Consider the following 111,831-nt stretch of genomic DNA (forward strand, 5'->3'; position numbering starts at 1 on the left):
CTCCAAGGCCACCCGGGGCAACATCGACGTCGAGCTGGTCATCGAGTAGCCGACCGCGCGGACGCCCTGACCGGGAGGCGGCAGACCGGGCCACGGCTCCGGGGGAGAGCCGCGGCCCGGTCTCTCACCCCTTCAAGCGGGCCAGCACCGCACCCACCGCGCGGTGCACGGCCTCGCGCGCCCCGTCGGCCGGCTCGAGCGTCTCGAAGCCGTGCCGCCCCTCCGGTACGTCGATGATCTCCAGGTTCGCCCCGCAGCGGTCGGCCTCGGCCACGAACTCCTCGACGGTCGCAGCGATCTCGGCGCTCTCCCGGCCCGCCCGGACCAGGACGACGGGAAGACCACCGGCACGGGAGAGCGCCCGGACGGGGTGGAAGCGGGAACCGGTCATCCCCCAGCTCGGCAGCGGCGCGAGGATCGGGTAGTTCGCGGCCACGCAGCGCAGCCACACCGGCGGGTCCGTCAGCCACTCCGCCGTGATCGGCCCCCCGCCCGAGAAGAACCACAGGGCGACCCGGTCGGCGTCCACCCGCGGATCGGCGCGCACCCGCTCCACCGCGTCGGCCACATCCGCGGCGGCCTGTCCGTAGTCGGTCACGGCGTGCAGACGGTGGTCGAGGGTCACGCCCGCGACTCCCTGTCCGGCGACATGGCGTGCGTATCCCGTCAGGGTCGGCCAGTCCCGGGGCGTGGGCCTCGCCTCCGCGGGCACCGGGCCGCCGTGCACGAACACCACGGCCGGGTGCGGCCCCGGACCGTCCGGCAGATACAGGTCGGTGTTCCCGGTCCGCTCGCGGAGGCGTTCGGGTACGTCGAGGAGGAACGGCCGCAGATGGGCGGGCGTACGGCCGGAGCCGGCCGGGGTCAGCACATGGCCTCCGCCGGACGCGGCCTCGATCAGGGTCTCGGCCAGCGCCTCGGGGCAGGAGAGCATCGGCCAGTGTCCCGTGGGCAGTTCGAAGAAGGCCACCCGGGCATCGGCGAGCGCCCGGAGGGCGGGGGTGCCGACATCCACCATCATCTGGAGCATCTCGACGCCCGGCCCGTTGGCGGTGCACAGCACCCCCGTCGCGGGCACCGCGGCCACGGCGCCGGTCAGCCGCAGCGGTTGGAGCAGGGTGCCCAGCGGCTGCGGCGCCGCGAGGGCGGTGAGCCCGTCGAGCGCCGCCTCGGAGAGGCCCGCGGTGCTTCCCCACCGGGACCACGCCTCCCTGGCCGGTGGCGGCAGTTCGCCTCCCGCCACCCCGTCCCCGCTACCTGCGGCGCGCTCCGCCACCTCCTCGCGCAGGAGCTGGTCCGGCACGGCGGCCAGGGCGGGGACGCCGTCCTGCGGCATCCCGGTGTCCAGGTGGACGATCCGGGCGATCGACCGGGCGCGGCGGTCGGCCGCGCCGAGCACCGGGTGGATGCCGTAGTCGTGGCCTACGAGCACGATCTCCCCACCGGGCTCCGCAGCCGCATCGATCGCCGCGAGCACGTCCGCGATGTGGGTCTCCAGGTCGACGGCCCCGACCCCGTCGGCGGGGGGCCTGCCGAGTCCGGTGAGCGCCACGGTGTGGACCTCGGCGCCTTCCGCCGTCAGCCGGGCGGCAGTGTCCCGCCACACGTGCGGTCCGGTGAACGCCCCGGCCACCAGGATGAATACGGTCATGGTCCCTCCTCGTCACGCTGATTCCCGCGCACCGGCCCGAAGCTCCCGGCAGCGCTCGCCGGTACCGTAGGAACTCCCCCTGGTGGAGGTTCAAGTGTTCTCGTCGTACGACGGTCTGTGCACCATCGGTGAACTGGCCGAGCACCTGGGCGTCAGCGTCAAGACCGTCCGCTTCTACTCGGACCGCGGGCTGCTGCCGGAGACGTCCCGCAGCGCCGGCGGACACCGCAGGTACGGTCCGGACGCCGTGGAGCGGCTGGGCATGATCCGCTCCCTGCGCGGCCTGGATCTGCCGGTTCCCGAAGTGCGCCGCATCCTCGACGAGCAGGACGCGCACGACGGACGGGAGGAGGCCGGGGCGGGCGGCGCACTGGAGGACGCCGTGGCCCGCCGGCTGAGGGTCCTGGGGTCCGAGCTCGCCGCGCTGCGCTGGCGGGAGGCCGCACTGAGGCTCGTACAGGAGTGCCCGCGGGCCGAACGGCCCGACCGGCTACGGCTGGTCGGTGCGGTCGCCGCCCCGCCGAGCACCGCCTCACTGGCCCGGTTCTGGCGCTCGTGGCTGCCGCCCCGGATGCCCGCCCGGTCCGTCACCGCGTTCCTGGAGGCCGCGGTTCCGCCCCCGCCCGACGCCCCCCGGCCGGCCCAGGTCCTCGCCTTCGCCCGGCTCCACGCCTTGGTGACCCAGCCGTGCGGCGGCGGGGCCGGGGCCGGCTCCTGCCAGCCCCGGGCGCACGGCGTCACGGGGGCCCGTGCGTCGGCCGTGCTGTACGCGGGCCTGGCGGAGGCGTACGACCTGGCGGGCGCGGAACTGCGCCGTGGCGCGGAGCCCTCCCGCGGTGAGGCGCTGGACGGATTCGTGGACGCGTACGCGAGCACGTACGGCGCCCAGGACACGCCCGCCTTCCGCCGCGTACTGGCAGGACGGCTCGCGGACGATCCGCGCATCGACCGGTACTGGGAGCTGACGGCCGAGGTGATCAGCGCTCCCGGGGGTCCTCCCGAGCCGACCCCGGGGTCCGCGCACGACTGGCTCCTCGCGGCCCTGGAGGCGCAGGTGGAGGTGGCGGCCGGCCACGGCGGCGCGCTGCGCGGGCCCGTCGGCGAGGCGCCGGTTTCCGTCGCGCCCGCGTAACGGCCCGCCCTGCCGTCAGCCTGCCGTGCGCGGGCCGAATCGTTCGGGCGCGAGGGTCGCCAGCAGCGAGGTGACCACGAGATCGGTCGAGGCGGCCATGTCCACGGATTCCGGGGCCAGAAGCCACTGGACCTGCAGTCCGTCCATGACCGCGATGATGGCGTTGGCCGCGTTGTCGGCCGGCCCCGTGCGGTCGGCGGGCAGTTCGCAGGCCTCGCGCAGGGCATCGGCGACGAAGGAGCGCAGCCCGTCGTAGCGGTCGCGGAAGTAGTCCTGGGCGGGGTGGTCGTCGGTGACCGACTCCGCCGAGAGCACCGCGTACAGCCGGACGATGCCCTCGCGCTCCGCGTTGCGCAGTGCGGTGTTCACCAGGTGGCGCAGGAAGTCCAGCCCCTGGGGGCGGTCGGGGCCGAGCTGCTCGATGTCACGCTGGTCGCGCAGTTCGAGCACGCTGGTGAGGAGAAGGGCCTTGGAGCGGAAGTAGTGCAGCACCCCGGCCTGGGTGAGGCCCACCCGGTCCGCGATCTCGGCGAGCGAGGCGTTGTTGTAGCCACGGGCGGCGAAGGTGTCCATGGCGATGGCCAGGATGTCCTGCTGCCGCTGCCTGGCCTCCGGGCTGCGCGGCGTGCGGGGCCCCGCCGGGCCACGTGCCGGTCTGCTCACTGACTGGTTGCTCACCGGATCAGCTTAAGCCTGTTGGAGCCCCGGTGAAGATCTTCAGGACAGCGCGCGAGAACACCGGAGCCGACTACTTACTAACCACTTAGTGGGTGTGCTTTCATGCCGTTGTCCCGCCCTCTTGTGACCGGCACGCCCGGAGCGAGGCGTCCTCCGCCGCGCCCTCCGTCCGCCGGGGTGCCGCCTGCCAGCAGGTACGAACCCAAGGAGAGCCGCAACCATGCCAAGCCCCACTCCCCCGCGTTTGAGAGCGCGCGCGGCCGGTGCCGCGCTCGTCGTGACCGTCGCCGCGCTCGGCGTCAACGGCGCCGTCACCACTGCCCGGGCGGCCGACCCGGTCGCGCAGGTGTGGGTCACCACACCCGACGGGGCCAAGAAGCTCACCCCGGAAGGGAACGTCCCCTTCACCGGATCGCCGCAGGCGGTCGACATCCGGATCGACGCCGCCGACAAGGGGCAGAAATTCACGGGCGCGGGGGCCTCCGTGACGGGCGCCTCCGCCCATCTCCTCCAGGGGCTCCCCCAGGCGCAGCGCACGACGGTGCTGAAGTCGCTCTTCTCCACGGAGGGCGACGGCATCGGGCTCACCTACCTGCGCCAGCCGCTCGGCAGCACCGACTTCGACGCGAACACCAACCCGTACACCTACGAGGACACCCGGGGCGCCTTCTCCATCGACCGGGACCGGAGCCAGATCATCCCCGTCCTGAAGCAGGCCACCGCCATCAACCCGGCCATCCGCTTCATGGGCTCGCCCTGGTCGCCCCCGGCCTGGATGAAGACCAACAACTCGCTCAACGGCGGGAGTCTGCGCACCGAGCACTACCAGACCTACGCCGACTACTTGGTCAAGGCGATCAGGGCGTACGGGCAGGAGGGCATCACGCTCACCGATCTCACGGCGCAGAACGAACCGGAGTTCGCGACCAGTTACCCGTCGATGAGCATGACCTCGGCCCAGCAGGCGGACTTCCTGCGGGTCCTGGACCGGACGCTCACCGCCGCGAACCTGCCGACCAACATCCTGGCCTACGACCACAACTGGGACCACCCGAACTATCCGCTCGACGTCTTCGCCCGGACGGGCGGTATCCAGCGGATCATCGGCGCCGCGTTCCACTGCTACGGCGGGGCGCCCGCCGCGCAGAAGCAGATCGCCGACGCCGGGAAGCGGGTCTTCTTCACTGAGTGCTCCGGCACCGACAGCGCGAACCCGGCGACGACGTTCGGCGACACGCTCAAGTGGCACACCGAGAACCTCGTCGTGCAGAACATGCGCAACGGCGGCGAGACGGTCATCAACTGGAACCTCGCCCTCGACCGGAACGGCGGTCCTCACCAGGGGCACTGCACCAACCGCTGCAACGGCATCGTCGAGATCGACGGCGGACAGGTCACCCGCAACGCCGAGTTCTACGTCCTGGGCCACGTCTCGAAGTTCATCGAGGCGGGGGCGGTGCGGATCGGTTCCACCAGCCAGGGCGCCGGTGGGGTGCAGAACGTCGCCTTCCAGAACAGCGACGGCAGCCGGGCGGCCGTGGTCGTCAACACCGCGTCCGGAGCCCAGCGGTTCTCCCTGACGGACAGCGGCAGGTCGCTCGCCTACACCCTGCCCGCGGGGGCCGTCGCGACCTTCGCCTGGGACGGGAGCGGCGGAACGACCGAGCCGCCCGTGGGATCCATCGACCCCGCCGCCTGGTACCAGGTGCGCAACGCCAACAGCGGTGCCTGCCTGGACGCGGCCGACTGGGGTACGGCCGACGGAACCGCGCTGCAGCAGTGGGCCTGCGGGAACGGGGCCAACCAGGGCTGGCAGTTCCGGCCGACCGCCTCGGGCCACTACCAGGTGGTGAACCGGCACAACGCCAAGGCCTGGGACGTCGACGGCGGTCCGGGTGCGACCGCCGACGGCACCAGGGTGCATCTGTGGTCGTACGAGGGTGGTGTCAACCAGCAGTGGCGCCCGGAGGCCCTGACCGGCACCGGGCGGTACCGCTTCGTCGCCCGCCACAGCGGCAAGTGCCTCACCGTCGACAACTCCTCGACCGCCAACGGGGCCGGGTTCTCGCAGCACCCCTGCTCCGGCTCCTCGGCCCAGGCGTTCTCCCTGACCCGCTGAGGCGGGCGACCCGGAATCGCGGCGGTTCTCCGGACAGGGGGAGCCGCCGCGGCGCGCGCCTGCCGGCGCGGAGCATGGTGACCGCGCCGGCAGGCCGGTCGTGCGCCGACACCGACGCGGGTTCGGGCGCGCCGTACCCTGTCCCTGCCCGGCACGCCCTCATATGCTTCGCCTTCTGCCTGTTCGCCCGCTTCAGGAGGCCCCCGTGCCGGCCCGCGCCATGTACTGCTACACGTGTGATTCCGATGAACAGCACCGCTCCCTCACCGCCACCGAGAAGACCTGGCTCCGCCGCCGGACGGGTCGCCGGAGCGTCGATGAGTTCTTCATGTGCGAGGCGCCCGAATGCCGCAACGTGCGCAGCGGCTTCAACAAGCACCCGTTCGACCCGGTGATCCGCATCCCCCTGCCGGACTGACGCCGGATCAGGCCCCTTCGACCGCCTCCTTGATGCGCTGCCCGAACGCCGGTGCGTTCTTGCGGGCCGCGCTTCCCGCGAAACCGACCAGCAGCTTGCCGACTCCGTGGCCCTCCAGGACGTTGAAAAGCCTCACATGCGTGCCGCCGGCCGGCGTGCGTTCGAGGCCGTAGCCGCCCTCGGCCGCCGTGATGAGGTTCTTGGACTGCTCCTGCCAGCGGATACGGGTCGGAGCGACCAGTTCGCTGATCTCAAAATCACGCCGGGTGGTCATGCCCGCGTCTTTGACGGTGCTGCGGAAAACGGTGCCTACATGGGTCGGGCCGCTCGGGGTTTTCTCGGATCGCTAGGACCCGCGGGCTGAACTCGGGGTCGTGCCGGCCGTCCGCGAGATGGGCGAAGACTTCCTCGATGGGGCGGTCGATGTCAACCGTCGCTTCGAAGTGTGTGCTCATGGCTCTCTCCGGTCGGGGGAGGACGCGGCGCCGAATCACTTGTCCGCCATCAGTGTCGGACGGGCCTGGCGGGAGCGCACGCCGAGGAGCCCCGAGCGGCAGCCGCCCTCATCCGCACGCACCACGGGGCGGACCTTCCCGGATCCCCGGGCCGTCATTGCGGTCCGGGGTTTATCGCGCGTATATTGGATTCTTCTGCGCACACGCAGAAAGGCCCCACGCGGAGGCCTTATGGATACGAATATATCTGGCGGGGAGCCGTTTTGTCAAACCGGGAAAGCGACGAATTGCGGGAAGAGCAGGAATTCATCGATCGGCTCCATACCCGGGTCGACGCACTGCGCGGGGTGGCGGCCGAGGGTGTCGAGCACGCGCTGACTCCGGTCGGCACGGGCCAGCAGGCGCGGCTGGAGCGGGACATCCTCGTCGCGGAGCGCTCGGGACTGCTCGCGGCGCTCGACGCGGTGGACGGCTCTCTGTGTTTCGGCCGCATCGACCGCTCCGACGGGTTCGCGCACCATATCGGCCGGATCGGGATCCGTGAGGACGACGCCGACCGCACGCCTGTGCTGATCGACTGGCGTGCGCCGGTGGCGCGTCCCTTCTATCTCGCCACGGGGCACACGCCGATGGGTCTGCGCCGACGTCGCCACATCACCACCGAGGGCCGCACGGTCACCGAGCTCCATGACGAGATCCTCGATCTCGGGGACGACGACCGCACCGGTTTCGAGGACCCGAACGGCGACGCCGTGCTGCTCGCCGCGCTCAATTCCGCGCGCACCGGACGCATGGGCGACATCGTGCGGACCATCCAGGCCGAGCAGGACGGCATCATCCGGGCCCCGCACCGCGGTGTTCTCGTCGTCGAGGGCGGCCCCGGCACCGGAAAGACGGCCGTCGCGCTGCACCGGGCCGCTTTCCTGCTGTACGAGCACCGCGAGCTGCTGGCCAAGCGCGCCGTGCTCATCGTGGGCCCCAACCCGGCGTTCCTGCGCTACATCGCGGAGGTGCTGCCGTCGCTCGGCGAGACCGGGGTGCTGCTCGCCACGCAGGCCGAGCTGTTCCCCGGGGTGCACGCCACCGGTACGGACACTCCGCGCGCAGCCGCCGTCAAGGGCGGCGAGTCGATGGCCGCGGCCCTCGCCCTGGCCGTACGCGACCGGCAGCGGCTGCCGGAGCCCGGGGCGGCGATGGTGATCCCGCACGAGGACGGCGGGGATCTGGTCCTGGACTGGGAAATCGCCTACGAGGCCCGCCAGGCGGCCCGCGACACCCGGCTGCCGCACAATCTCGCCCGTCCGCACTTCGTCTTCCGGGTCATCGACGCACTCACAGCGCAACTCGTCGAACGCATCGGTGCGGACCCGTACGGGGGGCCCAACTTCCTCGGCCCCGACGACGTGGCCCAGCTCGGCCGGGACGTGGCGCTGAGCAAGGAGGTGCACGCGGCCGTGGACGAGCTGTGGCCGCCGCTCACCCCCGAGGGCTTCCTCGCCGACTATCTGGCCGACCCGGTGTACGTACCGGACGAGGACGCGGAAGCGATCCGGCGCGGGCCCTCCGCCGGGGCGTGGACCCCCGCCGACGTGCCGCTGCTCGACGAGGCCGCCGAGCTGCTCGGCGTCGACGACAGCGCGGAGCGGGCGGCCGCGGAGGCCGCCCGGCAGGAGCGGGTCGGCTACGCGCAGGGCGTGCTGGAGCTGTCGCGCGGTTCGGAGAGTTACGAGTTCGAGGACGAGGAGTCCGAGGTGCTCGCCGCGCACGACATCATCGACGCCGAGCGGATGGCGGAGCGGCACGAGGAGGCCGACCACCGCACGGCCGCCGAGCGGGCCGCCGCCGACCGTACGTGGGCGTTCGGGCACATCATCGTCGACGAGGCGCAGGAGCTGTCGCCGATGGCGTGGCGGCTGCTGATGCGGCGGTCGCCGACCCGCTCGATGACCCTGGTCGGCGACCCGGCCCAGACCTCCGAGGAGGCGGGCGTCGGGTCCTGGGAGCGGATCCTCGCCCCGTACGTGGGCGACCGCTTCGAACACGTCACGCTGGAGGTCAACTACCGTACGCCCGCCGAGATCATGGAGCTGGCCGCCGGGGTCCTCAGGGAGAAGGACCCTTCGTTCACCGCGCCCGTGTCGGTGCGGTCGACCGGTGAAAAGCCGTGGACGCGGGACGCCGGGGAGGATCTGGCGGGCGCGGTGGCCGAGGCCGTCGCGGAGCTGACGCCCCGGGAGGGCCGCCTCGCGGTGATCGCGCCGCGGGCGGTGCACGAGGAGATCGCCGCCCCGCTGGAGGGGGTGACGGCGGGTGAGGCCCCGGACCTGACGCGGACGGTCGTACTGCTGGATCCGCGCCAGGCCAAGGGGCTCGAGTTCGACCATGTGCTGGTCGTGGAGCCCGGCCTGTTCGGCACGAGCGATCTGTACGTGGCGCTCACCCGTGCCACCCAGCGCCTCGGCATCGTGCACCTGGAGGGGCTGCCGTCGGCGCTGCGCTGACCGGCCGGGCGGCCCGCCTGCCCGGCGCCGGGGTGTCGGCGGGCCGCGGGAGTGGCCGGAGCACGGTTGCCGAACCCATAGGGTGACGCCATGTCTTCGCCATTGAGTTCGACGAAAACCGCGGCCGCTCTCCGCACGTCGGCACGGGTCTCCGCAGAGCTGTTGCTGGTCCTCGTGGCGGCGGCGGTCGCGTTGTGGGTGCTGGGCCGGATGTGGTCGGTCGTATGGCCGCTGATAGTCGGTCTGTTCCTCACCACGCTGACCTGGCCGCTCGCCCGCTTCCTGCGCCGGCACGGCTGGTGGCCGGCGCTGGCCGCGTCGGTGGTGACGGTGTTCGCCCTGCTCGTGGGGGCGGGCATCGTGGCCTTGATCGCGGTGCCGGTCGCGGACCAGTCCGGGGAGCTGGCCGACCGGGTGGTCGCGGGCATCGACAAACTCCGCGAGTGGGCGGCCGGTCCGCCGCTGAACATCGGCGACGACCAGATCACCGGCGCCCTCGACAGCGCGACCGACCGGCTCCAGGACAGCGTCGGCAGTGTCGTCACCACGGCCGTCACCGGGGTGAGCACCGTGGTCAACGGGGTGGTCACAGCGGTTCTGGCGCTCTTCCTGATGTTCTTCTTCCTCAAGGACGGCCCGCGCTTCCTGCCGTGGCTCACCCGTCAGCTTCCCGGCAGGCTCGCCACCGACCTCCCCGAGGTGGCCTCCCGCAGTTGGGACACCCTGGGCGCGTTCGTCCGGTCCCAGGCGTTCGTCGGTCTGCTGGACGCGGTCTTCATCGGACTCGGCCTGTGGATCCTCGGGGTGCCGTTGGTGCTGCCGCTGGCGGTCCTGACGTTCGTCTGCGCGTTCGTGCCGATCGTGGGGGCGCTGTTCGCCGGGTTCGTGGCGGTGGTCATCGCCCTGGTGTCGAACGGGCCGATGGACGCGCTGATCGTGCTGGGGATCATCGTCGTGGTGCAGCAGCTGGAGGGCAATGTCTTCCAGCCCATGATCCAGAGCCGGGGTCTCGGCCTGCACGCGGCGGTCGTGCTGCTCGCGGTGACGCTGGGCGGCAGCCTGGCCGGTGTGGTGGGGAGCCTGCTCGCCGTGCCGGTGACGGCGGTGCTCGCCGTGATCTGGAACTACCTCCGCGAGCAGCTCGTGGAGGAGCCGCGGGAGCCCGAGCCCGCGGATCTGCCCGAGGGTTCGCCCGCTCCGTCCTAGGACGGGGCCGGGGCCGTCCCCGCCCGTCATCCCGGGCGGGCGTTCGGCGCTCCCTGCCCGGTGTCGGCGTCGCCGTGACCCAGGACTCGATACGGGCGAGCTGGTGGGCGAGGCTCGTCATCCACACCTCCGGGTCCACGGACAGGGGCGAGGGCGGATCGCGGTCCGGGGCGCTCTTTGGTGTCGGCGCGGGCCCCGCACGCTCGGCGGTGAGCAGCCGGGCGATCCGGTCGGTCTGCGCCACCAGGCCGGACGCGGTCGCCCGGGCCCAGGCCGCGGACGCCTCCGTGGCGCCGGAGGCAGGGCGGAGGCCGAAGCGCGGCAGCCACTGCGCGCCGACGAGCATGTGGTTGGCCGCGATGAGCACGGTGTGCCAGTCGGCACGGTCGCTCTCCCCGTCGACCGGTGCCTCTGTGCGGAGCTGGGCATACGCCGCGTCGGCGAGGCGCAGCCGGTGGACGCCCGGCAGCGTCTCGGGCGCGGTGCGGGAGCCGCCCGGGGCCGCGAGCAGTGCCTGTGCCGTCACCGGCACGAGCGGGGCGCACGATCTCAGCAGCCCTGCCATGGCCCGGCGGACCTCCCTCCGGGCGCCGGCCGGCCAGGCCGGTAGGCCGCACAGCAGACCGATGACGCTGCCGGTCACGACGTCGATCATCCGCGCCTCCGACAGCCGCCGGGTGACCGGGGCGATCTGGGCGAACGCGGTGGCGACGACGAGCGTGAACAGCGCCTGCGCGGAGGCGACGCCCAGCAGCGGCCCGAGGGCGAAGGCCGCCGGCATGACGGGGACGAGCAGGGCGGCGTACACGTCGGTGTGCCGGCCGAGCCCGATCACGAGCGCCCCGGCCATCAGCGCGCCCACCACGTTGCCCGTCACCGCCAGGCGGACCGCCCGCCAGGTCGCGCCCGCGGTCGTCCGTCCGAGGTCAGGACGGCAAGGAGCACCCCGAACCCGTGGGCGAGGGCGAGGGAGCCGGCCACCGCCCTGGCCGCGGCGAGGCCGAGCGCGGTCCGTACGGCGTTCTGGAACAGCACGGACCGGAAGGTGGCGTTGCCGAGGACGCGTCGGGCCCACATCCTGGGCGTGGAGAGCTCGGCGTACCAGAACAGATCGCGCGGGGCGGCGGGTTCGGTGGGTCCCCCGTGGGTGGCGATGTCGACGGTGATCTCCACCATCCGCGCCGATTCGGCGAGCGCCAGCACCCGGGACTGTCGTCGTTTCCCGGGGCCTCGCCTCCGGAGAACCCCGGGGCGTCCCGCGAGGTCCCGTCCGAGGGAAGCCGCTGTGCGCTCATCCGGCACGCTCCTCTCCCGTGGCCGATCCCTCCGGCGCGGTCCCTCCGACCGTCTTCCGTCATTGTCGGCCGGACCCGACCGGGCCCCCCGCGCGTGCGACGAGGGAGGACCCGTCGAACGCGTCCGCCCCGAGCACCTGACGTGCTCGGGGCGGAGACTCTCGGTGCGGGGGCCGCCCGGTGGGCGGCGCGCGTCAGATGGTCGCGGTGTCGATCACGAAGCGGTAGCGGACATCGCTCGCGAGGACCCGCTCGTACGCCTCGTTGACCTGGCTCGCCTCGATCACCTCGATCTCCGCGCCGAGTCCGTGCACGGCGCAGAAGTCCAGCATCTCCTGGGTCTCCTTGATCCCGCCGATCGCCGAACCCGCGATCGACCTGTTGCCCATGATCAGGGAGAAGAGGTTCAGCGAGATCGGCTCCTCGGGGGCGCCCACGTTGACCAGGGTGCCCTCGGTGCGCAGCAGGCCGAGGTAGGCGCCGAAGTCCAGCGGGGCCGAGACCGTGGAGAGGATGACGTCGAAGGTGCCGGCCAGCTCCTCGAAGGTCTTGGGGTCACTGGTCGCGTAGTAGTGGTCGGCGCCCAGCTTGAGGCCGTCGTCCTTCTTCCGCAGCGACTGGGAGAGGACGGTGACCTCGGCTCCGAGCGCGTGCGCGATCTTGACGGCCATGTGGCCGAGCCCGCCGAGGCCGACGACGGCGACCTTCTTGCCGGGGCCCGCGCCCCAGCGCTTGAGCGGGGAGTACGTGGTGATGCCCGCGCACAGGAGCGGCGCGGCCTCGTCGAGGGCGATGCCCTCGGGGATGGAGACGGCGAACTTCTCGGTCACGACGAGGTGCGTCGAGTAGCCGCCGTAGGTGGGCTCGCCGCTGCGGTCGAGCGCGTTGTACGTCTGGGTGTTGCCCTCGGCGCAGTGCTGCTCGCGGCCCATCAGGCAGGCGTCGCACTGTCCGCAGGAGTCGACCATGCAGCCGACGCCGACGCGGTCGCCGACCTTGAACCGGGTGACCCCGGAGCCGGTCTCGGCGACGATGCCGGCGATCTCGTGGCCGGGCACCATGGGGAAGATGCCCTCGCCCCAGCCGTCGCGGGCCTGGTGGATGTCGGAGTGGCAGATTCCGGCGAACTTGATGTCGATCAGGATGTCGAACTCGCCCACCGGACGACGCTCGATCGTGGTGCGCTCCAGCGGGGCCTTGGCACGGGGAGCGGCGTAGGCGGCAACGGTGGTCATGCCGGAGGTTCTCCTCTGGGTGATGCGGTAGGAACGTTCCCAGCGTCACACCGTGTCCGCCGTTTACCCAGGTCACCGTTCTGCCTATGTCCAGCGGTCCTACTACTGACGGGGACAGGATCCGGTGCCTACGACCAGGATCGCCAGGAATAATGGAGTGCATGGACGATCAGCCGGAGGCCGCCGCTCCCGAGCCGCTGGACCGGCGGGCCGAACTCAGTGAGTTCCTGCGCACCCGCAGGGCGAAGCTCCAGCCGCAGGACGTGGGGTTGCCGGACTTCGGCCGGCACCGCCGGGTGCCGGGTCTGCGCCGGGAGGAGCTGGCGCAGCTGGCCGGGGTCTCCGTGGCGTACTACACGCGCCTGGAGCAGGGCAACGGGCGCAATGTGTCGGCGGAGGTGCTGGACGCGATCGCGCGTGCGCTGCGGCTCACCGACGCCGAGCACGCGCATCTGACCCATCTGGCGAGGCCGGCGCGGCACAAGAAGAAGCGCCGCCCGGCCCGGGTGCAGCGGGTGCGGACCGGGCTGCTGTATCTGCTCGACAGCATGGACGGGATCCCGGCCTACGTGACCGGGGCGCGCTCGGACATCCTGGCCTGGAATGCGATGGCGGCCGCGGTGTTCGGCGACTGGGGGGCGCTGCCGCCGGGCGAGCGGAACTGGGCACGTCTGGTGTTCCTCTCCCCCGCCTACCGGGACCTGTTCGTGAACTGGGACTCCAAGGCCTCGGACATGGTCAGCTATCTGCGGCTGTACGCGGGCTGTCACCCCGACGACCCGGAGCTGTCCGCGCTGGTCGGCGAACTCTCGGTCAAGAGCGACGAGTTCCGGCGGTTGTGGGCCACGCACAACGTCAAGGAGAAGGGGCACGGCGTCAAGCTGGTCCGGCATCCGCTCGCCGGGGACCTGACCTTGTCGTACGAGACGCTGAACCTCCCGGACGACGAGGAACAGCATCTGGTGACCTATCACGCGGAGCCGGGTTCGGAGTCGGCCCAGGCCCTGCGCCTGCTGGCGAGCTGGGGATCCGACGCCGCCGGGGCGGACGCGATCAGCGGAACTCGGCTGGGTCCGGCCGACGAGCGATGAACACGAACTCCCGGCCCGGCCGGTCGGGGGCGTGGCGCACCTCGCACACGGCGAAGCCGGCCGTCCTCAGATCCTCCTCGGCCTCCTGACGCTCACGGAAACGCAGGGTGGAGTCGGAGGTGAGGACCTCGCCGTCGGCCGCGAACACATAGGTCCAGCGGAACGAGACGAGCGGCCCGGCGACCTCGGTCACGTCGACCCAGGTCTCGACGGGGCCGACACCGGGAACCTCGGTGACGCGGTGGGAAGTCTCCCTGTTCCATGCTTCCCAGGCACGCCGGGCCGGGTCCCGTGTCTCGAAGACCAGATGCCCGCCGGGCCGCAGCGCCGCGTACGCGCCGCGCAGGGTCGCCTGCCAGTCGTCCGGGTCGACGATCTCCTGTGCGGCGTTGGCTGTCATGGTCGCCAGGTCCACCTGGAGCGGCGGGAGGGCGGCGGCGTCCCCGCAGATCCAGCGGACCCGGTCGCCGCCGGGCTTGGCGCGCGCCACGTCGACCGAGGCCCGTGCGGGGTCGACGCCGACGACCTCGATCCCCCGTTCCGCCAGCAGCAGGGCGAACACGCCGGTGCCGCAGCCGATATCCAGCACCCGCCGCGCCCCGAACTCCTCGGCGAGGCGGACGTAGGGGGCCAGGTCGCCGCGATCCGGGTCGAGCGGATCGTAGAGGGCGGCCAGTCGGGGGTTCACGAAGATCTCGTCTGCCATGCGGGGGACGGTACAGCGGAGCTTCACCCGGCATCCCGGCCTCGGCCGGCGGCCAGTGGGCCTCGGCCGGTGGCCGGTTGGTCTCCGTCGGCGGTCAGTTGGCCTCGGCCGCCACCGCTGTCGCCTCGGCCGGCGCGTCTGCCCCGCCCGCGGCAGGTCCCGCGAGCGCGGGTCCTCGGGCCGTCGGCACCGTGGCCGTGCCGGACGGGTCCACGCGTACGAGCGTCTCCGGGGTGGCGAGCCGGGGCAGCAGCAACTGCCAGAAACCGGTGAGCCGGTACGGGGACAGCCAATCGGCATCGTGGCGGCCGAGCACCTCGAACCCCGCCGTCACGGCGACGGTCGCGGCTGCCGCGTCCTCGCGGGCGATGTCGTCGGCGAGTGTTCCTGCGGCGGCCGCCTCGTCCAGCAGTTCCCGCACACGGTGGTGCCACTCCATCCGAAGGTCCGGCGCGGCGGCACGCTCACCGTCGCAGCTCAGCCGGAATCCGGCCCGGCTCACCGGGTCTCCGCGCAGCCGTTCCACGAGGGCGTGCGAGGTGTCGACGAGTGCCTGCAGGGCGGTGTCCGTCCTGCGCCGGATCACGGCGGACATGTCGCGCAGCCCTCGGGACGCCTCCGCCACCACGGCTTCCGCGACCGCGGCCTTGTTCTCGAAGTGGAAGTGCAGCGCGCCCGTGCTGACGCCCGCGCCGGAGCTGATCAGCACCAGCCGTGCCTGGGCATAGCCGTGCTGTTCGAAAACGACGGCGGCGGAGCGGATGAGCGCCTGGCGGGTCCGGGTGGCGCGCTCCTGTTTGGTCATGGAGTTATCAAACCAACTTACCGGTTTCATTTCCAGGGAACGGGAGATTCCGCCAGAGGCTCCCGAGCTCATCTTTCGGTCAAATCCGCTCTGCGAGCCGCGGAAACAGGCCGGGAGGGGAGAATGCGTGCGACGGGACCTTTCCGTGGTCCGGCGGGGAGTTGACGCGCCTTCCCCATCCCGGGCAGTGACCCTATTCGGCCGCGAACGCGCCCGCGTGGTCGGCCGCCCAGGTGCGGTACGGCCGGGCCTGGCGCCCCGTCAGCTCCTGGACCGTGGGCACAACAGCAGCCTTCGCACCCGCCCGCTGTCGCTCCGCGCTCTCCAGAAAGGCTTCCGCGACGGGCTGCGGGTATGTCACCAGCAGGGCCGTGCGTGCGGCGTCCTGACCCAGTTCCTCGAAGCGCAGCGGCCGCCCCAGCACCCGGGAGAGCTGAGCCGTCTGCTCCCGCGCGGTGATCGCCTCCGGGCCCGAGACGGCGTAGGCCCTGCCCTCGTGGCCCGCACCGGTGAGTACGGCGACGGCCACCGCGGCGACGTCGCGGGGGTCGACGCACGCGACCGGGGCGTCGCCGTACAGGGCGCGTACCACTCCCGTCGAGCGGATGCCGGGCGCCCAGGACAGCGTGTTGGACATGAACGTCCTGGGGCGGACGAACGTCCACGGAATCCCCGACTCCCTGACCGCCTCCTCGTTCTGCCGCTGGCGCCGGGTGATGAAGTCGTCGGCGCCCGGCTCCTCCACCGCCATCATGGAGAGCTTGACCAGGTGGCGGACGCCCGCCGCGGCGGCTGCCCCGGCGACCCGCTCGTCGTCGGGCTCCGAGGGGCTGTTCGTCACCAGGAACACCGAGTTGACGCCCCGCAGGGCCCGGTCGAGGGCGGGGCGGTCCCCGTATGCCCCCTCGACGACCTCGACCCCGTCCCCCCGTACCGTCAGACGCTCCGGGCGGCGGGCGAGAATCCGTACGGGACCGGCAGCAGCCAGCAGTCCGGCGACCTCACGGCCCACCGCTCCGGTCGCACCCGTCACGAGAATCACTGGCGTGGAACCTCTCAGCCGTCGGCCCGCGGGCCGGACAGGAGTGTGGAGAACACCGGTTGGCCGTCCTGATGGCCTGTGACCTGGACCGTCACCGTCTCCTCGGACTCTTCCGGCTGGATCACCGCGCTGATCCAGCACGGGCTGCCGAACTCGGCGTACCGGTGGAACCGGGTGCTCGCCTCCGCCGGGACGATGCCGCCGGGCCCCGCCGCGAGGCAGGCCGCCTGACGGGCGGCCTCCAGCAGCAGCATGCCCGGGACATGGTCGTTGGGGCGCTGGAACAGCGTCGGGTGCCGGGTGTCCACACGCAGCTCCCAGACGCCTTCGCGGCCGGTGTCCGACAGGACCACGTCCTCGGTCCTGCTCCGGCCGGCACGGGCGGCGGCGACCGGCGCCGCCTCCGGTATGGATATCCCCTCGGCGGGGGCGTCGCCGCGCATCCGCCGGTACACCTTGGGGCTGGTGAAGCGGGTCGCGCCCATCCCCGTGGCCGCCAGCTCCCCGTCCCGGTGCACCGCCCAGCCCACGCGCCCCTGCACGGGCAGTCCGCTCCGCCACTTCAGGTCGGAGCAGAACACCTCGACGTCTATCTCGGTGGGGACCCCGCCGACGCCCAGGTAATCCTGGTGGCATACGTAGTCCAGGTCCGCCATCAGGAAGTGGTGGCCGAGCGGAACTCCGTAGCCGGCGTGGAAGGCGAGCATGGCCGCCTGGCGCATCGCTTCGGCGACCAGCAGCGGGTCGTGCCGGTCGCCGAAGACCGGAGCGAAGAACGGGTGATCGTGCGGCAGGACTGCCGCCACCGAGAACCGATCGTGCGCCAGACGCACCCAGTTACGCGGAAAGGCGTCCTCCGGCCTGGTCCGGTGCACCATGTCGATCCCCACGGGATGCACCATGTCGGCCTCCGAATCCATTGCCGGCACCGAGTCGATCAGGGCTGCTGCTTCGGGCATAACTCCCCCCAGGGGTCATGTGATGGCGAGCCGTTCCTGCGATGCACGTGCGCTGATAAGATACAGACTCAGCGGTTTTTTTTCTATCCCCGGCAGGGTCGCCCCTCCCCACTCCGTCCCGGCCGTTTCCCGGGCCATCCGGCCCAGCAAAGGAGACAGGATGGCCAAGCAGGACCGGGCGATCCGCACCCGCCAGGCAATCCTGATGGCAGCGGCGCAGGCTTTCGAGAAATACGGTTATCAAGCCGCGACAATCACTGAAATACTGAAAAGCGCCGACGTCACGAAAGGCGCTCTCTACTTTCATTTCCCGTCCAAGGAAGATCTCGCGCTCGGTGTTCTCGACGCCCAGGAGCCGCCGCAGACCGTTCCGGAGCACTCCCTCAAACTCCAGGAACTCATCGACCTGGGGATGCTGTTCAGCCACCGCCTGCAGACCAGTCTCCTCGCCCGGGCGGGCGTGCGCCTCTCCATGGACCAGCAGGCGCAGGGCCTCGACCGCAGGGGGCCTTTCCTCCGCTGGCAGGAAGCCACCCACCACCTCCTCGCGCAGGCCAAAGACAACGGTGAGCTGCTCCCCCACGTCAACCCCACCGAGACGGCGGACCTGTACGTGGCCGCCTTCACGGGCACCCAGGCCGTGTCCCAGACTCTCACCAACTACCAGGATCTGCAGCGCCGCCACATCACGCTGCAGCAGCACATCCTCCCCAGCATCGCCGCGCCCTCCATCCTCACCGCGCTCGATCTGACCCCCGCGCGCGCCGAACGCCTCGGCCGCCTGGACCCGGAGGACTGAACCGGCCGGGGCCGCCGCCCTCCCCCTACGACTGCCCGACCGCGAGGACCGCGCCGCGAAACGTACGCCGGTAGGCCAGTGGAGTGACGCCGATGGCGGCGTGCAGGTGCTGGCGCAGCGACGCTCCGGTGGCGAAGCCGACCCGGCCGGCGATCTCGTCCACCGCCAGGTCCGTGGACTCCAGGAGGTGCCTGGCCCGGTCGACCCGCTGCTGGACGATCCATCGGCCCGGGCTCATGCCGACCTCCTCGTTGAAGCGTCGGACGAAGGTGCGCAGGCTCATCCGGGCGTGGTCGGCGAGGCTTGCCAGGCTCAGCGGTTCATGGAGGTTGCGCAGCGCCCAGTCGCGGGTCGCGGCGGTGCCGTTCCCCGCGGGAGCGGGTACGGGCTGCTCGATGTACTGGGCCTGTCCCCCGTCGCGCCACGGCGGTACGACGCAGAGCCGGGCGACCCGGTTGGCGACCTCGCTGCCGTGGTCCGCGCGGACGAGGTGCAGGCACACATCGACGCCGGACGCCGCACCGGCCGAGGTCAGCACGTCCCCGTCGTCGACGAAGAGGACGTCCGGGTCCAGCCGCACCCGGGGGTACCAGGACCGGAAGAGCTCCGCGAGCGCCCAGTGGGTGGTGGCGCGCCGGCCCTCCAGCAGTCCGGCCGACGCGAGGAGGAAGGCACCGGTACAGATGGACACGATGCGGGTGCCGGGGCGTACGGCGGCGAGCGCCGCGACGGCGTCCGCGGGCGCCTCACGGGTGAGGAGGGAGGTGTCGAAGGGCGGGATGACGAGGGTGTCCGCCGTCGCCAGTACCGCCGGGCCGTGCTCGACGGTGACCGAGAAGTCGGCGTTGGTGCGCACCGGCCGTCCGTCCACCGTGCACGTCACGACGGAGTAGCGGCCGTCGGCCGCGCCGAGGACGCGGCTCGGGATGCCGAGTTCGAACGGATACACCCCGTCCAGGGCGAGTACGGCGACGCGGTGCACGTTTCCCATGGCACGATCCTGTCGAAAGATGGCAATCATGCCATGGTACGCCTGGCGGACAGGCGGGAGGGTGGACGCATGACGAAGAACGAGAGCATGCGCGCCATCAGCCAGAGCGTCTACGGAGGTCCCGAGGTACTGGAGGAGGTCCGGCTCCCCCGGCCCGTGGCGGGACCGAGTCAGATCGTGGTCGCCGTCCGGGCGGCCGGAGTGAACCCCACGGACTGGAAGCACCGGGGCCAGGCGCTGTTCCTGGACCGGCTGCCGCTCGTCCTGGGCTGGGACGTGTCCGGCGTCGTCGAGTCGGTGGGCTTCGGGGTGACCCTCTTCAAGCCGGGCGACGAGGTGTTCGGCATGCTGCCCTACCCGTACGGCGTCGGCTCCCACGCCGAGTTCGCGGTCGGCCCGGCCCGCGCCTTCGCCCACAAGCCCGAGGGCGTCGACCACGTCCAGGCGGGCGCCCTCCCGCTCGCCGCGCTCACCGCCCGCCAGGCCCTCGTCGACACGGCGGACGTCCGCCCCGGGCAGCGGGTCCTCATCCACGCCGCCGCCGGCGGGGTCGGCCACCTCGCCGTACAGATCGCCAAGTCGCTGGGGGCGTACGTCATCGGCACCGCGAGCGCCGCCAAGCACGACTTCGTGCGCGGGCTCGGGGCGGACGAGGTCGTCGACTACCGCACCGTGGACTTCGGGGAGGTGGTGAGCGATGTCGACATGGTGCTCGACCCGCTCGCGGGCGGGACGCGGGCGCGTTCGCTCGATGTCCTGCGCCCGGGAGGCACGCTCGTGTCGCTGCTGCCGGGCGGCGACCCGGCGGAGGCGGCGAAGGCCGCCGCACGGGAGATCCGGGTGGAGAACCTGCTGGTGGAGGCCGATCACGCGGGCATGACGGCCATCGCCGACCTGGTCCGGGCCGGCGAGCTGCGCGCCCATGTCGAGGCGGCCTTCCCGTTGGCCGAGGCGGCGAAGGCGCACGCGCTCGGCGAGACGGGCCGCACCACCGGCAAGCTCGTCCTCGTGGTGTCGTAGGACGCCCGGCGCCGGCGCTCGTGGTGTCGTAGGACGCCCGGCGCCGGCGCTCGTGGTGTCGTAGGACGCCCGGCGCCGGCGCCCGCTCCGCGTACGGAACGGGCGCCGGGCGTTCAGGCGCCCAGCGCCAGTTTCGTGCCGAGGCCGATCATCATCACCGCGACCAGGCCGTCCAGCACCCGCCACGCGGAGGGCCGCGCGAGGACTCGGCTCAGCAGCCGGGCGCCGTAGCCGAGCGCCGCGAACCAGCACAGGCTGGCGAGGATCGCGCCGAGGCCGAAGGTCCAGCGCGAGGGGCCCTGATCGGCGGCGACGGACCCCAGCAGGAACACGGTGTCGAGGTACACGTGCGGGTTGAGCCAGGTCATCGCCAGGCAGGTCAGCACGATGCCCCGGCGCGAGGCGGCCGGGGCGTCCCCCGCGTGCAGGGCGGACGGGCGCAGCACGCGGCGTGCGGCGAGCAGCCCGTAGCCGATCAGGAACAGGCCGCCGAGCAGGCCTGCGGCGGTCAGCGCCGAAGGCCAGGCGACGACGACCGCTCCCACGCCGGCGACCCCCAGCGTGATGAGCAACGCGTCGGACAGGGCGCAGATACCGACCACCGCGAGCACGCCGTCCCGGCGGACCCCCTGGCGCAGCACCAGGGCGTTCTGGGCGCCGATGGCGACGATGAGGGAGAGGCCGGTACCGAATCCGGTGGCCGCGGTGGTCAGGGCGTTCGTCATGCGACCGACGCTACGGATCACGACAATGCGGCGTCCAGCTAAAGATTCTTACGTATCATTAGCGTTCATGATGTCCGAGCTTCCTCTCGACCAGGTGCGCACGCTGCTCGCCGTGGTCGACGAAGGCACGTTCGACGCGGCGGCGAACGCGCTGCGGCTGACACCGTCGGCGGTCAGCCAGCGGGTGAAGGCCCTGGAGCAGCGCACGGGCCGGGTGCTGCTGATGCGTACGAAGCCGGTGCGGCCCACCGAGTCCGGTGAGGTGGTGGTGCGTTTCGCCCGCCAGCTGGCCCGGCTGGAGCGCGACGCGCGGACGGCGCTCGGGATGTCGGGGCCGGGCGAGCCGACGCCCCTGTCGATCGCGGTGAACTCCGATTCCCTGGCGACGTGGTTCCTGCCCGCCCTGCGGCGCGTACCGCGGGAGCTGGACCTCGCCTACGAACTGCACCGGGAGGACCAGGACCATACGGCCGCTCTGCTGCGGGAGGGGCTGGTGATGGCCGCGGTGACCTCGTCGCCGGAGGCGGTGACGGGGTGCTCGGTGCGCAGGCTCGGCCGGATGCGTTATCTGCCGGTGGCCAGTCCCTCTTTCGCAGACCGGTGGCTGGGGAGGCCGGCGGGCGCCGATGTGCGCGAGCTGATCGGCGACGCCCCGGTGATCAGCTTCGACCGGCGCGACGATCTCCAGGACGCCTTCGTGCGCCGGCTGGTCCCCGGGGCCCGGGCGAGCGCCCGGCGTCATCTGGTGCCCACCTCGGAGGGGTTCGCGAGCGCGGTGGCGGCGGGCATGGGCTGGGGCATGGTGCCCGACGTCCAGGCGGAGCCGTTGCTGCGCGGCGGCCGGCTGATCCTGCTCACCCCGGACCACACCGTGGACGTACCCCTGCACTGGCAGCAGTGGAAGCTGGACTCGCCTGCTCTGGCGACCGTGGCGGAGGCGGTGGCGGCGGAGGCCGCCGAGGCGCTCGCGGGCGGAGGGCCGATTGCCCCTCGGCCCCTTCGAGATAGGTTTGCCTAACCCAATAGGGAGGTGCGGAACCGGTGGACTGAGCGCCGACGCGCTCGCCGAATCCCCCGGCACCCGGACGCCACGGCCCGCGCCCGACATCTTCCCGCCCATCGGGGCCTCGCCGGCCTGACGGGCCACGGCGGAGGCCGGAAGCCCACGCAACAGGAGTACGCATGCCCCAGCCCACCGTCCGTCCTCCACTCCGCCGCGGGCGCGTCCTCGCCGCCCTGGCCGGCGGGATCGCGGTCGCGGCGGGAGCGGGACTGCTCCTGTCCCACGCCTCCGCCACGGACTCCCCGGCCAAGGCCGCGCCGAAGGTCGTGCCGCCCACCGCGAACGCGGCCTTCGACTACCAGATCGGCGGGCCGTACACCCCGCCCGCCGGGGTCGAGGCGGTCTCCCGGGACCGGGGCGCCCGACCCGCCGACGGCCTCTACAACGTCTGTTACGTCAACGCCTTCCAGACCCAGCCCGACGCCCTCGACCGGTGGGAGGAGAACGACCCGGATCTGCTGCTGCGTGACGCCGACGGCGACCTGGTCGAGGACGAGGCCTGGGGCGAGGCACTGCTCGACACCTCGACCGCGGACAAGCGCACCCGGCTGGCGAAGATCGTCGGTGAGTGGATCGACGGCTGCGCGGAGTCCGGCTTCCAGGCGGTGGAGCCGGACAACCTCGACTCCTTCGAGCGTTCCGACGGTCTGCTGACCCGGGCGGACAACGCGGCGTTCGCGAAGCTCCTGGCCGACCGCGCGCACGCGGCGGGCCTGGCGATCGGCCAGAAGAACACCACGGACCTGCTGGGGAAGCGCGAGGAGATCGGGTTCGACTTCGCCGTCGCCGAGGAGTGCGGCCGCTACGACGAGTGCGCCGACTACGCCTCCGCGTACGACAACAGGGTCTTCGTCGTCGAGTACACCGCCGGTGACTTCAAAGAGGCGTGTTCGTCCGTGGGGGCGACGGTCTCCGTGGTGCGCCGGGATCTCGACGTCGTCCCGGTCGGGCGGCCGGGGTACGTGTTCCGCGCCTGCTGAGGTCTCGTGCGGCGGTCACGCCGGGTGGGCGCAGACGGTGAAGATACCGCCGTCGGGGTCCTCGATCACCGCTTCGCTTCCGTCGGCGGGCGAGTCCACCGGCGGGCCGGCCGTGCCGCCCGCCGCGCGGGCGGCCCCGGTGGCCGCTTCCAGGTCCTCGACCTGGAAGCGGACGTGCCACCGCGGGCGCAGCCGGGGGTCGGGGGACGACGCGTCCCCGCCGCCTCGCAGGGTGGCCACGGTGCTGCCGCCCTGCCGTACGACGACCGCGTCCTGCCGGTAGGCGTAGCCGACCTCGCAGCCCCCGGGTTCCTCGGAGGCCCAGCCGAACACCTCGGCGTAGAAGATCGCGGAGTCGAAGGCGTGGCTCGTGCGCAGTTCGAGGGAGGCGGGTGCGCTGTCGCGGCCGAACGACCAGGGCGGGGTCCGGCCCTCCCAGAAGCCGAACGCGGCTCCTTCCCGGTCGGCGGCCACGGCTCCCCGCCCGGGCCCGATCCGGATCGGGCCGACGGCGATGGTGCCGCCCCGTTCCCGGACGCGGGCCGCGGCGGTGTCCACGTCCGAGACGGCGAAGTACGGGGTCCAGGAGACGGCCGTGGGCAGGCCGGGGGCGATCTGTCCGATGCCGGCGACGGGCAGGGCGTCGACGTGGGCGACGGAGAAGCCCTCGCCGAGAGTGCCGGAGCGGAAGGTCCATCCGAGGACGGTCCCGTAGAAGTCCTGGGCGGCGCGCAGGTCCCGGGTCATGAGGCTGACCCAGCACGGGATCCCGTGCACCGGGGTGATCTGCTCTGCCTCGGTCATCGGGATCCGTCTCCTCGCCCCCGGTGGTGCCGGCGGACGCCGACGGCGGTCCGGCCGGGTTGGCCTGCTGCAACCGTCCGTTCACGGACCGGTACGCTCCGTGGTGCCGTACGCCCTCGGAGCAGCACCTCTCCATACCTACGCCGCCCCGGGCGCCGCCGCCACCCGGGGCGTGCCCCGGAACGGGCGGGGTGCCTGCCGCTGCCCGGGGGCGGGGCGGATTGTCGGTGCCCGGTGACAGACTGCTCGCATGACCCTTTCGCAGCCGAAGGCCGACCTCCAGCGCTATCTCCAGTCCGCTCGCGACGCCCTGGTGTGGAAGCTCGAAGGGCTGTCGGAATACGACGCCCGGCGCCCCCTGACGCCGACCGGCACGAACCTCCTCGGACTGGTCAAGCATGCCGCCGGGGTGGAGCTGGGCTACTTCGGCGAGACGTTCGGGCGGCCGTTCGGCGAGGTGGTGCCCGCCTTCGAGGACGACGCCGAGGCGAACCAGGACATGTGGGCGACCGCCGACGAATCCCGCGAGGACATTCTCGCCCTGTACCGCCGGGTGACCCGGCACGCGGACGCGACGATCGCCGAGCTGCCGCTCGACGCGGTCGGTCGGGTGGCGTGGTGGCCCGACGAGCGGAGCCGGGTGACGCTGCACCAGATCCTGGTCCATGTGATCTCCGACCTCCAGCGGCATGCCGGTCACGCCGACGTCGTGCGGGAGCTCGTCGACGGGGCGGTCGGGCTGCGCTCGGGCAACGACAACATGCCTCCGGGCGACCGCGCGTGGTGGGAGGGCTACCGGCAGCGCCTGGAGCAGGCGGCCCGGGACGCGGGGTAGCCCGCTTTCCCAGGCGCGCTGCGCGTTCAGCCTCCGGTGAGCGCCGCGGGTTCGCCGAGGTGGTGCGCGGCGGTGCGCCAGGCGGCGGTGACGGCCGCACGGGCCGTGGCGGTCGCCGTCCCCACCTCCGGCGGGAGGTGGAGCGGGGAGCCGATGTGGACGTGGAGGCGGGGGCGGCGGGCCGGGGCGGTGAGGAGCCCGGAGATCTGCTTGACGCACCGGCCCGAGGTCACCCGGCGGGCGCCCGCCTGGCCGAGCGGCACGACAGGCGCCCCGGACGCCCGGGCGAGGCGGGCGAGGCCGCTGCGGAAGCTCTCCGGCGGGGCCTCGGCCGCGTCCAGGCGGCAGGGCAGTCGTCCCTCGCCGTAGATGAGCAGATGGCGGCCCTCCCGCAGCGCGACGGCGGCCGCGTCGAGGGCGCCCGCCGCCCGATGGGTGTTCCGGTGCACGGGCACGTGGCCGCCCTGCTCCAGGAGACGGCCGAGGACCGGGATGCGCCACAGGCCCGCGGTGGCCATGACGACGGGTTCGACCCCGAGGCGCAGCAGTGCGGCGAGGACGATGCCCGGGTCGGCCAGGGAGGTGTGGTTGGCGACGATGATGCTGCCGGCGGCGGGGGCCGTGGCGAGGTCGGACGTGACGGTGAGGCGTCCGAGCGAGGGGACGACGGCGGCGGCGATGCGGCTGAGCACGGTTCTCCCAGGGTCCGACGGGCGCGGCCGTCCCGGTGGACGGCGGTGCGGTGCCGGGCCGCCCTTCCCGGCTTCGCCCGCCACGCCCTCATCGTCGTGGCGGGCGGGGCCGGGGGCCTGAGTGCGGATACTCAGGCCTCCTGGGGCGAGCGCCCCAGGAGGCCGCGGCCGGGCTACTCCCGGACGGTGTGGCGTAGGGGTTCAGAGGGCCAGCCACACCGCCGTGTCCCGGGGCAGTCGGCCGTCGGCGTCCAGGGGGCCGCTGGTGAGCAGGACCTCGGTGTGGGCGGGGAGCTGTGTAGGGTGCTCGGCGAGATTGACGGCGCAGACGAGGTGCTCGCCCCGGGCGAACACGAGGAGGCCGGGCTCCTCGCTCAGCCAGCGCAGCGGTTCGGTGTGCAGGGCGGTCAGGGAGCGCCGTTGCCGCAGGGCTTCGCGGTAGAGGGCCAGCATGGAGCCGGGGTCCCGCTCCTGGAGGTCGGCCGCGCGGGACGCCCAGTCGGCGGGCAGGGGGAGCCAGGGTTCCACGGTGGAGCCGAAGCCGGCGAAGGGTTCGCCGGTCGCCCAGGGCAGCGGGGTGCGGCAGCCGTCGCGGCCGGGGGCCCGCCCCTGGGAGCGGAAGTACATGGGGTCCTGGATGCGGTCCAGTGGTACGTCGGCCTCGGGCAGGCCCAGCTCCTCGCCCTGGTAGAGGTAGACCGAGCCGGGCAGGGCGAGGGAGAGGAGGGCGGCGGCGCGGGCACGGCGGGTGCCGAGTTCCAGGTCGCTGGGGACGCCGAACGCCTTGGCCGTGAAGGCGAATCCGGTGTCCTCGCGGCCGTAGCGGGTGACGGTGCGGGTGATGTCGTGGTTGCAGAGGACCCAGGTGGCGGGGGCGCCGACGGGGGCGTGCTCGGCGAGGGTGTCGTCGATGGCGCGGCGCAGCAGCCCGGCGTCCCAGGGACAGCTGAGGAAGGTGAAGTTGAAGGCGGTGTGCAGTTCGTCGGGGCGGAGGTAGCGGGCGAAGCGCTCCGCGTCGGGCAGCCAGACCTCGCCGACGAAGACGCCGCCGAACTCGTCGGCGATGGCCCGCCAGCTCCGGTAGATGTCATGCAGTTCGTCCCGGTCGACGTACGGGTGGGCCCCCCGGTGTCCTGCGAGGTCCGGGAGGGCGGGATCCTTGGCGACGAGGGCGGCGGAGTCGATGCGCACGCCGGCGACGCCTCTCTCGAACCAGAAGCGCAGGACGTCCTCGTGTTCCTGGCGTACGGCGGGGTGGGCCCAGTTGAGGTCGGGCTGCTCGGTGGCGAACAGGTGGAGGTACCACTCGCCGTCCTCGACGCGGGTCCAGGGCACCCCGCCGAACTCGCTCTCCCAGTCGTTGGGGGGCAGTTCGCCGTGGGCGCCGCGGCCGGGGCGGAAGTGGAAGAGTTCGCGCTCCGGGCTGCCGGGGCCCGCGGCGAGCGCCGCCCTGAACCAGGCGTGCTGGTCGGAGACGTGGTTCGGGACGATGTCGATGATGGTGCGGATGTCTGCCTCGCGGGCCTCGGCGATGAGCTTCTCGGCCTCGGCGAGGTTGCCGAAGGCGGGGTCGATGGCCCGGTAGTCGGCGACGTCGTATCCGCCGTCCGCCATCGGCGACAGGTACCAGGGGGTGAACCAGAGCGCGTCGACGCCGAGTTCGGCCAGGTAGGGCAGCCGGGACCGTACGCCCGTCAGATCGCCGGTGCCGTCGCCGTCGCCGTCGGCGAAGCTGCGGACGTAGACCTGGTATATGACGGCAGAGCGCCACCAGTCGTCGGCGGCGAGCTGGCTGCCTTCCATAAGGCGGGTTCCTTTCGGGCGGGCGCGGTCGCCGGCGGGGTGGGCCGGTCCGCGCGACAGGGAGGAGCGGGAGAGCTGGCGGGGCTGACGCCGCCGCCCCGGGGCGGGGCGGGAAGGCCTGGGACGGCGGCGGGTCCTGGAGGATGTGCGCCACCGGGGCGGCGTGGGTCAGCCCTTCGTGCCGCCCGCGCTGATTCCGGCGATGATGTGCCGTTGGAAGAGCAGGAACATCAGGACCATCGGGATGCTCGCGATGACCATGGCCCCGATCAGCACGGTCAGCGGGACGTTCTGCGAGAGCTGCACGAGGGCGACGCTGATCGGCTGCTTCTCGGTGTCGGAGAAGACCATCAGCGGCCAGAGGAAGTCCTGCCAGACGGCGACCAGCGCGAAGATCGACACGACGCCGAGGACCGGCCTCGACAGGGGCAGGACGATGGACCAGAGGGTGCGCAGCCTGCCCGCCCCGTCGATCTCGGCGGCTTCCAGGACGTCGCGCGGGATCTGGTCGAAGAACCGTTTGAGCAGATAGAGGTTGAAGGCGTTCGCGACGGCGGGCAGCCAGATGGCCAGGGGTTCGTTGAGCAGGTTGACGTGGATCAGCGGCATGTCGGCGATGGTGAGGTACTTCGGTACGACGAGGGCCTGCACCGGGACCATGAGGGTGGCGAGGATGCCGCCGAGGATCACGTTGCCGAAGGCCGGCTTGAGCTTGGACAGGGAGTAGGCGGCTGCGGTGCAGAAGACGATCTGCAACACCCAGGCGCCGGTCGCCTGGACGACCGTGTTCCACAGGTGGGTCGGGAGCCGCATCAGCTCCCAGGCGTCGGTGTAGCCGCTCAGCCGCCACTGCTCGGGGACGAGGGTGGGCGGGGTGCGGACCACTTCCTCGGGCGGTTTCATCGCGCCCGTGACCATCCAGTAGACGGGGAAGAGGAACGCGAACGCGAAGAGCAGGACGACGAGGGCGAAGACCGACCAGTACGCGACCTTGCCGCGGCGTCCGGCGAGCGCCAGCGGCGAGATGACGGTGCGTACGGACCGCTCGGCCGGGGTGTCGCCGGACTTCCTGGCGCGGACGGCGGGCGCTTTCCGTACCGGGGGTGGAGCTGTCTGTGTCATGGCGGGCGACGCTCCTGTCAGTCGGTGCGGGTGAGTCGCAGGTACAGGGCGGAGAACGCGCTGAGCACCAGGAGGAGCATCACGCTGAGGGCGGACGCGCCGCCGAAGTCGTTGTAGAGGAAGGCGTACTTGTAGATCAGGTAGAGCACGGTGACGGTGGAGTTCTCCGGGCCGCCGCCGGTGATGACGAAGGGTTCGGTGAACACCTGCATCGTCGCGATGACCTGAAGGAGCATCAGCATCAGGATGATGAAGCGCGTCTGCGGGATCGTGACGTGCCGGACCCGCTGCCAGACGGACGCGCCGTCGAGCTCGGCCGCCTCGTACAGCTCGCCGGGTATGCCCTGGAGGGCGGCGAGGTAAATGAGGACGGTGCCGCCCATGTTGGCCCAGGTGGCGACGGCGACCAGCGAGACGAGCGCGGTGTCGGCGCCGTTGGTCCAGTTCGACGCCGGCAGGTGGAGAAAGCCGAGCACCTCGTTGGCCAGGCCCGCGCCCGGATCGTAGAACCACTTCCACAGCAGGGCGCTGACGACCGGCGGGATCATCACGGGGAGGTAGACGACGACCCGGAAGAACGCCTTGGCGTGCCGGAGTTCGTTGAGGACGAGCGCCAGGACGAACGGAATGGCGAACCCGATGACCAGGGCGAGCGCGGTGAAGGTGAGCGTGTTGCGCCAGGCGGCCGTGAACTCCGGATCCTGGAAGACCCGGGTGAAGTTCGCGGTGCCGACCCACTCGGGGTCGGAGCCGGGGGTGTACTTCTGGAACGCGATGATCACCGACCGGATCGCCGGGTACCACGAGAACAGGATGAAGCAGAGCAGCCCTCCGATCAGGAACCCGTACGCGGTGGCCTGGTCGGCGATCTTCCTGCGCAGCGCTTCCCGGCGCCCGCGGCCCGCCGGGCGCGCGTCCCCCGGGGGAGGCGTCGTACCGGCGGACCGCGGTCTCGCGGGCGCTGCGGGGCGGGAGGTGGTCTTCACGGCGTTCAGCCTCGGGCCAGGATTCCGTCGATCTTGGACTGGGCGTCCTTGAGCAGCGCGTCGATGTCCGCGTCCTCCTTCGTCAGGACGGCCGAGACGGCGCCGTCGAGGACCGCGTAGATCTGCTGGCCGTGCTTGGGCTCCAGCTTCATGTCGAGCTGCTGGCCGCCGTCGATGAAGGCCCGGTAGTTCTCGACCGGGACGTTGGCCGATGCCTTCTTCAGCTCCTGGTCCTTGGCGTCGGTGGCGCCGGTGAACAGCCGCGGCTCGGGCAGGCCGACCGGGGACTTGTCCGAGGCCGCGCGGGCGTAGTTGTTCATGTAGCCCTGGCCCGGGGTGAGGAAGGTCCACTCCAGCCACTTGAGGCCGGCCTTGATCTGCTCGGGAGTGGCCTTCTTGTTGAACATGTAGCCGTCGCCGCCCATGAGGGTGCCCTTGCCGCCGGGCATCGGGGCGAAGGCGAGGTCTTCGTACCTGCCACCGGCCTCCTTGACGATACGCGGGACGTTGTCGGGGGCGGCCAGGTACATGCCGAGCTTGCCGGAGCCCATCATCTGGAGGGTGTCGTTGATGATGAGGAGTTGCTTGGCACCCATGGAGTTGTCGCGCCAGCGCATGTCCTTGAGGTTCTGCAGGACGGCCCTGCCCTCGGGGGTGTCGACCGTGGCCTTCTTGCCGTCCTCGCTGACGACGGCGCCGCCCTGGGAGTAGATCGAGGCGGTGAAGTGCCAGCCGCCCTGGTTCTGCGCGCTGTACTCGGCGAAGCCCACGGTTCCGTCGCCGAGCGCGGCGATCTTCTTGGCCGCGGCCTGGACCTCTGCCCAGGTGGTGGGCGGCTTGCTGGGGTCAAGCCCGGCCTTGGTGAGGAGCGGCTTGCTGTAGAGCAGGCCCATGGAGTAGTTGGTGCGCGGGATGCCGTAGATCTTGCCGTCGACGGTGTAGGCGTCGCGCAGGGGCTGGGCTATGTCCTTGTACGCCTTGAGGTCCTTGACGTACTCGGTGATGTCCGCGGCCTGGTTGATGGAGACGACGCGTTCGGTGTCGGTGAAGTACGTGTAGAAGACGTCTTCCATCTGCCCGCCGGCGAGCTTCGCGTCGAAGGTCTTGGGGTCCTGGCACGGGAAGGCGTCGTGCGCGACGACGTCGATGTCGGGGTTCTGCTTCTCGAACGTCCTGACGTCCTCGTCGAACCGCTTGTGGTCGGTCTTCGCACTCGGCTGGGGCCAGCAGTTGACCGTGATGCGCGTCTTGCCGTCCGCCGCGCTGTCGCCCTCGGAGTTGCAGGCGGCCAGGCCGGTGACGGCAAGTGCGGTGGCGATGGCGGCGGTGCAGGTGCGACGAAGAACAGAACTTCTCATCGGTGGACCCCTTTAGGGCAGGAGTGCGGGAAGCCGACAGCCCCGAGCTGTGCGGCGACCCACACTCAACCACCGCCGACGTATGTCCGCAAGATGTCGCGCAGGTTCCGTAAATCTTTGACAGCATCTGCCGACGAGGTGCTGTGTCAGCTGACGGAAGCGGTCGGATCGACGGCGGTTCCGAGGCAAGCAGGGGGTAAGCGAGGGGCGGGTGCGCGGCGAGCGCGGGGGTGCCTCCGGGGCGATCACAGAGGGCCGTCGGCGGGGGCGATCACCGGGGCGGGAACGTGCGGGCCGACGCCGGCGGGCGGCGCTTCACGCAGGGCCGATACGCCCCGCAGGCGCGACAGGGGCGCCACGACGAGGGGGTTCCGCCTCTCGGCGGCCGGCTGGGAGCGCTCTCCACGCGGGTGCGTGGACCGCTCACCGAAGCGCGGCCGCCGGGGCGATCGCGGCGGGCGGCCGGGGGGCCGCGGTGGGATCGGGCTCGTCGTACGGACGTCCGGCCTACCGCGGCCTCACCCACGTCCACCGGCGATAGTTGTCAGCAAACCATCGCGTCGCGAACGCAAGAATATGGCAATAGTTGCAGGACGTTTATCGTCCCGTGATGGGCATGGCCGCCCTCGGGCGGCTGCGACCGGGGGTCCGGCTCGCTGCTAGCGGGCTGCGGCAGCCGCTCGTACGGTGCCGAAGTCGAGGGCGCGGTCGGCCTCGCGCAGGACTTCCTCGGCCACCCGGCGTACTTCGGCGGGCACGTCGCCCTGCTCCTCGACGAGGCCGGCGTAGATCGGTGCTTCGGTGCTGTCTGCGGAACTCATACGGTTTGTTTCCCCGTCGGTCGGGTGCGGAATGCCTCCGCCGGTCGGCGGAGGCGGGGGCGAGTGTACGTGGTGGGCGGCGGCGCTCGCGATTCCGTTCCGGGGCTCGGACCCCGCCGCACCTGCTGGAACGCCGGTCCGTAGCGGCCCGGAGGCTGCGGGCGAGATCTCCGTCACGGCCTGCGGCGGGCCGCGCCGAGGTGGTGCACGGGAAAGCCCGCCCGGGCGGCGAGCACGGTCAGCTCGTCGGCCCGGGCCGCCCGCAGACCGGCCACCGGGTAGCAGTCGGATGCGATGTCGAGGACGGCCAGGGCCGCACCGACCTCCCGGTAGTGGCGACCGCAGGCGTGCAGGAACGCCTCGGTCGGCAGGGTGGTCCCGTCGGCCTCGAAGAGCACCCAGGGGTCCACGGAGGGCCGCGATTCCAGCTTCCGCAGCTGGGCCCGGATCTCCTGCGGGTCCTCCTTCCAGTCGAACTCCGCAAGCAGACCGTGCGCGGCGAGCGCGTCGATGAGCGCGACCCAGGCGAGGTTGTCGACCGGCTCGTCGATGCCCCGCTCGTTCAGCCGGTCGGCGAAAGCGCTCACGTAGTCGTGGGGGCTGTCGTGGGCGCGGAGCACCTCCTCGGCGACGCCGGGGTGCGCCGGGGCGAGCAGGGAGGCGATCTCGCCCAGGGAGGCGCGGATCGGGTCGGTGTCGCGCGGGTGGGGCATGGCGAGGTCTCTCTGCGGCCGGGATGCCGCCAGGTCGTCGGGTCGGGGTGTCGGCGGCCGTCGGAGCGCCGGTGGCGGGGTTCAGGTGCGGCGGCGCGCCGTGCGGGCTCAGGTGCGGCGGCGCCGGGCCTCGGGCAGGGGGCGGTGGCCTTCGGTCCACTCGTTGACCCAGCCGCAGCCCGAGCAGGCGTACCTCCCGTCGAGGCCCGCGATCAGGGTGCCGCACCGCGCGCAACCGATGTAAGTGATCTCCGGATGCTCCGTGGCCGCTGCTTCCGGTGCACGCCGCTCCGGGTGGGACGAGGTCGTCATGGTCACGCTTCCGATCCCGCCGGGTCCGGCCCCGCCGCGTCGAGCAGGATCCGGGCGAGCTCGCGCGGCTGCGAGAACATCGGCCAGTGGCCGGTGTTCATCGTGACCAGCCGCCAGCGCTCGCTCGTCAGCAGCTCGGCCACCTCGGGGCTCGGCTCGGGCCAGTCGAGCAGACACTTGACGTATGTCGCGGGCAGCAGCCCCAACGGACCCGCCAGGACCGCGGGATCGGTGAGCGTGGCGCCGGGGTGGGGTGTCGCGCCGCCGATGAACCGGGCGATGTGCTCGTCGGTGAGTCCCTGGTCCACGCAGTCGGCGGCGGTCGGCGACGGCCAGAAGCCCTCGTTGGCGGCGATGGCGGCCTCCACACCGGCCCGGCCGTCCGGCCAGCCGGAGACGAACGACTCGCCGTCGACCGGGACGTTGGAGTCGACGAAGACCACGCGGGCGAGCCGGTCGCCGATCCGCTCGGCCGCCTGCCCGACCGGGATCCCCGCGTAGCTGTGCCCGACGAGCACCACATCGCGCAGGCCGAGGCGCTCGACCTCGTCGACGATGTCCTGGACGTGCGTCTGCAGCCCTGCCACCGGCCCCTGCTTGTCGGCGAGCCCCGACAGCGTCAGCGGGTGGACCCCGCTACCGGCCGCGCGCAGGTCGGGCTCCACGTCGCGCCACGCCCACGAACCGAGCCAGGCCCCTGCCACGAGTACGAATTGCGTCATGCCAGCAACGTAGCGCAGGGGTAGGACAACGCCCCTCCGTCGCCGTCCCCCGCCCCCGCAGGCCCTCGGTGCCTCGCTGTCTGCTTGTCTGTCTCCCCAGGCTGGGACGCAGTGGCGGGCGAAGTGCTCGCCGCCGCCCGGCCGCCGACCGAAGGAGAGCACCTGTGCGTTCCCCCGCCGCCGATCGGACCGTGAGCGTCCTGCTGCCGCGCGACCTGCCCGCCGACCGCGTCCTGCCGTACGCGCGACGGGCCGAGGAGCTGGGGTTCGACGCCGTCTGGGTGGTCGAGGACCTCGGCTTCCGCGGCGGCATCGCCCAGGCGGCCGCCGTGCTGGCGTCCACCGACCGGATCCGGGTCGGCATCGGACTGCTGCCCGCCGGGGCCCGCAACGTGGCGTTCGCCGCGCTGGAGATCGCCTCGCTGGCGCAGCTCTTCCCCGGCCGGATCGACGTAACCGTGGGGCACGGCATGCCCCAATGGATGCGCAGCGTCGGTCAGTGGCCCCACAGCCCGCTCACCTTCCTTCGCGAGTACATCGACGCCCTGCGGGCCCTGCTCCGCGGCGAACCGGTGCAGCTTCGCGGGGAGTACGTGCACCTCGACGGCGTACAGCTCGACCGCAGTGCGCTGCCCGACGCCGTGCCCGACATCCTGGCGGGCGTACGCGGCCCCAAGTCCCTGGCGCTCTCCGGCGACGTGGCGGACGGGACCGTCCTCGCGGAGCCGGTCGCCCCCGAGTACGTGCGGACGGCGCTCGGGCAGATCGCCGCCCAACGCCCCCACCGGCTCGTCGCGTACAACATCGCGTCCGTCGGCGCCGATCCGTCCGCCGCGCTGGCCGCCGCCCGCCCGGGCCTGGAGTGGATCGGCGAGCCCGACTGGCACGCGCACATCGTGCCGCTCCCGTTCGCCGACGAACTGGTCGCGCTGCGGGCCGGGTGCGCGAGCCGCGAGGAGTTCGCGGCGCGCATGCCCGACGGCTGGGTCGCCCGGCTCGCCGTGGCCGGGACGCCGGCGGAGGCCCGGGCCCGTCTCGACGGGCTGCGGGCGGCGGGCGTCACCGACAACGTCCTCGCTCCGGTCGGCCCTGATCCCCTGGGAGCCCTCGATCCACTGGCGGCCGTTCTCGACACCTGAGCACCGCCACCGTGCCCGAGGCACCGCCACGACGCCTCAGGCACCGCCACGACCACCGCCCCGCCGTTCGACCGATGCCGCTTGCCGATCGAAAGAGATGCATTGTCGGCCGTTTCTGACTGCTTTTCGCTATGAACGGAGGCGGTAGGCCGTGGCGAGGCAGGATGTCCCCGTGATGGGCAACCTTCCCGTCGTGACGACCAGTTTCGTGGGCCGCACCAGCGAACTGGTCAGCGTCGAACGGGCACTTCGAGATCATCGGCTGGTCACGCTCACCGGCAGCGGCGGGGTCGGCAAGAGCCGGCTGGCCCTGCGCACCGCCGAGCGTGCCCGGGGCCGGTACGCCGACGGCGTCTGGTGGGCCGACCTGTCCCATCTCCACGACGACCAGCTGCTGGCCACGACGGTCTCCGACGGCGTCGGGCTCCTGGACCACAGTCCGCGTCGGCCGGTGGCCGCGCTCGGTGAATGGCTGTCCGGAAAGAGCTTGCTCCTCGTCCTCGACTGCTGCGAGCGGATCGTCGGCCCCTGTGGCCGGCTCGTCACCGAACTGCTCTCCGCGGCCCCGGGGCTGACGGTCCTGGCCACCAGCCGGGAGCCGCTGGGTTCGGCGGGCGAGAGATGCGTCGAGGTGCCCCCGCTCTCCGCGGGCGACGGCGGCGACGAGGCCGTCCGGCTCTTCCACGAGCGCGCGGCCGCCGTCGCTCCGGGCCTCTCGTTCGACGATCCCGCGAGCGCGGCCGCCGTCGCCGAGATCTGCCGCCGCCTCGACGGCATACCCCTCGCCGTCGAACTGGCCTGTGCCCAGCTCCGCGAGAGCAGCGCGCAGGAGATCACCGGGCGGCTGGCATCCCGGACGGAGGACCTCACCGACGACTCCGTCTGGCCGCGCCGCCACCGGGCCCTGCGCACCACCATCGGCTGGAGCCACGAGCTCTGCGCCCCGTTGGAGCGGCTGCTGTGGGCACGGCTCTCCGTCTTCCGAGGCGTCATCACGACGCCGGACGCGGAGGCGGTGTGCGCGGGCGGGCCGCTGGACGCGGAGGCCGTCGCCCCCGCCCTGGAACGCCTGGCCGACCAGTCCGTGCTCCGGCGGACCGGGGACGGCTACCGGATGCTGGACACGCTGCGCGAGTACGGGGCGATGTGGCTGGCCGAGCTGGCGGAGGACGCGCTCCTCACCGACCGCCACGCCCGGCACTTCGCCCATGTCGCCGTCCAGGCGTACACGGGGTGGCTCGGACCGTCGCAGGTCCTCTGGTACCACCGGATCGCCGAAACCCACGCGGACCTGTGCGCGGCCCTGGACCATCTGCTGGCCGAGGACCCGGAGATGGCGATGGAGATGGCCGGGTGCGCCGGTCTCTTCTGGAGCTGCTGCGGCCATCTGCACCAGGCCCGTACGTACTTGGAACGGGTGCTCGCCCTGCCGCTCTCGGCCGGTCCGCACCGCACCCGGGCGCTCTGGGCCCTGGGGATCACGCTGACGCTCCAGGGCGACCACGAGGCGGCCCGCCGCACCGGCGAGGAGTGCGAGCAGGCGGCCCGCCGCGAAGAGGCCCCGGAGTCGGTGCTCCTCGCGGCCCACTCCGTGAGCTTCACATATCTGATGATGGGCCGGCCGCTCACGGCGTACTCCGTCAGCGACCGGGCGCTGGTGGACCACCCCGGGGACCCGGCCGCCACCCCCTCGCAGCTCCGCTGCCGGGTGATACGGCTGTTCGCCCTGTCGGCGCTCGGCCGCCTCGACGAGGCGTACGAGGAGGCCATGCGGCTCCAGCGGACCAGTCTGCGGTTCGGGGAGCACTGGGCACGGGCCTACGCCGACCATCAACTCGCCCTCATCCACCTGCTCCAGGGCCGTCCCCGTCATGCGGAGAGCCACGCGCGCGCGATGCTCGCGAGCAAGCACGAACTCCACGACAGCCTCGGCATAGCGCTCGGCCTCGATCTGCTCGCCGGGGCCATCGCCGCCCAGGGGAACGGGGTGGCCGCTGCCCAGGCGTCCGGTACGGGGCACGCCTACTGGCGCATGATCGGCCACCCGCACCGGGGCACTCCGGAGCTCGGGGCGATCCGCGAGCAGTGGGAGCTGAGAGCCCGGCAGGCCGCCGGCGACTCGGCGTACGAGCGGGCCTACCGGCGCGCCTCGGCCGACGACGCCGAACGCGGCCTGGCCCTCGCGCTGGAGCGCGGGAACCCCGGCTAGGGGGTGTCCGACCGTTTCCGTCCGCCAGGAGCCGGGCCGTGAATCGAGGAGGCACCCACGGGGAGCGTGGGCTTAGCATCCGGGTATGACGTCGATCAGCCGACTCCGCCCCGACCATGCCGAGGCTCTGCTCGCCTTCGAGCGGGAGAACCGGACCTACTTCGCCGCGTCCATCACCGACCGGGGCGACGCCTATTTCGCGGAGTTCACCGAACGCCATCGCGTCCTGCTCGCCGAGCAGGACGCGGGGCTGCACCACCTCCACCTCATCGAGGACGGCGACGGCGGCGTCCTCGGCCGGATCAACCTCGTCGAGGTGCGGAACTCTTCGGCCGAGCTGGGCTACCGGATAGCGGAGAAGGCCGCGGGCCAGGGGCTGGCCACCTGGGCGGTCCAGCAGGTCTGTTTGCTGGCGGTGGAGGAGTACGGCCTCACCTCGCTGCGCGCCGAGACGACGCTGGACAACACGGGCTCCCGCGCGGTGCTGGCGCGTACGGGGTTCGAGCCGCTGGAGGACGTCATGTTCGGCGACCGCCCCGGGCGGCGGTACGTCCTGGATCTGAGCGGGGGCGCTCCCCCGGCCCACTGACCGCCGCGCCGGAGAGAGCGGCGGCGAGAGGCGGGGGAAGAGCGGGCGGCGCCGGGCGTGGGGCCTGACGCCGGGTGTGTGGCAGCGGTCGCCCGGATGGTCCACCTCGGGGGCAAGCACCGTCCGGCCGCCCGATGCTGGGGCTCGCGGGTGCGGCCCGTACATCTGCGCCCCGCCCTTCGCCCACCGCCTTCAGGAGGCCCCCGTGCCCGCACGTTCCCAACCGGACGCCCCGCTCCCCCGCCCTCGGCCCCGGCGGCGGAGAGCCGTCGTCGCCGCCCTTGCCGCCGCATCGCTCGCCGGGCTGATGAGCGGCACGGCCCACGCGGGCGGTGACAGGGGCCCGGACGGGGGCGGCGGCCCGCACGGGCCGGCCGACCCCGCGTTGCGGCGCGGGCTCCAGGCGCTCGTGGACACCCCGGGCGGGCCGCCCGGCGCCATCGCCGTCCTCACGGCCGACGGCCGGAGCGAGGTGTACCGGGCGGGTACGTCGCAGCTCGGCACCGGGCGTCCGCCCCGGACGACCGACCACATGCGGATCGCGAGCACGGCGAAAGCCTTCAGCGGCTCGGTCGCCCTGCAGCTGACCGAACGGGGCGCGCTCGGTCTCGGCGACACCATCGGCCGGCGGCTGCCCCGGCTGCCCGCCGCCTGGCACCGGGTGACACTCCGCCAGCTCCTCAACCACACCAGCGGGCTCCCCGACTACACCGAGGCCCCGACGTTCATCGCCGAGCTGACGGCCGATCCCCGCAGGCACTTCGACTCCCGCCGGCTGCTCGACTACGTCGCCGGGGACCCGCTGCGGTTCCGGCCCGGATCCGCGTACCGCTACTCCAACTCCGACAACATCGCCGTCGCGCTGATGGCCGAGGCGGTGACGGGCCGGCGGTACGAGAAGCTCCTCGCCGAGCTCGTGTACCGGCCACTCGGCCTGCGCGACACCAGCCTCCCGCAGGGTTACCGGCTCCCCGAGCCCTACCTGCACGGATACGCGGTGGACCCGCCGAACGCGCCGGAGGACGTCAGCACGGTGCTCGGCGCGTCGGGCGTGTGGGCTTCGGGCGGCATCGTCTCCACACCCCGGGACCTGGGGGCCTTCATCCGTGGCTACGCCGGGGGGCTGGGCGTCGGGCCCGAGGTCCGACGGCAGCAGCTGTCCTTCGTCGCGGGCAGCTCCGAACCCGCCGGCCCGGGCCGCAACAGGGCTGGTCTCGGCGTCTTCTCCTACACGACGCGCTGCGGCACCGTGTACGGCCACACCGGCAACTTCCCCGGCTACACCCAGCTGGCAGCGGCGACCAAGGACGGCAAGCGCTCCCTGACCGTCTCCCTCACCTCCCAGGTGAACAGTGCGACGAACCCGCGGTTGCTGGCCACCCTCCGGGGGCTCCAGGAGGACTTCGTCTGCCGGCTGCTCGACCGCCGGAAGCCGGGCGGCGCGTACTAGGTCCGGACAGAAGAAGGGGTACGCCGGGTGTCCGGCGTACCCCTTGGCGGGTCGGGCGGGTGGTCAGTCCTTGTCGGTCTCCTCGCGGACGATGGTGTCGTTCTTGGCGTCCACGTCGAAGGTCGTCTTCTTCCAGTCGGAACCGACCACGTCGACCTGCCAGATGACGCCGTTGCCGTCGTTGTCCTCGAGGCTGACGGAGGTGACCGTCCCCTTCTTCTTGTCGGTGGCGACCTTGGCCGCCTGCTGCGGGGTCTGGGTGGCCTGGGCGAGCTGGTCGGCCGTCTGCTTCTTGTCGTCCGCGTCCTGGTCCGCGTCGACACGGGCCTCGATCACCTTGCCGTCGACCGCGTTGATCCGGACGGTGTGGATCGTGCCGTCCTTCTCCGCGACCTCCGCGGCCCAGACGGGGCCGTCGGCGCCCGGGCTGGCGCTCGGGCTGGCGCTTCCGCTGGGGCTCGGGCTGCCGCTGCCGCTGGGGCTCGGCGAGCCGGTCGGGCTGCCGGTCGCGGTCGGGCTGGGGCTCTGATTGTCTTCGTCGTCCACGCCCTCCAGGTCCAGATCGACGAGCTTGCCGCCCGCGACCTCGCCGGTGGCGGTGGTGGCCGCGTCGTCGAAGGTGACCTTCGTGGCGTCGAGCACCTTCTTGCGTTCCTGCTGGTCCTCGGTCAGCTTGGCGGTGGCCGACGGCGTCGTCGTCTGCTTCTGCGGGACGACCTTGGCCGCCTCGGAGGTGGCCGCGCCGGTCGCGCTGTCCGAGTTCTGGCCGCATCCGGTCATCAGGAGGGCCGTGGCCGCTGCCAGGGAGAGGGCGCCGACCGCCTTGAGAGTGCGGGAACGGGAGGAGGCACTGTTCATTCGTCGAGGCTCAAGTCTCATGCACGCATGCCTAGCCGTTCAGGCCTTCCGTCATGTTGTCCTACCGGGTGGAGTCACCCGATCGACCGGGCGGCTCCGCCCGTTGGCCGTCGCTCCCCGGGCGGGGCGCGCCGGGGTGCGACACAATGGCGGCAGGGCCGTATTCTCCGCGCACGGCCGGGAGGCCGTCATGAATCAGATGGTGCACACCGAGCGTTACGAGCTGATCTTCCAGATGTCCGGCGCCGCGGACGACGTGGTCTCCGTCCGGCTGACCGACCGGCTGGGGGCCGGCGGATTCCCGGTGTACGAGGACGAGACGGGCATCATCCGCGCCGAGATCAGCGACCGGGGTGAGGTCCGCATGCTCGCCAGCGGCGGCCACCAGGTCCCCGGCGCTCCCCTGCTGGCCCGTCCCCTGAGCGAGGACGCGCCCGGCACCCGCTGACCGGATCCGCCGGGCGGGGCACACCGGTGCACGGTGTGCCCCGCCCGCTCGTGTGCCCGGACGCACGGTAGGACCACGCCGCATCCGTTCATGCCCACACGTCGCCCGAATGTGTTTACATTCCTGCCCCCCGGACGTAACCTGAGCGCGAAACCACAGACTCGGGCATGAAACGGAAACGAAACCACATGTACGCACCGGAGCGTCAGCAGGAGATCCTCCGCCTCGCCCAGGAGAGCGGCCGGGTGGACGTGCTGTCCCTGGCCGAGGAGTTCCAGGTGACGGCCGAGACCGTGCGGCGGGACCTCAAGGCCCTGGACCGGGCGGGGCTGCTGCGCCGGGTGCACGGTGGTGCGATTCCGGTGGGGCGGCTGGACTTCGAGCCCGACCTCGCCGAGCGCGACGCGCTGTCCGCCGACGAGAAGGACCGTATCGCGCAGGCCGCCCTCGCCGAACTGCCCGTCGACGGCAATGTGATCGTCGACGCCGGGACCACCACCGCGCGGCTCGCCGCCGCCGTACCGGTCGACGCGGCGCTGACCGTCGTGACGCACGCCCTGCCGGTGGCCGCCCGGCTCGCCGACCACCCGGGCATCGCGCTGCATCTGGTGGGCGGCCGGGTCCGGCACCGTACACGCGCGGCGGTCGACGCCTGGGCGCTGGGTTCGTACGCCGAGATCAACGCCGACGTGGTCTTCCTCGCCACCAACGGCTTCTGTCCCGACCGCGGTCTGACCACGCCCGACCTCGCCGAGGCCGCGGTCAAGCGGGCCGTGATCAAGGCGGCCCGCCGGGTCGTCCTGCTCGCCGACTCCGGCAAGTTCGGGCAGGAGCACTTCGCCCGCTTCGGCGACCTCACCGATGTGGACCTGCTCATCACCGACACGGGCCTCAGCCCCGACGACGCCCGCTCCATCGAGAGCCGGGGCACGGAAGTAGTACGCGCATGATCCTCACCGTCACCCCCAACCCCAGCCTCGACCGGACCTACGAGCTGCCCGGCCTGACGCGCGGCACCGTCCTGCGCGCCACGGCGGACCGCGTCGATCCGGGCGGCAAGGGCGTCAACGTCTCCCGCGCGGTCGCGGCGGCCGGGCACCGCACCGTCGCCGTCGCCCCGATGGGCGGCCCGGAGGGCGCCCTGCTCACCCGGCTCCTCGGCGATCTGGGCATCGAGGCGGCCGGGGTGCCGATCGCCGGGAACACCCGGATCAACGTCACCCTCGTCGAACCCGACGGCACCCTCACCAAGGTCAACGCGGCGGGCCCCGAACTGAGCCCGGCCGAGGCCGAGGACGTCCTCGAAGCGGTACGGGTCCGGTCCTCCGCCGCCGACTGGATCGCCTGCTGCGGTAGCCTGCCGCGCGGACTGCCTCCGCGCTGGTATGCGGAGCTCGTCGAGCGGAGCCACCGCGCCGGTGCCCGGATCGCGCTGGACACCTCGGGTGCGGCTCTCACCGCCGCGCTCGCCGAAGAGCCCGACGTGATCAAGCCCAACGCCCAGGAGCTGGCCGAGGCCGTGGGCCGTCCGCTGGCCACGGTGGGCGACGCGCTGAAGGCCGCGGAGGAGCTGCGCGAGCGCGGCGCCCGGTCGGTGCTGGCGAGTCTGGGCGCGGACGGACAGCTGCTGGTCGAGGCGTCGGGCGCCTACTTCGCGACCGCCCCGGTGGCCACCGTACGCAGCAATGTCGGCGCCGGGGACGCCTCGCTGGCCGGCTTCCTCGCCGCAGGCGGGCGGGGCCCGCGAGCGCTCGCCTCGGCCGTCGCCCACGGGGCCGCGGCCGTGCAGTTGGCCGGAAGCCTCATGCCCACCCCGGCCCACCTCGATCTGCCGTCGGTCCTGACGACCTCCGACGTACCGCTGGACCGGGCACTGGGCGAGCCGGCCCCATGACCCCCGTACCACCGCCACCCCCACGATCCCCGCACCTCCCGTACGGACCCCACCCGTACGCGAGCTCCGCCCCGTCCCCCCGAGCCGCCGCCCCGGCGGTCCCCGAGCAAGGAGCACCGCGATGAGTGAGCTGATCACCGCGGAACTGGTCGACCTCGATCTGTCCGCCGCAACGAAGGACGCCGCAGCGACGTCGCTCGCCGAGCGGATGGTGGCCGCGCACCGCGTCACCGATCTCGACGGCTTTCTGGCCGACGTCGCCGCCCGTGAGGCACAGATGCCGACCGGCCTCGACGGCGGCATCGGCATCCCGCACTGCCGCAGCGAACATGTGAACGCCCCGACGCTGGCCTTCGGGCGCAGCGCGGCGGGCATCGATTTCGGTGCGGCCGACGGCCCCGCCGACCTGATCTTCCTCATCGCCGCCCCCGCCGGGGCCGACGACGATCACCTGACCATCCTGTCGGGGCTGGCCCGCCGGCTGATGGACCCGGAGTTCACCGCCGCGCTGCGCGCCGGAACAGACCCGGCGGCGGTGGCCGCGCTGGTCCGGGGCGAGGAGGCGACGGAGGAGCCCGCCGCCGAGGACGAGCGGGCAAAGCAGCCGCAGGACACGGAACCCGAGGCCGAGGCCGCCGAAGGGGCCGGGAGCGCACCCTTCCGGATCGTCGCCGTCACCTCCTGCCCCACCGGCATCGCCCACACCTACATGGCGGCGGAGTCCCTGGCCGCGGCGGGCCGCGCCGAGGGCGTCGAGGTGACGGTGGAGACCCAGGGTTCGGCCGGTTTCAAGAAGCTGGACCCCGGCGTCATCGCGGCGGCGGACGCCGTGATCTGGGCGCATGACGTGGAGGTCCGGGAGAAGGCCCGCTTCCGCGGCAAGCCCCTGGTCGACGTCGGGGTGAAGGCCGGCATCAACCGCCCCGCCGAGCTGATCGCCGAGGCCCGCCGCAAGGCGGAACACGGAGAGGTCGCCGCCGTGTCCGAGGCCGACGGCGGAAGGGACTCCGGCGGCGAGGACGGATCGGGCGCGGACCACGCGCACTTCGGCGTCCGGCTCCGTACGTATCTGATGTCCGGTGTGAGCTACATGGTTCCGTTCGTCGCGGCGGGAGGTCTGCTGATCGCCCTGTCCTTCGCCATCGGCGGCTATGAGATAGCGAGCGCCAAGTCGGTGGCCGACCACTTCGTGTGGGGTGAGGCGGACAGCTGGGCCGCGCTGCTCAACCAGATCGGTTCGGCGGCCTTCGCGTTCCTGGTTCCGGTGCTGGCCGGGTACATCGCGTACGGGATGGCGGACCGGCCCGCCCTGGTGCCCGGCTTCGTCGGCGGGTCCATCGCCCTGACGGTGAACGCCGGGTTCCTCGGCGGTCTGGTCGCCGGCCTGCTGGCCGGTGCGGTGGTGATGGCGATCCAACGGGTGCCGGTCCATGCGACGTTGCGCGGCATCATGCCGGTGCTGGTGATCCCGTTGATCGCGTCGGCGGTCGTGGGCTTCCTGATGTTCATCGTGGTCGGCAAGCCCATCGCCTCGCTGCAGAACGCGCTGACGGACTGGCTGAACGGCCTGTCGGGCTCCAACGCGGTGATCCTCGGCGTCGTCCTCGGCCTGATGATGTGCTTCGACATGGGCGGTCCGCTGAACAAGGTGGCGTACGCCTTCGCGGTCGGCGGTCTCGCCGATCCGACCGACGGCAGCCTGAAGGTGATGGCCGCGGTCATGGCGGCCGGGATGGTCCCGCCGCTGGCGATGGCGCTCGCCACCACCGTACGCAAGAAGCTGTTCACGAAGACCGAACGGGAGAACGGCCGCGCGGCCTGGGTCCTGGGGGCCTCGTTCATCACCGAGGGCGCGATCCCGTTCGCCGCCGCCGATCCGCTGCGGGTCATCCCGTCGGTGATGGCGGGCGGCGCGGTCACCGGCGCGCTGTCGATGGCCTTCGGCGCGACGCTGCGCGCTCCGCACGGCGGCGTCTTCGTCGTCCCGCTGATCGGCGAGCCGTTCCTCTACCTGCTCGCCATCGCCGCCGGAACGCTGGTGGCGACCGCGCTCGTCGTCCTGCTCAAGGGCGCACGCAGGGCGGCTCCGGACGCGGCCGGGGAGGCGGGGGCCGCGGGCTCCGACGGCTCCCGGGTCACGGTCGCCGCCTGACCACCTCACCACCCCGCACGACACCACCATCCCTCACCCAGGAGTGATCCATGCACCAGCAGACCGTCGTCATAGGTTCCCGCAGCGGGCTGCACGCCCGTCCGGCGTCGCTGTTCGTCAAGGCCGCCGCCCGCCAGCCGGTCAAGGTGACCATCGCCCGTGAGGGCCGCGACCCGGTCGACGCCCGCAGCATGCTCGCGGTACTGGCACTGGCGGCGCCGTACGGGGAGCCCGTGGTCCTCAGCGCCGAGGGCGACGGGGCGCGGGCGGCGGTCGAGGAGCTGGCGGAGTTGCTGGCTCAGGATCTCGACACCGCCGCCTGACCGGCAGGACACCCCGTAGGTTGGGGGGCGTGACCGAACACTGGAACGCCGCCGACCCCGCCGTCCTCGCCCTGCCCTCGGGGCGGCTGGTCCGGGGCCGCGGTCTGCGCAGGCCGCTCCCCCCGGGCCCCGGACCGGACTTCGCCGTCCACCTCCTGGGCCGCACCCCGCCCCCGGTCCGCTGGGAGTCGCGCTGGCTGCGGTGGCCGGACTTCCTCCTCCCGGCGGACCGGGAGGAGGCGCGGGTCGTCCTTCGGGAGGTGTGGGAGCGGTCGGCGGACGAGCGGGTCGAGGTGGCCTGCGGCGGCGGGATGGGCCGGACCGGGACGGCGCTGGCCGTCCTGGCCGTCCTGGACGGGGTGCCCGCCGAGGAGGCGGTGGCGTTCGTCCGCGCCGGCTACCACCCGCGGGCGGTGGAAACGCCCTGGCAGCGCCGGTACGTACGGAACTTCGCACGGCGCTGAGTATCAGGGCCTGTCGGGCACGTTCTTGAAGGTGTCGGGTACCGGCAGGGTGGCCCAGCGGCCGATCGGCCAGGCGACGACGACGGCGCGGCCGACGACCTCGTCGACCGGGACCATCCCCTCGTCGGGGTCGTCCTGGTGGTAGCGGGAGTCGGCGGATTCCTGGCGGTGGTCCCCCATGACCCAGACCTTGCCGTCGGGCACGGTGACCTTGAACCGGCCACCGTCCTCGTCGTTGCTGCAAGGGGTGTTGCCGGGGAAGACGTACGGCTCGTCCAGGGCGGTGCCGTTGACCTTCACCGGCCCGTCGCCCGCGCACTCCACGGTGTCGCCGCCGACGCCGATGACCCGCTTGATGAGGTCCTTCTCCTCGGCGGAGGGCATCACACCGATGAAGCTCAGCGCCTTCTGCACGGTGTTGGGCTCGTCCACGGGCATGCCCGCGAGCCAGTCGGCCGGGTCGTGGAAGACGATCACCTCACCGCGTTCCGGTTCGGATCCGAACCAGGGCGTCAGCTTGTCGACCAGAACCCGGTCCCCCCGCTGGAGGGTGTTCTGCATCGAGTCCGAGGGGATGGAGAAGGCCTGCACGAGGAACGTCTTGATGAGCAGGGCCAGCACCAGGGCCATACCGATCAGGAGCGGCAGCTCCACCCAGAACGGGCGCTTCTTCCGGGTCCTCGACCGCCGCGCTCCCGCCCGCCCCATGGCACCGCTCCTCGCCCCGTGAACCGCCTGTGCCCGTCCCTCGGGGGACGGGTCCGGTGATCCACTCTATGGGGCGCGGGGCGCGAGGGGTCACACTACGCGGGTTCCGCTCCGACCGGCGGGACCCTCGCGCCCTCTCCGGCGCGCACGGCTTCGACGACGCTCTGGTGAAAGGTGCGGCTCTCCTCCTCGGAGGGGCAGGGCACGGGGCTGCCCACGAGGGTGAACCAGTCGGAGGAGCCGCTGTACTGCACGGCCACCGCCGCCTGTCCGTCGAACCACGTCGTATGCACGGTGAGGTCGCCGCTGAGGATGCCCGCTTCTTCGGTGCGCACTCCGCCGGTGCCCGTGTAGACCCCGCTGGTCGTCCAGGATGCCCAGCCCATGATGGTCACCTTTCGGACGATGACTGCTTGTCCGGCCGATTTCCTTCGAGTATGGCACCGCCGGTGGGACCGTGCACGGGTCTGTGCGGTCCGCTCCCCAGTCCCCGGTCTCAGGCTCTCTGCAGCGCTCCGCGGACGAACGCGGCCTGACCCGCGTGCTGGAGATCCTCGGCGACGACGCTGATCAGCCGGACACCCAGAGTCACCGGGGGCGACCAGCCCTCGTCGACGATCCGGTCGAGTGCGTGGCCCTCCAATCCCGCGACGAAGTCGAGCGTCCGCTCCTGTACGGCGTCGAAGTAGCCGAGGAGGGGGTCGGCGGAGTCCACGCGGACGGCGGCGACCTCGTCACTGCTGTGCCCGTAGCCGGTGTCCGTCCGGTCGAGGGGGAGCGCGAAGCGGTCGGCCCAGCCGCCGGTGAGCCAGATCTGTGCCGTGCCGGAGGCGTCGGCGATGTGGTCGTCCTGGACGCGGGTGAGATGCCAGACGAGCCAGGTGATGGAGTTGGCGTCCTCGTCGAGCCGGGCGTTGAGGTCGTCGGCCGGCAGTCCCTCGACCGCCGCGTGGACGGCCTCCCCGACCCGGTCGAACGCTTCGGCCAGCATGCCTGCGGTGTTCATCCGCCCACTTTCGCTCACGGGGCCTCGGGGGCCCGGGGTGCGACACACCGCCGCACGATTCGGGTCATGGTGCGGAGCAGCGCGCAGGATGTCGATCAGGTCGCCTTCGATCTTGTTCGTGGCCTTCTGCGAGCGACGGCGGCCCCCGGCGCGCCCTGCTGACGGGCGCGAGGAGGGTTCAGACGAGCAGGCTCAGCAGGTGGGCGCAGGCGGTGGCCTCGTCCGGGTGGCGGGCGATGACCTCGTACGTTCCGCGCTCGAACGCCCCGGTCTCCCAGCCGCCGTCCCCGCCCCGCCGGACGAAGAGGAAGTCCGGCGGGGTGGGGACGGGCTCATGGACGCCCTCGATGCGGTAGTAGCCGCCGGGGATCCGTGCCTCGACGAGTGCGGCGTGCAGGGCCCGGCGGTCCATACCGGGTTACGCGCCCGCGGGCGTCAGGTAGGCGTTGTCCAGCAGCCACTTCACATTGAGCCGCTGGCCCTCGCCCGGGTCGAGGAAGACGCCGTCGAGCTTGATCTGCTGCCCGCCGCCCGGCTGCTCGAACCACGGGGCGATGGAACCCTGCCAGACCCAGAAGGGCTTGGCGACCTTGTAGACGCGGTAGTCGCACGGGGTGTCCGCGTCACGGGTGTTGAGGTTCTGCGGGGGCAGGGCGCGCTCGGCGTAGGCGTCGCCGGCGGGGGCCAGGTAGCCGCCGTACTCCGAGCCGAAGCGGTCCAGGCGCTGACCGGTGCGCAGCTTGACGGGCTCCTTGTCGATCTCGCCGTTCACCTCGGCGAAGCCGTCGTTGGGCGGGTACTTCCAGCTGCCGGTGTCCGCGGGCCCTTCCCAGTACTTCTTCAGGAAGTCCTTCGGGGTGAGGTCTCCGGTGCGCTGGTAGCCGTTCAGGAGCGGGCCGACCGGGGCGAGCCGCTTGCTCGGCAGCCACTTGGGGCCGAGGCGGGCGTCGCCGCGGAACTCTCCGGTGCACGGTTCGTGGCGTTCGGCGGCGGGAGCGGGCCGGTCGGGCCCGGGCGCGGCGCTCGCCGCCGGTGCGGTGATCAGTCCGGCGGTGATGCCGAGCGCGGCGAGTGCGGTACGCATACGGTTCATTCAGGAGTCCCCTTGAGCACTGATGATCCATCAGGACGGCTGACGTAGGGTAACCGCTCCGCTACTTGGAGGTTTCGCGCCATGCCGCTTTCCGGCCAGGCGAAACAGCACCGCGCCCCGGTCGCGACGGTGCGCGTCCGGGGCGTGGCGGCCGGCCGGGGGTGCGCCCCCGGCCGGTGCGGCTGCTAGCCGACGTTGACGTCGATGCAGGCGTAGAAGGCGTTCACGGTGTCCGCGATGTTCCAGACGGCCAGGACCTTCTGCCGACCGGTCTTGTTGCCGAAGTCGACCTGGTGGGTCACGGTCGCGCCGGGCTGCGCGCCGCCGTCGTCGAACTCGGCGATCTTCTCGCCGCCCACGAAGTACTGCCAAGTGCTGGTCGAGTGGCGTGCGGTGAGCTTCCACTCGAATTGCTGGGAACGGTTCACCGGAGTGACGGCCCAGCCCTTGGAGTCGTCGTCCAGTTCGGCGAAGCCGCTGTTGCCGCCGCTGCAGCTGGTGAGCCCCTTGGGGCCCTCGACGCTCTGCGGTTCGTACGTGATCGCGCCGCAGCTGACGGTTCCGGCTGCGCACTGGGCCTGACGGCTCGGCGGGTTGGAGATGTAGCCGTGGGCACTGGCGGAGCCAGCCGGGAGGCTCAGGGCGAGGATCGGGGCGAGCACGGCGCCGACGGCGAGTGCGGTCTTCCTTTTCGCGTGCATGCTTCTCCTTCACATGAGACCGCACCGCGCGGTGGCGGACCGTGGGGGGCCCGGCTTCGGCGGCGAGGCCTCGCGAGTGTGGGGCCAAGAGGCGCGAAGGGCTGCAAGTCCTTGGCCGGACAAGCCTGATGAGAGGTGACCGGAAAGGCCTTGCGCTTGGACTAGACCATACCGACCGACGCGTGCACGTCAAGGGTGGCGCCCGGCGGGGCGCCGCCCCGCGAAGCCGCGCGGAGGGCCGCGCGCAGTGCGAGCGGCCGCCCGGGTGACGCGATCACCGCTGGTCGTCGCCGAAGCGGACCGTGACCCGCTCGAAGCCGAGGGAACCGAGAAGGCCCTTCAGCATGTCGGCGGTGTTCTTCTCCGCCCGGGCGGTCAGTTCGCTCTCCTTCGCCGCTTCCGAGATGTGCTGAGCGGCGAGCTTGTTGACCGCCTGCTCACTGCCGGGGTTGTCCGAGAAGAGGTCGCCCAGCCGGTCGAGGAGACCGCGCTGCTTGGACACCGCGTAGGAGCGGTCCGGGTCGAGGGCGGGTTCACCCAACACGGCGCGGGGCAGCCGTAGTTCGGCCGTGGTGCGGTCCTCGTTGACCACGACGCCGCCTTCGCTGACCTTGCCCAGGTCGACGGAGGCGTCGACCGTGCCGGCCCCGACGAACAAGGTGCGGGTGCCGCGCAGCGCGTCGGGGACGTACTTCGTGTCCTTCTCCAGGTCGACGACGACCTGGAAGTTGCCCGAGGCGGCCTCGTACGAGCTCATGTCCTGGATGGACTTGAGCACGGCGGGACCCGACCGGTCGTGGGTCTCCTCGCCGAAGAAGTCGTCGAGTCCCGGCAACAGGCTGAGCCGGCTGCCGGCGAACAGCAGGGCCAGCACGACCGCGCCTGCGCCGAGGACCTTCAGCCATCCCCGCGAGGGGCGCGCCGTGCGCTTTCCGTCGCCGTGCGGCGCGGGCTCTGTGGTTACGTCGCTGGACGTCATGGTGTGCGTGTGACCGCATCCGGTGCTTTCAGTCCGCCTGCCGCCGCCGCACGCCCAAACTCCCCTGAAAAATGGGCCTGTTCCGGTACGGGCGGGCAGACACCCGGACTCCCCCGGCCCGGGGCGAGGGCCCGGGGCCGCTCAGCGCGGTGAGGCCGCCATCCGTACGCGGTCGCTCTCCCCGTCGGAGAGGAACGTGGCGAGTTCTCTCCCCTCGTCGACGACGGCGGCCCGATCGGCGCGGGAAAGGGTGCGCAGGGGGTCCACCGTGACGACGTCCTCGGTGACGGTCCAGGTCGCGGCGGTGCGGCCGTCCACCAGCACGACGCGCTCACCGGCCACCGAGAGGCCGCGGTGGGCGTCGTCGATGATCCGGCCGCGGTCCTGGTAGCCGAGGATGGCGTTGTCGAAGGCGGGCAGGAACCGCACCGGGGCGGGAGTGTCCGGGTCCGGGCGTGGCGCGTCGGGCAGGTCGAGCAGTTCCCGCCCCCGCTCGTCGCGGAAGCGGACCAGTTCGTCGCGTACGGCGGTCACCGCGCCGGGCAGCCCGGCCAGGCCGGACCAGGCGCGCAGGTCGGCCGTGGCGGCCGGCCCGTACGCGGCCAGATAGCGCCTGACCAGCGCCTGTCCGACCGGGTCGGCGCCGTCCGAGGCGGGCGGATCGACCGGGCGGCCCAGCCAGGAGGACAACGCGACATTGCGTACCCCGCCCTTGGTGCGCCACAGCCCCCGGGGCGGCGCCTGCGCCACCGGGACGAGACCGGCGACCACCATCTCGCCCAGGGGGCGCCGGCCGGGCCCGGGCCAGCGCTCGGCGAGCGCCCGCACGATCTCGGCCGCGGTGCGGGGCTCGCCGTCGGACATCAGCTCCCGCGCATCCGCGGCGAGTTCGTCGAGGTCGACCCCTTTGAGCTCGTCGCGGTAGACGCCGAGGACCCGTTGGCGCAGCATCGCGTCGTGGCGGGCCCGCCAGGCGAGGACGTCGTCGGCGGTGACGAGGTGGACCGTGCGGCGCATCAGGTGGGTGCGCACCACGCTCCGCCGGGTCAGCAGGTCCGAGAGAACGGCCGGATCGAAGGCGGTCAGCCGGGACCAGAGGCCGATGAACGGCTCCTGCGGTTCCTGCGCCTGGAGACCGCAGAGGTGGGCCACCGCGCCCACGACCGGCAGGTCGGCCCGCTCCAGCAGCAACTGGCGTGCGAGGGTGGCGCGGTTGAGCGCCCGCTTGTCCAGGACGGTCACGGTGTCGTCTCTCCCTGTCTGCTGCCCGTCCTCGTCCGCCGGCCGTCGGCGCCTCGCGCGCTCCCGCGCCGCCCTCCGGTGGTCACGTCGCCGTCCGTCCGTCGAGCGTCTCGCGCAGGAGGTCCGCGTGCCCGGCGTGCTGGGACGTCTCGGCGATGACATGGGTCAGCACCCGCCGTACGCTCCACTTGCCGCCGGGTTCGTTCCAGGGCGCCTCGGGGAGCGGGTGCGAGGCCGAGAGGTCGGGGACCGTGAGGACGATCTTCTCGCTCCGGGCGGCGACCTGCTCGTACGCCTGGAGGATCCCCGTCACCGTCTCCCCGGGCAGCATCCGGAACTCCTTCTCCCGGTCGATCGCCCACTTCGGGTACTCCCGTGCCGTGCCGGCCATGAAGTCGTCCCAGGTGACGCCGTCGGGCAGGGCGAAGGACATCGCCGAGGGCCCCTCGGTCACGAAGTTCAGCCAGCCCTCCTCCATGGCCGTGACGTGCTTGACGAGCCCGCCCGGACACAGGGCGCTGACCGTCGGGGTCTGGCCGGCCTGCTCGTCGCTGAGGCCGCGCACCGAGGCGGTCAGGGCGGCTCGCGCCGCGGCGAGGGCGGCGAGCAGGTCGGTGCGCTCGGCGTCGGGAGATGCGGAGGGGGCGTTCATGGCGATCGGGTCCTTCCGGAGTTCCTGTCGTGCGGTACGGATCGACCTTGTCAGGGGAAGCGGCCAGGGTGTGGCCTCTTCTGACCTCATACTCGTGTCATGCCGAAGACTTCAGCACGACTGCTGGCGCTGCTCTCCCTGCTCCAGGCGCGCCGCGACTGGCCGGGGCAGCTGCTGGCCGAGCGGTTGGAGGTCAGCCCGCGCACGGTTCGGCGTGACGTCGACCGGCTGCGGGAGCTGGGCTACCCCATCGCCGCGTTCAAGGGGCCCGACGGCGGATACCGGCTGGACGCGGGCGCCCGGTTGCCGCCGTTGCTGTTCGACGACGAGCAGGCCGTCGCCCTCGCCGTGGCCCTGCGGACCGCCACCGCGACCGGCGCGGGGATCGGGGAGGCCGCGGCCCGCGCGCTCACCACGGTCCGGCAGGTCATGCCCGCCCGGCTGCGCCATCGCGTCGACGCCCTGAACGTCACCGCCGTCGAACGCACGGGAGGCCCGCCGCGGCCCCTGGCCGATCCGCGCGTTCTTCTCGCGCTCAGCGACGCCGTGCGCGCCCAGGAGGTGCTGCGCTTCGGCTACCTGCCCGCGTACACCCCGGCGACCGACGACGTACCGCCCGTCGTGCGGCGGGTGGAGCCGCACCGGCTGGTCACCTGGGGCGGGCGCTGGTATCTCGTCGCCTGGGACCTGAACCGTGCGGACTGGCGGACCTTCCGCGCGGACCGGATCACCCCGCGCACCCCCACGGGCCCGCGCTTCACCGCCCGCGAGGTGCCCGGAGGCGATGTGGCCGCGTTCGTCGCCGCCCGGTTCCAGGGCTTCGACGCCCCCGGCGCGTGGCCCTGCCGCGGCGAGGTGATCCTCGACGCGCCGGCCTCCGCGGTGGCGGGCCACGTCCGCGACGGAATCGTCGAGGGGCACGGCCCCGACCGCTGCCGGGTCGTCCTGGGCGCCTGGTCGTGGGCCGGCCTGGCCGCCGACCTCGGCAGGTTCGACGTGGACATCGAGGTCGTGGGACCCGACGAGCTCAGGGACGCCTTCGCCGATCTGGCCCGCCGCTTCGCCGTCGCGGCGGGCCGGGGGCACCGTGACTCCACGGGGCCCGATGCCCCCTAGCGGCCGACGAGTCGGGTGTCGGTGGTCTCGTCGGTCGTCGTGGCGGTCACGGACGAGGTGATGTGCCCGGCGAGGCCGAGCACCAGGAAGAGCACGACGAGCCACTTGCCGGCGCCGCTCAGGACCAGGGGGCGGGTGGCCGAGCGTGACCGCTCCGGGGCCACGGCGAGGTCGCCGTCGCCGAACAGGCCCTTGGGGTAGGCGGGGGTGAGCATCATGACGTACGCGGAGAAGCGCATCCGGTAGCGCAGAGTGGCCGCCGTCGCCTCGGCCAGCGGCCGGGGCATGCGGCCGAGACAGAGCGTGATCAGCCACCAGACGAAGGCCAGCGCCCACCACCCGTACACGGCGAGGCTCTGGACGATCGCCGCCGGGATCATCAGGAAGAGGCGGAACAGCACCGCGAGCCGGTTGAGCGGGGTGGGCCGTACCCCGATCTGCACCGGGTAGTCGGCCGGCGGGGTGAGGGCGAACGGCGGGTAGCGGTCGATGAGCAGCATGTCGCTCGCCGAGACGCGCATGTCGTAGCCGAGGACACCGGTCAGGAAGCGGAAGACGGGGTCGGGCAGCCGTCCCAGGACCAGGGCCGCGAACCATCCCACGATGACGGTGAAGAACGCCGCGATGTGCAGGAAGAACAGCACGATGAAGTGGGGGATCAGCAGCAGGAGTCGCAGGAGTACGGTCAGCCGCCGCTGGCGTGCCGGTTCGACGATGTCCAGGACGGGCCGGAACTCCTCTGCGTCCGCCTCCTTGCGGCCCGGGCTCCACTGGCCTTCGGCCATGTCGCTCCTCCTCGGCAGGGGATCCGTACGGCTTCCGCACGCAGGACGTGCCCCCACCGTGCGTCCGGTCCGGGCCGCTCGCAAACGGTCCGGCCCGAACGGGTGCCCGGGCTCAGCGCCTGCGGAGGCGGTCGAGCAGGGAGCGGGGGGCCTTGGTGCTGGTGGCCTTCGTGCCGGTGCCCTTCGTATCGGCGGCCGTCCTGCGGGCGGCCTTGGTGCCGGCTGTCTTCCCCAGCGTGCGCTTCGGCTCGGGCGTGGGCTCGGGCTCATCCCGCTGTTCGGCGGGACCGGGTACATCGGCGTACGCGTAATAGCGGTGGCTGATGCGGCGGCCCAGCACGAAGTACCCGAGCAGTGCGCCCGCCGTGTTGAGGATGACGTCGTCGATGTCGAAGGCGCGTCCCTGGACCAGGGCCCCCTGGATCAGCTCGACGACGGCCATGGCGACGGCCGCCAGCAGCGTCGTCCGGATCATCCGCAGGCGGCGTGGCACGAAGAACGGCAGCAGGAGCCCGAACGGCACGCCGAGCAGCAGGTTTCCGCCCGCCTGCTTGCACGCGGCGAGGAAGGTGTAGTCCTCCGCGTACTGGCGCAGCGACCGCCCGGGCTGGAGGTTGGAGGTGACGATGTCCTCGGAGGCCGGCGAGGGAGTGAGCGTCACCTTGGCCAGCAGGACGGAGAACGCCACCAGCCCCACCAGCGCCGCCGCCAGCACCAGCCCGCGTACCAGCACTCGTACCCATGTCGCCCGCCGTACCGGGGGATTCGCCTCAGCTGTCATGGCCGACGGATGCCCCCGCCGGGCCGGAACACACGCCCGGTCGGGCGGTGGAGCGAAATCTCGTCCGAGTGTCCGCGATCGCCTGCGACGATGTGCGCATGAGCGCAGACAAGAAGAAGGACCTGCTGGACGAGGCCGACCGGTTGCGTGAGGAGGGCAGGCACGAGGAGGCACGGAAGCGGCTGCTCGCCCTGACCGCCGCGTACCCGGGCGACGTCGAGGTGGCCTACCGGACGGCATGGATCCACGACGTGCTGGGCCTGGAGTCGGAGGCGGTGCCGTACTACGAGCGTGCTCTGGCCCAGCCGGGGCTCGCCACGGAGGACCGGCGCGGGGCGCTGCTGGGGCTGGGCAGTACGTACCGGGTCCTCGGCCGTTACGGGCAGTCGGTGGAGACGCTGCGCCGGGGCGTCGAGGAGTTCCCCGACGACGGCGCGCTGCGGACGTTCCTGGCGATGGCGCTGTTCAACACCGGCGAGCACGACGAGGCGATGCGGCTGCTGCTGGAGCTGACGGCCTCGACCAGCCAGGACCCGTACGTCCAGAAGTACCGGCGGGCGATCGAGCACTATGCGAAGGATCTCCACGAGATCGTGTGACCCGCGCGGGGCGGTGCCGCGCGGCGCGCCGCGCGGTGGCCGACGCGCCGGTCGGGGAGCGGCGCGTGCCGAGAATGCTCGGGTGTCCTCCGCTCCCCCGGCGCTCCCGCCGTCCCCGCCCTCCGCTTCCGGTGCCTCCCGGGACGGTGACGCACCGTCGCGCGGCGAGGCCGCACTGCTTCTGCTGTCCGCGGCTTCCGGGGCGGCGGATGCGTTCGTCTTCCTGTGCGTGGGACAGGTCTTCGCCGGGGTGATGACCGGAAACCTGGTGCTGCTCGGGGCTTCGGCCGCCGGTGCGGGCGAGGACGGCGTGGCACTGAAGGTCGTCGTCGCTCTGGCGGCGTACTCCTGCGGGGTGGCGGCGGGCGCGCATATGGCCGGGCGGCGGTCTTTCCCGGTCCCGGCGCTGATGGCGGCGGAGGTGGTCCTGCTGGGGGCGGCCGCCGTGCTGTGGGGGCTGGAGCTGGTCACCTCGTACGGGCACCGGCTCGGGCTGCTGGCACTGGTGGCACTGGCGATGGGCGTCCAGGGGCGGGTCCGGGTGACGCCGACCAACTACTTCACGGGGACACTGACCTCGCTCGCCGGTCGCGTGGCCTTGCGCGAGCTGCGGGGCGGGGACGGCTGGGTGCTGGGGCGGCTGGCCGCGGTGGTGGTGGGGGCGGCGGTCGCGGCGCTGGCCGAGCGGTGGTGGATTCCCGGGGCCGCGCTGGCACCGGTGGTGATGGCCGCCGGTGCGCTGATCCTGGAGACGGTCCCGGGGCGGGGCGGCCGGTTCCGGCCGGGCAAGCGGAAGCCCCGGCCGGATCGGGGGAATCCAGCCGGGGCGGCTTGAGTGCGGGCGTGAAGGGCGGTCGCCTCTCGGCGGAGGGCTCCATGGGGCTTCGGCCGTACCGATCGTCCCCATGGGCTACAGGTGAGGCCCGGGGACACTGTCCCCCTCACACCCACGTATAGATGAACGATAAACCATCCCGGGGTGTTCCCGGGGCTCCGCCCCCGCGGATGTGATCCACGGCACGGAATTCCCGGCTCTCCCCCTGGTCAGGCTGCGTTCGGTCAGCTTCCGGATGCCTCGCCGGCGCCGAAGCGGCGGCGGAACTGCTCGACGCGGCCCGCCGTGTCGAGCACCTGGGTGCCGCCGGTGTAGAACGGGTGGCTCGCCGACGAGGTCTCCACGTCGATGACGGGGTAGGTGTTGCCGTCCCGCCACTCCACGCGCTCGCCGGAGTCGGCGGTCGAGTGGATCAGGAAGGCGGCGTCGGCCGCGCGGTCACGGAAGACCACGGGACGGGACACGGGGTGGATTCGGGGCTTCATCGATGCGTTCCTTCCTCACCGCCCACAGCGGTGGCGTACAGGGTGACGTGCCCTTTCCGGACGGTCAGCGGACCTCGCGGAACAGGACGTGCCGACCTACGGCGGAGTCGAACTTGCGCAGCTCCAGCCGGTCGGGATCGTTGCGCCGGTTCTTGCGTGTCACATAGCTGCGACCCGTTCCGGCGGTGGACCGGAGAGTGACGACGGGCCTGGTCTCGTTGCGCGCCATGGACGCCTCCCGGAGATGTCCGACGACCCCAGCCCCCTATCGGGAATGGGATTCGTTTTCGTTCTGGTGAGGTAACGCGGGTCGGGTTCTCGGCATTCCCGGCCCCCGCGCACCCCTCCCGCACCCCCCGCACACTGCCCACGCACGGCCAAGCGGGCAGCCAACTCGCCTTACACGCAAGCCTGTTCGGATATCCACCACTCCGGACAGCCGGTGGCATATGCCAGATGCATCTACGCATCGAGTGTTGCCAAAGCCCTTACGGCCCGCCGCGGCCTGTGCGACAGTCAGTAGCGGTCCACCCTTCAGAACCGGCTAGGCCGCGCCTGCAACGGAGTACGAGATGCCGTCCCCCCTCTTCGCGGACCGCCCCGCACCACAGCTTCCCGCGCACGACGCCGTCGACGACCTGATCCACCGGACGCGCCGCCTGCGCGGGGACGTGGACGCCGTGCGGCGGGACGCCGTCACGGTCGACGAGGACGATCCGCAGCTGCGCTGGCAGCGCGCCCTGTGCGAGCTGGCCGTGCACCATCTGGACACCCTCGACGAGCACCTGGGCCAGCTCAGGGCCGGTCTGCCGGGTCCGCGCGCCGAGGACTCCGCCCCCGGGGGCGAGGAGATGCCGGAGGACCCGGGGTCCGGTTCCCTGCTGAGCCGGGTGGGCAGCGCCGAGTGGAACCTCCTCACCGACGAGTCCAGCTGGTCCGAGGAGCTGTACGAGATCTTCGGCAGGCCGCTCGACTCCACCCCGCTCTCCCTGGACGACCTGCCGTCCGTGCTGCTGCCCGAGGACCAGCCGGTGCTCACCGCCATGGTGACGGGCTGCCTGGTCGACGGCCGGCCGATGGACGGCGAGTTCCGCATCGTGCGCCCCGACGGCGGCACGCGCACGCTGCACATGACGGGCGAGCCGGTCCTCGACACCGAGGGCTGCACCGCCTCCATGTGGGCGGTCCTGCGGGACGTCAGCGAGTTGCGCCGCAGCGAGCAGGCCGTGACCAGGAGCCGCGCGTCGGTACAGCGCGAGGAGCACATCGAGCGCACCGAGCACCGCATGGCCGTGGAACTGCAGGAGGCCGTCCTGCCGCCGTGGCGCGGATCGCTGCGCCTCTCGCCCCAGGGCCCCGGAGCCCTGGACATCGCCGCGCACTACCTCCCCTCCGCGTCGAGCGGGCTCATCGGCGGCGACTGGTACGACGCGATGGAGCTGCCGGACGGACGCACCCTCCTCACCGTCGGCGACCTCACCGGGCACGGCATCCCCGCCACCTCGGCGATGGCGATGCTGCTGGGCGCACTGCGGGGCATGGCCGTCGCCGGCATCGAGCCGGGCGCGCTGATGGGGCACCTCAACCAGGTGCTGGAGACGTCGATACAGCCCGCGCTGGGCAGTGCCCTGTGCTGCCGCTTCGACCCCGAAACCTCCGTTCTCTCCTGGGCGCAGGCAGGTCACCCCGCGCCGGCCCTCTTCCGCGCCGGTGCGGGACGGTTGCTGCCCCCGCCGGACGGGATACTGCTGGGCGCCGCGCCCCAGGCCGTGTTCGAGCAGGACGAGGTACGGCTCTTCCCCGGCGATGTGCTCGTCCTGCACACCGACGGGCTCATCCGACGCGGCGACCGGGGTGCGGGCCCGGAAGCACTGCTCGCCCTCGCCCCCCGGTTCGCGGAGGCCCGTACGGCACGGGAGTGCGTCCGGGGCGTCGTCGAGGAGTTCGGCGGGACCGAGCGCCTGGACGACGCGTGCGTACTGGTCGCCCGCATCGGGGCGTGAGCAAAAGCGGACGCGCGTCAGCGTGTGCAGGGGTACGCCCTGTGTGTCAGCGCCCGCGGGAGCACACGCTGCGTGCCGGCGCGTGCAGAGGCACGGACGTATCAGGGTGTGAGGGAGCACCGAGCGGCGCGGCGGGGCCGGTTCAGATCTGCGTGCCCCTGGCCTTCTTCTGGCTCGGCATCGACAGCTCGATCTCCTCGCGCAGCTCCTGGATCCCCGCGTATCCGGCGAACTGACCGGTGAGCCGGTACATCTCGCGGAGCCGGTCCCAGGTGCGGTGCGAGGAGGTCTCTCCCATCGACACCAGCGCGAGCCGGGCATAACGGTCGGCCTGTTCGGGGTCGTTGGCGATGAAGCACGCCGAGGCCAGCGAGATGTAGTCGAAGATCTTCGACCGCTGGCGCCCGTTGACCCGCAGCTCCAGCGCCTGCTTGGCGTGACGTTGGGCGATGGTCGCCGCTCCCGGGTCGTGCTCGGCCAGCGTACGGAAGGCGAGCGCCTGCATGCCGTGCAGATCGGCCTCGTCGAACATCTGCATCCAACTGGGCGCCGGAACATCGCTCTTGTCCGAGACGAAGAGCTCCTCGGCCTCGCCGAGGGTGCGCCGCATGGCCTGGCCGCGTCCCATCGACGCCTGTGCCCACGCCTCGATGGTGCGCAGCATCGCCTGCGTACGGGGCAGGGTCTCGTCGCCGGAGCCGGATGTGGCGAGCTTCATCAGGTCGAGTGCGTCGTCTGGGCGGCCCAGGTGCACCATCTGGCGTGCCGCACGGGAGAGCGCCTCTCCGGCGCGCGGCCGGTCGCCGCCCTCGCGGGCCGCGTGGGCGGCGATGACGAAGTACTTCTGGGCGGTGGGTTCGAGGCCGACGTCGTGGGACATCCAGCCCGCCAGGACGGCGAGGTTGGCGGCGACGCCCCACAGGCGGCGCTGGAGATGTTCGGGGTGGCGGTAGGCGAGCATGCCGCCCACCTCGTTGAGCTGGCCCACGACCGCCTTGCGCTGGAGTCCGCCGCCCCGGGACGCGTCCCAGGCGCGGAAGACCTCGACCGAGTGCTCCAGTGCCTCGATCTCCTCGGAGCCGACCGGTGCGGCCTCGTACCGGTCGAGACCGGCGGGATCGGCGTGGAAGGGATCATTGGTCCGTGGAGCGTCGGCCGCCGGAGCGGGGTCGCTGTGCAGCCATTCGTACATGGGGCCGGCGATGGTTGAGCCGGCGGCGAGCGCGGCGCCCGCACCCACCAAGCCGCGTCGGTTGAGCATGAGGTCCATTCCCGTGAATTCGGTGAGGACCGCTGCCGTCCGCTCGGGCGCCCACGGCAGTTGATCGGGATTGTGTTCCGTCCCGGAGTCACGCCGCTTCCCCACACGCCCGCGTCGGCCGAACCCGAGGTCCTCGATGGTCACGACACGGCCGAGCCGCTCGGTGAACAGAGCTGCCAGCACTCCGGGCACGGGATCACGCGGGGACTCCCCCATGTCGATCCAGCGCCTGACGCGCGAGGTGTCGGTGGCCAGCTGCGGGTGGCCCATGGCCGCCGCCTGCCGGTTCACCATTCTCGCGAGTTCGCCCTTGGACCAGCCGGCCAGGCCGAACAGGTCGCTGAGACGGGTGTTGGGTTCTCCGGTCACTTCAAGCCCCCAGGTTCTCGGCTGACTTGACACTAACCCCCTGTCAGATGCGCTGTGACTATTCGCCAGGGTTCGCCAGGGTCCGCCAGATGGTCTGCCACCCGTGACCCGTTGTCAGGTAGGAGTGCGCCACCCCGCCCGGCAGCCCTCGGTACTCCCCAGGGTGCCGAACGGCCGTCGGCCGGGTTGGCGCACGTACCTTGTCGGCGCACGAAGGGATCTGTCTCGCCCATGTACACAGCATCGTCCTCCGTGTCCGCCCCGCCCCGTCCGCTCCGCCCGATGGGCGCGGGCGGCGGGCCCTATCTCGCTCCTCACGCCGGCGCGCCGGCGCAGGGTCCGGGCCGGGCCCGGCGGGCCGCGGGACCGGGCGCCGGACCGCTCAGCGGAAGGATCGACCTGTCCGGGCCGCAGGGCGCGCAGGTGCGGATGGCCATCGCCTCCGTGCAGCGCATCTGCCCCGAGTTCAACCCGGTGCAGGTGCTCCGCCGCAGCGGCCGTTCGGTCCTGATCGTCGGAACGACCGGGCGGGCGACCGCCGTGGCGAAGTGTTTACTGGATCACTCGCCGGCGTGGACCGAGCGGTTCCGGCACGAAATAGCGGCGTACCGCGCGTTCGTCCGGCACCGGCCCCCGGTTCGGGTGCCCCGGCTGATCGCGGCGGATCCGGAGAACTGCACGCTGGTGATCGAGCGGATGCCCGGCCGGGTCGCCGCCCTCACCCGGCACCCGGCGGAGGCGCCGCCGCGGGCCGACATCCGTGCCGCGCTGGGCGCGATCGCCCGGGTGAACGCCTGGCGGCCCCCGGGCGGGCTGTTCGAGGCGCCGCTCGACTACGCCTCGCGGATCGCCCGCTACCACGAGCTCGGCCTGTTCACCGACCGTGACCTCGGCGACCTGCAGAAGCTGCTGCACGGGCTGGCCCATGCGGGCGGCCGGCAGGGCATGGGGCAGTTCTGCCACGGGGACGCCCTGCTCTCCAACATCCTGCTGTCGCCGACCGGACCGGTGCTCGTCGACTGGGAGCACGCCGGCTGGTATCTCCCGGGGTACGACCTGGCGACGCTGTGGGCGGTGCTGGGCGACGCCCCGGTGGCGCGCCGCCAGATCAGTCAGCTGGCCCAGGCCAAGGGCCCGGCCGCGCGGGACGCCTTCCTGGTGAACCTGATGCTGGTGCTGACCCGCGAGATCCGGAACTACGAGACGGCGGTGCAGCGGACCATGCGGGAGGCGCCCCCGGTGGGTGCGGGAGCCGACCGTCCGGGTGCGCTCTCCTCGGGTGAGGAGCAGCGGCTGCTGCTGCGGAGGCTGCACGACGACTGCGCGATGGCGCGGAGGGCGGTGCGGGCGGCGGTCGGTACCCGCTGAGGCGGGACGACGCCGGGACGAGCTACCAGGGCAGGGCCGAGAGAGCCCGCCCGTCAAGGCCACGGTGCTCACGTCACTGTGAGCCCGGACCACTGTGAAGAAGAAGCGCGTTGCGGGACCGGTGCCGACACACCGGTCCCGCAACGCGCTGTTCTGCGTTCGGTGACCGAACGCTGACCCTGTGCCGTTCCGGGGTCCCTCAGGGGTGAGGCCCGCCACGAGACCCACGTCACCTACGGCCTCCGGTAGGAGACGTGAGCCCTCCCGTCCGGCCCAACGAACCGCCCATATGGCTCATAAATTGGCATTTCACGATGAAGGGTAGTAAAGGCGGTCATTGCTTCCTATGTCGGTTCCCGCTAACCATGGATCCCGGCAGGCACCGAGTTCGAGCCCGCGTCGATCGCCCACCGGCGACCGCGGCCCGGACGACCCGGTACCCGCCGACGCGGCGCGAAGGCCGCGAAGCCCGTCCCCCATAGGAAGAGCTCACGCATGCCCCGCATCTCCCCCCTGCGCATCACCCGCTCGCACAAGATCGCCACCGCCGTGCTCGTCGCGGCCGGTTCCGTCACCGCCATAGCCGCCACCGGCGGTCCGGGCGAAGCGCAGACCACCGCGACCCGGTCCTCCGTCTCCGTGGAGCCGGTCGCCGCCGCGGGCATCCCCACGGCGAAGGACGCGGCCGAGAAGGCCGCGAAGGAGAACGCCGCCAAGGAAGCCGCAGCGAAGAAGGCCGTCGCCAAGGCGACCGCGGAGAAGGCGGCCGAGAAGGCGCGCTCCGAGAAGCAGGCCGCCAACCGCTCCACCGAGCGCAAGGCCGTCACGCCGAAGAAGTACGCGAACAACCTCGACGGCTGGATCCGCCAGTCGCTCGACATCATGGAGAAGAAGAACATCCCCGGCTCCTACGAGGGGCTGCACCGCAACATCATGCGCGAGTCCAGCGGCAACCCGAACGCCGTCAACGACTGGGATATCAACGCCCAAAACGGCATTCCCTCCAAGGGTCTCCTCCAGGTGATCCAGCCCACCTTCGACGCGTACCACGTCAAGGGCACCCCGAAGAAGCTCACCGATCCGGTCGCCAACATCACCGCCGCCGCCAACTACGCCGCGGACCGGTACGGCTCGATCGACAACGTCGACTCCGCCTACTGAGCCGACACCCCCGACATGTCGATGATGTGACTAATCGTCATCGTGCGTGCCCCGGATGGCCGAAGGGTAGTGCTGCGCGGACACCACCGGTCCGCGCGAATCCCCGCGCGGAGGCTTCTGGAAAGGCCTGACGCACATGGCACAGCCCTTCTCACTGCCGGATTTCTATGTTCCGTATCCGGCCCGGCTCAACCCGCATGTGGAAGCGGCACGCACCCACACCCGGGAGTGGGCCCGTTCCATGGGGATGCTGGAGGGATCCGGCATCTGGGAGGAGAAGGACCTGGAGGCGCACGACTACGCCCTCCTGTGCGCCTACACCCACCCCGACTGCTCGGCGGAGGCGCTCAGCCTCGTCACGGACTGGTACGTGTGGGTCTTCTTCTTCGACGACCACTTCCTGGAACTGTTCAAGCGCACGCCCGACCGGGAGGGCGGCAAGCGGTATCTGGACCGGCTGCCCGCCTTCATGCCGATGGAGCGCGGAGCCGCGACACCCGAGCCCTCGAACCCCGTCGAGGCGGGGCTCGCCGATCTGTGGGCGCGGACCGTGCCCGCGATGACGGACGACTGGCGGGCCCGGTTCGCGGAGTCGACGGAGAACCTCCTCAACGAGTCCCTGTGGGAGCTCGCCAACATCCACGAGGGCCGCATCGCGAACCCGGTCGAGTACATCGAGATGCGCCGCAAGGTGGGTGGCGCGCCCTGGTCCGCGGGCCTGGTCGAGTACGCGGCGAACGCGGAGGTACCGGCGCCGGTCGCCGGATCCCGGCCGCTGCGGGTGCTGCGGGACGCCTTCTCCGACGCCGTACACCTGCGCAACGACCTCTTCTCCTACCAGCGTGAGGTGGAGGACGAGGGGGAGAACAGCAACGGCGTGCTGGTGCTGGAGAAATTCCTCGGCTGCTCCACCCAGGAGGCCGCCGAAGCCGTCAACGACCTGCTGACCTCACGCCTCCAGCAGTTCGAGAACACCGCGCTGAGTGAACTCGGCCCCCTCTGCGCCGAGAGGGCCCTGGACCCGGCGCAGACCGCCGCCGTGCTGGCGTACGTCAAGGGGCTCCAGGACTGGCAGTCCGGCGGCCACGAATGGCACATGCGCTCCAGCCGCTACATGAACGGCGGCGGCGCGGGCGAGGCCGTGCCCGGCTTCGGCATGTCCGCCGCCTCCATCACCTTCACGCTCCGCTCGGAGACCGCGCGGGCCCGCAGCCACAGCCATGTGCCGTACCAGCACGTGGGCCCCTCGCTGCTCCCCGACTTCGATCTGCCCTTCACCACCACGCTGAGCCCCCACCTGGAGGGGGCGCGCGTCCGGCTGGTCGACTGGGCGCGGCGGATGGGCATTCTGGAGGCCCAGCCGGGCGTGCCGGGTTCGCACATCTGGGACGAGGAGCGGATCCGCGCGATCGACCTGCCGCTCTGCGCCGCGGGCATCCACCCGGACGCGAGCCCGGACGAGCTGGACCTGTCCTCGGGCTGGCTGGCCTGGGGGACGTACGGGGACGACTGGTTCCCGGTCGTACACGGGCGGGCCCGGGATCTGGCGGGGGCGCGGCTGGCGAACGACCGGTTGTCGCTGTTCATGCCGCTGGACGACGAGGGAACGCCGGAGCCGGTGAACGCGCTGGAGCGGAGTCTGGGCGACCTGTGGCGCAGGACGGCCGGCCCGATGGACGCCGGCGCGCGGCGCACCTTCCGTACCGCGATCGAGACGATGACCGAGAGCTGGCTGTGGGAGCTGGCGAACCAGGCGCAGAACCGCATCCCCGATCCGGTGGACTACGTGGAGATGCGGCGGGCGACCTTCGGTTCGGACCTGACGATGAGCCTGTGCCGGCTCGGCCACGGCCGGAAGGTTCCGCAGGAGGTCTACCGCAGCGGTCCGATGCGTTCCCTGGAGAACGCGGCCGCGGACTACGCGTGCCTGCTCAACGATCTGTTCTCGTACCAGAAGGAGATCGAGTACGAGGGTGAGGTGCACAACGGCGTCCTGGTCGTGCAGAACTTCTTCGGCGTCGACTATCCGACGGGCGTGGCGATCGTGCACGACCTGATGAACTCGCGGCTGCGGCAGTTCCGGCATGTCGCCGAGGTGGAACTCCCGGTGTTGTACGACGACTTCGGACTGGACGCCGAGGCGCGGGAGATCCTGGCGGGTTATGTGCGGGAGCTGGAGCACTGGCTGGCGGGGATCCTGATCTGGCACCGGGACTGCCGCCGCTACCGCGAGGAGGATCTGCGGGGCGGCCGGGCCGCGCCCTGGCATCTCGGCGGGCCCACGGGCCTCGGTACGTCGGCGGCGCAGGTGACCCGGATGCTGGCCGGAACGGTGGGCAGCCGGGGCTAGCTCCGCGGATCGCCCCCGGGAATACGGTCCGTCGTGGGAATCCCACGACGGACCGTGGCCGAATTCCATCAGGCCCCGTCGCACATGACCGAAAGCCGCCCCTCTACGCGCCATTATGTCTCCGCGTTAAATGTGCGATAAGCAACATGAAGCAAGCGTGAACACCTTCACAGCGACGGTCGCAGTTCCCCTTCTCGGTCCACCGTCTGCGCTGCTCAAGCGGGTAGCGATCCGGACGGCTCCCATCGCGACCCGGCCCCTACCTATTCGAGTAGTGGTTTCGCCGATCACCGAATGCCTATCGTTCCGGACGAATCAACCTGAGCGATGGGCGCCGGATCACCGGCGAAAGGGGAGAACCCATGAGTACGTATCGCGAGATTCCTCTGACCTCCTATCAGAAAGACATCTGGGCGGCCGAATCCAGGGCGCCCGGCGACCCTCAGTTCAACGTGGTCCAGCACGAACGGCTGACCGGCCCCGTGGACACGGACGCGCTGCACGACGCGCTGACCCGGACGCTCCTCGGTCATGAGGCGTTCCGGATCCGGTTCGCGGAGCGGGACGGCGTTCCGTTCCAGTGGTCCGGTGATCCCCGCGAACGGCCCGGGGTCTGGGAGCCTGACGAGGACCTCTCGGGCCGCGAGGACCCCGCGGCGGCCGTCACCGCCCGGCTGGAGGAGTTCCTGGCCGAGCCGTTCACCGTCCAGGACTCCCCGCTCGTCTCCGCGCTGCTCGTCAGGGAGAGCTCCGCGACCGTCCACCTGGCGCTGAAGGCCCATCATCTCGTCGTCGACGGCTGGGCGCTGAACACGGTGAGCGGCCAGATGTGGGAGGCGTACGCCCGGGGCGACGCAGCGGACAGCGCGCGGCCCCGGCTCCCGCACAGCGTGGTGGTGGAGGCCGATGCCGCCTACCGGGCTTCGGCCGCCCGCGAACGTGACCTCGCCTTCCACCGCGACGTCCACCGCGACACGGTCCCCGCGCTCTTCTCCCGCTCGGCGGGTGCCGAGGCCCCTGGCGGCCCGGGGCGGGCTCGCTACGGCTTCTCCGTCGACGCCGCGCTGGTGGACCGAATACGGGAGGGCGGCGGCTCGCCCTTCGGTGTCGTCGCCGCCGCGTTCGCCACCTACTTCGCACGGGTGCACCGCAGTGAGCAGATCGTGCTCGGTGTGCCCTTCCTCAACCGGCAGGACGAGCGGACGCGCTCGGTCGTCGGGCAGTTCGCCAACAGCCTGCCGCTGCGGGTGGACCTCCGCCCGGACGCCTCCCTGCCCGACCTCGCCGAGCAGGTCAGGACGAGAACGGCCGAGCTGCGCGGCCATGAGCGCCTCGCGCTGGGCGACGTGCTGCGCACGGTCGGGGAGCTGTCCGGAGGTGTCCGCGCGCTCTTCGACATCACCTTGTCGTACGTGCGTTTCCCGGCCGTGGCCCTACCGGCGGGAATCACCCGGGTGGCGTCGATCATGGCCCCCGTGCACCGGCAGGACGCGCTGGCGGTGACGGTCCACGCCGACGAGGGCGACGGCACGCTCCGGATCGCCCTCGACCACGCCCTGGACGTCTTCGACGAGGACTTCCCCGTCGCCGGTGTGGCCGAGCGGATCCGCCGGCTCCTGGAGGGCTCGGTCGAGGCCCCTGAGCGGCCCGCCCTCGCGCTTCCCCTGGTCGGCGAGGAGGAGCGGGCCGAGCTCGTACGGGCTGCCCGCGGACCCGATGTCGCCCACCGCACGGACCGCACCCTGCACGCGCTGTTCGAGGAACGGGCGGCGGCGCACCCCGGCCGCACGGCGGTCGTGGACGAGGCCACCGGGGAGCGGATCGACTTCGCGACCCTGGACGCGCGGGCCAATCAGATCGCCCACGCCTTACGGGCCCGGGGCGTGGGCCCCGACGACCGGGTGGCCGTGCTGATGCGGCGCGGGCCCGACCTGCCGGCCGCCCTCCTCGGCGTACTGAAGGCGGGCGGTGCGTACGTGCCCGTCGACCCCGGATACCCGCGGGAGCGGATCTCCTTCCTGCTTCAGGACAGCCGGGCGAGCGTCGTCCTGACGTCGGGTGAGACGCCACCGCCGGGCATGGACCCGTCCGTTCCGGTGCTGACCGTGCGAGAGCTGCTGCGCGGGCCGTCGGGCCCGGTGGAGCCGGCCGCGGGCCCGCACCACCTCGCGTACGTCATCTACACCTCGGGATCGACCGGCCGGCCCAAGGGGGTCATGGTCGAGCACCGCTCGGTGGTCAACCGCCTTGCCTGGATGCAGCGGCGCTACCCGATCGGCGCGGACGACGTGCTGCTCCAGAAGACCCCGATCTCCTTCGACGTGTCGGTGTGGGAGCTGTTCTGGTGGGCGGCCGAGGGCGCGTCCGTGGCGCTGCTACCGGTCCTCGGCGTCCGTGCCGTAGGCGGCCGGGTCCTCGGGGTAGGGCGACCAGTGGGTGCGGGCGCGCAGGGTCGCCGCCGCACGCTCCAGGGTGGGCCGGTGGGTGTCCACCAGCCGCTGTCTGGCGGGCGCGACGGGCGCGATCGGTTCGGGGGCGAGGGATTCCGGTACGGGGACGGTGTTCACACGGGCTCCTTGGATCGGAGGGGCCGGGCAGGCGGATTCGGGACGCTCCGGATGCGGGCATGGCGAAGCGGCCGGAGCACGGAACGGCCCGGAGAAGTGGAAAAGGGAGGGGGCGGGGGGAGGGCGGGTCGGCCGACCGGTCAGAGCAGGACGTGCCGTAGCACGGCCTCGAACTCCGCCGCCGTCGGCGGTGTTTCGGTCAGCAGTCCCTGGAGGAGCAGTCCGTCGATGACGCCCTTGAAGATCTGCACCCGGACCGGGTCGTCGGTGTAGCGCAGGGCGTATTCGGCGATGGCGTCCAGCCAGCGCCCGGTGGATGTGCGCAGCTCCGGCCGGCGGGCGGCGAGCAGGTAGAGCTCGTACTCGGCGAGGAGCCGGCCGGGGCCGCCCATCACGTTCGCGAGCAGCTCGGCGAGGGCGGTGAGGCCCTCGGGGCTGCCGTCGGCGCTCTCGGCCAGGCGTCGCATCCGTTCGGCGTCCTGGTCCATACAGACGGTGAGGGCGGCGGTGAGCAGGTCGTCGATGCTCTTGAAGTAGTAGGCGGCGGCGGTGGGGGGCTGGTTCGCCTCGCGCGCCACCGCCCGGTGGCTGACACCCGCGACGCCCTCGCGGGCGACCACCTGGAGGGTGGCTTCGATGAGTTCCTGCCGTCGGAGCTCGCCCTTGAGCAGGCGGCCGTCGGTCTGTGATGTGGTCATCGTGCCCTCCGGGCGTCGTGGTCGAGCGGGACGGGAGCGGCGTGCCGATCCTCGCGGCCGCGGGGCGTCTACAGGACCGACTCGGCGTGGCCTTCTTCTGCGGGCGCCTCCGCGCGCGCCCGCAGACTCCGGTTGAGGGGGCCCTGGGCGGTCAGCGCCAGCAGCACCGTCGCGCCGCCCGCGGCGATGGCCACGGCGAAGCCGCCGGAGGGGCCGAAGCGGTCGACCATACCGCCCGACACCGAGGCGCCGAGCGCGACACCGACGCTGAGGCCCGTGATCGCCCAGGTCATTCCCTCGGTGAGGGCGGCAGGCGGCACCGTCTTCTCCACCAGTCCCATCACCACGATCATGGTAGGCGCGAAGAAGAGGCCGGAGAAGAAGACGGCCGCGGAGAGCGTCGCGATGTTCCCGACGAGCAGCAGGGGAAGCGTGGTCAGGGCGGTGCCGGCCGTGCTCAGGAGGAGCAGCCGGGGCAGCGGGACGGTGAGCCGGAGGGCGCCGAAGACGAGCCCGGCGCCGGCCGAGCCGATCGCGTAGACGGAGAGGACGATGCCCGCGCTGGCCGGGGAGCCCTGCTCCTCGGCGAAGGCGACGCTCACCACGTCGACGGTGCCGACGATCGTGCCGCCCGCCACGAGGGTGAGGGCCAGCAGGACGAGCGGTCCGCCGCGCAGCGCGGAGACGCTCGGGGCGCCCTCGTCGGCCGGCTGGAGCACCGGCGGTTCGGTGCGCTTCTGCGGGACGAACATGAGGACACCGAGGGTGAGCAGCACCGCCGCCACCAGGGGCCCGGCCTCCGGGAAGAGTGCGGTGCTCAGCGCGACCGCGAGCGCGGGGCCCACCACGAAGGTGAGTTCGTCGACGACCGATTCCAGCGAGTAGGCGGTGTGGAGGCGGTCCGAGCCCCGGTAGACGTGGGTCCACCGGGCACGGACCATCGCGGCCATGTTGGGCATCGTCCCGGCCAGCACCGCGCTGGCGAAGAGGGTCCAGACGGGGGCGTCGTAGCGGGCGCAGAGAAGCAGCACGCCCATGGCGATGACGCTGAGGCCCGCGGCGGGCAGCAGCACCTTGCTCTGCCCCCGCCGGTCGACGACGCGGGAGATCTGGGGGCCGCAGAGGGCCATGGACAGCGTGAAGGTGGCGGAGACGGCGCCTGCCAGGCCGTACTGCCCTCGCATCTGGGACAGCATCGTGATGATCCCGATGCCGGTCATCGACAGCGGCATGCGGGCGACGAAGCCCGCGGCGGAGAAGGCTACGGAGCCGGGCGCCTTGAAGAGAGCGCCGTAAGGGTTGGCCATGGGGACGGACCTCCGGACGGGGGTGACGATGAACCTGAACGACCGTTACACATTGAACGGTCGTTACATTTTCTCACCGTAGTCGCTCCCCCGCCATCGGTGTCAACGCGCATTTCCGGACGTCATGGGCATCGAGAATCGGCCCGCCGGGATGGTCCGGGCAGGAAAAAAAGGCCGCCCGGCATATGCGGGCGGCCTAGGCAGATACGTTTCAGCCTTGCTGGAACAGCTCCGCGGGCAGGGGCTTGAGAAGGGTGTAGAGGTCGTCGGTGATCGGCCGGTCCCAGCTGGCGATGGTCACGAGGACGCCGTCGCTGCGGTCGAACTGGACGCAGGCGATCCGGCTCTCGGAGAGCTTGACACGGCGGACGATCAGCAGGTTGTCACCCTGCATGACGGGGACGTCCTCGGAACTGACGACCTCGATCGGCTCGTCGTTCTCCAGGGCGAGGAGCAGTTGGGCCACCTCGAAGGGGACCTGGCCCTCCTCGGTCTCGCGGGCGGGCGAGCCTTCCGGCAGGTTGCCGATGATCATCGCCGGACCCCGGCCGCCGTACAGGTCGTAACGGAGGAAGACGCCCTGGCAACTGCCGTCGGGGGCGGGAAGCAGACCGGCGCCGAGGTTGCCGGGCCAGTCCCCGGGGTCCATGGCCAGGACGTCGAAGTCCGGGCCCGCGGGTGTTGCGGCGCTACGGCGGCGGAGGAAGGACATGGAGCCCATGGTACGTGTCCCGGCTCACGTTGCGGAGCCGGGCCCGGGCCGCACGGGGCCGGGCCCGTCGCGCTCTCTCAGCCGGGCGGGGGCTGTGCTCCCACGAGCCACATGGCGAAGAACTGGGACCCGCCACCGTAGGCGTGGCCGAGCGCCCGGGCGGCCCCCGTCGACCTGGTGCTCCCCGGCTCTCCCCGGACCTGGAGGGCCGCCTCGGCGAAGCGGATCATGCCGGAGGCGCCCATGGGGTTGGTGGACAGCACGCCGCCCGAGGGGTTGACCGGGAGGTCGCCGTCGAGTTCGGTGACGCCCGCCTCGGTGAGTTTCCAGCCCTCGCCCTCGTCGGCGAAGCCGAGGTTCTCCAGCCACATCGGTTCGCAACAGGAGAACGGTACGTACATCTCGACGGCGTCGATCTCGCGGCGCGGGTCGGTGATGCGGGCCTGCCGGTGGACGTCGGCGGCGCAGTCCTTCCCGGCCTGCGGGGAGACGAAGTCCTTGCCGGCGAACAGGGTCGGTTCGCTGCGCATCGCCCCGCCGTGGACCCAGGCGGGCGGGTGCGGGGACCGGCCCGCGCCGGCCCGGTCGGTGAGGATCATGGCGCAGGCCCCGTCGGAGGAGGGCCAGGTCTCGGAGTAGCGGACCGGGTCCCAGAGCATCGGTGAGGACTGGACCTTCTCCAGGGTGAGTCGTGGTCGTGGATGTGAGCGTAGGGGTTCTTCAGCGCGTTGCGGCGGTCCTTGTACGCGACGAGCGAGCCCACCGTGTCGGGCGCTCCCGTTCGGCGCATGTACGCGCGGACGTGCGGGACGAAGAAGCCGCCCGCACCGGCCAGCAGCGGCTGCTGGAAGGAGACGGGCAGAGAGAGCCCCCCCCATGGCGTTGGACTCGGACTGCTTCTCGAAGGCGAGGGTGAGGACGGTACGTTGGACGCGGGCGGCGACGAGGTCCGCGGCGGGCGAACACGCACCGGCCGCGCTTGAGTTCTGCGGCCAGGGCTTCGCTCTCGGTCAGCTCGGCGCCCCCGTAGACGGATGCTTTGACGGCCTCGACGGCGAGCGGCTCGGCGGCCTCGCGCAGGTCCTGGTCGGTCGCCTCGATGCCCACGGCCCGGGTGCTGGGCATGACGAGGGTCAGGCTGCGCAGCCGCTCCGGGTGGCGGGCGGAGTGCAGGAGGGCCGGATCGGCTCCGGCCGAGTGGGTCAGGACGTCGATCCGCTCCAGGCCCAGGTGTTCGCGCAGCGCCTCGACGTCATCGACGAGGCGGTCGCGGCGGTACGTCGAGGGGTCCTCGGGGACACCGGACGCGCCCGTGCCGCGCAGGTCCAGCAGGACGAGCCGGCGCCGGGCTGCGAGCCCTCCGAGGTCGCCGAGACATGCGATCGCCCGCATCGGCCCGCCGGGCAGACAGATCAGCGGTTCCCCCTCGCCCACCAGGTGATAGGCGAGCGGGGTCCTGTCGTACGCGGAGAAGTTCGGCATACGCGCCGTCCAGACAGGAAGCCGTGAGCGGGCCCGGCGGACTTCGCGGCGGGCTGATCGGCTTCGAACGCCGCGCACCTCTTGCCAGCACCCCCGGCCGCCTGAATTACTGCTCCCAGGAAGATCGACCGAATGATCGGTCGCCTTCTTGCGGCCTGTCTGTCGCCCGTATGTCTCCTGTTGTGGAAGGAAGGGTCCTGATGACGGCCATGCTGGACGCGACGGAACGGCTCGGCCGGGGCGAACTGGAGGCCCTGCAACTGGAGCGGCTGCGGTCCACGCTGCGCCACGCGTACGACCACGTCCCCTTCTACCGGGACGCGTTCGACCGCGCGGGGCTGCGGCCGGAGGACTGCCGGACGCTCGCGGATCTGGCCCGTTTCCCGTTCACCGCGAAGACGGATCTGCGGGACAACTACCCGTTCGGGATGTTCGCCGTACCGGAGCACGAGGTGCGCAGGATCCACGCCTCCAGCGGCACGACGGGGCGGCCGACCGTCGTCGGGTACACCGAACGGGATCTGGACACCTGGGCCGACGTGGTGGCCAGGTCGATCCGGGCGGCGGGCGGGCGACCCGGCCACAAGGTCCATGTGGCGTACGGATACGGGCTGTTCACCGGTGGGCTCGGAGCGCACTACGGGGCGGAGCGGCTCGGCTGCACGGTGATCCCGGCCTCCGGGGGCATGACCGCGCGCCAGGTGCGGCTGATCCGGGACTTCCGGCCCGAGATCATCATGATCACGCCGTCGTACATGCTGACCCTGCTGGACGAGTTCGAGCGGCAGGGCGTCGACCCGCGTTCGACGTCCCTGAAGGTGGGGATCTTCGGTGCGGAGCCGTGGACCGAGGGGATGCGCCGGGAGATCGAGGACCGGTTCGCGATCGACGCGGTGGACATATACGGGCTCTCGGAGGTGATGGGCCCGGGGGTGGCGCAGGAGTGCGTGGAGACGAAGGACGGGCTGCACATCTGGGAGGACCACTTCTATCCGGAGGTCGTGGACCCGTTCACCGGTGAGGTGCTTCCCGACGGCGAGGAGGGGGAACTGGTCTTCACCTCGCTGACCAAGGAGGCGATGCCGGTGATCCGATACCGGACCCGGGACCTGACACGGCTGCTGCCGGGGACGGCGCGGACGTTCCGGCGGATGGAGAAGGTCACCGGCCGCAGCGACGACATGGTGGTCCTGCGCGGGGTGAACCTCTTCCCCACCCAGATCGAGGAGATCGTGCTCCGGACGCCCGGCGTCGCCCCGCACTTCCAGCTGCGGCTGACCCGGCACGGGCGGCTGGACGCGCTGACGGTCCTCGCGGAGGCGCGGGCGGACGCGACGACCGACGAACGGGAGAGGGCGGCGGGGGCCATCGCGGCGGCGGTGAAGGACGGCGTCGGGGTGTCGGTGGACGTCGAGGTCGTGGATCCGGAGACGCTGGAGCGTTCGGTGGGCAAGCTCCGGCGGATCGTCGACCTGCGGGAGAAGGAGTCCGGCACGGGGTGAACAGCGGTGCCGACCGGCGCTGTTCACACCACCGCAACACCCGTTCCCATTATGCGGACAGCTGCCGAAACGTCTCGACACAGGGGGCCGGACCCTGCGAGTCTCCCGCTATGCATCTCGCCCACCGGCCCCTGGTCATCACCGCTCTGTGCTCCGCCGTCGCCCTCTGCGCCGCCCTTGCGGGCTGTGCCCCGCAGGCGGAGGAGAAGAGGGCGTCGGCCGGGCCCGGTGCGACGGCGTCCTGCACGCCCGGCAAGCTCGCCACCCAGGTGCCCGGAAAGCTCACCGTCGGCACCGACAAGCCCGCGTACGCCCCCTGGTTCGCCGACGACGAGCCGTCCAACGGGAAGGGCTTCGAGTCGGCGGTGGCGTACGCCGTGGCGAAGGAGCTGGGGTACGGCCGCGATGCCGTGGTCTGGCAGCACGTGCCGTTCAACAGCGCGTTCGCGCCCGGCGCGAAGAAGTTCGACTTCGACATCAACCAGGTCTCCATCAGCGAGGAGCGGAAGAAGGCCGTCGCGTTCTCCTCCGGCTACTACGACGTCCGCCAGGCCGTCGTCGCGCTGAAGTCGTCGAAGGCCGCGAAGGCGAAGAGCGTCGCCGACCTCAAGGACGTGAAGCTCGGCGCACAGGTGGGCACCACCAGCCTCGACTTCATCACCGATCTGGTGAAGCCGAAGGAGAAGCCCGCCGTCTACCAGCGCAACGACTTCGCCAAGTCGGCGCTGAAGACCGGTCAGGTGCAGGCCATCGTGGTGGACCTGCCGACCGCCTTCTACATCACCGGGGCCGAGGTGCCCGAGGCGGAGGTGGTGGGCCAGTTCGCCGAATCCCCCGGTCGGCCGGAGCAGTTCGGGCTGGTCCTGGACCGGGAGAGCGCGCTGACCTCCTGTGTGAGCGGGGCGGTGGACACGCTGCGGAAGGACGGCACGCTGGCCGGCCTGGAGAAGAAGTGGCTCTCCGACGCCGTCGACGCGCCGGTGCTCAGGTGACCCTGCACAAGGCACCGGCCGTCGAGGACGCCTACGTCCCCTCCGAGCGCCGCATCGCCCGCGAGCGCTACCGGCGGGGGCGTACCCGGCGGGCCACCGCGATCGCCGCGGCCAGCACGCTGGTGGTGGGTGCGGCGCTGTTCGTGCTGATCACGAACTCGCCGGGCTGGGCCCGTACCAAGGAGACGTTCTTCAGCGCCCATTACGCGCGCGTCGCCTTCCCGCAGGTCCTGGAGGGGCTGTGGCTGAACCTGCGGTTGCTGGCGGTGTGCGGGGCGGCCGTGCTGGTGCTCGGTCTGCTGCTGGCGGTGGCACGGACCCTGCGCGGTCCGGTGTTCTTCCCCCTCCGCGCGCTGGCCACCGCGTACACGGACTTCTTCCGGGGGCTGCCGCTCATCATCTGTCTGCTGATGGTGGTGTTCGGGGTGCCCGCCCTGCGGCTGGAGGGGGTGACCACCGATGCGGTGCTGCTGGGCGGCAGCGCGCTGGTGCTGACCTACTCGGCGTACGTCGCGGAGGTCTTCCGGGCGGGCATCGAGTCCGTACACCCCTCGCAGCGGGCGGCGGCGCGTTCGCTGGGGCTGAGCAGCGGGCAGGCGCTGCGTTTCGTCGTGCTGCCGCAGGCGGTGCGGCGGGTGGTGCCGCCGCTCCTCAACGATCTGGTGTCGCTCCAGAAGGACACCGGGCTCGTCTCGATCGCCGGGGCGGTGGACGCCGTGTACGCGGCGCAGATCATCGCGAGCAAGGACTTCAACTACACGCCGTACGTGGTCGCTGGGCTGGTCTTCGTGGCGCTGACCATCCCGATGACCCGGCTCACCGACTGGGTGACGGCCCGGATGGACCGGCGGCGGGCGCAGGGAGGGCTGGTATGAGCACGGCAGCGGAAACGGCTCCGGTGCTGCGGATGGAGGCGGTCCGCAAGTCGTTCGGTACGTCGCCGGTGCTGCGGGATGTGGACCTGGAGGTGGCCCCGCACACGGTGACCGCCCTGATCGGCGCTTCCGGGTCGGGGAAGTCGACGCTGTTGCGCTGCGCCAACCTCCTCGAGGAGGTCGACGACGGGGCGGTCTTTCTGGACGGCGAGGAGATCACCGACCCGCGGGCCGACGCGGACGCGGTGCGCCGCCGGATCGGCGTGGTGTTCCAGGCGTACAACCTCTTCCCGCATCTGACCGTGCTGCAGAACATCACCCTGGCCCCGCGCCGTGTCCACGGGCTTTCCCGGGCCCGGGCCGAGACGGACGCCAGGGAGCTGATGGAGCGGCTGGGGCTCGGGGCGAAGGCGGACGAGTATCCGGACCGGCTCAGCGGCGGGCAGCAGCAGCGGGCCGCGATCGCGCGGGCGCTGGCCGTACGCCCCCGGCTGCTGCTCCTGGACGAGATCACGGCGGCCCTGGACCCGGAGCTGGTGGGCGAAGTGCTGGGTCTCGTACGGGAGGTGAAGGAGGACGGCATGACGATGGTGATCGCCACGCACGAGATGGCGTTCGCGCGTGAGGTAGCCGACCAGGTGTGCTTCCTGGACGGCGGGGTGGTGCTGGAGCGCGGCACGCCCGAGGAGGTGTTCGGCGCGCCCCGCGAGGAGCGCACGCAGCGGTTCCTGCGGCGGATCGTGGCGGCGGGGCGGCTGTAGCGGCCGGTTCAGGTCAGTTCGTCCCGCAGTTGCCGCTTGAGGATCTTTCCACTGGCGTTGCGCGGCAGTTGGTCGACGAACACCACGCGCTTGGGCGCCTTGAAGGCGGTGAGCTTCTCGCGGGCGTGGGCGATGAGTTCGCTCTCCTCCACGTCCGCCTCGGCGCGCCGGACGACGACGGCGGTGACGGCCTCGATCCACCGGTCGTCGGGGAGGCCGATGACGGCGGTCTCCGCGACGGCGGGGTGGGTGTAGAGGGCGTCCTCGACCTGGCGGGAGGCGACGAGGACACCGCCGGAGTTGATGACGTCCTTGACCCGGTCGACGACGGTGAAGAAGCCCTCGGCGTCGCGGACCGCGAGATCGCCGGAGCGGAACCAGCCGTCGCGGAAGGCCTGCGCCGTCTCCTCGGGCTTCTCCCAGTAGCCGGAACAGAGTTGGGGCGATCGGTAGACGACCTCGCCGGGCGTTCCGTCGGGCACGTCCTCGCCCTTCTCGTCGACGACGCGGGCCTCCACGAAGAGGACCGGCCGACCGCAGGAGTCCATGCGGCCCTCGTGCTCGTCCGGGCCCAGCACGGTGGCCAGCGGGCCGATCTCGCTCTGGCCGAAGCAGTTGAAGAAGGCCAGGTGCGGCAGGCGTTCGCGCAGCCGCTCCAGGACGGGGACGGGCATGATCGAGGCTCCGTAGAACGCCTTGCGGAGGCCGCCGAGGTCGCGGGTGGCGAACTCGGGGTGGTCGGCGAGGGCGATCCAGACCGTGGGCGGCGCGAACAGGCTGTCGGCCAGGCCCTGTTCCACGAGTTCGAGGATGCGGGTGGCGTCCGGCGCGTCCAGGATGGTGTTCTCCGCGCCCACCGCCAGATAGGGCAGCAGGAACACATGCATCTGGGCCGAGTGGTAGAGCGGCAGGGAGTGCACGGGCCGGTCGTCCGCGGCGAGGCCGAGCGCGGTGATCGCGCTGACGTACGCGTGGACCAGGGCCCCGTGCGTCATCATCGCGCCCTTGGGCAGGGCCGTGGTGCCGGAGGTGTACAGCAGCTGCACCAGATCGTCGGAGGCGGGCGGACGCTCGGGGGTGAAGGGCCGTTCCGCGGTGAGGGCGTCGAGCAGCGAGCCGGGAGCGTCCCGCAGCGCACGCACGGGGCGGCCGGCGGGGAGCCGCCCGGCGAGGTCCGGATCGGTCAGCACGAGGGAGGAGCCGGACTGGTCGAGGAGGTAGGCCAGGTCGTCACCGGTGAGGTGCTGGTTGACCGGTACGTGGACGAAACCGGCCCGGGCGCAGGCGAGGAAGCCGATCAGATAGGCGTCGGAGTTGTGCGCGTAGGCGGCCACCCGGTCGCCGGGGGCGAGCCCGTGCTCCTCGGTGAGGACGGCGGCGGCCGTGGAGACGGCGGCGTCGAGCGAGCGGTAGGTCCAGGCCCGGTCGGCGTACCGCAGGGCGGTCCGGCCGGGGGTGCGCCGGGCGCTGCGGGTGAGGACGCCGTCGACCGTGCTGCTGCGTACACCTGTCATGGCGTGATCCTGTGCGGGCCGGGCCCCCGGGTCAAGAGGCCGGATACCGACCAGATGGTTGACAGTCGCCGGGGCTCCCTGGCTGAGTGGCGCGTGGTGTCCGGATGGTCCGGTCAACCACCTGTGCCACCCGCACCGTTGGGAGGAACACCTTGAGATTGCGAAACCGTCTGAGACTGCTCGGGGTTGCCGGTCTCGCCCTGTTCACCGTGTCGGCGTCGCTGCCGCCGGCGACCGCGTCGGGGCCGGGGCAGGAGCGGCACCCGTCCGGCGGCGGGCTCTCCGCCGTCATCCGGTACACGGAGTACGGCATTCCGCACATCGTGGCCAAGGACTACGCGCAGCTCGGCTTCGGCACCGGCTGGGCGCAGGCCGCCGACCAGGTGTGCACACTGGCGGACGGGTTCCTCACGGTGCGCGGGGAGCGGTCGAGGTTCTTCGGACCGGAGGCGGCCACGGACTTCTCGCTGTCCTCGGCGGCGACGAACCTCTCCAGCGATCTGTACTTCCGGGGCGTCCGGGCCAGCGGCACGGTGGAGAAGCTGCTGAAGGCCCCCGCGCCCGCCGGCCCGAGCCGGGACGTGAAGGAGACGATGCGCGGGTTCGCCGCCGGGTACAACGCGTGGATCGCGCAGAACCGGATCACCGATCCGGCCTGCCGGGGCGCGTCCTGGGTGCGTCCGGTGACGGCGCTGGACGTGGCGGCGCGCGGGTACGCGCTGGCGGTGCTCGGCGGCCAGGGGCGCGGGATCGACGGCATCACGGCCGCACAGCCGCCGACCGCCGCTCCCCCGGCGGCCGGGGTCACCCCCGAGGAGGCGGCGTCGGCGGCGAAGCGGCTGCTGTCGGCGCAGAACGCGGACATGGGGTCCAACGCGGTGGCCTTCGACGGTTCCACCACGGTCGACGGGCGCGGGCTGCTGCTGGGCAACCCGCACTACCCGTGGCAGGGCGGACGTCGTTTCTGGCAGTCGCAGCAGACGATCCCCGGGGAGCTGAACGTGTCGGGCGCGTCGCTGCTGGGCGCGACGACGATCTCGATCGGCCACAACGCGGATGTGGCGTGGAGCCACACGGTCGCCACGGGCGTCACGCTGAACCTCCACCAACTGACGCTCGACCCGGCCGACCCGACCGTCTATCTGGTGGACGGGAAGCGGGAGCGGATGACGCGGCGGACGGTGAGCGTCCCGGTGAAGGGCGCGGCCGACGTGAGCCGCACCCAGTGGTGGACCCGCTACGGGCCGGTCGTCACGTCGATGGGTGCGGCGCTGCCGTTGCCGTGGACGGCGACGACGGCGTACGCGCTGAACGATCCGAACGCCACGAATCTCCGGATGGCGGACACGGGTCTGGGCTTCAGCAAGGCCCGGGGCACGGCGGACGTCGAACGTTCGCTGCACCGCTGGCAGGGCATGCCGTGGGTGAACACGATCGCGGCGGACCGGGCGGGGCACTCGTTCTTCGCCCAGTCGCAGGTGCTGCCGAGGATCACGGACGACCTGGCGGAGCGCTGCTCGACCCCGCTGGGCCGGGCCACCTACCCCGCCTCCGGCCTCGCGGTGCTGGACGGTTCGCGGACGGACTGCGCCCTGGGCAGCGACCGGGACGCGGTGCAGCCGGGGATCTTCGGCCCGGGCCGGATGCCCGTGCTGAAGAACCGGCCGTACGTGGAGAACTCCAACGACAGCGCGTGGCTGACCAACGCGGACCGGCCGCTCACCGGGTACGAGCGGGTCTTCGGCACGATCGCGACACCCCGGTCGATGCGGACGCGCGGCGCGATCGAGGACGTCGCGGCGATGGCGGACAAGGGCCGCCTCGGGGTGAGGGACCTTCAGCGGCAGCAGTTCGCCAACCGGGCGCCGGCCGGGGATCTGGCCGCGTCGGAGGTGGCGGAGTGGTGCGCCGCTCTGCCGGGCGGTACCGCGGTGGGCTCCGGCGGCACGCCCGTCGACGTGTCGGAGGCCTGCCGGGCGCTGCGGCGCTGGGACCGGAAAGTGGACAGCGGCAGCCGGGGCGCGCTGCTCTTCGACCGGTTCTGGCGGAAGACGGCGGCGGTCCCGGCGGCCGAGCTGTGGAGGACGCCGTTCGACCCGGCCGATCCGGTGCGCACCCCCCGCGACCTGAACACCGCCGCGCCCGGCGTGGGCAGGGCCCTGGCGGACGCGGTGACGGAGCTGCGGGCAGCCGGCATCGCGCTGGACGCGCCGCTGGGCGAGCACCAGTTCGTCGTACGGATCGGCAAGCGGCTCCCGATCGGCGGCGGGACGGAGTCGCTGGGCATCTGGAACAAGACCGAGCCGGTGTGGAACGCGGCGGGCGGCGGCTATACGGAGGTGTCGTCGGGCTCCAGCTACATCCAGGCGGTCGGCTGGGACGCCAGCCGCTGTCCGGTGGCGCGGACGCTGCTGACGTACTCCCAGTCGGAGAACCCGAGGTCCCCGCACTTCAGCGACCAGACCCGGCTGTACGCGGCCGAGCGCTGGGTGACCTCCCGGTTCTGCGAGAAGGACATCGCACGCTCGCCGGACCTGCGGGTGGTGCGGGTGCACGAGCGGCGGTAGGTCGCGCCCGGGGGCGGGGCGCCCGCCCCCGGAAGCCGCCTCGGCTACAGCGGCCGCTTACAGCCCTCCCAGTACGGTTCGCGCAGTCGCCGTTTGCAGAGCTTGCCGCTGGGGTCGCGGGGCATGGCGGTGATGAAGTCGAGGGAGCGGCGCCGTTTGTACCCGGCGAGCCGCTCCTCGCAGTGGGCGAGGATCTCGGCGGCGAGGGCGTCCGACGGCTCATGGCCCGCGGCCGGTTCGACGACGGCCTTGGCCTCCCCGCCCCGGTCGGCGTGCGGGATGCCGAAGGCGGCGGCGTCCGCGACGGCGGGGTGGGTGAGCAGGGCCGACTCGGTCTCGGCGGGGTAGATGTTGACGCCCCCGGCGATGATCATGTCGATGTTGCGGTCGCGGAGGAAGAGGTAGCCGTCCGCGTCCAGGACGCCGAGATCGCCGACGGTGAAGAAGTCGCCGATGCGGTTCTTGCGGGTCTTGGTCTCGTCCTTGTGGTAGCTGAAGCCGCCGGTGCTCATCTTCATGTAGACGGTGCCCAGTTCGCCCGCCGGAAGCCGGTTGCCGTCGTCGTCGAAGACGACCAGTTCGCTGATCGGCCACGCCTTGCCGACAGTTCCGGGCTTCTTCAGCCAGTCCTCGGCGGTGGCGAACGCCCCACCGCCCTCGCCGGCCGCGTAGTACTCCTCGACACAGCTCCCCCACCAGTCGATCATGGCGCGTTTGACGTGGTCGGGGCAGGGCGCGGCCCCGTGAACGGCGTGCCGCATCGAGGAGACGTCGTAGCGGGCCTTCACCTCGTCGGGCAGGGCGAGCAGGCGGCAGGATGCCGCAGCGGTGCGGCCGAGGGAAGAGCTTTGCTGATGCAGTGTCAGATTCTTTGGGCTCCTGGACCCGTCCGGAAACGCGGAGGTGACAGTAACCTCTGCGGCGGCAGGAACTTTCACTGCTCGACGAGATTTCGGAAGTTACTTTCGCGCGGGCTGCGGAAGCCGGGCACGGCTCGGTGACCGGACGTCAGGCGCGGGAAGGAGTTGCGGATGACCGGGGACACGCAGGGGTACGGGCGGACCTCCCGGAACACCCCACGCACCGCCGGGAGCGGCATCGCCCGGCGGCGGGTGGGCGGCGGGATACTGGCGCTGGGCGGGGCGCTCGCGCTGACGCCGATTCCCCTCGCGGGCGCGGCCGCCCGGAGCGGGCCGGGCAGTGCGGACAGGGGAGCGGGCATGGAGCCAGGGGCACACCGGCCCACACTGCGGCGCGGCAGCGCGGCCCGCGCCGGGCTGCTCCAGGAGCCGCTGGACCAGCTCGTCCGGGACGCGGAAGCGTATCTGGCGGACTCCCCCAAGCACCCCTGGTACGCGGGTGCGGTGCTGCTCGCGGGGCGGGGCGGCACGGTGGCGCTGCACCGGCCGATCGGCAAGGCGGTGCGCTACTCCGCGTACGACGAGAAGACGGACACCGGGGTGGAGTTCCCGGCGGACCGGCAGATCGCGATGGCCGAGGACACCGTCTTCGATCTGGCCTCGATCTCCAAGCTGTTCACCTCGCTCCTGGCGGTCCAGCAGATCGAGCGCGGGAGGCTGGAGCTGGAGGCGACGGTCGCCTCGTACCTCCCGGACTTCGCGGGCGGCGGCAAGCAGGACATCACGGTCCGTCAACTGCTGACCCACACCTCGGGTTTCCGGTCGTGGATCCCGCTCTACAAGGAGCCGACCCGGGAGGGCAAGCTCCGCATGCTGTGGGACGAGGTCCCGGCGAGCACCCCGGGCACCGCCTACCTCTACTCCGACCTCAATCTGATCTCGCTGCAGCTGATCCTGGAGCACCTCACCGGCCGCCCGCTGGACGTCCTGCTCCGCGAGGAGATCACCGCCCCGCTCGGAATGCACCGCACCCGCTTCAACCCGCCCGCCTCCTGGAAGCCGAAGATCGCGGCGACCGAGGACGCCCGGCTGCCCTGGTCCGGTCTGGAGCGCGGTCTCGTCTGGGGCGAGGTGCACGACGAGAACGCCTTCGGCTTCGGCGGGGTGGCGGGCCACGCCGGAGTGTTCTCCTGCGCCTGGGACCTCGCGGTGCTCGCCCGGACGCTCCTCAACGGCGGGGTGTACGGCCGCTCCCGCATCCTGTCCGAGGAGTCGGTGGACCTGCTGTTCACGGACTTCAACACCGCGTTCCCGGGTGACGAGCACGGCCTCGGCTTCGAGCTCTACCAGCACTGGTACATGGGCGCGATGGCGAACCCGCGCAGTGCGGGGCACACCGGATTCACCGGGACCAGCCTGGTGCTCGACCCGACGACCGACACCTTCCTCATCGTGCTGGGCAACTCCGTCCACCCCGTACGGAGCTGGCGCTCGGGCAGCGCCCCCCGGGTGGCGACCGCGAACCAGCTGGCCCGGGCCGTTCCGGTCCGGCCCGAGCGGGGGCGCACGGCGTGGTTCTCCGGGATGGCCGCCGCCTCCACGGCCACCCTCACGCTGCCCGCCCTGCGCCTGGGCTCCGCCCGGGCCCGGCTGGAGTGCGCGCTGTGGTGGGACACCGAACCGGCCTCCGACGGCCTCTTCCTGGAAGCGTCGGCGGACGGGGAGGACTGGCAGCCGGTGCCGTTCACGACCGTACGTCAGGGCTCCGGCCACCGCCCGGATCCGCTGCCGCACCCGGAGGGCTCGGTGACCGGCTGGTCGGGACGGGTGTGGCACCGGCTGGAGGCGGACCTGTCGGCCTGGCGCGGCACGAGCCTCCAGCTGCGGTGGCGGTACACCACGGACCAGCTGTACGTGGGGCGCGGCGCCTATGTGGACGCCCTGCGGGTGCGGGACGGGGGCCGCACGGTCTTCGACTCCGAGCGGCCCCGGGACGCGGGGCGCATCGGGGCGGCGGGCTGGGTGCTGTCGGCCGACTGAGCGGCGCGGCGGGGCGCCGCGCGTGGTGCGCCGGCGCCCGCCCGACGCCCCCGCCACAATGGCGTCGCGTCCGGTGCGTACCGACGTCACCACCGGTTCATCCGGGGGCCGTTGGATGGAGCGAGCCGTATGCGAGCCGCGCGGCGCACCCGCTCCCCGTGGTCGATCCAGGAGGCACACCATGAGCAGCGTCCGGCATCCCGCCCCTTCCGCCCCGGTGTTCTCCCGGTGACCGGCCGGACCCCCGCACCGGCGAGACGAAGTCTGCTGTACGCGGCGGCGGCCGGGATCACGGCGGCCTTCACCCCCGCCCCTCTCGCGGCGGCGGCCCCGGACCCCGCGCCCGGTCCTCCCCGCCGGGGCACGCCCTGGACCACCTCCTGGGCCACCGCTCAGACCGCGCCCACGGCGGACGACCCCCTCGCGTCGGCCGGACTCACGGACGGGCTCTGCACCGCGCGGCTGCGGCTCTCGGCGGGCGGGCAGGTCCGGCTGCGGTACGCGCACGCCTTCGGGTCCGTCCCGGTGCTGGTCGGTCCGGTGACCGCCGACGGGCGGCCGGTCACCTTCGCCGGACGGCCGCAGGCGTGGCTGGCGGCGGGCGCCTCCCTCACCAGCGACCCGGTGGAGGGGCTCCGGGTGCCGGACGGTTCCCTGCTGACCGTCGGGACGCGGCTCCCGGGCCCCACCGGCCCGCTGTCCTTCCACCGCAACACCCACGCCTGGCACACCGTCGACGGGGTCCGGACCCGGTCCGTGTTCCTCCTGACCGGGGTCGAGACGACCGGGGCACGCGGCCCGGTCGTCGCCGTGCTGGGCGACTCCATCGCGGAGGGTACCGGCACGCCCGACGACGCGGACCTCCGCTGGCCCGACCAGCTGGCCCGCAGGCTGCCCGGCTCCGCCGTCGCCAACCTCGGCATCAGCGGCAACCGGCTGCTCCTCGACAGCGACCGCTTCGGGCCGAGCGCCCAGTCCCGCTTCGACCGGGACGTGCTGTCGCTGCCGGGGCTGAGGACGGTCCTGGTGCACCTGGGCGTCAACGACCTCCACCATCTGCCGGTCGAACGCGATCCGGCACGGATGGTGGCCGCCTACCGCCAACTCGCCCTGCGCGCCCGTTCCGCCGGGCTGCGGGTGGTGGGCGCCACCATCACCCCGTTCGAGGGGTGGACGCGCTGGACACCGGAGGCGGACGCGGTGCGCCGGGAGGTCAACGAGGCCGTCCGCACCGGGCGGGTCTTCGACGCCGTCGCCGACTACGACGCGGCGCTGCGCGACCCGGGCCGCCCCTCCCGGCTGCTGCCCGCGTACGACAGCGGGGACGGGCTGCACCCGGGCCCCGAGGGGCACGCGGCGATCGCCGCCGCCGTCGATCCCCGGCTGTTGCGTTAGGGGGCGCCCCTCACCTTCCCAGCGCGGCCATCGCCGCGTTGTGGCCGGGGACCCCGCTGACCCCGCCGCCGCGCACCGCGCCCGCCCCGCAGAGCAGCACATTGGCGTGCGCGGTCTCCACACCCCAGCGCCCGGTGCCCTCGTGCGCGTACGGGAAGGAGAGGTCGCGGTGGAAGATGTGGCCGCCGGGCAGCCGAAGATCGCGCTCCAGGTCGAGCGGGGTCTTGGCCTCGATGCAGGGGTCGCCGTTCGCGTCGAGGGCCAGGCAGTCGGTGATCGGCTCCTCCAGGTGCGCGTCCAGTTCGGCGAGGGTCGCCTTGAGCAGTGCGGCGCGGGCGGCGTCGTTGTCGGCGGCGAACAGCCGGGCCGGGGCGTGGAGGCCGAAGAGGGTGAGGGTCTGGTAGCCGCGCGCGGCGAGTTCGGGTCCGAGGATCGTCGGGTCGGTCAGCGAGTGGCAGTAGATCTCGGACGGCGGGGCGGTGGGCAGCCTGCCGGCCGCCGCGTCCCGGTAGGCGTCGGCGAGCTGCCCGTACCCCTCGGCGATGTGGAACGTCCCGGCGAAGGCCTGCCGGGGGTCGACGGACCGGTCGCGGAGTTTCGGCAACCGGGTGAGCAGCATGTTCACCTTGAGCTGGGCGCCCTCGGCGGGCGGGGGCGGGGTGTCGCCGACCAGGGCGGCGAGGGCCTGCGGGGAGGCGTTGACGAGCACACGGCCCGCGGCGACGACGTGTTCGCCGTCCGGGGTGCGGACCGTGACCTCGGCGGCGCTCCCGTCGGTCTCGATGCGGGTCGCCTCGTGCCGCACGCGGATCTCGGCGCCCGCCGCCCGGGCGGCCCCGGCCAGGGCGTCGGTGAGCGCGCCCATACCGCCGACGGGCACGTCCCAGTCTCCGGTGCCGCCGCCGATCACGTGGTAGAGGAAGCACCGGTTCTGGAGGAGCGAGACGTCATGGGCGTCGGCGAAGGTGCCGATCAGGGCGTCGGTGAGGACCACCCCGCGCACCAGGTCGTCGGTGAAGTTCTCCTCCACGGCCACGCCGAGCGGTTCCTCGAAGAGCATCCGCCAGGCGACGGCGTCGTCGATCCGCGCGCGCAGCGCGTCGCGGCCGGCCAGCGGTTCGGTGAGCGTGGGGAAGACGCGCTCGGCGACCCGCTGCGTCATCCCGTAGAACCGCCGCCAGGCCGCGTACTCGCGATCGCCGCCGGTCAGCGCGGCGAACGACTCCCGGGTGCGGTCGCCCGCGACGAGCAGCCCGGTGGGGCGGCCGTCGCGCACGGCGGGGGTGTAGGAGGAGACGGTCCGCTTGCGCACGGCGAAGTCGAGTCCGAGGTCGCGGACGATCTTGTCGGGCAGCAGGGAGACCAGGTACGAGTAGCGCGAGAGCCGGGCGTCCACCCCGGCGAAGGGCCGGGTGGAGATCGCCGCTCCCCCGGTGGTGCCGAGCCGCTCCAGGACGAGGACGGACCGGCCGGCGCGCGCGAGGTAGGCGGCGGCGACCAGGCCGTTGTGTCCGCCGCCGACGATCACGGCGTCATAGCGGTCCCGGGCGGGCGCGCCGGGCCCGAAGGCCCCCCGGGTTCCGGGCTGACCTGCGGGTGTTCGGGGTGCGGGGCTCTGAGGTGCGGGCATGCACCTTCGTAACACGCCGCCCGCCGTCCCCACCAGAGGCGGCAGCAGCACGACGGCTTCTTCAGGCGCGCCGGGGGCCGCCCTCATGCCTGGGCGAGCCGCTCCAGGCAGTGCGCCTCGTCGTCCCGGGCCGCGAGCGTCTGGGGGTGATCGGGGCCCAGGGTCCGGATGCGCGCCTCGGCGACCTGCCGGTAGGCCACGAGGGCCTCGCTCCACCGGCCGAGCCAGCCGAGCCCCGCGGCGACCTCCCGGCGGCTGATGACCGTGTCGGGGTGGTCGGTTCCCAGGGCGCTTTCGCGGAGGGCGCAGACCGCGCGAGCCTCCGCGAGCGCCTCCTCCCAGCGGCCCAGCCGGCCCAGGTTGACCCCGAGGCCGTGGCGGGCGCGCAGTGTTTCGGGGTCGGCCGCTCCGGCGGTCCGCGTGCGGTCGGCGACCAGGGAGCGGTACAGCTCCAGGGCCTCCGTGTCGCGGCCGAGCCGGCCGAGGCTGATGCCCGCCTCGTAGCGGGCGGCGAAGGTGTCGGGGTGGTCGGCCCCGAGGACCTCGGCGCGGGTCCGGGCGACGTCCTGGTAGGTCACCAGGGCCTCCGCCCAGCGGCCCAGCCTGCCCAGGGTGTACGCCACCTCGTAGCGGGTCGCGAGGGTGTCGGGATGCGTCGGGCCCAGCACGCGGGACCGGGCGTCGGCGACGTCCCGGGCGATCCGGCAGGACTCCTCCGGCCGCCCCAGCCGGCAGAGGTTGAACGCCAGGTTGTGGCGGCAGCGCAGGGTGTCGGGGTGGTCGGGGCCCATGACGCGTTCGCGGACGGCTAGGACGGTCTCGTACACCTGGTGGGCCTCGGCGTGCCGGCCGAGCCGGCCGAGGGCGTGGGCGGTCGCCTGGCGGGCGGCGAGCGTCTGCGGATGGTCGGCGCCCAGGGCGCGTTCGCGGCCCTCGGCGACCCGGGTGAACGCGTTCAGCGCTTCCTCGGCCCGGCCCGTACGGCTGAGGGTGAGGCCGATCTCGTAATGGCTGGCGAGGGTGTCGGGGTGGTCCGGGCCGAGGACGCGGCCGCGCTGCTCGGCGACCTGGCGGTGCACCTCCCCCGCCTCCTCCCAGCGGCCGAGGCGCCCGAGGTCGATGCCCGCGCTGTGGCGGCCCTCCAGCCCGGCGAGGAGGTCCGGGGCGGGGGACCCGGCCGGTACGGAGGCGAAGGAGCCGGTGTGCGGGGCGGTGGCGCGCGCGGTGGTCCACTGCCCCGTCAGCCCGGCGGCCGGGTCGGGGCGTTCGGCGTGCGGGCCCGTCGCTCCGGTCGCCCGGTGACCGGCGGTCATGGACCGGGTCCAGGCGGGCAGCGCCCGCTCGCGCGGGGCCGGCAGCGGCCCGCGACCGGGGCGCGCGAGGGGTCCCGGTCCGAGCGCGGGCTGTTCGCCGGTCCGGCCGAGAACGATGCGGCGGCGCAGGTCGCCCGCGTCCACGGGCCGCTCCTCCGGGGCCTTGGCGAGCAGGTCGAGGACGACGCGGTCGAAGAAGCCGGGCAGTTCGGCGCGGTGGGTGCGCAGCGGCCGCGGTGGGGTGTCGCGGTGTCCGACGAGCACGGCCCAGGCGTCCTCCTGGTCGAACGGCGGTACGCCGGTGGCGATTTCATACAGGACGCAGCCCAGCGAGTAGAGGTCGCTGCGGTGGTCGACCTCCTTGCCGCTGATCTGCTCGGGCGACATGTAGTGCGGGGTGCCCATGGCGAGGCCGGTGGTGGTGAGCCGGGAGGTCATGCCGATGTCGTGGCCGAGGCGCGCTATGCCGAAGTCGCAGATCTTCACCGTGCCGTCGGTCAGCCGCATGATGTTGGCGGGCTTGAGATCGCGGTGGACGATGCCCTGCCGGTGGGTGTAGCCGAGGGCGTCGGCGACCTGCTCCGCGATGTCGACGACATGTTCGACGGGCAGCGGGTGCTGCTGGTTCTCCTCCAGCAGCTGGCTCAGGTTCTGCCCGTCGAGCAGTTCCATGACGAGGTAGAGCACCCCCTCGTACTCACCGAAGTCGTGCACGACGGTGACGCCCCGGTGCTGGAGGGAGGCGGCCACCCGGGCCTCGCGCCGGAAGCGCTCGCGCAGCACCCGGGTGAACGCCTGGTCGTGCTGGGGGCCCATGGGTTTGAGGCATTTCACGGCGACCTGGCGGCCCAGCGACTCGTCGAGGGCGCGCCACACCTCGCCCATGCCGCCGCGCCCGATGACTTCGAGCAGCCGGTACCGGCTCTGGATCAGCCTGGTGTCCGCCATCTGCCGTTTCCCGCCCCCGTTGTTCCCCGTGTTCCCAGCTGCTGTGCTGTGCCCTCCCCGGCCCGTCCAGTATGGCTGGCGGTACGCGGAGTGTGTACGCGGCGGGGCGGTTACCGGGTCCCGGCCGTGTCCCGCGTCGGCAGACCGGCGGTGCGGAGGCCCGGGGGCCTGGCCGCCACCCGCTCGCGCCGGGCGCTCGGACGCGCCCTGCGGCTTCAGTCGGCCTCGCCCGGGGCGTCGGGGACGACGATCTTGCGGCCGGTGATCCGCCGGGGGACGAGGACCATGACGTGTTCGCGCTCAGGCCCTGCCCACGGGGTCGCGTACGCGGCCTCCCTCAGCTGCCGCGCGGCCTCCTCGTCGGTGACGGCGTGCACGGTCCCCACGAGCAGGACGCTCCAGCCTTTGCTGAAGGCGTCGTCGATGTGGTCGGCCTCGAAGGCGATCTCCGTATCGTCGGCGGTGGCCAGCGGGGAGCCCTCCGCCGTGCTGAACACCACCTCGCCGTCGCTCACCTGGTAGTTCACCGGCAGGAGGACCGGCCCGTCCCCGAGGGCCAGGGCCACCCGCCCCACCCCGTGGTCGCCCAGCAGCGTCCAGCACATCGCTTCGTCGAGTTCAGCCATCCGGGCGCGCCGGGCGCCACGGCCCGCGCCGCGCGGCAGATCGACCGCTCCGCCCGTCAGCTCCTGCACCGTGGTCTCCAGGGCGTCGGCCAGCCGGAGCAGGAAGCCGACGCCCGGCATGGCGGACTGCTCCTCCACGTACTCGATGTAACCGGGCGCCGCGCCCGCCCGCAGCGCTACGTCCTGCCGGGACAGCCCGAGCTGCAGGCGGCGTGCCGAGATGCGCCGGCCCAGGTCGCCGCCGGCCGGATGCGGTGCTGAGGGCATCGCGGGGCTCCTTCACTGTCGACGTGCGTCCCCCACGGCCCACGCTAACCAGGACCGCGAGCGGTCGCAGCGCGGAAGCCCGTCGTACTCTTCCCCGAGTCCGCCTGCCCCGGGAGATCCGCTTGTCCGTCCGTGCTCGGCTCCGTGCCACCGTCCCCGCTCCGCTGCCCTCGTCCCACGCCGGTCCCCCGGAGATCACGGGGCTGCCGGGGCGCCGGCTGCTGCTCCAGCGGAGCGACGAAGAGATCGTGGTCCAGCCCCTGGACGACGCCTTCGCCGCCCGCGCCGGGACGGGCGTCCGCTTCCCCGCCCCGTGGCCACGGGGCCGTGGCACGTGGGAGGTGGCGCCGGACGCGACTGTGGCCGTCTTCGCCGGGGTCCATGCCGTGCGCGCGGTGGATCGCTCGGGTGCGACGCTCTGGGAGGTCCGCCACGGGTGCTGGTACGGCGGCTGCGAGGAGATCCACGAGTGGTACGAGGAGTACGCCGACCGGCGGGACCATCGGTACACCGAGAGCGGTTCGGTCGGCTTCTCGGCGGACGGCAGGCTCGTCTGGGCGCACGTACGCGGCCCGTTGCCCGAGGGTGAGCTGAGCCCGGACACGGTGGACGAGTGGCTGGTCATCGACGCCGAGGACGGTCGCGTGCTCGCGCGGGCCGACGCCGAAGCCGTGGCGGCCGGCAGCGCTCACCTTCCCCATCCGACCGATCCCGCGCAGATGGGGCTGAGCATCGGCGAGGGCCAGGACGGTGCACCGCTGCGATGGGGCCGGTGGGACGGGAAGGACCTGACCGTGGACTGCCTGGACGGCGATCTGTGTCTGCTGAGCCTGAGCCCGTCGGGCGACCGGCTCATGACCGTCTCTCACGACCAGGACTCCCTCGCCGTACGGGATTCCCGCGGCGTCGTCGTCGAGGCGCTGGAGTGGGACGCCGAAGCGGCGATACCCCGGCACCCGGAAGCCCCCACCGGCACCGACGAGGACGAGTTGCCCGTCTGCTGGGACTGGGCCGGCGGCTTCCTCGGCGAGACGACCCTGATCGTCTCGACCACCGAGAGCGACGAGGACTGCGGGCAGTACAGGCACTGGCTGGTCGACACCACCGCAGCGCACGGGTTCGTGCCGGTCGACTACCCCTCACCGGTCCCCTGCGAACCGACCGCGCTGGGCGGCGGTTTCTGGTCCACGCTGTCCCCGTCCTGTGACGTCGTCCACGTCTGGAGCCCCGACGGACCGGAAGGCTGATCCCGGACGTCCCGGCAAGCACCTTCACGCGCCACGAGCCCGTGTGACAGGGCATCACCGCCGCGTTCGGCCAGCCGACCTCCAGCCAGCCGCCGGCGCCGAGTCTGCGGACCGTGTCGCGGTAGAAGCGTTTCCGGGCGGCGGGCTCCGCGTAGCGCGCGTAGGCGTTGTCGGGTACCAGGGCCGCGAAGTACGTGCGCAGTTCGGTACGCAACCGCTGCTGCTCAGGCGTGTATTCGAGGTGCACGGCCCCTCCAGAGTCTCGCGTCGGCGTCGTCCGTGTGCGGCGGCGCGCACAGGAGAACCTGTTGCAGGAATCCGGAAGGGCCGGAGCGGGGGGTCGCCGTCAGCGCTTGACGGCGCGCAGGACCACGAACTTGGGATCGCCCGCGACCGTGGTGCAGTTGCCGAAGATCCGGCGCAGGTGGGTGTGGTAGGAGAGGTGCCGGTTGCCCACCACCCACAGCTCGCCGCCCTGCCGCAGCGCGGTCCGCGCGCCGACGAACATCGTGCGGGCCGTGGCGTCGGTGGTCGCCGTGTGGGAGTGGAAGGGCGGGTTGTTCAGGACCAGGTCGACGCTGCCCGGGGCGAGGCCGGCGAGTCCGTCGCCGACCAGGAAGTCGGCCTTCGCGCCGTCCGGCGCCCCGGCCCGGAAGGTCTCCTCGGCGGAGGCGACCGCCCCGTAGGACTCGTCGACGAAGGTGACGTGCGCGTCGGGGTTGGCGACGGCGGCGGAGAGCCCGACGACGCCGTTGCCGCAGCCCAGGTCGACGACCCGGACGTCCCCGCCGCGGGTGGGCAGGTGCTTGAGGAAGAAGCGGGTGCCGATGTCGAGGCGGTCGGCGCAGAAGATCCCGGCGTGGTTCACGGTGGTCAGGCCCGCGACGGGGCCCACGTCGGCCGGCAGCTCGTAGCGGTACGGCCACGGGCTCGGCGTACGGGGCAGCTCGGGGTCCGGGGTGCAGAAGATCAGCCGCGCCTTGCGGACGGCGAGGGAGGTGCGGGTCGGGCCGATGATCCGCTCGAAGAGCTTCAGCGTGGAGGTGTGGATCTCCTTGACCATCCCGGTGCCGATGATCACGGTGCCGGCGTGGACGGCGGGCGCGATCCGGTGGAGCTGGTCCTCCAGGAACGCCAGCGACTTGGGCACCCGGACGATCAGGACGTCGACCCGGTCGGGCGGGGTGTCGCGCGAGGACAGCAGCCGTACCGCGTCCTGGTCGATGCCGTTGCGGGCCAGGTTGGCGAGGGTGGCGCGCCGGGCCAGGTAGGAGTCGCCGATCTGGACGGGCCGGTGCGCGGCCAGCGCGGTGGCGAGAGCTCCCCACCGGTCCCCCACGACGGCGACCGTCCCCGAGAGGTCGACCGGGCCCGCCTCGGGGTCCGTCAGCTGCCGGAGCAGATATTCGTCGGCGGCGTCCCACGCCCGGAAGGGGTCGCGCGGGTGCTCGGGGAAGCGGGCGAGATCGAACGTGCCCTGGGGAATCGTCAAGCTGTTCATAGGTGACTCAGGCTAGCCGAGGGAACCGGGGGCGCCTCACACGTTCCCCGGCCCCTCGGCGGCGTTCACCTCGGTGTACGCAGGGGCGTACGGCTCCGTCCACCCGCCCGCCGGGTGCCCCTGCGGGCACCCGGGAGGTGTCATGGCAGTTGCTTGTCGATGGCCGCCCGCCCCTCGGCGGCCAGCTTGCGCCGGGCCCATTCCAGGGTTTCCGGAGTCAGGTCCCGCCCGGAGGCCAGCACCAGGTCCTCCGGACTCGGCCGGTCGCTCGCGCCCGTGTGCAGGAGCCGGTCGGGCGTGACGCCCCCCGGCCCGGCCAGGGCCTCGGATACGGATTCGGACTCTTCGCTCATGCCGCCTCCTCGTCCTTGCGGCAATTCTCACCCTCCGCGGACCCGGCCGCATCCGATGAACGCGCATCCCTTACCCGGGAGGGTGAATCAGCCCTTGGCGGGCCCGGGGAGTGGGCAGGAGAGGGAGGTCGTTGCCCCACACAACCGAGGCGGGTGCCCATGCTCCACGGTGTCGACGTCAGCGCCTATCAGCCCTCCTACGACACGGACGGCCTGGACTTCGTCCTCATCAAGTCCACCGAAGGCCGCACCTATGTCAATCCACGGATGGACGCGCAGGTGAAGCGGGCCAGGGACGCCGACTGCGTCGTCGGCTTCTACCACTTCCTCTGGCCGGGGAACGTGGCGGACCAGGTGGCGTACTTCCTGAGCAAGACGCCCGAGAAGGCGGGCGATCTGCTCGCCGTCGACTGGGAACAGACCGGCGGCGGGACGCGGGCGAGCAACGCGGAGAAGGACCGGTTCATCCGCGCGGTGAAGGAGGAGCGGCCCGGTCACCAGGTCCTGCTGTACTGCAACCGCTCGTTCTGGCTCAACCACGACACCACGGGCTACGCGGGCGACGGGCTGTGGATCGCCGACTACGTCCCCGCGGGCAAGCCCCGCATCGAGGCGGACTGGCGCATCCACCAGTACACCGACGATCCGCTCGACAGGAACGTGGCCGACTTCGCCTCGGTGCGGGCACTGCGCGACTGGGCGGCGGGATAGCACCGCCTCGTCGCCCCTCGCGAACGGTCGTCCGCGAGGGGCGACGGCCGGACGATTCTTGACCTGCACATGATAGGTACAGAGTGTCCACACCTGGGCCACGGTGCGTGTGGAAGGCTCCCGGCTGACCACCTACCGAACGGCCGCCGCGCGAGCGCCCCCACCCAGGGCCCCACCGCGACGCCCGCGCTCCGGAGAGGACACCCCACATGTCCCGTCGTCACTCGTTCTACGCGCGTCCACTGCTGGTCGCGGTGGCCACCGTCACGGTGCTCGCCGGCACCGCGGCCGCGGCCCCCGCGGACTCCTCGCCCGGCCGGTACACCGCCACCGCCGCCGCCCTCGACGACACCTACTACCAGGACGCGCTCGGCAAGACGGGCGCCGAACTGAAAGCCGCCCTGCACACGATCATCAGCGACCAGACCAAGCTCTCCTACAGCCAGGTGTGGGACGCCCTCAAGGCGACCGACGAGGATCCCGCCAACTCCTCCAACGTCGTCCTGCTCTACACCGGGCGCTCCCAGTCGAAGAACGACAACGGCGGCAGCTCGGGCCAGTGGAACCGGGAGCACGTCTGGGCCAAGTCGCACGGCGACTTCGGTACGTCGACGGGCCCGGGCACCGACATCCACCACCTGCGACCCGAGGACGTCCAGGTCAACTCCACCCGCGGCAACAAGGACTTCGACAACGGCGGCAGCGAACTGGGCGACGCGCCGGGGAACTTCACCGACGGCGACTCCTTCGAGCCGCGTGACGGGGTCAAGGGCGACGTCGCCCGCATGATCCTCTACATGGCCGTGCGCTACGAGGGCAACGACTCCTTCGCCGATCTCGAACCCAACGACCAGGTGGACAACGGGTCCGCGCCGAAGATGGGCAAGGTGTCCGTCCTCAAGCAGTGGAGCCAGGAGGACCCGCCGGACACCTTCGAAAAGCGCCGCAACGACGTCATATTCGAGCAGTTCCAGCACAACAGGAACCCGTTCATCGACCACCCCGAGTGGGTCGGCGCCATCTGGTAGTCCCGGCTCGGCCCTCCCCGGCCAGGGCCTGCGCGCAGCCTCCGACGGCATCCTCACGGGTGGCGTATCGCGGCAGGTCCTGGCCGGTCCCGTTCCGCACGACGTCGGGCGGGCCCAGCAGACCGCGTGGGTCGACGACGGCCGCGCGCCGGCCGTCGGACAGGAGCCGCGCAAGGCCGGTGTGCAGCATGGCCAGGGCCACGGAGTCGATGGCGGTGACGTCGTGCAGGTCGAGCACCACGGAGCCGCCGTTCGGCCCCGACTCGTCCAGGGCGTACAGCACGCGTTCGGCGGCCGTGAAGTCGACGGACCCCTGGGCGACGACGACACCGACCTGTTCGTGAAGGACCCGTTCGCGCTCGGCGGAAGGCGCCGACGGCAGATCGTCCGCGGTGGTGACGAGGGTGACGGTGGAGCCCGGCAGCGCGGGGTTGAGCATGAGGTGCAGCCCGTAGCGCTGCGACAGCGTCTCCAGCGCGGCGTGGCCGCGTACCGAGCCGCCGGTGGCGTCCAGCGGCGGGCTGTACGTGGCGACCCCGAAGCGGGCGGGTCCCACCGCGATGAGGCCGCCGGACACCCCGCTCTTGGCGGGCAGCCCGACGCGCAGCAGCCAGTCGCCGGAGCCGTCGTACATGCCGCAGGTCGCCATGACAGCGAGGACCCGGGCGGCGACCTCGGCGGAGACGACCTCCTCGCCGGTGACCGGGTTCACGCCGCCGTAGGCGAGCGTCGCGGCCATCGTGGCGAGGTCGACGGCGGTGACGCGGATCGCACACTGGCGGAAGTAGCGGTCGACGGCGAGGACCGGGTCGACGGGCATGGTGCCGGTGGAGCGGATCAGGTAGGCCAGTGCGCGGTTGCGGTCCCCGGTCGTCGATTCGGAGCTGAACACCTCTTCGTCGACGTCCAGTCCACGTCCGGCGAACCGGCCGAGGCAGCGCAGGATGCGGTCGAAGGCGGGCTCGTCGGGGGTGTCGGGGATCAGGGCGGTGGCGACGATCGCGCCGGCGTTGACCATGGCGTTGGCGGGCCGGCCGGTGTCGGGTTCGAGGCTGATGGCGTTGAAGGCCTCGCCGCTCGGCTCGGCGCCCACCCACCGGCTCACCTCGTCGAGGCCGAGCACGGAGAGCGCGAGGGCGTAGACGAACGGTTTCGAGACGGACTGGAGGGTGAAGGGGATGTCGGCCTCGCCCGCGCTGTAGCGGTGTCCGTCCATGCTGACCAGCGCGAGCCCGAAGGCGTCCGGATCGGCCAGGGCCAGCTGGGGGATGTAGTCGGCCGGCTTCCCGTCCCGTACGTCGAGGAACCGGGCGCGCAGGTTCCGGAGCGAGTCGGTCACCGCGTCTGCGGCGCTCATGACCGCGCTCCCTCAGCCGCGCTCGGCCTGGGCGACCCGGGGGAAGGTCTTCACCCCGGCGGCCTTGCGGCTGTTGGCCTGGGCCTCGACCGTGCGGTCCGGCTGCGCGTCCTGGATGCCGACGACGACGGTGTCCAGGACCTTGTCCTCGGCGTCCACGAACTCCACCTTCACGGCGTAGAACGCCGCCTCCTCGGTGGGGTTGGTGACCCGGACGCGCGCGCTGCGGACCTCCTCGGAGCCGCTGAGCGGCAGCCCGCTGACCGAGACGTCGGCGACGGCGTTGCCCCGTCCCTCCACCTCGTCGAGGCGCTTCGCCGCCTCCTGCCGTACGCGTTCGGACTCGGCGGACACCGAGGCGGCGAAGCTCTCCTGGGTGCGCGGGCTCGGGGACTCGGACGGCGACTCCTGCGGCTCGGGTGTGAGGGTGTGGACGCCCCGGTCGGTGCCTTCGCCGCTGGTGTCGGAGTCGCAGGCCGCCGTACCGGCGAGCAGCAGGGCCGCGACGGCGACGGGGGCCAGGGCGCGCGCGGCGCGGGTCCGGCGCGCGGGGAGGTTCGCTTTCACGGACGGTCCGTCCAATCCAGGAGTGGGGTGTGCGGGGGTCAGGCCGTGTCGTCGCCGAAGATGTCGCGGAGTTTCGCCTCGCGCTCGGCGTCGAGATTGCTGTGGAGGAGTTCGGCACCGTCGCCGGGCAGCTGTGCGCCGATCCGCTCGGGCACCTCGTTCATGGTCAGCAGGAAGAGCGCCGAGGTTCCGGGCGTGACCTTCTCCTTGACCTCGGCGATGAAGTCGTCGTCGATGCCGACGTCCGCGAGCTTCCCGCCGAGCGCCCCGGCGGCCGCCCCGATGGCCGCGCCCAGCAGCGGCATGAGAAAGATCAGCCCGAAGAGCATGCCCCAGAAGGTGCCGCTGAGGGCTCCGGCGCCGACGAGGTTGAGCAGCTGTTTCGTGCGGGGCTTGGCCCGGTCGGCCGGCCAGCTCACCACGGCCGCGTCGAGGATCTTGATCAGCCCTTCCTTCTGAAGGGATTTCAGGGCCTCCTCGACGTTCTCCGCGCCGTCGGCCGTCCGGAACTTCCACACCGTGAGCGTGGACATCGCGCACCCTCCTGCACCTGTCGGGCAACAACTCGCCCATATTAGGATCAAAAGGTATGAATTGACTCGTCGAAGCATCCGCTTCATACGGGAGCGGGTCGAGCCCTGGGAGGGAACGATGGATACGGACGCCCTGACCGCCGACCTGTTGCGGGAGCTGCGGGCGACCCGGCCCTATCCGGCGCTGTCCCTGACCATGCCGACCCACCGCAGGGCCCCGGACAACGCCCAGGACCCGGTCCGGCTGCGGAACCTGGTGGCGGAGGCCGGGCACCGTCTCGACGCCGACCCGGAGGTCAGCCGTGAGGTAGCGGCGGCCCTGCGGGCCCAGTTGGAGCGGGCGGCGGGCGAGGTGGACCCGCGCCGGGCGCTGGACTCCCTGCTGCTCCTGGTCACCACCGACGAGTACCGGATCTGGCGGCTTCCGCGCACCGCACCCGAACGGGTGGTGCTCAGCGACACCTTCCTCACCCGCAACCTCGTCGCGGCCAAGGCGCAGACGCGGCCGTTCCGGGCGCTGACCGTCGCCGCCGACCACGCCACGCTGTGGATCGGGACCGGCGACGGCATCCGGCCGGAGAAGACCGGCGGTTTCCCGATGACCGCGCCGGAGGAGCCGCCGAACCCGCAGCGCGAGGAGCGGATCGGGGACACCCCGAGCACCTTCACCGACGAGGAGACCCGGAACTTCTTCCGCGACGTCGACGAGAAGCTGCGAGCGGTGCTCGCCGACGACCCGCGTCCGCTGTATCTGATGGGCCTGGCCCCCGCTCTCGCCCTGCTGGACGAGGTCGGCGAGAGTTCGCGGTCCGCGATCGGCCGGGTCACCAAGGGGGCGCCGGCCGAGCTGCCGCCCGCCGAGGTCCTCCGGGAGCTGCGGCCCGCGCTGGAGGAGGGGGCGCGTCAGGCGGCTGCCGAGGCGGAGACCCGGCTGGACGACGCCCGCAGCGCCCACTCCTTCGCCGGCGGGCTCGACGAGGTGTGGGCCGCCGTCCGGGAGGGCCGGGCGGGTCTGGTCGCGGTCGAGGAGCACTTCCAGGTCACCGCGCGGGTGACCGCCGAGCATCTGGAGCCGGTCCCCGAGGGGACGACGCAGAGCGCGGACGGCGCGGTCCGCGAGGACGTCGTCGACGAGCTGGTCGAAGCGGCGCTGGACAGCGGCGCCGACGTCGTCTTCGTGGAGGACGACTCGCTGGCGGAGCACGGCCGGATCGCCGCGGCCCTGCGCTACTGAGCCGCTGAACGGGCCCCGGGGGAGGCCCGCTCCGCCGTCAGCCCAGGAGGCGGACCGGCTGCCCGTCGAGGAACGCCCTGATGTTCTCCACCGCCTGGCCGTAGTACGTCTCGTAGTTGGCGCGCGAGACATAGCCCAGGTGTGGGGTGGCCAGCAGACGCGGGGTCGTCCGCACCGGGTCGTCGGCCGGCAGCGGCTCGACGTCGAACACATCGGTCGCGGCCCCCGCGATGGTGCCCGCGTGCAGGGCGGTGAGCAGGGCGTGCGTATCGACGATGGCCGCCCTGGAGGTGTTGACCAGGTACGCGGTCGGGCGCATCCGGGCGAGTTCGGCCGCGCCGATCAGACCGCGGGTCCGCTCGCCGAGCGCCAGGTGGACGGAGACGAAGTCACTGGAGCCCAGCAGCTCTTCCTTGGAGGCGGCCAGTCCCACCCCGACCTCGTCGGTACGCTCCTTCGTGAGGTTCCGGCTCCAGGCCACCACGTCCATGCCGAAGGCCAGGCCCACCTGCGCCACCCGGGCGCCGATCTTCCCGAGCCCCAGCAGACCGAGCGTCCGCCCGTGCAGATCGGCTCCGAGCGTCGACTGCCAGGGCCCGCCCGTGCGCAGCGCCTCGGCCTCGGGGACGATCCCGCGCGCCAGGCCGAGCAGCAGCGCCCAGGTCAGCTCGACTGGCGGGGTGGAGGAGCTGGCGGTGCCGCAGACCTCGACGCCGTGCCGCCGCGCGGCGTCGAAGTCGATGGCGGAGTTGCGCATGCCGGAGGCGACGAGCAGCCGCAGCCGGGGCAGCCGCGCGAACAGCTCCGCCGGGAAGGGCACCCGCTCGCGCAGGGTGACCACGATGTCGAAGCCGTCGAGGGCGGCGGCCGTCTCGTCCACCGTCGCAAGGTGCTCGGTGAACGTCACGATCTCGACGTCGTCGGTGACGGGCGACCAGTCGACGACGGTGGTGGCCACGGACTGGAAGTCCTCGATGACGGCGCAGCGCAGCTTCATGGCAGCCTCTCTCCGGCCGGGCAGGGTCGCCGCCCATGATCGCGTATCGCCCCGGCCGGCCCGGAAGGGCTCCGGATGGAACGGGCCGGTCAGCCGCCCCACTTCCAGTCCACGACCTCCGGCAGATCCGTGCCGTGCTCCCGGATCCAGTCGTGGTGGCGGCTGCGGATGTCCGCCATCCGCTGGCGCACGGCGACGGCGCGGACGCCGAGGCCCGGGACCCGGTCGATGACGTCCATGACCAGTCGGTAGCGGTCGAGGTCGTTGCGGACGACCATGTCGAACGGTGTGGTCGTGGTGCCTTCCTCCTTGTAGCCGCGCACATGGAGGTTCGCGTGGCCGTTGCGGCGGTAGGCGAGCCGGTGGATGAGCCACGGATAGCCGTGGTACGCGAAGACCACCGGCTTGTCGCGGGTGAAGAGGGCGTCGAACTCGGAGTCCGGCATGCCGTGCGGGTGCTCGGTCTCGGGCATCAGCCGGGCGATGTCGACGACGTTGACCACGCGCACCGCCAGCTCCGGCAGGTGGCGGCGGATCAGGTCGGCGGCGGCCAGGATCTCCTGGGTGGGCACGTCCCCGGCACAGCCGAGGACCACATCGGGTTCCCGGCTGCCGTCCTCGGTCCCGGCCCACTCCCAGGCCCCGGCCCCGCGCGCGCAGTGGGCGCGGGCCTCGTCCAGGGTGAGCCAGTCGAAGGTCGGCTGCTTCCCGGCGACGACGACGTTGACGTAGTCCCGGCTGCGCAGCGCGTGGTCGGCGACCGAGAGCAGGGTGTTGGAGTCCGGCGGGAGGTAGACGCGGACGACCTCGGGGCTCTTGTTGAGGACGTGGTCGACGAATCCGGGGTCCTGGTGGGAGAAGCCGTTGTGGTCCTGGCGCCAGACGTGCGAGGTCAGCAGGTAGTTGAGCGAGGCGATGGGCCGCCTCCAGGGCAGCCGGCGCGAGGTGCGCAGCCATTTGATGTGCTGGTTGACCATGGAGTCGACGATGTGGGCGAACGCCTCGTAGCTGGAGAAGAGCCCGTGCCGCCCGGTGAGGAGATAGCCCTCCAGCCAGCCCTGGCAGAGGTGTTCGGAGAGGACCTCCATCACCCGGCCGTCGTGGGCGAGGTGTTCGTCCGTGGCGAGGGTCTCGGCCTGCCAGGCCTTGCCGGTGGCCCGGTAGAGGGCGTCCAGCCGGTTGGAGGCGGTCTCGTCGGGGCCGACCACCCGGAAGTCCCTGCGGTCCGCCGTGGCGGCCATGACGCTCTCCAGGAAGCCGCCGAGCACCTTGGTCGGCTCGTGGAGGGAGGTGCCGGGCTTGTCGACCCGTACGGCGTGGTCCGCGAGGTCGGGCAGCGGCAGGCCGCGCAGGAGCAGGCCGCCGTTGGCGTACGGGGTGGAGCCGAGGCGGGCCTCCCCCTCGGGCACACAGGCGAGGACCTGTTCGGTGGGGCGGCCGTGGGCGTCGAAGAGTTCGGCGGGCCGGTAGGAGCGCAGCCAGTCCTCCAGCTGCCGGAGGTGCTCGGGGTTGTCCCGGACGCCGGAGAGCGGGACCTGGTGGGAGCGCCAGGTGTTCTCCACGGGCAGCCCGTCGACCTCTTCGGGGCCGGTCCAGCCCTTGGGGGTACGCAGCACGATCATCGGCCAGCGGGGGCGCTCGGTGACGCCGTCCTCACGGGCCGCCCGCTGGTGGGCGGCGATGCGGTCGAGGGCGGTGTCCATGGCCGCGGCCAGGTCCCGGTGGACGGCGGCCGGGTCGTCGCCGCTGACGAACAGCGGGTCGTGGCCGTAGCCGCGCAGCAGCTGGTCGAGTTCCTCCTCGGGGATGCGGGCCAGGACCGTCGGGTTGGCGATCTTGTAGCCGTTGAGGTGGAGGATGGGCAGGACGGCCCCGTCGTGGACCGGGTCGAGGAACTTGTCGGAGTGCCAGGACGCGGCGAGCGGCCCCGTCTCGGCCTCCCCGTCGCCGACCACGCAGGCCACCAGCAGCTCCGGGTGGTCGAAGGCGGCCCCGTAGGCGTGGCTGAGGGCGTAGCCGAGTTCGCCGCCCTCGTGGATGGAGCCGGGGGTCTCGGGGGCGACATGGCTGGGCACGCCGCCGGGGAACGAGAACTGCTTGAACAGCGCCCCCATGCCCTCGGCGTTCCGCCCGATGTCGGGGTAGGTGGCGGAGTAGCTGCCTTCGAGCCAGGCGTTGGCGAGGACGGCGGGCCCGCCGTGGCCGGGTCCCCAGACGCACAGGGCGCTCAGGTCGCGGGCCTTGATCACCCGGTTGAGGTGGGTGTGGACGAGGTTGAGCCCCGGCGAGGTACCCCAGTGGCCGAGCAGCCGGGGCTTGATGTCCTCGGGGACGAGCGGCCGGGTCAGCAGGGGGTTGGCCATCAGGTAGATCTGGCCGACGGCGAGGTAGTTGGCCGCGCGCCAGTGCGCGTCGAGCGCGGCGAGTTCGTCGTCGGTGAGGGAAGAACGGACAGGTGTGTCGCTCACGGAGCAGGTCTCCTCGTCAGGTGACGGCGCACGGGCGGTGACGGGTGTCAGGAGGCCTCGGGCCCGTACCAGAGCGTGGTGGGGTTGCAGAACTCGCGGATGCCGTGTCCGGCCAGCTCACGGCCGTAACCGGAGCGTTTGACTCCGCCGAAGGGCAGGGCGGGGTGCGAGGCGGTCATCCCGTTGAAGAAGACACCGCCCGCCTCCAGGTCCCGGGCGCAGCGTTCCTGTTCGCCCGCGTCGCGGGTCCAGACGTTGGAGCTGAGGCCGAAGGGGGTGTCGTTGGCCAGGTGGATCGCCTCGTCGAGGTCGGCGACCCGGTAGAGGGTGGCGACCGGCCCGAAGGTCTCCTCACGGTGGACGCGCATGGCGGTCGTGATGCCGGCGAGCACGGTGGGCTCGTAGAACCAGCCGTTCTCCAGGCCGCCGCCGAGCTTGTCGGGGCGGCGTCCGCCGCACAACGCCTCGGCCCCGCGCCCGAGGGCGTCGTCGACGAGTTCCTCCAGGTCGGTGCGGCCCTGTTCGGTGGAGAGCGGCCCGATGTCGGTGGCTTCCTCCAGTGGGTCGCCGACGGTCAGGGCGCGCATGCCCGCGGTGAAGCGTTCGGCGAACGCGTCGTACACGTCGGCGTGGACGATGAAGCGCTTGGCGGCGATGCAGGACTGGCCGTTGTTCTGGACGCGCGCGGTGACGGCCGTGGCGGCGGCCTTCTCCACGTCCGCCGAGGGCAGGACGAGGTAGGGGTCGCTGCCGCCGAGTTCCAGCACGGTCTTCTTGATCTCGTCACCGGCGGTGGCGGCGACGGAGCGCCCGGCCGGTTCGCTGCCGGTGAGCGTGGCCGCGACGACGCGGGGGTCGCGCAGGACGGCCTCGACGGCGCCCGAGCCGATCAGCAGCGTACGGAAGCAGCCCGCCGGGAATCCGGCCCGGTGGAAGAGGTCCTCCAGGTAGAGAGCGGTCTGCGGGACGTTCGACGCGTGCTTGAGGAGCCCGACGTTGCCCGCCATCAGGGCGGGTGCGGCGAAGCGCACCACCTGCCAGAGCGGGAAGTTCCAGGGCATCACGGCGAGGACCACGCCGAGCGGACGGTAGCGGACCAGGGCGCGGGAGGCGCCGGAGTCCCGTACGTCGGCGGGGTCCGGGTGTTCGTCGGCGAGCAGTCCCTCGGCTCGCTCGGCGTACCAGCGCATCGCCTTCGCGCACTTGGCCGCCTCCGCGCGGGCGGCGGTGATGGGCTTGCCCATCTCCAGGGTCATCGTGCGGGCGATGGTGTCGCGGTCCTCGTCGAGGAGGTCGGCGGCCCGGTTCAGCCAGGCCGCGCGCTGCTGGAAGGGGGTGGTGCGGTACTGGCGGAAGGTCTCCGCGGCGGCGGTGATCCGGCGTTCGGTCTCCTCCTCGCCGAGGGCGTCGAATGACCTGATCAGTTCGCCGTTCGCGGGGTTGACCGTCGCGATGGGCATGGCAGTGGCCTCCTTGCATCGGTAGTCCGACCGTGCCGCGCCGCACCGGTCCGCGCAACGCGGCCCTCCCCTCCCCCGCACGTACCCGGCCGACGCGGATCATGCGTGCCCAGGGGACACGATCCGCGTCGGCCGGTGTGCGGGCCGCCTGTGCGGGGCGGTTAGACGAGCGCCGCCACCGGGACGGCACGGGCGGTGCGGACGCCGGGCAGCGGGGCGTACGGGAGCAGCCCCGCAGCCTTCGGCGCCTCGGCGTAGCGGGTGAACCAGACCACTTTGCCGTCCGTGGTCCGGCAGGTGCCCCAGCTGTCGCTGAGGGCCATGACCCGGCTCAGCCCGCCGCCGGCCGGCAGCAGCCGGGGCATCCGGGCGCTGTTGTCGGCGACGGACACGGTCACGTGCCGTCCCGTCCAGCGGAGTTCGAGGACGCAGGTGTTGCCGTCGCCGACATGCCGGTAGACGTTGGTCAGGAGTTCGTCCAGGGCCCGGCACACCGGCCGGACGTGCAGATCGAGACTCCAGTGACGGAGGTGTGCGGCGACGATCCGCCGCACCTGGGAAACGCGCTCTGCCGACACCTGCAGTTCGACCGAATAGTGCCGGTCGAGTGGAACGGTCATCGTCGAGGCTCCTCACCACGAGGCCCACGTGCTTCACCCCGTCGTACTTCACCCCGTCGTACGAACGACCCCCGGACACGAAGCGTGAGCACCTATCACTTCTGGGTCACTCCTCAGGGTGAGGCCGATACGCCGGACGCGCAACAGCTGGGCCGTCCGCGCTGGTGGGGGCGGTGCTCGGTCACACCAGGTAGGGCAGCAAGGTGTCCGGGGTGAGGGGCAGTTGGCGCAGCCGGGCGCCGGTGGCGTGGCGGACCGCGTTGCCGATGGCGGCGGCGGTGCCGACGATCCCGATCTCGCCGATGCCCTTGCTGCCCATCGGGTTGAGATGGCGGTCGTCCTCCTCGATCCAGTGGGCCTGGATGTCGGCGGTGTCCGCGCAGACGGGCACGTGGTAGGAGGCGAGGTCCTTCGCGGTGAAGTCGCCGAAGACCGGGTCGATGCCGCAGCCCTCGGTGAGAGCCATGCCGATGCCCATCACCATGCCGCCGGTGAACTGGGAGCGGGCGGTGCGCGCATTGAGGATCCGCCCGGCGGCATACACCCCGAGGAGCCGGCGGACGCGCACCTCGCCGGTGACGGCGTCGACGGCCGTCTCGACGAAGTGGGCGCCGAAGGCGTGCCGGGCGTACGGGGACTCCTCGGCGGTCTCCTGCTCGGTGTCGGCGGTGGCGGTGATCCCCTCGGCGGGGAGCGGCCCGGAGTGCCCGGCGAGGCGGGCGGCGAGGTCGGCAGCGGCCTTGTGCACGGCCCAGCCCCAGGAGGCGGTGCCGGAGGAGCCGCCGGCCAGCGGGGCGGTGGGCAGGTCGGTGGAGCCGATGTCGACGTGGACGGCAGCCGGGTCGACGCCGAGCGCGTCGGCGGCGATCTGGGCCAGCACGGTACGGGCCCCGGTGCCGATGTCGGTGGCGTTGACCCGGATGCGCAGGGAGCCGTCCGGGGAGGCGTGGGCGCTCGCGGTGGACCGGGAGACGAGGACCGGGTACGTCGCGGAGGCCACGCCCGTACCGATGAGCCACCGGCCCTCCTGGCGACCGGCGGGGCGGGGGTCGCGGCCGTGCCAGCCGAACCGTGCCGCACCGTCGCGCAGGCAGGCGGCGAGGCCGCGGCTGCTGAAGGGGCGGCCGCTGTCCGGTTCGGTCGCGGGTTCGTTGCGCAGCCGCAGCTCCACGGGGTCGAGGCCGAGCGCGGAGGCGAGTTCGTCCATGGCGGACTCCAGGGCGTACATCCCCGAGGCCTCCCCCGGGGCGCGCATCCAGGAGGGGCTGGGCACGTCGAGGGCGACCACCCGGTGCCCGGTGCGGCTGTTCGGCGAGGCGTACATGACGCGGGCGGGCACGGCGGCCTGCTCGACGAACTCCTTCACGGTGGAGGTCTGGGTGACCACCTCGTGGCTGACGGCGGTGAGCACGCCGTCGAGGTCGGCGCCGAGCCGGACCCGCTGGATCGTGGGGGCCCGGTGGCCGACGACCTCGGCGAGCTGGGCCCGGGGGAAGACGAGCTTGACGGGGCGTCCGGTGTGCCGGGCGGCCATCGCGGCCAGGACCCCCTGGGGGCGGGTGGTGCCCTTCGAGCCGAAGCCGCCGCCGACGTGCTCGGAGACCACGGTGATCTGTTCCGGGTCGAGACCGAACGCCTGGGCCAGGCTCTCGCGGACCTTGGTGGAGCCCTGGCTGGAGTCGTGGACGGTGAGATGTCCGTCGGCCCATACGGCGGTGGCGGCGTGCGGCTCCATGGGGTGGTTGTGCAGCGCGTCCATCCGGTACGTGGCGTCGATCTGGACGGGCGAGGCGGCGAGGGCCCGTTCCACGTCGCCGCGGCTGCGGACGGCGGGAAACCCGCCGTTGGCCTCCTCGGGCGTGTACAGGCCGGGGTGGTCCTCGGTGAGGGTGACGTCGTGCGGGTCGCGTTCGTACTCGATGTGGAGCTCCCCGGCTCCGGTCCGGGCGGCTTCCGGAGAATCCGCGATCACGAGGGCGACCGGCATGCCGTGGTGCGGGACGCGGTCGTCCTGGAGCACGGCGAGAATCGGGTCGTCGGGCTCCTGGAGCCGGGGCGCGTTGTCGTGGGTGAGGACGGAGTGGACGCCGGGGACGGCGAGGGCGTCGACGGCCCGTACGGCGGTGACGCGGCCGGCCGCGACGGTGGCCGGGACGGTCCAGGCGTACAGACAGCCGGCGGGCGTACGGTCGGCCGCGTAGCGGGCGGTTCCGGTGACCTTGGCCCGGGCCTCTCTGCGGACGACGGGCGCACCGGGGAACTGCGGGGCTTGCGTGGTCATGGCGGGGATCCTCGGGGGTCGGTGGTGCGGGAGGGCAGCCGTTGCCTGCGGGGGCAGCGGAGACGGCGAGTCAACCGCCGCCGGCGCGGGATCAGCCGGTGTCCGGGCGGGGTCGCCGGCCCGGGCGGGGTCGGCCGGTCCGGGCGGGGTCGGCCGGTCCGGGCGGGAGCAGCGGGGACGCCGGGCTCAGCCGGTCCGGGTCGGCTGCCGTTCGCTGAGTTCGCCGAGCACGTCCAGGGCGAGGCGGCGGGCGAGGTCCACCTTGAACGCGTTGTCGCGCAGCGGCCGCGCCTCGGCCAGCTCGGCGATCAGGGCGTGCTGGAAGGCGGCGGGGGTGGCCGGGGCGTCCCGCAGCTCGGCCTCGGCCCTGCGGGCCCGCCACGGCCGGTGGGCGACGCCGCCGAACGCGAGCGTGGCGTGCTCCACGCGGCCCGCCGCCACCCGGAGCGTGGCGGCGACGGAGACCAGCGCGAAGGCGAAACTGGCCCGGTCGCGGGCCTTGCGGTAGCAGGAGGCCGCCCCGGGCGCCGGCGGCGGGAGCACCACCTCGGTGATCAGCTCGCCGGGCCTGATCACGGTGTCCTGGTCGGGGTTCTCCCCCGGCAGGCGGTGAAACTCGGCGAGCGGTACGGCCCGTTCGCCCTCGGGTCCCACGAGGAGCACCGTCGCGTCCAGCGCGGCGAGCGCCACGGCCATGTCGGACGGGTTGGTGGCAACGCACTCCGACGAGTGCCCGAGGATCGCGAGGTCGCGGTGGGTCCCCTCGAGCGCGGGGCAGCCGGAGCCGGGGAGCCGTTTGTTGCAAGGCTTGGAGACGTCCTGGAAATAGCGGCACCGGGTGCGCTGGAGCAGGTTGCCGCCGGTGGTGGCGGCGTTGCGGAGCTGCCCGGAGGCCCCGGCCAGCAGCGCCTGGGACAAGGCCGGGTAGTGCTCCGTCACGTCGGGGTGGGCGGCGAGGTCGCTGTTGCGCACGGTGGCGCCGATGCTCAGGCCGCCGTCCGACGTCCGGGTCACCCGGTCCAGGGGCAGCCCGGAGACGTCGATGAGGACCCGGGGCGTCTCCACGCCGAGCTTCATCAGGTCCACCAGATTGGTGCCGCCGCCCAGGAAGCGCGCGCCGGGGCCGGCCGCGCAGAGCTGGACGGCCTCGTCGGTGGAGGCGGGGCGCGCATAGCCGAACGGTTTCACTCGATCACGTCCTCGATGGCTTCGACGATCCGGGGGTAGGCCCCGCACCGGCACAGGTTGCCGCTCATGCGTTCCCGGATCTCCTCGGCGTCGAGCGCGACCGGCCCGGTCGCGGTGTCCGGCCGGGTGACGTGCGAGGGGTGCCCGTCCGCGGCCTCGCGGAGCATGCCCACGGCGGAGCAGATCTGGCCCGGGGTGCAGAAGCCGCACTGGAGGGCGTCCCGCTCGACGAACGCGTGCTGCACCGGGTGCAGACTCTCGCCGTCGGCGAGCCCTTCCACCGTGGTGATCGTGGCGCCGTCCTGGGTGACGGCGAGCAGCAGGCAGCTGTTGATCCGCCGTCCGTCGACGAGGACCGTGCAGGCTCCGCACTGGCCGTGGTCGCAGCCCATCTTGGCCCCGGTGAGCCCGAAGCGCTCCCGGAGCGTCTCCAGGACGGTGGCGCGGTGGTCGACGGTCAGCGTCGCCTCCTCACCGTTGACGAACAGGGTCACGGTGGAGTGTTCGTCGACGACCGGTTCCGGTTCGAGGTCCGCTCCGAGAGCGAGGGAATCCATGCGCGCGCCTTTCGCTTCGCCGCGGGGCAGGTCCCGCCCCCGGTCGGTTGCCGGTCGTGTTCCGGGTGTGTCCTCGTCCGGGCGGTCAGCGGCTCTGCAGCCGCAGCCGGACCTCCTGCTCCTGGTCCCCGGCGGCCGTGCCGACGACGCTCACCGCGAAGGCCCCGGCGAGGTGGGTACGCAGCCGGTCGACGGCCCAGTAGCCCCCCTGGGCGTCCACCGTGACCGGTGCGGTGAGGTGGGCGGGGGTGGCGTCGGCCTTCGGTTCGGACACGTCGACGGTGGTGACCCAGACGGTCGGGCGGGGGCCGGAGGTCTGCTCGGGGGTCTCGCCCATCGGGTGGTCGGAGGCGAAGCCGGTGGCGAGTACGTCGAAGACGGTCCGGGCGTCCTCGGTGCCGCAGCGGCTGAGCGAGACCACCACCTCCCGGCCCGCCGGGTGCTCCTCGCCGCTCTGCTCGGGGGTGCTGTTCACCGTGGTTCCTTCCGGGGGTCTGAACTTCCTGAGGGCGGGCAGGAGGGCTGTCCTGACCCGCGGTCTTGAAACGCGTTTCCCCTGAGATACCCATAAAACATGAATTGCTGTGAATAGCTGACTGATGCCCTTCTCCCGGGGTATGCGGATGACATGGATGTTCTGAAGGCAGTCAATGCGGTCGATGCGCCCGCCGAGGTCACGCTCGCGGCCGGCACAGGGGCCCTCGGGGTCTTCATGGGTGTCGTGGCGCTGGCCGTCGTGGCCCTGCTGATCGGGGGCTTCCTCCTCAGCAAGCGCAAGCACGACGCCGAGCCGCCGCCGCCCCAGCCCCATGAGCAGCCGCCGAAGCCCGAGCGGCGTACGCACATCGAGCAGACCGACCCGCATTCCTCCGACCACTTCCCCGAGGACGGCCGCGCGCTGTCGCCGTACGAGCTGAAGGACCACGGCAACGGCCCCCTGCCGCCCGACGAGGAGCAGCCCCGCGGATGACCCGCCGTCTTCGCCGAGTCCACCTCCCGCAACGCGCGCCGCGCCCCGCACCGGGCGCGCGGCGCGCTGCCCGCGTTGCGGGACCGGGCGGGCCGGTTGAGGCTGGTGCTGGACCGCAGCGGCCGGGCAGGACGCCGCTCCCTGACGAAGGCAGTGGACCATGACCGGAAGCGACCCCCGTACGGCCTCCTCGGCAGCGCCCCTGACGGGGCCGGCCGCACCGTGCTGGGTCACCCTCATGACGCGGGACCGGGAGACCGCCGAGCGGTTCTACTCCGAGGTCCTGGGCTGGTCGTTCCGACCCGGGCGGCTCGGGTCCGACTTCTCGGTCGCCTACCGCGGCCAGGTCCCGGTGGCCGGCCTCTTCGCCGTCTCCTCGGCGTTCCAGGTCGCAGTGGCCTGGACACCGTACTTCGCGGTGGAGGACGCGAACGTGGCCGCCGCCCGGATCCGCGAGCGCAGCGGGACGGTGGCGGTGGGACCGCTGACGCTCGGCAAGGGGCGCGGGGTGCTGGCCTCGGACCGGGACGGGGCGTCCTTCGGCCTCTGGGAGCGCACCGAGCCCTCCACTTCCCCGCCGGCCCCCGCCGACCACGCGCACGCCTGGCTGCGGCTGCGGACCCGGAACGCCTTCGACGCGGCGATCTTCTACGGCGAGGTGCTCGACTGGGCGAGCGGGCGGCCGGGGGGCTGCGACGTCGCGTACGAGGGCGAAGAGGTCATCGTGCGGTGCGAGGAGCATCCGCTGGCCCGGATCAGCTCCGGTGCCGTGGAGTCCGCGGCCGACCCGCTGGTGCGCCCGCACTGGCAGGTCCAGTTCCCGGTGGCGGACCTCGCGGAGACGGTCTCCGCTGCCGAGCGGCACGGCGGCGCCCTCGTCGAGGAACGCACCGGCTTCGAGGGCACCGAGGTCACGCTGCGGGATCCGGACGGCGCGCTGTTCGCGGTGACGGATGTGCACAGCCCCGCCTGACAGCCCCTAGGTGTATTGATCACGAGCGTTGTTAACGCCGACCGGGCTTGATCATGGCGAAGACCTCCGGTGTGGTGGAGGTGTCTAGGCTCCACACCACACACGGAGGTCTTCGTGTCCCACCGTAATGCCCGGCTGACCGTTCACGGCAGGCGAATCCTGGTCGATCGCGTCCTCGGTGGGCGGCCAGTTGCCCATGTGGCGGCCGAAATGGGCATATCCAGGCCTACCGCCCACAAGTGGATCCGCCGTTGGCGCGCGGAGGGTGACTCGGGCCTGGCCGACCGCTCCAGCAGGCCCCATCGCACACCGCACCGCACCCCACGGGCCGTCGAGGCTCGCGTCTGCGACCTCCGCAGGACCCGCAAGCTCGGCCCCGCCCGCATCGGCCCGGTCCTGGGCCTGCCCGCCTCGACCGTGCACCGGATCCTGACCCGCCACAGTCTGAACCGGCTGTCCTGGATCGACCGTCCGACCGGCACCCTGATCCGCCGCTACGAACGCGACCGGCCCGGCGAGCTGATCCACATCGACGTGAAGAAGCTCGGCCGGATCCCCGACGGCGGCGGTCACAGGACCCTGGGCCGCCAGGCCGGCCGCGCCACCCGCAGCAACATGGGCTTCGACTACATCCACTCTGCCGTCGACGACCATTCCCGCCTGGCCTACAGCGAGATCCACCCCGACGAGAAGGTCGCGACCTGCGCGGGCTTCCTCACCCGCGCAGCCGCCTTCTTCCACCGCCAGGGCATCCCCCGCATCGAGCGGGTCCTGACGGACAACGCCTGGGCCTACCGCAAGGGCCTGGCCTGGAGGAACGCCCTCGCGGACCTCGGCGCCACAGGCAAGCTGACCCGGGCCTACCGGCCCCAGACCAACGGCAAGGTCGAACGCTTCAACCGCACCCTGCTCGACGAATGGGCCTACATCCGGCCCTACACCGCCAACACCGAGCGGGCCGAAGCCCTGGCAGACTTCCTCCACACCTACAACCACCACCGCAGCCACACCGCACTCGGCGGCCACCCACCCATCACCCGTGTCAACAACCCTGCGGGTCAATACACCTAGGGCCTCCGGCCTCCCCTGCCGGCCGTGTCGTCGCCGTCGCCCGTGTCGCTCTCGCGCGGGCCGGAACGTCCCCTGGCGAGGGCCCACAGCGGGAAGACGAACCAGCAGGCCAGGAACCACAGAGCCATCCCGCCGACCAGCCACAGGGCCGTCTCGTTGTGCAGGGCCACGCGCATGATCAGCAGCAGTGTCGAGCACATGGTGCAGAAGAGGAGCACCAGGCCCAGAACGGTCATCCGCGAGGCCCAGAGCACCGTCTCCGGCTTCATCCGGCGGCCGGTGAGCAGCCGGTGGTACGAGACGGGGCCGATGAGCGCCGCTGCGGTCGCGGAGCCGAGCATCACCGTCACCACGTAGATGTCCCGGTCGATGTCCCCCAGGTCCTCGAACCGGGACTGGAAGACCACCGCGAGCAGGAAGCCGAACAGGATCTGCACCCCGGTCTGCGCGACGCGCAGTTCCTGGAGGAGTTCGGACCACTGCCGGTCCGCCCGCTCCTCCTGGGTCTCCTCCCGGCCTCTGCCGTAGGTCTCCGTCATCGGTGTTCTCCTCGTCTCGACCCGACCGGGGCGCTTAGACACACGTTCGATCCGGGACTACAGGTGCCCCGACGGCGCGGGGCCAATCAGAACGCGCTCGACCTCGCTGTGCCGCGCGTCTAAGATCGCCGCACGGCATCGCGCGTCGGTCACCGGCCGGGTGAGGCGTGGAGGTAGCCCGTGAGATGCCCGTTGGAGGCATTCCACCGTGTCAGTCGAGTTGAACCACACCATCATCCATTGCAAGGACAACCGCGAGTCCGCCGAATTCTTCGCGGATCTGCTGGATCTGACGGTCGGCGAGGAGTGGGGTCCGTTCATCCCGGTCGTTCTCGCGAACAGCGTCACGCTGGATTTCGCGACGCTTCCCGCCGATTCGATCACCCCTCAGCACTACGCCTTCCTCGTTTCGGAGGCGGAGTTCGACTCCGCGTTCGCGAAGATCCAGGAGCTGGGAATCGAGTTCTACGCCGACCCCCGGCGGAAGCACCCCGGCGAGATCAACCGCAATGACGGCGGGCGGGGTGTGTATTTCCCCGATCCCGGCGGCCATTGGCTGGAGCTGATCACTCGTCCGTACGGCGGCTGACCTGCACGGGGAGGAGTCACGTCCCGGACCGGGGCCGGGCCGCGCAAACCGCGGCCCGGCCCCGGTCGTCGTCCCCGGTACGACGCGCGCCTCAGCCCGGGCCGACCGGAAGCAGGAGTTCGGGGCGGTCCCACATCACCGCCGGCGGGCGCGCCCGGACCGTACCGACGGGTTCGGCGCCGATGCTCCGGTAGAAGCCCTCGGCGGGCGGGTGGGAGACGATCCGGACACCCGTGAGCCCGGCGCTGCGGGCCTCATCACGCAGATGCGCGGCGAGCAGTCGGCCGATGCCGAGCCCCTGCGCGGCGTCGGCGACGAACATCAGGTCCAGTTCAGGGGGGTCGAGGAGCAGGGCGTAGAAGCCGAGCACCTGCCCCGTGGCGTCGTCCGCGGCGACGAAGACGCGGTGCGCCTCGATGTAGTCCGGTCCGACCCGGTATCCCGCGACCATCGGGGCGTACGGGCCCTCGTAGGCGCGTGACGCGCGGACCAGCCGGGTCAGTCGGGCGGCGTCGCGCGCCACCGCCGGGCGGATCACCACGTCGGCACGCCGTGGGGCGCGCCCCTTTCGTCGTCCTGCCCTGCCCGGTTCCATAGGGCGATTATCAGGCACCGCCCTGCTGCGGCGGGTCTCCGGCCGGGCGGTGCTCCTCGCGCCAGCGGCGGACGGTCGCCTCGACGTCGAAGGGCTTCAGGTGCAGCGGCGGGCCCTCGGGCGGCATCTTGACGGCCCGCTCGATCTTCTCGTTCACCTCGGTCAGGATGCGCCGCACCTCGGACTCGGTGCGGGAGGCGGCCACCGTGGCGGGAACGTCCTCCGCCTCTTTGCGCAGGGCCAGCGCGGGCGGCAGCATCGACACGCCCTCCCGCTGCATCTTCTGCTTGATCCACCAGGCCTCGTCGTACGGGCGTTCCAGGCCGGCGATCGGTCTGCCGAAGCCCGGGAGCCGGGAGAAGTCGCCGCGCTCCTGCGCCTCGTGGATCTGTCGGTCGACCCAGGACTCGAAGCTGACCCCCGGTGGTTTGCGCTCCGTCATCGCACGTCCCTCCGACCTGCCGTCGATCCGACGTCTTTCACCCTACCCAGCGCGTCGCGCCGAGCCTTCCCTCGCGGCCGGCTGCCTCGAACGGGGATCCGGGGGTACACGAACTCCAGCACACCGTCCGGCGATTGCCGCCGGGCCCGGACCGAAAGGGGTTGACCACTGTGCGACAGCAGAGGTACGTACCGGCCGATGAACGGTGGGGGCGGTAGCCGTGACGACAGCGATCATCATCATCGCCGTGGTCGCCGTGGCGGCCATCGCCGCGTTTCTCCTGCTCCGTGGGCGCCTCGCCGGCGGCGGCCGCAGTCTGCGCAGCCGCTTCGGCCCGGAGTACGACCGGGTGGTCGCCCGACACGGCGGCGACACCGAGGCGGCCGAGCGGGAGCTCGGCGATCGGGTGAAGCGGCACGGGGCCATCGAGGAGCG

Annotated in this window: 102 protein-coding genes and 7 pseudogenes (2 of these 109 cut by a window edge); 46 read left to right on the top strand and 63 right to left on the bottom strand. The window is 72.3% G+C overall.

Going from position 1 to position 111,831, the window contains the following annotated elements:
- A protein-coding gene (locus RNL97_RS01170; protein WP_030587492.1) for an Ohr family peroxiredoxin crosses the window boundary here: on the top strand, positions 1–49 show its end. The gene continues 362 nt to the left of window position 1, outside the view; the window shows 49 of its 411 coding nt (coding positions 363–411); the start codon falls outside the window, past its left edge; its stop codon occupies positions 47–49.
- Positions 50–124: 75 nt separating this feature from the next.
- Here the strand turns inward: RNL97_RS01170 and RNL97_RS01175 are convergent, their stop codons facing one another.
- The gene (locus tag RNL97_RS01175) at positions 125–1,651 is read right to left on the bottom strand and encodes an alpha/beta hydrolase (RefSeq protein WP_243312959.1); all 1,527 of its coding nucleotides are present in this window, start codon (positions 1,649–1,651) and stop codon (positions 125–127) included.
- A gap of 94 nt (positions 1,652–1,745) precedes the next feature.
- On the opposite strand from RNL97_RS01175, the gene RNL97_RS01180 reads away from it, so the two are divergent.
- Positions 1,746–2,783 (top strand): MerR family transcriptional regulator, encoded by a 1,038-nt coding sequence (locus tag RNL97_RS01180; RefSeq protein WP_030587496.1) that lies wholly within the window; start codon positions 1,746–1,748, stop codon positions 2,781–2,783.
- A 15-nt stretch (positions 2,784–2,798) separates the two neighbouring features.
- On the opposite strand, the gene RNL97_RS01185 is transcribed toward RNL97_RS01180, so the two are convergent.
- Entirely contained in the window at positions 2,799–3,461 is a 663-nt protein-coding gene (locus RNL97_RS01185; protein WP_313750274.1) for a TetR/AcrR family transcriptional regulator, read from the bottom strand.
- A 220-nt stretch (positions 3,462–3,681) separates the two neighbouring features.
- Here RNL97_RS01185 and RNL97_RS01190 point away from each other — a divergent pair, with 220 nt between their 5' ends.
- Together RNL97_RS01190 and RNL97_RS01195 are read left to right on the top strand one after the other, a co-directional pair.
- Positions 3,682–5,580, top strand: a complete 1,899-nt coding sequence (locus RNL97_RS01190; protein ID WP_243312962.1) for an RICIN domain-containing protein — start codon at positions 3,682–3,684, stop codon at positions 5,578–5,580.
- Between the two features lie 205 nt (positions 5,581–5,785).
- Positions 5,786–5,998: a hypothetical protein gene (locus RNL97_RS01195; RefSeq protein WP_030587502.1), complete on the top strand. Its 213-nt coding sequence runs from the start codon at positions 5,786–5,788 to the stop codon at positions 5,996–5,998.
- Between the two features lie 7 nt (positions 5,999–6,005).
- Here RNL97_RS01195 and RNL97_RS01200 read toward each other — a convergent pair.
- Positions 6,006–6,453, bottom strand: a pseudogene (locus RNL97_RS01200) (SRPBCC family protein).
- Positions 6,454–6,740: 287 nt separating this feature from the next.
- On the opposite strand from RNL97_RS01200, the gene RNL97_RS01205 reads away from it, so the two are divergent.
- Both RNL97_RS01205 and RNL97_RS01210 read left to right on the top strand, forming a co-directional pair.
- Entirely contained in the window at positions 6,741–8,954 is a 2,214-nt protein-coding gene (locus tag RNL97_RS01205) for a HelD family protein (RefSeq protein WP_030587506.1), read from the top strand.
- Between the two features lie 90 nt (positions 8,955–9,044).
- Complete coding sequence (locus RNL97_RS01210) at positions 9,045–10,160, top strand: AI-2E family transporter (protein ID WP_030587508.1); 1,116 nt, start codon at positions 9,045–9,047, stop codon at positions 10,158–10,160.
- 31 nt (positions 10,161–10,191) lie between these two features.
- Here RNL97_RS01210 and RNL97_RS01215 read toward each other — a convergent pair.
- Together RNL97_RS01215 and RNL97_RS01220 are read right to left on the bottom strand one after the other, a co-directional pair.
- Positions 10,192–11,378 (bottom strand): annotated as a pseudogene (locus RNL97_RS01215) (FUSC family protein); the annotation flags it as partial.
- A gap of 271 nt (positions 11,379–11,649) precedes the next feature.
- Positions 11,650–12,690: an NAD(P)-dependent alcohol dehydrogenase gene (locus tag RNL97_RS01220; protein ID WP_030587510.1), complete on the bottom strand. Its 1,041-nt coding sequence runs from the start codon at positions 12,688–12,690 to the stop codon at positions 11,650–11,652.
- Positions 12,691–12,851: 161 nt separating this feature from the next.
- On the opposite strand from RNL97_RS01220, the gene RNL97_RS01225 reads away from it, so the two are divergent.
- Positions 12,852–13,781, top strand: coding sequence for a helix-turn-helix domain-containing protein (locus tag RNL97_RS01225; protein ID WP_030587512.1), 930 nt, complete (start codon positions 12,852–12,854; stop codon positions 13,779–13,781).
- Here the strand turns inward: RNL97_RS01225 and RNL97_RS01230 are convergent.
- The 4 genes from RNL97_RS01230 to afsA all read right to left on the bottom strand — a co-directional run bounded on the left by RNL97_RS01230 (position 13,744) and on the right by afsA (position 17,236).
- The gene (locus tag RNL97_RS01230; protein ID WP_243312964.1) at positions 13,744–14,487 is read right to left on the bottom strand and encodes a class I SAM-dependent methyltransferase; all 744 of its coding nucleotides are present in this window, start codon (positions 14,485–14,487) and stop codon (positions 13,744–13,746) included. The two genes, RNL97_RS01225 and RNL97_RS01230, sit on opposite strands and share 38 nt — an antisense overlap.
- 94 nt (positions 14,488–14,581) lie before the next feature.
- Positions 14,582–15,292, bottom strand: a complete 711-nt coding sequence (locus RNL97_RS01235; RefSeq protein ID WP_243312967.1) for a ScbR family autoregulator-binding transcription factor — start codon at positions 15,290–15,292, stop codon at positions 14,582–14,584.
- Positions 15,293–15,485: 193 nt separating this feature from the next.
- The gene (locus RNL97_RS01240) at positions 15,486–16,334 is read right to left on the bottom strand and encodes an NmrA family NAD(P)-binding protein (protein ID WP_243312969.1); all 849 of its coding nucleotides are present in this window, start codon (positions 16,332–16,334) and stop codon (positions 15,486–15,488) included.
- Between the two features lie 14 nt (positions 16,335–16,348).
- Entirely contained in the window at positions 16,349–17,236 is an 888-nt protein-coding gene (gene afsA, locus RNL97_RS01245) for a 2-oxo-3-(phosphooxy)propyl 3-oxoalkanoate synthase (RefSeq protein WP_313750275.1), read from the bottom strand.
- A 217-nt stretch (positions 17,237–17,453) separates the two neighbouring features.
- Here afsA and RNL97_RS01250 point away from each other — a divergent pair, with 217 nt between their 5' ends.
- Entirely contained in the window at positions 17,454–18,092 is a 639-nt protein-coding gene (locus RNL97_RS01250; protein WP_030587524.1) for a ScbR family autoregulator-binding transcription factor, read from the top strand.
- Between the two features lie 25 nt (positions 18,093–18,117).
- Here RNL97_RS01250 and RNL97_RS01255 read toward each other — a convergent pair whose 3' ends face one another.
- Positions 18,118–19,083, bottom strand: a complete 966-nt coding sequence (locus tag RNL97_RS01255) for a GlxA family transcriptional regulator (RefSeq protein ID WP_030587527.1) — start codon at positions 19,081–19,083, stop codon at positions 18,118–18,120.
- Between the two features lie 87 nt (positions 19,084–19,170).
- Here RNL97_RS01255 and RNL97_RS01260 point away from each other — a divergent pair, with 87 nt between their 5' ends.
- Positions 19,171–20,103 carry an NADP-dependent oxidoreductase gene (locus tag RNL97_RS01260; RefSeq protein ID WP_374115195.1) on the top strand — a complete coding sequence of 311 codons (933 nt, stop codon included), beginning with the start codon at positions 19,171–19,173 and terminating at the stop codon, positions 20,101–20,103.
- A gap of 113 nt (positions 20,104–20,216) precedes the next feature.
- Here the strand turns inward: RNL97_RS01260 and RNL97_RS01265 are convergent, their stop codons facing one another.
- The gene (locus RNL97_RS01265; protein WP_030587533.1) at positions 20,217–20,828 is read right to left on the bottom strand and encodes a LysE/ArgO family amino acid transporter; all 612 of its coding nucleotides are present in this window, start codon (positions 20,826–20,828) and stop codon (positions 20,217–20,219) included.
- Between the two features lie 67 nt (positions 20,829–20,895).
- Between RNL97_RS01265 and RNL97_RS01270 the strand changes: the two genes are divergently transcribed.
- On the top strand, positions 20,896–21,846 hold the full coding sequence (locus RNL97_RS01270; RefSeq protein WP_030587536.1) for a LysR family transcriptional regulator ArgP: 951 nt from the start codon (positions 20,896–20,898) through the stop codon (positions 21,844–21,846).
- Between the two features lie 164 nt (positions 21,847–22,010).
- Complete coding sequence (locus RNL97_RS01275; RefSeq protein WP_030587538.1) at positions 22,011–22,871, top strand: endo alpha-1,4 polygalactosaminidase; 861 nt, start codon at positions 22,011–22,013, stop codon at positions 22,869–22,871.
- Between the two features lie 15 nt (positions 22,872–22,886).
- Here RNL97_RS01275 and RNL97_RS01280 read toward each other — a convergent pair whose 3' ends face one another.
- A complete protein-coding gene (locus RNL97_RS01280; protein ID WP_030587541.1) occupies positions 22,887–23,675 on the bottom strand; it encodes a VOC family protein in 789 nt (262 codons plus the stop codon).
- Between the two features lie 250 nt (positions 23,676–23,925).
- On the opposite strand from RNL97_RS01280, the gene RNL97_RS01285 reads away from it, so the two are divergent.
- Positions 23,926–24,510 carry a DinB family protein gene (locus RNL97_RS01285; protein ID WP_030587544.1) on the top strand — a complete coding sequence of 195 codons (585 nt, stop codon included), beginning with the start codon at positions 23,926–23,928 and terminating at the stop codon, positions 24,508–24,510.
- Positions 24,511–24,536: 26 nt separating this feature from the next.
- Here RNL97_RS01285 and RNL97_RS01290 read toward each other — a convergent pair whose 3' ends face one another.
- From RNL97_RS01290 to RNL97_RS01330, 9 genes are all read right to left on the bottom strand, one after another.
- Positions 24,537–25,202 (bottom strand): lysophospholipid acyltransferase family protein, encoded by a 666-nt coding sequence (locus RNL97_RS01290; protein ID WP_243312973.1) that lies wholly within the window; start codon positions 25,200–25,202, stop codon positions 24,537–24,539.
- Between the two features lie 201 nt (positions 25,203–25,403).
- Complete coding sequence (locus RNL97_RS01295; RefSeq protein WP_243312975.1) at positions 25,404–27,005, bottom strand: glycoside hydrolase family 13 protein; 1,602 nt, start codon at positions 27,003–27,005, stop codon at positions 25,404–25,406.
- A 168-nt stretch (positions 27,006–27,173) separates the two neighbouring features.
- A complete protein-coding gene (locus RNL97_RS01300) occupies positions 27,174–28,127 on the bottom strand; it encodes a carbohydrate ABC transporter permease (RefSeq protein WP_243312978.1) in 954 nt (317 codons plus the stop codon).
- Between the two features lie 17 nt (positions 28,128–28,144).
- Complete coding sequence (locus tag RNL97_RS01305; RefSeq protein ID WP_030587556.1) at positions 28,145–29,113, bottom strand: carbohydrate ABC transporter permease; 969 nt, start codon at positions 29,111–29,113, stop codon at positions 28,145–28,147.
- 5 nt (positions 29,114–29,118) lie between these two features.
- A complete protein-coding gene (locus RNL97_RS01310) occupies positions 29,119–30,471 on the bottom strand; it encodes an ABC transporter substrate-binding protein (RefSeq protein WP_030587561.1) in 1,353 nt (450 codons plus the stop codon).
- Positions 30,472–31,130: 659 nt separating this feature from the next.
- Positions 31,131–31,292, bottom strand: coding sequence for a hypothetical protein (locus tag RNL97_RS01315; RefSeq protein ID WP_010060665.1), 162 nt, complete (start codon positions 31,290–31,292; stop codon positions 31,131–31,133).
- A gap of 173 nt (positions 31,293–31,465) precedes the next feature.
- Entirely contained in the window at positions 31,466–32,005 is a 540-nt protein-coding gene (locus RNL97_RS01320; protein ID WP_313750276.1) for a DUF6630 family protein, read from the bottom strand.
- Positions 32,006–32,113: 108 nt separating this feature from the next.
- The gene (locus RNL97_RS01325) at positions 32,114–32,317 is read right to left on the bottom strand and encodes a hypothetical protein (RefSeq protein WP_030587566.1); all 204 of its coding nucleotides are present in this window, start codon (positions 32,315–32,317) and stop codon (positions 32,114–32,116) included.
- A 2-nt stretch (positions 32,318–32,319) separates the two neighbouring features.
- The gene (locus tag RNL97_RS01330) at positions 32,320–33,039 is read right to left on the bottom strand and encodes an alpha/beta fold hydrolase (RefSeq protein WP_030587570.1); all 720 of its coding nucleotides are present in this window, start codon (positions 33,037–33,039) and stop codon (positions 32,320–32,322) included.
- 164 nt (positions 33,040–33,203) lie between these two features.
- On the opposite strand from RNL97_RS01330, the gene RNL97_RS01335 reads away from it, so the two are divergent.
- The 4 genes from RNL97_RS01335 (at position 33,204) to RNL97_RS01350 (ending at position 38,426) form a co-directional block, all read left to right on the top strand.
- A complete protein-coding gene (locus RNL97_RS01335; protein ID WP_030587572.1) occupies positions 33,204–34,178 on the top strand; it encodes an LLM class flavin-dependent oxidoreductase in 975 nt (324 codons plus the stop codon).
- Between the two features lie 175 nt (positions 34,179–34,353).
- Positions 34,354–36,387: an ATP-binding protein gene (locus RNL97_RS01340; RefSeq protein ID WP_030587576.1), complete on the top strand. Its 2,034-nt coding sequence runs from the start codon at positions 34,354–34,356 to the stop codon at positions 36,385–36,387.
- Between the two features lie 85 nt (positions 36,388–36,472).
- Entirely contained in the window at positions 36,473–36,976 is a 504-nt protein-coding gene (locus RNL97_RS01345; protein WP_030587579.1) for a GNAT family N-acetyltransferase, read from the top strand.
- Between the two features lie 307 nt (positions 36,977–37,283).
- Complete coding sequence (locus RNL97_RS01350; RefSeq protein ID WP_313751598.1) at positions 37,284–38,426, top strand: serine hydrolase domain-containing protein; 1,143 nt, start codon at positions 37,284–37,286, stop codon at positions 38,424–38,426.
- 63 nt (positions 38,427–38,489) lie between these two features.
- Here RNL97_RS01350 and RNL97_RS01355 read toward each other — a convergent pair whose 3' ends face one another.
- Entirely contained in the window at positions 38,490–39,284 is a 795-nt protein-coding gene (locus RNL97_RS01355) for a PepSY domain-containing protein (RefSeq protein WP_030587585.1), read from the bottom strand.
- A gap of 199 nt (positions 39,285–39,483) precedes the next feature.
- Here RNL97_RS01355 and RNL97_RS01360 point away from each other — a divergent pair, with 199 nt between their 5' ends.
- The 6 genes from RNL97_RS01360 to RNL97_RS01385 all read left to right on the top strand — a co-directional run bounded on the left by RNL97_RS01360 (position 39,484) and on the right by RNL97_RS01385 (position 44,565).
- Positions 39,484–39,732, top strand: a complete 249-nt coding sequence (locus tag RNL97_RS01360; RefSeq protein WP_030587588.1) for a DUF6296 family protein — start codon at positions 39,484–39,486, stop codon at positions 39,730–39,732.
- 188 nt (positions 39,733–39,920) lie between these two features.
- Positions 39,921–40,682: a DeoR/GlpR family DNA-binding transcription regulator gene (locus RNL97_RS01365; RefSeq protein WP_030587592.1), complete on the top strand. Its 762-nt coding sequence runs from the start codon at positions 39,921–39,923 to the stop codon at positions 40,680–40,682.
- On the top strand, positions 40,679–41,626 hold the full coding sequence (pfkB, locus tag RNL97_RS01370; protein ID WP_030587594.1) for a 1-phosphofructokinase: 948 nt from the start codon (positions 40,679–40,681) through the stop codon (positions 41,624–41,626). The genes RNL97_RS01365 and pfkB overlap by 4 nt, the downstream gene beginning before the upstream one ends.
- 121 nt (positions 41,627–41,747) lie before the next feature.
- Complete coding sequence (locus tag RNL97_RS01375) at positions 41,748–43,778, top strand: PTS fructose transporter subunit IIABC (RefSeq protein ID WP_030587597.1); 2,031 nt, start codon at positions 41,748–41,750, stop codon at positions 43,776–43,778.
- 50 nt (positions 43,779–43,828) lie between these two features.
- On the top strand, positions 43,829–44,101 hold the full coding sequence (locus RNL97_RS01380) for an HPr family phosphocarrier protein (RefSeq protein ID WP_030587599.1): 273 nt from the start codon (positions 43,829–43,831) through the stop codon (positions 44,099–44,101).
- A gap of 29 nt (positions 44,102–44,130) precedes the next feature.
- The gene (locus RNL97_RS01385) at positions 44,131–44,565 is read left to right on the top strand and encodes a protein-tyrosine phosphatase family protein (protein ID WP_030587601.1); all 435 of its coding nucleotides are present in this window, start codon (positions 44,131–44,133) and stop codon (positions 44,563–44,565) included.
- A 3-nt stretch (positions 44,566–44,568) separates the two neighbouring features.
- On the opposite strand, the gene lepB is transcribed toward RNL97_RS01385, so the two are convergent.
- The 9 genes from lepB to RNL97_RS01430 all read right to left on the bottom strand — a co-directional run bounded on the left by lepB (position 44,569) and on the right by RNL97_RS01430 (position 50,946).
- A complete protein-coding gene (gene lepB / locus RNL97_RS01390) occupies positions 44,569–45,273 on the bottom strand; it encodes a signal peptidase I (protein ID WP_030587603.1) in 705 nt (234 codons plus the stop codon).
- Between the two features lie 95 nt (positions 45,274–45,368).
- Positions 45,369–45,659, bottom strand: coding sequence for a hypothetical protein (locus tag RNL97_RS01395; RefSeq protein WP_030587604.1), 291 nt, complete (start codon positions 45,657–45,659; stop codon positions 45,369–45,371).
- Between the two features lie 110 nt (positions 45,660–45,769).
- The gene (locus RNL97_RS01400; protein WP_030587606.1) at positions 45,770–46,279 is read right to left on the bottom strand and encodes a mycothiol transferase; all 510 of its coding nucleotides are present in this window, start codon (positions 46,277–46,279) and stop codon (positions 45,770–45,772) included.
- A 178-nt stretch (positions 46,280–46,457) separates the two neighbouring features.
- Entirely contained in the window at positions 46,458–46,691 is a 234-nt protein-coding gene (locus tag RNL97_RS01405) for a hypothetical protein (protein ID WP_030587608.1), read from the bottom strand.
- A gap of 6 nt (positions 46,692–46,697) precedes the next feature.
- Complete coding sequence (locus RNL97_RS01410; RefSeq protein ID WP_030587610.1) at positions 46,698–47,372, bottom strand: TNT domain-containing protein; 675 nt, start codon at positions 47,370–47,372, stop codon at positions 46,698–46,700.
- Between the two features lie 185 nt (positions 47,373–47,557).
- On the bottom strand, positions 47,558–48,073 hold the full coding sequence (locus tag RNL97_RS01415) for a lytic polysaccharide monooxygenase auxiliary activity family 9 protein (RefSeq protein ID WP_030587615.1): 516 nt from the start codon (positions 48,071–48,073) through the stop codon (positions 47,558–47,560).
- A gap of 274 nt (positions 48,074–48,347) precedes the next feature.
- Positions 48,348–49,052, bottom strand: a complete 705-nt coding sequence (locus RNL97_RS01420; RefSeq protein WP_030587619.1) for a DUF4230 domain-containing protein — start codon at positions 49,050–49,052, stop codon at positions 48,348–48,350.
- A gap of 141 nt (positions 49,053–49,193) precedes the next feature.
- Entirely contained in the window at positions 49,194–50,294 is a 1,101-nt protein-coding gene (locus RNL97_RS01425; RefSeq protein ID WP_243312981.1) for a winged helix DNA-binding domain-containing protein, read from the bottom strand.
- 82 nt (positions 50,295–50,376) lie between these two features.
- Entirely contained in the window at positions 50,377–50,946 is a 570-nt protein-coding gene (locus tag RNL97_RS01430; RefSeq protein WP_243312983.1) for a DinB family protein, read from the bottom strand.
- Between the two features lie 99 nt (positions 50,947–51,045).
- Here RNL97_RS01430 and RNL97_RS01435 point away from each other — a divergent pair, with 99 nt between their 5' ends.
- On the top strand, positions 51,046–52,062 hold the full coding sequence (locus tag RNL97_RS01435) for a helix-turn-helix transcriptional regulator (protein ID WP_313750277.1): 1,017 nt from the start codon (positions 51,046–51,048) through the stop codon (positions 52,060–52,062).
- Here RNL97_RS01435 and RNL97_RS01440 read toward each other — a convergent pair.
- Both RNL97_RS01440 and RNL97_RS01445 read right to left on the bottom strand, forming a co-directional pair.
- On the bottom strand, positions 52,059–52,847 hold the full coding sequence (locus RNL97_RS01440; protein WP_313750278.1) for a DUF4389 domain-containing protein: 789 nt from the start codon (positions 52,845–52,847) through the stop codon (positions 52,059–52,061). The two genes, RNL97_RS01435 and RNL97_RS01440, sit on opposite strands and share 4 nt — an antisense overlap.
- A 112-nt stretch (positions 52,848–52,959) precedes the next feature.
- Complete coding sequence (locus RNL97_RS01445) at positions 52,960–53,628, bottom strand: VanZ family protein (RefSeq protein WP_234313453.1); 669 nt, start codon at positions 53,626–53,628, stop codon at positions 52,960–52,962.
- Between the two features lie 98 nt (positions 53,629–53,726).
- Here RNL97_RS01445 and RNL97_RS01450 point away from each other — a divergent pair, with 98 nt between their 5' ends.
- A complete protein-coding gene (locus tag RNL97_RS01450; protein ID WP_030587637.1) occupies positions 53,727–54,227 on the top strand; it encodes a tetratricopeptide repeat protein in 501 nt (166 codons plus the stop codon).
- 175 nt (positions 54,228–54,402) lie between these two features.
- Positions 54,403–55,062, top strand: a complete 660-nt coding sequence (locus tag RNL97_RS01455) for a DUF1275 family protein (protein WP_030587640.1) — start codon at positions 54,403–54,405, stop codon at positions 55,060–55,062.
- A gap of 224 nt (positions 55,063–55,286) precedes the next feature.
- On the opposite strand, the gene RNL97_RS01460 is transcribed toward RNL97_RS01455, so the two are convergent.
- Both RNL97_RS01460 and rpmG read right to left on the bottom strand, forming a co-directional pair.
- Positions 55,287–55,547 (bottom strand): type B 50S ribosomal protein L31, encoded by a 261-nt coding sequence (locus RNL97_RS01460; RefSeq protein ID WP_243312986.1) that lies wholly within the window; start codon positions 55,545–55,547, stop codon positions 55,287–55,289.
- Positions 55,548–55,611: 64 nt separating this feature from the next.
- The gene (gene rpmG, locus RNL97_RS01465) at positions 55,612–55,776 is read right to left on the bottom strand and encodes a 50S ribosomal protein L33 (protein WP_030587646.1); all 165 of its coding nucleotides are present in this window, start codon (positions 55,774–55,776) and stop codon (positions 55,612–55,614) included.
- A gap of 343 nt (positions 55,777–56,119) precedes the next feature.
- Here rpmG and RNL97_RS01470 point away from each other — a divergent pair, with 343 nt between their 5' ends.
- The gene (locus RNL97_RS01470) at positions 56,120–57,550 is read left to right on the top strand and encodes a PP2C family protein-serine/threonine phosphatase (RefSeq protein ID WP_030587649.1); all 1,431 of its coding nucleotides are present in this window, start codon (positions 56,120–56,122) and stop codon (positions 57,548–57,550) included.
- A gap of 142 nt (positions 57,551–57,692) precedes the next feature.
- Here RNL97_RS01470 and RNL97_RS01475 read toward each other — a convergent pair whose 3' ends face one another.
- Entirely contained in the window at positions 57,693–59,180 is a 1,488-nt protein-coding gene (locus RNL97_RS01475) for a DNA-binding protein NsdB (RefSeq protein WP_030587651.1), read from the bottom strand.
- A gap of 231 nt (positions 59,181–59,411) precedes the next feature.
- On the opposite strand from RNL97_RS01475, the gene RNL97_RS01480 reads away from it, so the two are divergent.
- The 4 genes and pseudogenes from RNL97_RS01480 to RNL97_RS01495 all read left to right on the top strand — a co-directional run.
- Complete coding sequence (locus RNL97_RS01480; protein ID WP_030587654.1) at positions 59,412–60,548, top strand: aminoglycoside phosphotransferase family protein; 1,137 nt, start codon at positions 59,412–59,414, stop codon at positions 60,546–60,548.
- Between the two features lie 495 nt (positions 60,549–61,043).
- A complete protein-coding gene (locus RNL97_RS01485; protein WP_030587657.1) occupies positions 61,044–61,709 on the top strand; it encodes a transglycosylase SLT domain-containing protein in 666 nt (221 codons plus the stop codon).
- Between the two features lie 136 nt (positions 61,710–61,845).
- A complete protein-coding gene (locus RNL97_RS01490; RefSeq protein ID WP_243312990.1) occupies positions 61,846–64,059 on the top strand; it encodes a terpene synthase family protein in 2,214 nt (737 codons plus the stop codon).
- Between the two features lie 362 nt (positions 64,060–64,421).
- Positions 64,422–66,428, top strand: a pseudogene (locus RNL97_RS01495) (AMP-binding protein); the annotation flags it as partial.
- A gap of 338 nt (positions 66,429–66,766) precedes the next feature.
- Here RNL97_RS01495 and RNL97_RS01500 read toward each other — a convergent pair.
- The 5 genes and pseudogenes from RNL97_RS01500 to RNL97_RS01520 form a co-directional block, all read right to left on the bottom strand.
- The gene (locus tag RNL97_RS01500; protein ID WP_078652102.1) at positions 66,767–67,324 is read right to left on the bottom strand and encodes a TetR/AcrR family transcriptional regulator; all 558 of its coding nucleotides are present in this window, start codon (positions 67,322–67,324) and stop codon (positions 66,767–66,769) included.
- Between the two features lie 68 nt (positions 67,325–67,392).
- Positions 67,393–68,631, bottom strand: a complete 1,239-nt coding sequence (locus tag RNL97_RS01505) for an MFS transporter (RefSeq protein ID WP_243312992.1) — start codon at positions 68,629–68,631, stop codon at positions 67,393–67,395.
- A gap of 211 nt (positions 68,632–68,842) precedes the next feature.
- On the bottom strand, positions 68,843–69,343 hold the full coding sequence (locus tag RNL97_RS01510; protein WP_003971159.1) for a hypothetical protein: 501 nt from the start codon (positions 69,341–69,343) through the stop codon (positions 68,843–68,845).
- A gap of 77 nt (positions 69,344–69,420) precedes the next feature.
- A pseudogene (locus RNL97_RS01515) lies at positions 69,421–70,299 on the bottom strand (thiolase C-terminal domain-containing protein); the annotation flags it as partial.
- 106 nt (positions 70,300–70,405) lie between these two features.
- Positions 70,406–70,825, bottom strand: a pseudogene (locus RNL97_RS01520) (alpha/beta fold hydrolase); the annotation flags it as partial.
- A 200-nt stretch (positions 70,826–71,025) separates the two neighbouring features.
- Between RNL97_RS01520 and paaK the strand changes: the two are divergent.
- The 4 genes from paaK (at position 71,026) to RNL97_RS01540 (ending at position 74,955) form a co-directional block, all read left to right on the top strand.
- Complete coding sequence (gene paaK, locus RNL97_RS01525; protein ID WP_030587672.1) at positions 71,026–72,327, top strand: phenylacetate--CoA ligase PaaK; 1,302 nt, start codon at positions 71,026–71,028, stop codon at positions 72,325–72,327.
- Positions 72,328–72,437: 110 nt separating this feature from the next.
- The gene (locus RNL97_RS01530; protein ID WP_243312993.1) at positions 72,438–73,319 is read left to right on the top strand and encodes an ABC transporter substrate-binding protein; all 882 of its coding nucleotides are present in this window, start codon (positions 72,438–72,440) and stop codon (positions 73,317–73,319) included.
- Positions 73,316–74,194, top strand: coding sequence for an amino acid ABC transporter permease (locus RNL97_RS01535; RefSeq protein WP_243312995.1), 879 nt, complete (start codon positions 73,316–73,318; stop codon positions 74,192–74,194). Before RNL97_RS01530 ends, RNL97_RS01535 begins: the two co-directional genes overlap by 4 nt.
- Complete coding sequence (locus RNL97_RS01540; protein ID WP_030587681.1) at positions 74,191–74,955, top strand: amino acid ABC transporter ATP-binding protein; 765 nt, start codon at positions 74,191–74,193, stop codon at positions 74,953–74,955. The genes RNL97_RS01535 and RNL97_RS01540 overlap by 4 nt, the downstream gene beginning before the upstream one ends.
- A gap of 8 nt (positions 74,956–74,963) precedes the next feature.
- On the opposite strand, the gene RNL97_RS01545 is transcribed toward RNL97_RS01540, so the two are convergent.
- Complete coding sequence (locus RNL97_RS01545; protein WP_030587683.1) at positions 74,964–76,469, bottom strand: acyl-CoA synthetase; 1,506 nt, start codon at positions 76,467–76,469, stop codon at positions 74,964–74,966.
- Between the two features lie 152 nt (positions 76,470–76,621).
- Between RNL97_RS01545 and RNL97_RS01550 the strand changes: the two genes are divergently transcribed.
- On the top strand, positions 76,622–79,036 hold the full coding sequence (locus RNL97_RS01550; RefSeq protein WP_030587686.1) for an acylase: 2,415 nt from the start codon (positions 76,622–76,624) through the stop codon (positions 79,034–79,036).
- Positions 79,037–79,080: 44 nt separating this feature from the next.
- Here the strand turns inward: RNL97_RS01550 and RNL97_RS01555 are convergent.
- Positions 79,081–79,848, bottom strand: a pseudogene (locus RNL97_RS01555) (AMP-binding enzyme); the annotation flags it as partial.
- 219 nt (positions 79,849–80,067) lie between these two features.
- Here RNL97_RS01555 and RNL97_RS01560 point away from each other — a divergent pair.
- Both RNL97_RS01560 and RNL97_RS01565 read left to right on the top strand, forming a co-directional pair.
- Complete coding sequence (locus tag RNL97_RS01560; protein ID WP_313750279.1) at positions 80,068–81,936, top strand: serine hydrolase; 1,869 nt, start codon at positions 80,068–80,070, stop codon at positions 81,934–81,936.
- A 228-nt stretch (positions 81,937–82,164) separates the two neighbouring features.
- A complete protein-coding gene (locus tag RNL97_RS01565) occupies positions 82,165–83,331 on the top strand; it encodes an SGNH/GDSL hydrolase family protein (RefSeq protein ID WP_030587695.1) in 1,167 nt (388 codons plus the stop codon).
- A gap of 10 nt (positions 83,332–83,341) precedes the next feature.
- Here the strand turns inward: RNL97_RS01565 and RNL97_RS01570 are convergent, their stop codons facing one another.
- From RNL97_RS01570 to RNL97_RS01580, 3 genes are all read right to left on the bottom strand, one after another.
- Positions 83,342–84,961, bottom strand: a complete 1,620-nt coding sequence (locus tag RNL97_RS01570) for a phytoene desaturase family protein (protein ID WP_243313003.1) — start codon at positions 84,959–84,961, stop codon at positions 83,342–83,344.
- An 83-nt stretch (positions 84,962–85,044) separates the two neighbouring features.
- Positions 85,045–87,222 carry a serine/threonine-protein kinase gene (locus tag RNL97_RS01575; protein ID WP_243313005.1) on the bottom strand — a complete coding sequence of 726 codons (2,178 nt, stop codon included), beginning with the start codon at positions 87,220–87,222 and terminating at the stop codon, positions 85,045–85,047.
- Between the two features lie 215 nt (positions 87,223–87,437).
- Positions 87,438–88,115 carry a helix-turn-helix domain-containing protein gene (locus RNL97_RS01580; protein WP_030587704.1) on the bottom strand — a complete coding sequence of 226 codons (678 nt, stop codon included), beginning with the start codon at positions 88,113–88,115 and terminating at the stop codon, positions 87,438–87,440.
- A 122-nt stretch (positions 88,116–88,237) separates the two neighbouring features.
- On the opposite strand from RNL97_RS01580, the gene RNL97_RS01585 reads away from it, so the two are divergent.
- Positions 88,238–89,362: a hypothetical protein gene (locus RNL97_RS01585; RefSeq protein ID WP_030587707.1), complete on the top strand. Its 1,125-nt coding sequence runs from the start codon at positions 88,238–88,240 to the stop codon at positions 89,360–89,362.
- 67 nt (positions 89,363–89,429) lie between these two features.
- Here the strand turns inward: RNL97_RS01585 and RNL97_RS01590 are convergent.
- The 3 genes and pseudogenes from RNL97_RS01590 to RNL97_RS01600 all read right to left on the bottom strand — a co-directional run.
- A pseudogene (locus RNL97_RS01590) lies at positions 89,430–89,609 on the bottom strand (acyl-CoA dehydrogenase); the annotation flags it as partial.
- Positions 89,610–89,708: 99 nt separating this feature from the next.
- Positions 89,709–90,863 carry a methyltransferase gene (locus RNL97_RS01595; protein ID WP_030587710.1) on the bottom strand — a complete coding sequence of 385 codons (1,155 nt, stop codon included), beginning with the start codon at positions 90,861–90,863 and terminating at the stop codon, positions 89,709–89,711.
- A 140-nt stretch (positions 90,864–91,003) separates the two neighbouring features.
- Complete coding sequence (locus RNL97_RS01600) at positions 91,004–91,216, bottom strand: hypothetical protein (RefSeq protein ID WP_030587712.1); 213 nt, start codon at positions 91,214–91,216, stop codon at positions 91,004–91,006.
- A gap of 159 nt (positions 91,217–91,375) precedes the next feature.
- Here RNL97_RS01600 and RNL97_RS01605 point away from each other — a divergent pair, with 159 nt between their 5' ends.
- A complete protein-coding gene (locus RNL97_RS01605) occupies positions 91,376–91,927 on the top strand; it encodes a glycoside hydrolase family 25 protein (RefSeq protein ID WP_243313007.1) in 552 nt (183 codons plus the stop codon).
- Positions 91,928–92,136: 209 nt separating this feature from the next.
- A complete protein-coding gene (locus RNL97_RS01610) occupies positions 92,137–92,955 on the top strand; it encodes an endonuclease I family protein (protein ID WP_243313009.1) in 819 nt (272 codons plus the stop codon).
- Here RNL97_RS01610 and glsA read toward each other — a convergent pair.
- Genes glsA through RNL97_RS01625 form a run of 3 tightly spaced genes read right to left on the bottom strand, consistent with a single transcriptional unit; the run spans position 92,918 to position 95,412 of the window.
- Positions 92,918–94,312: a glutaminase A gene (gene glsA / locus RNL97_RS01615; RefSeq protein ID WP_243313011.1), complete on the bottom strand. Its 1,395-nt coding sequence runs from the start codon at positions 94,310–94,312 to the stop codon at positions 92,918–92,920. The two genes, RNL97_RS01610 and glsA, sit on opposite strands and share 38 nt — an antisense overlap.
- A 12-nt stretch (positions 94,313–94,324) precedes the next feature.
- A complete protein-coding gene (locus tag RNL97_RS01620) occupies positions 94,325–94,879 on the bottom strand; it encodes a hypothetical protein (protein WP_243313013.1) in 555 nt (184 codons plus the stop codon).
- A gap of 38 nt (positions 94,880–94,917) precedes the next feature.
- Positions 94,918–95,412, bottom strand: coding sequence for a DUF1269 domain-containing protein (locus RNL97_RS01625; RefSeq protein WP_243313015.1), 495 nt, complete (start codon positions 95,410–95,412; stop codon positions 94,918–94,920).
- Between the two features lie 118 nt (positions 95,413–95,530).
- Between RNL97_RS01625 and RNL97_RS01630 the strand changes: the two genes are divergently transcribed.
- Complete coding sequence (locus RNL97_RS01630; RefSeq protein WP_243313016.1) at positions 95,531–96,646, top strand: baeRF3 domain-containing protein; 1,116 nt, start codon at positions 95,531–95,533, stop codon at positions 96,644–96,646.
- A 37-nt stretch (positions 96,647–96,683) separates the two neighbouring features.
- Here RNL97_RS01630 and RNL97_RS01635 read toward each other — a convergent pair whose 3' ends face one another.
- The 8 genes from RNL97_RS01635 to RNL97_RS01670 form a co-directional block, all read right to left on the bottom strand.
- Complete coding sequence (locus RNL97_RS01635) at positions 96,684–97,643, bottom strand: D-2-hydroxyacid dehydrogenase family protein (RefSeq protein ID WP_243313018.1); 960 nt, start codon at positions 97,641–97,643, stop codon at positions 96,684–96,686.
- A gap of 89 nt (positions 97,644–97,732) precedes the next feature.
- A complete protein-coding gene (locus RNL97_RS01640; protein WP_243313021.1) occupies positions 97,733–100,111 on the bottom strand; it encodes a phosphoketolase family protein in 2,379 nt (792 codons plus the stop codon).
- Positions 100,112–100,158: 47 nt separating this feature from the next.
- On the bottom strand, positions 100,159–101,571 hold the full coding sequence (locus RNL97_RS01645) for an NADP-dependent succinic semialdehyde dehydrogenase (RefSeq protein WP_030587738.1): 1,413 nt from the start codon (positions 101,569–101,571) through the stop codon (positions 100,159–100,161).
- 161 nt (positions 101,572–101,732) lie between these two features.
- On the bottom strand, positions 101,733–102,191 hold the full coding sequence (locus RNL97_RS01650; protein ID WP_030587741.1) for an ATP-binding protein: 459 nt from the start codon (positions 102,189–102,191) through the stop codon (positions 101,733–101,735).
- Positions 102,192–102,372: 181 nt separating this feature from the next.
- Complete coding sequence (locus RNL97_RS01655; protein WP_030587744.1) at positions 102,373–104,472, bottom strand: xanthine dehydrogenase family protein molybdopterin-binding subunit; 2,100 nt, start codon at positions 104,470–104,472, stop codon at positions 102,373–102,375.
- 186 nt (positions 104,473–104,658) lie between these two features.
- Positions 104,659–105,660, bottom strand: a complete 1,002-nt coding sequence (locus RNL97_RS01660) for an FAD binding domain-containing protein (RefSeq protein WP_030587747.1) — start codon at positions 105,658–105,660, stop codon at positions 104,659–104,661.
- Entirely contained in the window at positions 105,657–106,217 is a 561-nt protein-coding gene (locus RNL97_RS01665; RefSeq protein ID WP_030587750.1) for a 2Fe-2S iron-sulfur cluster-binding protein, read from the bottom strand. The genes RNL97_RS01660 and RNL97_RS01665 overlap by 4 nt, the downstream gene beginning before the upstream one ends.
- Positions 106,218–106,302: 85 nt before the next feature.
- The gene (locus RNL97_RS01670; protein ID WP_313750280.1) at positions 106,303–106,692 is read right to left on the bottom strand and encodes a hypothetical protein; all 390 of its coding nucleotides are present in this window, start codon (positions 106,690–106,692) and stop codon (positions 106,303–106,305) included.
- Between the two features lie 153 nt (positions 106,693–106,845).
- On the opposite strand from RNL97_RS01670, the gene RNL97_RS01675 reads away from it, so the two are divergent.
- The 3 genes from RNL97_RS01675 to RNL97_RS01685 all read left to right on the top strand — a co-directional run bounded on the left by RNL97_RS01675 (position 106,846) and on the right by RNL97_RS01685 (position 109,231).
- Entirely contained in the window at positions 106,846–107,187 is a 342-nt protein-coding gene (locus RNL97_RS01675; RefSeq protein ID WP_030587756.1) for a DUF6479 family protein, read from the top strand.
- Positions 107,188–107,347: 160 nt separating this feature from the next.
- Complete coding sequence (locus RNL97_RS01680; protein ID WP_030587759.1) at positions 107,348–108,160, top strand: VOC family protein; 813 nt, start codon at positions 107,348–107,350, stop codon at positions 108,158–108,160.
- 114 nt (positions 108,161–108,274) lie between these two features.
- Complete coding sequence (locus RNL97_RS01685) at positions 108,275–109,231, top strand: IS481 family transposase (RefSeq protein WP_313750281.1); 957 nt, start codon at positions 108,275–108,277, stop codon at positions 109,229–109,231.
- Here the strand turns inward: RNL97_RS01685 and RNL97_RS01690 are convergent.
- Positions 109,228–109,770, bottom strand: a complete 543-nt coding sequence (locus RNL97_RS01690) for a DUF6328 family protein (RefSeq protein ID WP_030586811.1) — start codon at positions 109,768–109,770, stop codon at positions 109,228–109,230. The genes RNL97_RS01685 and RNL97_RS01690 overlap by 4 nt on opposite strands.
- Positions 109,771–109,978: 208 nt before the next feature.
- Between RNL97_RS01690 and RNL97_RS01695 the strand changes: the two genes are divergently transcribed.
- Positions 109,979–110,359 (top strand): VOC family protein, encoded by a 381-nt coding sequence (locus tag RNL97_RS01695; RefSeq protein ID WP_030586813.1) that lies wholly within the window; start codon positions 109,979–109,981, stop codon positions 110,357–110,359.
- Between the two features lie 91 nt (positions 110,360–110,450).
- On the opposite strand, the gene RNL97_RS01700 is transcribed toward RNL97_RS01695, so the two are convergent.
- Together RNL97_RS01700 and RNL97_RS01705 are read right to left on the bottom strand one after the other, a co-directional pair.
- Complete coding sequence (locus RNL97_RS01700) at positions 110,451–110,954, bottom strand: GNAT family N-acetyltransferase (RefSeq protein WP_030586815.1); 504 nt, start codon at positions 110,952–110,954, stop codon at positions 110,451–110,453.
- A gap of 10 nt (positions 110,955–110,964) precedes the next feature.
- Positions 110,965–111,396, bottom strand: a complete 432-nt coding sequence (locus RNL97_RS01705) for a DnaJ family domain-containing protein (RefSeq protein ID WP_030586817.1) — start codon at positions 111,394–111,396, stop codon at positions 110,965–110,967.
- Positions 111,397–111,616: 220 nt separating this feature from the next.
- Between RNL97_RS01705 and RNL97_RS01710 the strand changes: the two genes are divergently transcribed.
- On the top strand, positions 111,617–111,831 hold the 5' end (the start) of the coding sequence (locus RNL97_RS01710; protein WP_030586818.1) for a hypothetical protein. It continues 367 nt past the right edge of the window; only the first 215 of its 582 coding nucleotides appear in the window; its start codon is at positions 111,617–111,619; its stop codon lies beyond the right edge, outside the window.

It is taken from the genome of Streptomyces parvus (assembly GCF_032121415.1).
GTDB classification, from domain to species: Bacteria; Actinomycetota; Actinomycetes; order Streptomycetales; family Streptomycetaceae; genus Streptomyces; species Streptomyces globisporus_A.

What these genes read in the sequence shown, in the direction of transcription:
- RNL97_RS01260 (WP_374115195.1), top strand. Translation starts at nt 19,171, where the DNA reads ATGCGCGCCATCAGCCAGAGCGTCTACGGAGGTCCCGAGGTACTGGAG.
- RNL97_RS01600 (WP_030587712.1), bottom strand. Translation starts at nt 91,216, where the DNA reads ATGAGCGAAGAGTCCGAATCCGTATCCGAGGCCCTGGCCGGGCCGGGG.
- RNL97_RS01630 (WP_243313016.1), top strand. Translation starts at nt 95,531, where the DNA reads ATGGATACGGACGCCCTGACCGCCGACCTGTTGCGGGAGCTGCGGGCG.
- RNL97_RS01410 (WP_030587610.1), bottom strand. Translation starts at nt 47,372, where the DNA reads ATGAACCGTATGCGTACCGCACTCGCCGCGCTCGGCATCACCGCCGGA.
- RNL97_RS01220 (WP_030587510.1), bottom strand. Translation starts at nt 12,690, where the DNA reads ATGACCACCGTTGCCGCCTACGCCGCTCCCCGTGCCAAGGCCCCGCTG.
- RNL97_RS01485 (WP_030587657.1), top strand. Translation starts at nt 61,044, where the DNA reads ATGCCCCGCATCTCCCCCCTGCGCATCACCCGCTCGCACAAGATCGCC.
- RNL97_RS01570 (WP_243313003.1), bottom strand. Translation starts at nt 84,961, where the DNA reads ATGCCCGCACCTCAGAGCCCCGCACCCCGAACACCCGCAGGTCAGCCC.
- RNL97_RS01595 (WP_030587710.1), bottom strand. Translation starts at nt 90,863, where the DNA reads ATGAACAGCTTGACGATTCCCCAGGGCACGTTCGATCTCGCCCGCTTC.
- RNL97_RS01310 (WP_030587561.1), bottom strand. Translation starts at nt 30,471, where the DNA reads ATGAGAAGTTCTGTTCTTCGTCGCACCTGCACCGCCGCCATCGCCACC.
- RNL97_RS01700 (WP_030586815.1), bottom strand. Translation starts at nt 110,954, where the DNA reads ATGGAACCGGGCAGGGCAGGACGACGAAAGGGGCGCGCCCCACGGCGT.
- RNL97_RS01665 (WP_030587750.1), bottom strand. Translation starts at nt 106,217, where the DNA reads ATGGATTCCCTCGCTCTCGGAGCGGACCTCGAACCGGAACCGGTCGTC.
- RNL97_RS01500 (WP_078652102.1), bottom strand. Translation starts at nt 67,324, where the DNA reads ATGACCACATCACAGACCGACGGCCGCCTGCTCAAGGGCGAGCTCCGA.
- RNL97_RS01610 (WP_243313009.1), top strand. Translation starts at nt 92,137, where the DNA reads ATGTCCCGTCGTCACTCGTTCTACGCGCGTCCACTGCTGGTCGCGGTG.
- RNL97_RS01470 (WP_030587649.1), top strand. Translation starts at nt 56,120, where the DNA reads ATGCCGTCCCCCCTCTTCGCGGACCGCCCCGCACCACAGCTTCCCGCG.
- RNL97_RS01375 (WP_030587597.1), top strand. Translation starts at nt 41,748, where the DNA reads ATGAGTGAGCTGATCACCGCGGAACTGGTCGACCTCGATCTGTCCGCC.
- RNL97_RS01435 (WP_313750277.1), top strand. Translation starts at nt 51,046, where the DNA reads ATGCCGAAGACTTCAGCACGACTGCTGGCGCTGCTCTCCCTGCTCCAG.
- RNL97_RS01230 (WP_243312964.1), bottom strand. Translation starts at nt 14,487, where the DNA reads ATGGCAGACGAGATCTTCGTGAACCCCCGACTGGCCGCCCTCTACGAT.
- RNL97_RS01445 (WP_234313453.1), bottom strand. Translation starts at nt 53,628, where the DNA reads ATGACAGCTGAGGCGAATCCCCCGGTACGGCGGGCGACATGGGTACGA.
- rpmG (WP_030587646.1), bottom strand. Translation starts at nt 55,776, where the DNA reads ATGGCGCGCAACGAGACCAGGCCCGTCGTCACTCTCCGGTCCACCGCC.
- RNL97_RS01690 (WP_030586811.1), bottom strand. Translation starts at nt 109,770, where the DNA reads ATGACGGAGACCTACGGCAGAGGCCGGGAGGAGACCCAGGAGGAGCGG.
- RNL97_RS01405 (WP_030587608.1), bottom strand. Translation starts at nt 46,691, where the DNA reads ATGGACCGCCGGGCCCTGCACGCCGCACTCGTCGAGGCACGGATCCCC.
- RNL97_RS01545 (WP_030587683.1), bottom strand. Translation starts at nt 76,469, where the DNA reads ATGACAGGTGTACGCAGCAGCACGGTCGACGGCGTCCTCACCCGCAGC.
- RNL97_RS01480 (WP_030587654.1), top strand. Translation starts at nt 59,412, where the DNA reads ATGTACACAGCATCGTCCTCCGTGTCCGCCCCGCCCCGTCCGCTCCGC.
- RNL97_RS01705 (WP_030586817.1), bottom strand. Translation starts at nt 111,396, where the DNA reads ATGACGGAGCGCAAACCACCGGGGGTCAGCTTCGAGTCCTGGGTCGAC.
- RNL97_RS01300 (WP_243312978.1), bottom strand. Translation starts at nt 28,127, where the DNA reads ATGACACAGACAGCTCCACCCCCGGTACGGAAAGCGCCCGCCGTCCGC.
- RNL97_RS01210 (WP_030587508.1), top strand. Translation starts at nt 9,045, where the DNA reads ATGTCTTCGCCATTGAGTTCGACGAAAACCGCGGCCGCTCTCCGCACG.
- RNL97_RS01395 (WP_030587604.1), bottom strand. Translation starts at nt 45,659, where the DNA reads ATGGGCTGGGCATCCTGGACGACCAGCGGGGTCTACACGGGCACCGGC.
- RNL97_RS01625 (WP_243313015.1), bottom strand. Translation starts at nt 95,412, where the DNA reads ATGTCCACGCTCACGGTGTGGAAGTTCCGGACGGCCGACGGCGCGGAG.
- RNL97_RS01430 (WP_243312983.1), bottom strand. Translation starts at nt 50,946, where the DNA reads ATGAACGCCCCCTCCGCATCTCCCGACGCCGAGCGCACCGACCTGCTC.
- RNL97_RS01285 (WP_030587544.1), top strand. Translation starts at nt 23,926, where the DNA reads ATGACCCTTTCGCAGCCGAAGGCCGACCTCCAGCGCTATCTCCAGTCC.
- RNL97_RS01450 (WP_030587637.1), top strand. Translation starts at nt 53,727, where the DNA reads ATGAGCGCAGACAAGAAGAAGGACCTGCTGGACGAGGCCGACCGGTTG.
- glsA (WP_243313011.1), bottom strand. Translation starts at nt 94,312, where the DNA reads ATGAGCGCCGCAGACGCGGTGACCGACTCGCTCCGGAACCTGCGCGCC.
- RNL97_RS01235 (WP_243312967.1), bottom strand. Translation starts at nt 15,292, where the DNA reads ATGACCAAACAGGAGCGCGCCACCCGGACCCGCCAGGCGCTCATCCGC.
- RNL97_RS01415 (WP_030587615.1), bottom strand. Translation starts at nt 48,073, where the DNA reads ATGCACGCGAAAAGGAAGACCGCACTCGCCGTCGGCGCCGTGCTCGCC.
- RNL97_RS01530 (WP_243312993.1), top strand. Translation starts at nt 72,438, where the DNA reads ATGCATCTCGCCCACCGGCCCCTGGTCATCACCGCTCTGTGCTCCGCC.
- RNL97_RS01655 (WP_030587744.1), bottom strand. Translation starts at nt 104,472, where the DNA reads ATGACCACGCAAGCCCCGCAGTTCCCCGGTGCGCCCGTCGTCCGCAGA.
- RNL97_RS01490 (WP_243312990.1), top strand. Translation starts at nt 61,846, where the DNA reads ATGGCACAGCCCTTCTCACTGCCGGATTTCTATGTTCCGTATCCGGCC.
- RNL97_RS01420 (WP_030587619.1), bottom strand. Translation starts at nt 49,052, where the DNA reads ATGACGTCCAGCGACGTAACCACAGAGCCCGCGCCGCACGGCGACGGA.
- RNL97_RS01275 (WP_030587538.1), top strand. Translation starts at nt 22,011, where the DNA reads ATGCCCCAGCCCACCGTCCGTCCTCCACTCCGCCGCGGGCGCGTCCTC.
- RNL97_RS01365 (WP_030587592.1), top strand. Translation starts at nt 39,921, where the DNA reads ATGTACGCACCGGAGCGTCAGCAGGAGATCCTCCGCCTCGCCCAGGAG.
- RNL97_RS01175 (WP_243312959.1), bottom strand. Translation starts at nt 1,651, where the DNA reads ATGACCGTATTCATCCTGGTGGCCGGGGCGTTCACCGGACCGCACGTG.
- RNL97_RS01190 (WP_243312962.1), top strand. Translation starts at nt 3,682, where the DNA reads ATGCCAAGCCCCACTCCCCCGCGTTTGAGAGCGCGCGCGGCCGGTGCC.
- RNL97_RS01250 (WP_030587524.1), top strand. Translation starts at nt 17,454, where the DNA reads ATGGCCAAGCAGGACCGGGCGATCCGCACCCGCCAGGCAATCCTGATG.
- RNL97_RS01675 (WP_030587756.1), top strand. Translation starts at nt 106,846, where the DNA reads ATGGATGTTCTGAAGGCAGTCAATGCGGTCGATGCGCCCGCCGAGGTC.
- RNL97_RS01505 (WP_243312992.1), bottom strand. Translation starts at nt 68,631, where the DNA reads ATGGCCAACCCTTACGGCGCTCTCTTCAAGGCGCCCGGCTCCGTAGCC.
- RNL97_RS01225 (WP_030587512.1), top strand. Translation starts at nt 12,852, where the DNA reads ATGGACGATCAGCCGGAGGCCGCCGCTCCCGAGCCGCTGGACCGGCGG.
- lepB (WP_030587603.1), bottom strand. Translation starts at nt 45,273, where the DNA reads ATGGGGCGGGCGGGAGCGCGGCGGTCGAGGACCCGGAAGAAGCGCCCG.
- RNL97_RS01360 (WP_030587588.1), top strand. Translation starts at nt 39,484, where the DNA reads ATGGTGCACACCGAGCGTTACGAGCTGATCTTCCAGATGTCCGGCGCC.
- pfkB (WP_030587594.1), top strand. Translation starts at nt 40,679, where the DNA reads ATGATCCTCACCGTCACCCCCAACCCCAGCCTCGACCGGACCTACGAG.
- RNL97_RS01280 (WP_030587541.1), bottom strand. Translation starts at nt 23,675, where the DNA reads ATGACCGAGGCAGAGCAGATCACCCCGGTGCACGGGATCCCGTGCTGG.
- paaK (WP_030587672.1), top strand. Translation starts at nt 71,026, where the DNA reads ATGACGGCCATGCTGGACGCGACGGAACGGCTCGGCCGGGGCGAACTG.
- RNL97_RS01340 (WP_030587576.1), top strand. Translation starts at nt 34,354, where the DNA reads ATGGGCAACCTTCCCGTCGTGACGACCAGTTTCGTGGGCCGCACCAGC.
- RNL97_RS01645 (WP_030587738.1), bottom strand. Translation starts at nt 101,571, where the DNA reads ATGCCCATCGCGACGGTCAACCCCGCGAACGGCGAACTGATCAGGTCA.
- RNL97_RS01295 (WP_243312975.1), bottom strand. Translation starts at nt 27,005, where the DNA reads ATGGAAGGCAGCCAGCTCGCCGCCGACGACTGGTGGCGCTCTGCCGTC.
- RNL97_RS01380 (WP_030587599.1), top strand. Translation starts at nt 43,829, where the DNA reads ATGCACCAGCAGACCGTCGTCATAGGTTCCCGCAGCGGGCTGCACGCC.
- RNL97_RS01270 (WP_030587536.1), top strand. Translation starts at nt 20,896, where the DNA reads ATGATGTCCGAGCTTCCTCTCGACCAGGTGCGCACGCTGCTCGCCGTG.
- RNL97_RS01580 (WP_030587704.1), bottom strand. Translation starts at nt 88,115, where the DNA reads ATGCCCTCAGCACCGCATCCGGCCGGCGGCGACCTGGGCCGGCGCATC.
- RNL97_RS01315 (WP_010060665.1), bottom strand. Translation starts at nt 31,292, where the DNA reads ATGAGTTCCGCAGACAGCACCGAAGCACCGATCTACGCCGGCCTCGTC.
- RNL97_RS01320 (WP_313750276.1), bottom strand. Translation starts at nt 32,005, where the DNA reads ATGCCCCACCCGCGCGACACCGACCCGATCCGCGCCTCCCTGGGCGAG.
- RNL97_RS01265 (WP_030587533.1), bottom strand. Translation starts at nt 20,828, where the DNA reads ATGACGAACGCCCTGACCACCGCGGCCACCGGATTCGGTACCGGCCTC.
- RNL97_RS01540 (WP_030587681.1), top strand. Translation starts at nt 74,191, where the DNA reads ATGAGCACGGCAGCGGAAACGGCTCCGGTGCTGCGGATGGAGGCGGTC.
- RNL97_RS01560 (WP_313750279.1), top strand. Translation starts at nt 80,068, where the DNA reads ATGACCGGGGACACGCAGGGGTACGGGCGGACCTCCCGGAACACCCCA.
- RNL97_RS01650 (WP_030587741.1), bottom strand. Translation starts at nt 102,191, where the DNA reads ATGACCGTTCCACTCGACCGGCACTATTCGGTCGAACTGCAGGTGTCG.
- RNL97_RS01350 (WP_313751598.1), top strand. Translation starts at nt 37,284, where the DNA reads ATGAGCGGCACGGCCCACGCGGGCGGTGACAGGGGCCCGGACGGGGGC.
- RNL97_RS01680 (WP_030587759.1), top strand. Translation starts at nt 107,348, where the DNA reads ATGACCGGAAGCGACCCCCGTACGGCCTCCTCGGCAGCGCCCCTGACG.
- RNL97_RS01460 (WP_243312986.1), bottom strand. Translation starts at nt 55,547, where the DNA reads ATGAAGCCCCGAATCCACCCCGTGTCCCGTCCCGTGGTCTTCCGTGAC.
- RNL97_RS01605 (WP_243313007.1), top strand. Translation starts at nt 91,376, where the DNA reads ATGCTCCACGGTGTCGACGTCAGCGCCTATCAGCCCTCCTACGACACG.
- RNL97_RS01325 (WP_030587566.1), bottom strand. Translation starts at nt 32,317, where the DNA reads ATGACGACCTCGTCCCACCCGGAGCGGCGTGCACCGGAAGCAGCGGCC.
- RNL97_RS01355 (WP_030587585.1), bottom strand. Translation starts at nt 39,284, where the DNA reads ATGAACAGTGCCTCCTCCCGTTCCCGCACTCTCAAGGCGGTCGGCGCC.
- RNL97_RS01510 (WP_003971159.1), bottom strand. Translation starts at nt 69,343, where the DNA reads ATGTCCTTCCTCCGCCGCCGTAGCGCCGCAACACCCGCGGGCCCGGAC.
- RNL97_RS01575 (WP_243313005.1), bottom strand. Translation starts at nt 87,222, where the DNA reads ATGGCGGACACCAGGCTGATCCAGAGCCGGTACCGGCTGCTCGAAGTC.
- RNL97_RS01255 (WP_030587527.1), bottom strand. Translation starts at nt 19,083, where the DNA reads ATGGGAAACGTGCACCGCGTCGCCGTACTCGCCCTGGACGGGGTGTAT.
- RNL97_RS01440 (WP_313750278.1), bottom strand. Translation starts at nt 52,847, where the DNA reads ATGGCCGAAGGCCAGTGGAGCCCGGGCCGCAAGGAGGCGGACGCAGAG.
- RNL97_RS01400 (WP_030587606.1), bottom strand. Translation starts at nt 46,279, where the DNA reads ATGAACACCGCAGGCATGCTGGCCGAAGCGTTCGACCGGGTCGGGGAG.
- RNL97_RS01635 (WP_243313018.1), bottom strand. Translation starts at nt 97,643, where the DNA reads ATGAAGCTGCGCTGCGCCGTCATCGAGGACTTCCAGTCCGTGGCCACC.
- RNL97_RS01330 (WP_030587570.1), bottom strand. Translation starts at nt 33,039, where the DNA reads ATGACGCAATTCGTACTCGTGGCAGGGGCCTGGCTCGGTTCGTGGGCG.
- RNL97_RS01345 (WP_030587579.1), top strand. Translation starts at nt 36,473, where the DNA reads ATGACGTCGATCAGCCGACTCCGCCCCGACCATGCCGAGGCTCTGCTC.
- afsA (WP_313750275.1), bottom strand. Translation starts at nt 17,236, where the DNA reads ATGGTGCATCCCGTGGGGATCGACATGGTGCACCGGACCAGGCCGGAG.